Origin of the sequence: Guptibacillus sedimenti (assembly GCF_028610665.1) — a bacterium.
Classification (GTDB): Bacteria; Bacillota; Bacilli; order Bacillales; family Guptibacillaceae; genus Guptibacillus; species Guptibacillus sedimenti.
This window is the reverse complement of sequence record NZ_JAQQWV010000003.1, coordinates 198,547-313,889: the sequence shown is the minus strand read 5'-3', so window position 1 is coordinate 313,889 and position 115,343 is coordinate 198,547. Positions and strand designations below refer to the sequence as shown.

Genomic DNA, 115,343 nt, shown 5'->3' with positions numbered 1-115,343 from the left:
CCAGTTACAGAAAAACGAAAGAATTGGACCTACTCAAATAGGAAAGTGGATTACACATCATCATGCTCATTTAAAATGGAGTCATGCTTTAAACACTGAAGACGTATTTCATGATATTCAGAAAGCAAACGAAATCATCATTTCTATTCCAACCGGCACATCGCTAACAAAAGAGTGGATAAAAACGTTGAAATCCTCACCAGGCAAAACAATCATCCTCTCTCAAACGGTCGTTCAAGCGATTCCATTGGCGGTTCATGTGGCGTATGATGTTCCCTTTCCCTTTGTAGCTATTGATCGAAAAATATTTTATCTTGGCGTGCCATTTGAAGGAATGAAAAATGTCCTTCCACCTGCGGTTTCAGTAAGATTGGAATCAGCACTTGTTACTGGTGAGATCGTAAATCAAATCCTCCCATCAGACGCTTAAAAGAGAATGCATTTGCTTTTCTTCATTTGCGTTACTGTGTTAAAGTTATAGAGACGAACGAATTGAATGAAAGCGGGTGACTTATGGCGATTCAAAAACTTGAACATATTGGTGTACAAGTGCGAAACATTGAAGCATCGAAGGGGTTTTATCAAGGAATGATTGGACTCGAACTACTTGATGAATTTGATCATCCTGATGGCGATAAAAAACTAGCTTTTCTTGGTTTTAATGGTGAAATTTTAGTGGAGTTAATTGAAGGTTATGATTCAGATTTACCTACGGAAGGTAAAGTTCACCATATCGCCTTTACAGTAAAAAATATTGAACAAGAACGCACCCGTCTTCATGATCTTGGTGTAACGTTTATTGATGAAGGTATCAACACATTGCCTAACGGAGCAAAGTATCTTTTCTTCGCAGGACCAGATGGTGAATGGCTTGAATTTTATGAACCTGCATCTAAATATAGCAAGTAAATACTAAAAGACAGTGTCCCCGTGAAAGGGCACTGCTTTTTTCTGTTCAAGAGTTCCAATTCCTTCGTTTCTAACCGCTCGTCTTCGCTTTTCTTGTCTAGCTATGACTCGCAGAAACGCCTGGATTTCACTCTTTCACAAAACACAAAAAGTGTGTTTGGTTCAAGAGTTCCAATCCCTTCGTTTCTGACCGCTTGTCTTCGCTTTTCTTGTCTAGCTATGACTCGCAGAAACGCCTGGATTTCACTCTTTCACAAAACACAAAAAGCGTGTTTGGTTCAAGAGTTCCAATCCCTTCGTTTCTGACCGCTTGTCTTCGCTTTTCTTGTCTGAGCAGGAAACTCTTAAAAAGGGTGATCATGCTGTAAGATTGAAGAGAATAAAAGTCATAGAAAGAAGGAATCATTATGGCCAAAAAGCAAGATCTTCAGAAAGAGAAGATCTGGACGCGTGATTTTATTTTTATTTGCATGGCAAACTTTTTTATTTTTGCAGGATTCCAGATGACCTTACCTACACTACCTTTGTTTGTGAATGAACTTGGCGGCAGTGATCAGCTAATTGGTTTTGTGGTCGGTATCTTTACCTTATCCGCTTTACTTATTCGACCATGGAGCGGGCACGTACTGGAATCACTTGGAAGAAGAATCATTTTCTTAATTGGATTATTGGTTTTTGTCATATCGGTTGGATCTTATGCGTTCACTGGCAGTCTTGTTCTGTTATTCCTAATGAGGGTAGTCCAGGGACTCGGATGGGGTATGTCGACAACGGCGGTAGGCACAATCGCAACGGATTTAATTCCACAAAAGCGAAGGGGAGAAGGAATGGGGTATTTTGGCCTTGCAGGAAATTTAGCTATGGCTTTTGGTCCAGCTCTTGGTTTATTCCTAATCGCTCTTTCAGGTTTTAAAACAATGTTTTTGATTGCAGCCTCTGCAGGTTTGCTTTCATTCATCATCGCTTCGATTATTCGTTATAAACCTGCGAACAAAACACCTATTGAAAAAAAGAAATGGGACATCTTTGAGAAGACAGCATTAATGCCTTCGATATTACTTTTCTTCATTACAATGGTCTTTGGAGGAATCGCTACCTTTCTACCATTGTATGCTGAACAGTTAGGTATTGATGGAATTGAATGGTACTTTGTCGTGTTTGCTGTATCGCTTATGCTTGTACGTGCTTTCGCAGGACGAATCTATGATCGGAGGGGCCATAAAGCTATTTTTCTTCCAGGCGCCTTTTTAATTTTAGCGGCAATGATTGATCTTACGTTATTGGCGAATCAATTTATGCTTATTCTTGCAGCTGTATTATTTGGGATTGGGTTTGGGTCTGTGCAGCCAGCTCTTCAAGCATGGGCAGTAAATGAAGCACCGCTTCACCGAAAAGGAATGGCGAATGCTACCTTTTTCTCATTTTTTGATTTAGGTGTAGGCCTAGGGGCAATGTTTTTCGGTTTGATCGCATCCACATTTGGCTATGCTGATATTTATTTAACAGCAGGTATTTCCGTTATCATTTCAATGGTGATTTACGTTATTTATTTAAAAAGAAGTGCTGCGGTACAAAGACACCATGAAGCTGTTCAATGGAAATAGGAAAATGAGCTCGTAACCCGAGCTCATTTCTTTCTTATCGACTACTCGGAATGAGCATCTCCTTGTTCACTTCATTTAGATCTCGACACCCTGACAACGCCATCGTTAAATCAAAATCAGCAAGAAGGTTAGAAAGTACATGCTTCACGCCTGCTTGCCCAGCTACAGCTAGTCCGTACATACATGGTCGTCCTACGAGAACGGCTTTGGCTCCAAGTGCAATGGCTTTAAATACATCAGCACCTCTTCTAATTCCACTATCCATTAAAACAGGAACTTGATTTTCTACAGCTTCCACAATAGCCGGTAGAGCATCGAGTGCTGAGATTGCACCATCCACCTGGCGCCCACCATGGTTTGAGACAATAATCCCATCTGCTCCATATTTTAAAGCTAGTTTGGCATCATCGGGATGAAGGATGCCTTTTAAAATGATGGGCAAAGACGTATACTTTCTTAGCTCTGCTAAATCCTCCCAAGTTAGTCCGGTATTTCCAAATACATGAGTCCAATGCATAATTGCCCCCATAGCATCTTCTTCAGGAGGTACATGGAGTCCAGCGCGAAAAGCAGGATCCGTTAAATAGTTACCAATTCCTTCTCCAATCAGAAAAGGCAAGTACACATTCTCTAGATCCAATTCACGCCATGCCATCATAGGAGTGTCAAGCGTTACGACGATTGCTGAGTATCCAGCGAGTTCCGCTCGTTGAACAAAACTTTTAGCGATCTCTGGATCTCGACTCCAGTAAAGTTGAAACCACTTAGGTGCGTCTCCCATTATTTCAGCAATTTCTTCCATAGAATGACTTGATGCAGAGCTTGCAATGTAGGGGATTCCCATTGAAGCAGCGGCTTTGGCTGAAGCAAGTTCGCCTTCTTGATGGATAATGGATTGCACACCAATTGGGGCAACTAACAATGGAGCAGGGAGCATCTGACCGTACAGGCCTACTTTTAAGTTTCGGTGTTCAACATGACGAAAGACGCGAGGGACGATATTCCATCTCTTAAATGCTTCGCGGTTCGCATTTTTCGTATCTTCTGCACCAGATCCTCCAGCTACATAATGATAAGGTCCATCGTCAAGAATTTTCCGTGCTCGTGCTTCCCAATCTTCATATCTTGTTGGTAAACGCTCTGGATCAGGTGAATGCATCTGCTTATAAATACCAAACTGAATTTCATTGCCGATATTAGCCATTGGAACGACTCCTTTATGAATGTAGTTAATTGAATCTTCTTTGCTTTCTATCCAATTCCTTCTTTAAAATGGAAACTTTATTTTAATATAATTAGAGAATAGCAGGATTTTGTATGTCAGTTTCGAAATAGTAAGATGGCACTAAATTTGCATACTGGGGGACAATCATGAAGCTTTCAGTCATACATACGAACGATATTCACAGTCACTTTAACAACTTCGCTAAAGCAACATCACTTATTCGGGATTATGCAGAAGAACACACGCTAGTGTTAGATGGTGGGGACTTTGCTGATTTTAAAAGTATCGAGCTTCAGGGAACACGAGGGATTGGGGCCGTGAAGATGTTGGAATCGACCGGTTACGACGCCATTACGATAGGAAATAATGAACTATTTAATGGAAATGATACATTAGAGCATATGGCGGTTCAGAGCACGGTACCGTTCATTAGTTGCAATCTTCTTAAAACTAACGGTGAAACGTTCAAAGGAGTATATCCTAGTACGATTCTGATTAAAAATGAACTTCGCATTTTAATTACGGGTGCTTCTCCAGATTTACAAGAGTTCAATGATTTAATGGGCTTTCAAATTTTAGAATATGTAGAAGCGATCAGAACAGAAATCAAGAAGCAACATGGAAACTATGATGTTTGTATTGTTTTAAACCATGTTGGTACACAAGCAGATATCGAATTAGCAGAAGCCATCGATGAAATTGATTTGATTTTATCCGCACATGACCACGTCCTTTATGAGGAAGCAAAAATAGTGAATAATACGATACTAAATTCAGCAGGTATGTATGGTGAGCATATTGGAATTATTGAAGTTGATGTATCAAATGAAGGCGTAGAACTATTAGCTTCTTCTACCATATCAACAGCTAAAGCGGTTGAAGATGTAGAAATTCAAAATATATTACAAGTAAGTAGGGAAGAAGCGATCGCTCACCTAAGTAAACCGCTTTATCCCGTTAGCAAACCATTGTGGCATGACGTACTAGAAGAGAACCCGATGACCAATTTAATCGCAGACGGGTTGAAAGATCGTTTTGATTGCGATCTTGGGCTAATAAATAGTGGAATTGCAAATGGCGGTCTCATCGGCTATGTTTCCAATAAAAAACTAATTGAAATTTGTCCATCTCCACTAAATCCTACTTATTTTGAAATTCAAGGAAAAGACCTTTACGCAGCTCTTGAAAGTTCATTAAATAGCTCGGTTTGTATGGCTGATGGAAAAGGACCTGGTTTTCGAGGGAAGTATGTAGGTCGGCTTCATATTTCTGGTGCAAAAATTCAACATAATCAAAATCAAATAAAGATGATTACAATTAACGATGAAGCTTTTGAACCCGAGCGGTGGTATCGTGTAGCTTCATCAGATTACTTGCTAAGAGGTTCTGGGTATCGAGAGCTAGCAAACAATCGAAACTTTCATTATCAACCTGATGAAATAAAAGATGTTATTAGAGAATACGCCGAGAAGGAAACTTTCGTAACAAATGCTTTCAAGAATCGTTGGGTGTAGACTATTTCCGTCTTGAGTTCGTGTAGCTCGTACTCTAGCCGTTCCCAGAAAAAGAAAATGAAACTTAAATTTAGTCCACATAGAAAGGAAGAAGATAAATGCGCGACGAACGATTAAGCCAGTTAGCTAAGACGCTAGTCCATCACTCCATTGAAGTTAAGAACGGTGAACGCGTGATGGTGACGGGTCATCAAATTGCCAAACCGTTAATACGTGAAATCATTAAGGAGATTTATGCAGCGGACGGGGTGCCATTTGTTGAATTACGTGATGATGAAATAGATGTTCACTTGGCTGAATTTGCAACAAAAGAGCAAGCAGAGATTCAAAAAGAATGGTATGCGAGGCAATTAGAAGATGTTCAATCGTATATTCATATTCGAGCTGAAGAGAATGATGCGACATTGTCAGAACTTGCATCTGATGCCATGAAACTGTATGGAGAAGTGTTCAAAGAGATCGATCATAAAATGGTGAATGAAAGAAAGTGGGTAGTTCTTGATTATCCAACGCCAGCAGCAGCACAAAAAGCAAAAATGGGGACACTTACTTATCAGGATTATTTGTTTGAAGTGTGTAGTCTTGATTATAAACGAATGGCGGAAAAGCAACAGCCGCTTTTTGATTTAATGGAAAAGACTGATAAAGTAAAGATCATTGCACCTGGTACGGATCTCTCATTTTCTATTTTAAATATCCCAACTATCGCTAGCCACGGAAAGAAAAACATTCCTGATGGAGAAGTGTTTACATCACCCGTAAGAGAGAGTGTAAATGGCATTATTTCATTTAATACACCTTGTTCTTATCAAGGGATTACCTTTCACAAAGTAAAATTAACGTTGGAGAAAGGTAAGATTGTCCATGCGGAAGCTGACCAAACAGATAAACTGAACGAAATCCTAAATCTTGACGAAGGAGCACGCTATATTGGGGAATTTGCTATCGGATTGAATCCACTAATTAATCATCCAGTAGGGAATACCTTATTTGATGAGAAAATAAATGGTAGTATCCATTTTACGCCTGGACAAGCTTATGATAATGCCGACAATGGAAACCGCTCAATGATTCACTGGGATATGGTTTTGATATTACGGAAGGAGTTTGGTGGGGGTGAACTGTACTTTGATGATCAACTCATTCAAAAAAATGGGATTTTTGTGACAGATGAGTTGATAGATTTAAACCCAGAAAATCTTAACCAAAAAGAAGCAGTACGCTAATTAGCAACCACAGGCAGAATGATGCTTGTGGTTTTTTATTAATAATTAAGTACGATTAATGTATGAGTCAATTAAGCTTAAATTATTAAGGATAGATAGGGGAGAGACAATCCAAACGTTTTATTCCTAATGATGCACATTCGAATAAATAAAATCAGTTTAACGATGATCTGAGAAAAAACGGAGATAGTAAATTTCAATTACCGTATTAAATTAATAATTTTAATAATATTTATTAAAGAAATATCGCAAAAGATAATCTAAGTCAAGAGAAAAAGCAGACCGAATTGGCCTGCATTCTATTAAGCTCTATATGTCTTACCAATATACTGAACAATTTTACGAAACTCTGTAACTGTTGGACGACCAAAAGGACTTGTCTGTCTTTGCTGATAGAGTAGTTAGCCTTCCTCGTCAATTAAAAAGTACGCTGGCTCACCATGAGCACCATGATTTTCATAAAGATCATCTTTACGGTGATAGTGAACATTTTTACCTTCGAAAAAGCCAGCGCTTTCTTCAAGATTTTCAAGATCACTCACACAGACAGGACACCAAGAACCTCTATAGAAAAGAAAACTCTTCGCAACTATTTCCTCCTTTGAATAGAAACAATCGCCTTATCATGTATGACAACTCTTATCCAATTCTGAATCGAGAGCGAATGATGGAAGATACCTTACTCCTTTTTTATACAAAATCATTGACAAAAACAAATAGCGACAACCAGATTTTTACTTTTAATGGTCATTTCGAACGAATGACACAATATGCACGTAAACAAAACTAAATGCTTCTATTCTCACACAATGATACAAAACATATATTGTGTATCATTATGAAAATGAAAGAAAGCTTAATTTTAGGGGGTTTTCTCTTTTCAATGTGAGCCGTGAAAGGTATAATGATACATATCAAACAATTATTTATCATGAATGATACATATTGAATGCAGAAAGAAGGTTGCCTTCATGAACACGGTTCAGCCGATTCGAGATCCTCAGAAGATAAAATTAGTAAAACTAAACCTGCGAAAGCGAAATTCCAGAGATTGGTTTTTGTTTAACATGGGAATTAATACTGGGTTACGCATTAGTGATTTACTCCCATTACGAGTTGGTGATGTTCGAAACCAAACGCATATTATCATAAAAGAAAAAAAGACAGGAAAACCAAAACGGTTTCCGATCAACTATGCACTTAAGGAATTAATCGAGTCATATACGTTTGATATGGAAGAAGGAGATTTTTTGTTTCCTTCAAACAAAACTGATTTACCTATTCAACGAGGTCAGGCTTATAAAATTCTCAACCAGGCTGCATCAGAAGCAGGACTTTCTGAAATAGGAACGCATACAATGCGAAAGACGTTTGGTTACTTTTACTATAAACAGACGAAAGATGTAGCAATGCTTCAAAAGATCTTCGGCCATTCAGCACCCTCGATTACCTTAAGATACATCGGAATTGAGCAGGAGCAAATGGATGAATCACTGTTTAACTTTAGTTTGTAAACTACTTCAAAATCGGAACATGTTATACTTTTTGGAGAGGAGGGGGGAGCAAGCTCTTTCATATCAGAAGAATAGTAAGGATCACTATATTAATGAAGAAACATGAAGCATAGTGTTATGGTTTCGCTTACAATATTAAAGGAGGTTATGTCATTGGTAAAAAAAGATCATCAGGATCCTACAGAAGCATCCATACATACTGATTTTAAAAACAATATGACATACGGGGAATACTTAAGCCTTGATAAAATACTGTCGGGACAGAACCGGTTATCCGACCATCATGATGAGATGCTTTTTATCATCATTCACCAGGTAAGCGAATTATGGATGAAATTAATCTTGCATGAACTAAGAGGGGCAATTGAAGCAATCGAAAAAGATGAATTATCAACTGCTTTTAAAATGCTTGCGCGTGTTTCGAAAACACAGACCCAAATCATTCAGGCTTGGGACGTTCTCTCAACGTTAACCCCGTCGGAATACATGCAGTTCCGCGATTCACTCGGCCAGGCTTCTGGTTTTCAGTCTTATCAATACCGTATGATCGAGTTTGCATTAGGCTATAAAACACCTCACGTGTTAAAGATTTATGAGAAAGATAAAGAGCTTCATGAAAAACTAAAAGGCGCTTATCAAGAACCCGGTATTTATGATGTAGCGATTAAAGCTCTATCGAGGGCGGGATTACCTATTGATAAGGACGTTCTTGATCGCGATGTGACCGAAACATACAGAAAGAATGACTCAGTAATGCAGGCATGGCTGACCGTATATCGAGATGTAGAAACGTATTGGGACCTGTATGAACTAGCTGAGAAGCTTGTTGATATTGAAGATTGGCTCCAACAATGGCGTTTCCGTCATATGAAAACTGTGGAGAGAATTATCGGGTTTAAACAGGGGACCGGAGGCTCATCCGGAGTTGGGTACTTGAAGAAAGTACTGGATCATCGCTTTTTTCCTGAACTTTGGGATATTCGAACAGAGCTTTAGTATCATATAATATCATTATGTAAACACATATAATAAAATGCCCTCTTAAGGGCATTTTTTATATTAATATTTCCTTTAACACGTTATCAGTTTCTAAGAAAGAGAGCGCTTTTTGTTGGAAGATAGGATCATGAAGGTATGTGTAGCGATTTTGTTTTACAGCGGGAGCAGATAATATCGCCTCTGCCAGAGCAGATTTTGGAATTTTTTCTTCTTTTACATAATGGAAGAAACCCGTTCGTTCAAACACTTTCTTCATTCGTAAAGCTCGGTGGTTTTGAACGTTTGCCATGATGTACGTAGCGAGACCTACTTGAATCCCGTGCATATAAGGTTTTTGCAATTGTTTGTCGAGAGCATGTGAAATCAAGTGCTCGGATCCACTAATTGGAGCACTATTTCCACTAATCACCGTGGCTACACCGCCCATAGTTAAGGAACTTACAAGCTCTTTAATAAAGATTGGATTTTGAAGGTCAGTCATCGGCGTGCGAATGAAACTATTTACTGCTTTTTTACTTAGCATCGATGCGAAGGCATTGACGTGGCCTTTTCCATGCTTTTCTTCAAATTCCCAATCGTAAAGAGCCGTAATGTTACTCATCAAATCTCCTACACCTGCAAGTAAGAAATGCGAAGGAGCCTGTTGTATCACTTCAAGATCCGCAATAATGCCAAAAGGCACCTGGGCAGGAACGGTCGTCTTTTTTTGATTAACGATAAGAGAACAATTGCTGCTAGCAAAACCATCATTGGAAGCAGATGTTGGCATGCTGATAAAGGGGAGTTTTCTAGAAAATGCAATATACTTTCCGTAGTCAATAATCTGACCGCCCCCCATAGCAACGACAACATCATAGGAATCAAGGGTAAAAGCAAATGCAATGAGATCCTGAATCGTTTGACCGGGTTCCATTTTTTGAACATTGATGGTCACGTGTATCGACTTCAGAAAGGACTCGGCATATGCATCGTAAGTAAACGCATCAAACAATAACAGAGCATGATGAAACCCGTGTTTATGAAGAATAGAATCTAGCTGATGACGGATACCTGAACGAATCTCCAAAATAGAAGGAATCGGAATATTCGTTAATGCATGCATGCTTAAACTGTACCTTTCTCACGCAAAAATTCTTCAATCTGCAAAAACGAATCAACCGCAACATAAGGCACATTATTTTCCTTTAATAAATCTTGAAGGGCATCTTTAGCAAAAGTCAGATCGGCAACTTTCGCAGGATGCGAATCGGGTTCGCTGTCACCAGCAAAATAAACAACATCATAGGTTTCCTTTAGTTCTGCAATGACTTTCGATTTATCAATGCCGTAACGTCTTGAATAATGTTTATGATTTTCGTCAATCGACAAATGGACATTTTTATCTTCATAATATCCTTTATTTGAGAATACCGGTACGTCTTTAATGCCATAATGCTCGAGAATGTGATGGATGTAATAATCGGTGCCGGCACTTAGTATATAGAAATCCCCACCGCTTTCCTGAACCGTTCGTATGAAAGAGGGAACATGCTCATCAATAGGTAGTGAGAGAATGTCTTGAATAATTTGCTCTTCATGCTGATCAATCGATTGAAATACCTGGCTAAGAAAATCAATATCCTGCATTTCACCTGCTTTCCATTTCTTATACAATGGTTTCCCTTCAGGATAGTAAGTGTCAATCACAAGCCAGTAGAAATCCTTTTTTGAAATCGTTCCATCAAAATCTGACACAAAAGCCCACTTTTTCATTTATGTATCCTCCTCGTTTGATAGCTGATCTCTTAAAATTGTAGCATGCTTTTGGATTCAAAAGAAATTCAATTCTTTTAGAACAATAACGTACAACAGCATTAAATTGTGTTAAAATGATTTTTAAAAAGTTAAACAATTCAATTTAATCTGAAGGAGTGCGAGAATGAGTAAAACAATCAGCAAAGTCCAGGTGGAAGATATCATTATCGCAAACCAAGTTTTAAAAGAAGTCGTTGTTCATACACCGCTACAGCGGAATGAAATACTCTCCGATCGCTATAACTGCAACGTTTATTTGAAAAGGGAAGATTTGCAAAACGTCCGTTCTTTTAAAATTAGAGGGGCATATAACCTTATTCAAAGCTTAACTATGGAAGAAAAGGAAAACGGGATCGTATGCGCTAGTGCAGGAAACCATGCGCAAGGTGTTGCTTTCTCATGTAAAACGCTCGGCATTCAGGGTCATATCTTTATGCCCGCTACCACGCCAAGACAAAAGATATCACAAGTTGAACTGTTTGGAGGATCATACGTTGAAGTGATTTTAACAGGAGATACGTTTGATGATTCGTTCCATACAGCTAAAGAGTTTTGTAACAAACAAGACAAAACATTTATTCACCCATTTGATGATTATCGAACGATTGCAGGTCAGGGAACCGTTGGCCTGGAAATTATGAATGACATTGATGAAGTTGACTACGTGATGCTTGGCATTGGCGGAGGTGGACTAGCTTCTGGTGTCGGATCGTATATTAAAAGCATTAGCCCCGATACGAAAATCGTTGGAATTGAACCCGAAGGCGCTGCGGGAATGAAACGTTCGATTGAACATGACAGCGTCGTACCCCTTGACTTTATTGATAAATTTGTAGACGGTGCAGCGGTGAAACAAGTTGGCAAACTGACCCTGGACATTTGCAAGCATCTTCTTGATGATGTTGTTCTTGTGCCAGAAGGGAAAATTTGCACAACTATTTTGGAACTATACAATCAGAATGCGATTGTAGCTGAACCTGCAGGGGCTTTATCGATCGCTTCACTCGATTTCTATAAAGATCAAATTAAAGGAAAAAACGTTGTTTGTGTCATTAGTGGGGGAAATAACGATATTAACCGGATGCAGGAAATTCAGGAACGCTCTTTGATTTATGAAGGGTTAAAACACTACTTCATTGTCCATTTTCCGCAGCGGGCTGGCGCCTTAAAAGAATTTATGGCGGATGTGCTAGGACCAACTGACGATATTACCCGCTTCGAATATACAAAAAAGAACAACCGAGATCGAGGACCAGTCTTAGCAGGCATCGAACTTAAGCATAAAGAAGATTATGAACCTTTGATTGAGCGTTTAAATCGAAAAGGGTTTTCTTATATTGAAATTAATAAAGATCAGGACCTCTTTAACCTGCTTATCTAAAACGCCTATAATGGGCGTTTTTCTTCGTCAGGGCTTTCGAGTATAAATTCGACGCTTCTTTCTATATGATAGGAAGAGATTGTATTAAAAAGAGGTGTGCAATGAAACTAAGTATACTTGACCAATCGCCCATTTTTTATGGAGAAACGGAAGGGGATGCTCTACAATCCTCAAAAGAATTAGCTGTTCTCGCAGATCGTCTTGGCTATACCCGATACTGGGTCACAGAACATCACGATTTAGAACATGTAGCTTGTCCTGTACCAGAAGTGCTCCTAAGCTATATTGGCGCGCACACAGAGGAAATCCGACTAGGTGCTGGAGCGATTCTCCTTCCGCACTATCAACCATATAAAGTCGCTGAAGTGTTCCATACGCTTGCGACGCTATTTCCAGGTCGTATTGATCTTGGTTTAGGAAGAGCACCAGGTGGATCTGCCGAGGCAACAACGGCTCTATCGCCACGATTTCTTGAAGAAGTTCGAAAGATGCCAGAAAAAGTGGAAGAATTACTTCGCTTTCTTCATCATGATTTTCCGAAAGACCATCTGTTTCATAACGTTCAAGCAAAACCCGTTCCGAACCAAGGTCCTGAACCCTGGTTACTTGGGACAGGGAAGAAAAGCGCATTACTTGCTGCAGAAAATAACATGTCCTATGCTTTTGGTTATTTTATGAGCGACCATGATGGAAGGGAACTTCTCAACACGTATCGAACCAACTTTGTTGGCGAGAGGCCTTATACGATTTTAGCGATTTCCGTTATATGTAGTGAAACCACCGCACGAGCAGATGAACTTGCCCATTGGACCCATGTTGTTAATGAAGCTCGTACAAAAGGTGAAAAAGCTCTCATATCCGTTGAAGAGGCCAAACGTATTTCTCTTCCTAAATATAAAACGAAGCTCATTAGCGGAACATTTGAGGCTGTACAGCAGAAATTAATGACTCTTGAAGAAGAATATGAACCAGATGAACTCATGATTACGACGATCACGCCTAATCGTGAGGAAAGGTTGACTTCTTATCAGCTTCTAAGTGAAGCCATAAAGCAAAAATAGATGTTTTTTCACTAATACGAATAAATCTGTTATGATAGAGTTTGGTTTCTTTTGTTTTTATAACACACGTTACGAACTGTCAGCATTTGAACAGTACCAATAGATTAGAAAATAAAAGGACGGATCACGCTAGAAGAGGAGACCGTACATGACTCAATCACTACCTTTCGAAATTACAAAGGAAGATTCTTTTTACGAGAAGCTTGGAGACTATGTAGGCGATGTATTTTATGACATTTTACCTGAACATGGTTACGAGCTTCGCGATGAACAGATCTTCATGGCTTTTCAAATTGAACAAGCCTTTAAGAATAAGAGCGTTGTTTTTGCCGAAGCAGGCGTAGGAACAGGAAAAACGTTTGTTTATTTGCTATATGCGATTTGCTATGCACGGTATACACGGAAACCTGCCATTATTTCCTGTGCGGATGAAACGCTTATTGAACAACTCGTAAAAGAAGGCGGAGACATTGAAAAGCTTGAGAAAGCTCTTGGGTTAACCGTAGATGTTCGCCTCGCTAAAGCAAGAGAACAGTATGTTTGTGTAAAAAAACTCGATTACCTTTCACATCGAACAGATGATGAGGATATTCTGAGCGTTCACGATGAAATTCCTGAGTTTGTCTATGAACCTGCTGCCTCGATGAAATCATTCCATCGATATGGTGACCGAAAAGAATACCCATGGGTACCAAATGATAAATGGGAAAAAATCGCCTGGGATCCATTGCAACAGTGTTCAACTTGTGATTGGCGACATCGATGTGGCCAAACATTGAATCGTGAATACTATCGACATGCTAGTGATTTAATCATTTGTTCTCATGATTTTTATATGGAACATATTTGGACGAAAGAATCGCGTAAACGTGAAGGGCAACTTCCATTGCTTCCTGAAGCAAGTACAGTTGTTTTTGATGAAGGACACCTCCTTGAATTCTCAGCACAAAAAGGACTAACGTATCGCTTTCACTCTGAGACTCTCTCAAGTATTCTAACAGGATACATGGACCAGGATGTACGAGAAGAATCTCTCACCCTTGTCGAAGAGATTCTTGAGCTTCATGATAACTGGTTTGCTCATCTTAGTGACTCAGCAATAGCCGTAGAAGGTTCCGTTCGTAAGGATGTACCACGAACAGAAGCAATGATTGAAATCGCAAAAGCCATTGCTGAAAAGGTAGATGCCCTATTAGAACAGCTTGTTTTTGATTCTGAGCTTTATGTGATGGAAGATTATCACGTCAAGATTATGGAAGAATATCTTGAATTTTTTGCTTATGGATTAAGAACGTTACTACAGGATGGAGAAGGGATTCACTGGCTTGAGGAAACAGAGACACAAACGTCGCTTGTGATTATGCCAAGACTTGTAGAAGACATTCTAAGAAAAGAAGTGTTTTCACAAAAAATCCCTTTTGTCTTTTCGTCTGCAACGTTATCTCAGGCAGGGGATTTCTCTTATACAGCTAGCAGTCTTGGTATTCAAAAGTACGCCTCATTTTCTGTGAATTCTCCATTTGATTATGAGACACAAATGAAAATGAATGGAACCGTTTCTCAGTCTGAAAAAGAAAAATGGGAAGAAATGGGTCATGCGCTCAATCTGAACAAAGGCCATTCGTTATTGTTATTTTCATCGCTTGAAGAAATGAACCGATTCCGCAGCTATGCCGATCAAGAAAGCTGGGATTTTACAATCATTTATGAAGGCGATCGTGAAATCAGTGAAACGGTAAAAGCTTTCCAGCGAGAACATTCTACCGTCCTATGTTCGTATCATCTGTGGGAAGGACTTGATGTACCTGGTGAATCGCTTACGCAGGTGCTTATTTCATCCTTGCCATTTCCACCAAACGACCCGGTATTTCAGGCAAAAAGAAGTCATTCAGAAAATCCGGTAAATGAAGTGGATCTCCCTTATATGTTACTCCGTTTGCGACAGGGAATCGGTCGATTAATTCGAAGCAGTGGGGATCATGGTTCCGTCCGGATATGGATGACAGAAGAACAAGTAACCACATATGAAAAGCAAGTTCAAGAAGTTTTGCCATTACCAATTAACTGGAATTAAATCAAAAGTTCTTTCTCTAATGAGAAAGAGCTTTTTTCAATAGGAGTTGGTATGATAGATACAGGAGGGATAGAATGAAAACAAATTGGGAAAGACACCAAGCGATCATTCATCTTCCAGATGAAGCCATTACCTCCATAGTGAAAAGCTATCATCCACATTGGAATATTACATCAACGACTTACCTTTCAGGGGGCTTAAGTCACACAAACCTGAAAGTCGACATTGCAAATGAAAAGCCAATCGTCATAAGAGTAGCAAGAAATGCTGAGAGTTTATACCGTGAAAAAGAAATTCATAGCATTCTTCCGACTCGTGTCCGAAAACCCTATTTTCTCCACTTAACTAAATGGAATGGGTATAACATTGGGCTGTTAGAATGGATGGAAGGTGAGTTACTTCGAGATCAGCTGACGATTTCTTCAGCACCTGAAATAGGAGAAATGGGGAAATCAATAGGTGAGCAGCTTGCCTGTATTCGCGAAAAGCGTTTTACTACATATGGATTTCTAGACCCGAACCTTGTCGTCAGGGAAGAATTCCGGTTAACTCCACAGTCATTCATTACGACAATCGAATCGTTTTTCAACCATCATGCTTCTAAATGGTTACCGGAACATATGCCTGAGAAGATCATCGAATTTGCAAAGGAAAATGCGCTTTTACTTAAAGAAGATCAGAGTGGAGCTGGACTTGCTCATGGTGATTTTAATGGATTGAACATCTTAATGACAGGAACGGAAGTAAGTGCCATTCTGGATTGGGAATTTGCATTATCAGGGAGTATTTATTTTGACATAGGGAACTTGCTTCGGTACGAATTCAATCATATCGACTCATTTGAACAAGGTTTATATAAGGGGTTAAAGAATAAAGGAATTTCACTACCGAAGCAATGGAAAAAGCTCGCGAAGCTTGCTGATCTTGTAGCGCTATGTAGCTTGCTTGACAGAGTAATGTGTGGAGAAAATAGAGTGAAAGATATTACGCGCCTTATCAAACAAACAATTCACTCAGAATAGTTAAAGAGAGAGGGAAAAGACATGAGGATAGGTTTTATTCGCCACGGGAGTACATCATGGAATAAAGAAAAGCGGGCTCAAGGTAGCTCGGATATTCACCTTGATGAACAAGGTCGCCGTGATGCAGCTAAGCTAGGTGAGTCACTCTTAAATGAGGAGTGGGATATAATCGTTTCAAGTGATCTATCACGTGCAAAAGAAACAGCTGAAATTATCGGGAGGTTTCTTCATATTGATGTTAAAACGGATCCAAGGCTGCGGGAAGCTGGCGGAGGACAAATTGAAGGCACAACGGAGCAAGAACGAATAGAAAAATGGGGAGAGAAATGGCGTGAGTTAGATCTCGGCATCGAAAAGGAAGAACTCGTTGTGGCAAGAGCACATGAAGCATTAGATGACTTATACCACCAATATCCAGGTCAAAACATTCTTATCGTAAGTCATGGATCGTTTCTTCGACATTTCTTTAAAAGCACATTACCTGAACTAAATCATGAAAAGCATATTGTGAACACATCTTTAACGGTTTTAAGAAGAAAAGGAGACGAGTGGTTAAATGAACTTTATCACTCAACAAGTCACCTTGATTAACAAGTAAAGGTTTCTTTATCTCCATCATGCATATTTAAAAGGATATTCGATTAGCATCAAGAAGTCTTTCAGTATGAAATGCAACTTATTTAATGGAGGGAATGAACGATGAAACTTCCTAAACGTATAGCAGAAGACTTATCTCTTATCGATCTGTACGACCTGTCTCTCGAACAGCGAACAGGTTGTTATGTCCTGCATGAAGAAGAACTAACCGTTATTGAAACTAGTGCAAGTCCTTCGATTTCACACCTAATTAGCGGGTTAGAAAAATTACATATCGACCTGAATGAAGTGCGTCATATCATTGTGACTCACATTCATCTTGATCACGCAGGCGGGGCAGGCCTCCTGCTAAAAAAATGTCCGAATGCGCGTATTCTCGTTCATTCAAAAGGAGCACGACATTTAGAAAATCCAACTCGCTTAATTCAGGGCGCCAAAGCTGTTTATGGCGAACAGTTTAAGGAGCTGTTTGAGCCGATTCTACCGATACCAGAAGACCGCTTAGTCATTATGAAGGATTACGATGAACTGAAGATTGGAAAGAAGCGCACGTTAACATTTATCGACACACCAGGACATGCCAAGCATCATTTTTCCATACATGACTCCAAAACGAACGGCATGTTTGTGGGAGATACAGTAGGGGTTTATTACCCACAACTCGATATTGAACTATATTTACCCTCAACTTCACCAAATCAGTTTGATCCAGATGACATGCTAGCATCTGCTGATAAAATCAAGTCTTTTCACCCTAGTCTTATTTACTTTGGGCACTATGGTCAGTCTAACAATCCAGATGAAGTCATTCGGCAACTAACAACGTGGCTATCTGTGTTTTTGAGAATAACGGAAGAAGTAACAAGTCAAGATCTGAAGAATGATGACCGATCAAAACACCTTTTCAAAGCGCTTCTAAGCAATGTCCAAGGCGCTTTATTCAAACAAGGTGTGCCTCTTGATCATCCCGTTTATCAATACATCAAGATGGATTTACACGTGTCAGCACTTGGCCTATTGGATTACACTGATCGAAAAAAAGTAAGAACCACTTAGGGGGATCTTAAGTGGTTTTCTTATGGATACGAAGCAAAACCGTTTATGATATAGTGAATAAGTCTACAGATCAACGTGTGGAGAGGTGCTATGTTAAAAACAAAATCAACGATTCAATCATTTCGTTATATTTTTATCACGTATGTAGGAACCATCGTCTTATTTGCACTTCTTTATTTGCTCCCTTTTTCCCATTATGGGTCGCTACAAGCGGTTGATTCGCTTTTTATCTCAACAAGTGCTCTTAGCGTAACGGGTTTATCTTCAGTAAATATTTCAACAGACTTCACTCGAATTGGACAGGCATTATTGATTATTGAAATGCAGTTAGGAGGCATTGGCATATTGGTTCTAGTCAGCTATCTTTTTCTTATGATGGGAAAGAAGCTAACGATGTCCAGCATGCTTTTAATTTCTAAAGACCAAAATCAATCGCAACTAAAAACCATTCGTTCGTTAAGTTTGTCGGTATTAATGATTGCGTTAACAGTGGAAGCTGTTGGATTTAGTCTCATGTTCAATGCGATTAGTGAACAATATAACTCCGTAAAAGAAGCTGTGTTTGTTACCGTTTTTCACAGTGTTGCAAGCTTTACGAATGCAGGATTCGATTTGTTTGGAGATAGCTTAATTTCTTATCAGCATAATTGGCTATTGCTTTTAACGTCAGCTACAATGATTTTCCTTGGTAGCCTTGGATTTCCCACCATCGTCGAATACATATTAGGCTTTCGTAAAAAGAAGAGTTTATTTACAAAAGTCAATATTAGACTTCATAGTTCACTTTTTATCATTGGGATTATAGTGTATTTCTTTTTAGAGTACAACGGTGTATTTAATCATTTATCTGTATGGGATAAGTTCGTAAATGTGGTTTTCCTTTCAGCTACCTCGCGAAACGGGGGATTAACCACTGTCGACATTTCAACGCTTGATATCACGACTGTCCTTATTTTAATGAGTTTGATGTTTATAGGTGGATCTTCTTCTAGTACAGGAGGAGGACTGCGCTTAACTACTTTTGCAGTACTTCTCGCAAAGATGGTATCTGTCGCAAAGTCCGAAGAATACACTACTTTATTTAAAAAAACCATTTCTCAGGATTCCATTAATAAATCCTTTCTTATCTTTTTAAGCTTCATCTTTTTATTTGGGTTTTCGACCATTGTACTTTCCTATTTTGAATCTCAGGAAATCCTTTTAGTGGCTTTTGAAGTCATTTCGGCATTAACGAATACCGGATTATCTATGGGCATCACTGGAGAACTTACAGGGATATCAAAGCTATTATTATGCATGCTTATGATTATTGGGCGCATTGGCGTATTTAGCTTCATTTACGCTGTATTTAAAATTGAAAAATCGAGAACACGTTACATCAAAGAAGACCTGGCTGTTGGATAGAAGGAGTGAGGAACGATGCGAAAACAATTTTTAGTAATCGGTGCAGGAAGGTTTGCAAAAGGCATCATCCGTGAGCTATATGAGCAAAAATGTGATGTGGTCGTGTGTGATAAAGATGAAGGACCATTAGAAGATATTGATGATTATACAACTCACTCCATTGTCGGAGATTTACGTGAAAACCGCGTGATGGATGATCTTAATGTTGAGCAATATGACGCCGTATTTGTCGCGATTGGTACGGACGCGTATTCAGCGATTTTAATTACGAACAGACTTCGTGATCGGAAGGCAAAAAAAATTATTACAAAAGCAGTTAGTCGCGAAATAGGTGAAATTCTATCTAACTTAGGAGCAGATCAGGTCATTTATCCTGAAGAAGAAGCAGGGATGAAAGTAGCAAAACAAATTATGATGCCAAATGTGCTCGAGTATATCGAAATCACAAAAAACGTATCGGCTATTGAAGTCGAGGTCCCAGAAGAACTGATCGGAAAAACGCTTCTCGAACTCGATTTTTCTAGAAAATATGAGTTGAACGTCTCCCTTATCTTGCGGAAAGAATCACCTATTTTGAGTCGCTATGCAGAAGTCGCGTTCCAAAAAGGAGATGTTATCTTAATGGTTGGAGAAAATAAGAAAATCGAGCGCTTTAAACACAAATTTTCAATCTAAATAAGTAACCCAAAAAGAAATAAAAATCCGCATAGTTTTGCGGATTTTTTTATGAAAATACAAAAAAATAAAAAAACATTTGAATGCGTTTACATCGTTGTCTTTTCAGTACAAATAGCTTATTTTGCAAAGAAATCAGGTGGCATAAAAGATGACAAGAATAAAATTTCTTGTTTATAATAAGTTTATTGAAATATTTTTAATATTTGGTATTAAGTTTTTATTAGAAAGGTTGATCGGACATGACAATTGATACGGCACATTCAACGCAACAAAGTCACCACGTTGCCCTAAGGCGTGACATTAACATGCTAGGAAGCCTTCTTGGTGACGTTTTAGTGCAGCATGGCGGCAAAGAACTACTTGATATGGTTGAATCGATTCGTGAGAAGACGAAATCCCTCAGAACAGCTGCAGATCTCGAAACTTCCCAGCAGCTGAAGGAAACCATTCAGACGCTTCAACCACCTATGAGAAAGCAAGTGATTCGTGCATTTGCTCTTTATTTTCACCTTGTAAATATCGCAGAACAAAATCATCGTATTCGAAGACGCAGAGACTATCAAATGTTGGAAGAAGAACAGTCACAGCCTGGATCCATTCCGCACGCAATCTCTTTACTTAAAAAGAACAATGTACCAGGTGAGCTGATTGAAGATACGTTATCCTCTCTGTCACTCGAACTGATTTTAACTGCGCATCCAACTGAAGCAACAAGACGCTCTGTCCTAGAAATTCATAAACGTATTGCGAAATCATTACAACAATTGGATAATCCGCTATTAACAAAGCGAGAACAAAAAGCATTAAAAGCGGATCTACTTAACGAAATTACCATCCTTTGGCAAACTGATGAATTACGCCATAAAAAACCTTCCGTTATGGACGAGGTAAATATGGGCCTTTTCTATTTTGAAGAAACGCTATTCGAAGTACTACCACAAATCCATCAAGAACTTGAAGAGTGTTTAAAAGAACATTATCCAGATGCGAAATGGGAAGTGCCGAATATTCTAAAATTTGGCTCGTGGATCGGTGGAGATCGAGATGGCAATCCATTTGTTACGCCAGAGGTTACATGGAACACGCTTGAACGGCAGCGAGAAGTTGTCATTTCTAAATACAAAGATTCTGTAAAAGACTTAATGAGACAGCTAAGTCAATCTACAAACCGTATTTCCATCTGTAGCGAGTTGATGGAATCCATTGAGGAAGATAAACGTCAACTTCCAAACACAAAAGAATGGGGCGTGCCTCATGAGGCTTATCGGGTGAAATTAGCCTATGTATTAGAAAAGCTAAGTCGGGTAAACCGTGTGAACGGATACAAAAATACAGAACAGTTTATTGCTGATTTGAAGCTTATAAGCAATAGTTTGCGTCAACATTTCCCAGAAGGGGCTCACTTTTCGCAATTAAATAAACTCATCCGACAGGCATCTCTTTTCGGATTTCACCTCGCTACGTTAGATGTTCGGAATCATAGTGGTGAACATGAGGGAGCAATCGCAGAAATTTTAAATCGAGTTAACATGGCAAGTGATTATGCAGCATTAGAAGAAGAACAAAAAGTTCGCTTACTTACTAGTATTTTGGAAGATCCGCGTCCTGTTCTATCGACTTATGAGGACTACTCCGAAAAAACACGGAAAATCATTGATATTTTTACAATGATTAAAAAAGCTCATCAAGAGTTCGGTACAAAATCAATTTCTGTTTACTTAATTAGTATGACCCGTTCGGCAAGTGATCTTCTTGAGGTACTCGTTCTTGCGAAAGAAGCAAACATTTACCGATTGCATGCAGATGGAAGTGTAGAAAGTGATTTAAATATTGCGCCTTTACTTGAAACCATCGATGACCTTAAAGCAGGACCTTCCATTATGAAGAGGCTTTTTGAACTCCCGGTCTATAAAAACCACTTAGCCAAGCTCGAAAACCGTCAGGAAATTATGCTTGGATATTCAGATGGAAGTAAGGATGGAGGTACACTTACAGCTAACTGGAAGCTTTATCAGGCCCAGCAAGAAATTAGCAGCATTGCATCTGAAAAAAACCTTCGTCTTAAATTCTTCCATGGGCGTGGAGGTGCACTTGGCCGAGGTGGTGGCCCACTTCGCAGAAGTCTTTTGTCACAACCACCAGAAACATATACAGCTGGGGTCAAAATTACAGAGCAAGGTGAAGTGCTTTCTTCTCGCTATTTGCTTTACGATATCGCTTATCGAAGTTTGGAACAAGCAACTACGACTTTACTAACTTCTGCTGTTTCAGGAATTGAAACAGATCAGCGTCAAGAAAAATGGCATAAAATGATGGAAGAAATGTCAGCAGTTTCACTTAAGTCTTATCAGTCCCTTGTATTTGAGGATGACGGATTCCTTGCTTACTTTAAACAAGGAACGCCACTCCCAGAACTTGGCGCACTAAACATTGGTTCACGCCCTATGAGTAGAAAAGGAACTGATCACTTTGATGATTTACGTGCAATTCCTTGGGTATTTGCCTGGACTCAAAGCCGTCAATTGATGCCAGCATGGTATGCTTCAGGCACTGGTTTAACGAAACTCGCTACAACAGAGGAAGGCTTAAAGAATTTAAAAGAAATGTATCAAAACTGGCCATTTTTCGCTTCACTTATTGATAACTTACAAATGGGTCTAATGAAAGCTGACCTCGCAACCGCTGAGAAGTACATGTCTCTGATTGATGACGAACAGCTCGCAAATCGGATATTTGGTAAGATTGTCGATGAATATCATCGTACGAAGGATGTTATCTTAACCATTACAGGACAAGAAGAGCTTCTTGATGGTACGCCAAATATTAAAGACTCCATCCGTTTACGCAACCCTTACGTTGATCCATTAAGTTCACTTCAAGTTGAATTAATTTCAACGTATCGATCTCAAGGTAGCGAGGACGATGAGCTATTGAAAGAAATTCTGTTAACCATTAACGGCATTGCGGCTGGCCTTCGAAATACAGGCTGATATCCAAGTACCCCTCTACATGTAGAGGGGTATTTATTGTAAAGAACGTGCGCGATTCTCGCTATTTACCACAAATACTTTTTCCTCCTTTAGAAAAACTAAGATAGTAACAAAATCATCTAAAGGAGGGCAACGCATGTACAAAAAGATCATACCTTTATTATTGCCAGGATTACTGCTTCTGGGAGCATGTAACGCAAATAACAACGATGAAGAAGCGTTAAATATAAATAAAACAAGCGCGCCTACAGAGGGAATTCAACGGATAAACAGTGGTCAACTTACAATTGATCCTAACTCCTATAGTACAGAGACACCAAGCGCAAAATTCCCCCATGGTGAAATGGTTCAAGATGGGCAATTTGAATTCAATGAAGTTCTTCCAAATGTAGATCCGCGAGAATATTTACCAGAAGGTTTCCCAGAACAATATGGCATTGGCGGCAAAGAGGAACAACAGCGTCAACAAAAGATGAGACCAGATCAAAATACTGGTCAAGCTCAGCCAAATGAATATGCTGCTCCTGAGCAGGAAGAAGCCAATAAAGAAAAATCACCTACTTCAGAGCCATCAGGTGAAATTACAAAAGAGATTCAACAGGTTATCGACTTAACAAACGATGAACGAAAAAAGCAAGGACTATCTCCACTAAAAGCCATGCCATCATTAAGTGATGTTGCTCAGGAAAAATCACGTGACATGCAGCAAAAAAATTACTTTTCCCATACGAGTCCCACTTATGGTTCACCTTTTGACATGATGAGGGATTTCGGAGTTGACTTTAACACTGCTGGTGAAAATATTGCTCAGGGACAACAAACTCCCGAAGCAGTTGTTGATGCCTGGATGAAGAGTGAAGGTCATCGAAAAAACATTATGAACAGCAGTTTTACTCACATCGGAGTAGGACTTGCACAAGATGGGCATTATTGGACGCAAATGTTTATCGGAAAATAATGATAACAAAGAAAAGGGTCACATTTGTGGCTCTTTTCCCTTTTCTAGATAAATATTTAGAAATTACATGAAGAAGAAGGAAGTGGATTCATTTTGTCGAATCAAGATACTAACCGGTCAGTAAGTGTGTGGTTTATCAAAATCGAGTTACAAGGAGAGATTACTTATGGATTTACGATTAACTGACGAACAAGTGATGGTGCAAAAAACAATTCGGAAATTTGTAGAGAACGAATTAATTCCATTAGAAAATGATGTGCTTCGTAATGAACGAGCAGGAAAGCCAGGGATTTCTGCCGAAAAAATGGAAGAGCTTCAGCAAAAAGCAAAAAAAGCAGGCTTTTGGGGCATTAATACACCAGAAGAGTATGGTGGGGCTAACCTTGGTCAAATGATGCTTGCGATTGTGATGATGGAGGTTTCTAAAACGTTTGTCCCGTTCCGCTTCGGTGGATCCGCTGATAATATCCTTTATTACGCAAATGAAGAACAGAAAGAAAAGTATCTTTTACCAACGATTAATGGTGAAAAGAAATCTTGTTTTGCGATGACAGAGCCTGGTGCTGGTTCTGATACACGTAATATTAAAATGACAGCCGTACGTGATGGGGATGAATGGGTTCTTAACGGTGAGAAAACGTTTATTACTGGTGGAAATGAAGCTGATTTTGTTATGGTGATTGCGATTACAGATAAAGAAAAGCATGCCGCAACAGGTAGAGACGGAGTTACTTGCTTTATCGCAGACCGCGAGATGGGTTGGAAGTCTGAATACATTCACACAATGGGAGAATGGGGACCAGCAGGATTAGTGTTTGATAATATAAGGGTACCAAATGAGAATATTTTAGGTGAAGTGGATGGCGGTTACAACCTCGGTCTTGAATGGATTGGTTTTGCGCGTTGGATTGTTGGTGCAACAGCTGTCGGAGCTGGTGAACGGTTACTTAAAATGGCGATTGACTACGCGAATGAAAGAGAAACGTTTGGTAAACCAATTGCAGAACGCCAGGCCATTCAATGGCAAATCGCCGATTCTGCTGTGGAGATTGAAGCTGCTAAATGGCTCGTTTTAAACGCTGCTTATACGCTCGATGAAGGGAAAGACAATCGCCAGCTCGCTTCCATGGCTAAACTCTATGGTTCAAATATGGGAAACCGCGTTGTAGACCGTGTCTTGCAAATTCATGGAGGAATGGGATATACAAAGGAGTTACCAATCGAACGCTGGTATCGTGAAGCTCGTCTTTGGAGGATCTATGATGGAACAGACGAAATTCAACGCTTGATCATTGCTCGAAACCTCTTGAAAGGACATGTGAAGGTAGGTCAATACGCATAGGAGGGTGTTTATGTTTGAATCACTTATTGGTACACGATCAACTCCTGTAAAGAATATCGTGGAACGCGGTTCTTTGAAAGCGTTCTCAAAATCGATTGGGGATGAATCACCTCTTTATCTTGATGAGTTAGTTGGGAAACGCTCAAGGTATGGAGCAAACATTGCACCACCTACATATCCCCGAGTGTTTGATTATGGTGAAATTCAAGGCTTCGACTTGCCTAATGTCGGATTGATTCATGGAAAGCAATCTTTTCACTATAAGCGTCCGCTTTTGGTAGGGGAAACAGTTATGTGTTCCACTTCGCTTGAAAATTACTATGAGCGCAATGGAAAGAGTGGTTTACTCGGATTTCTTTTATTAAAGCGGTATGGAGAAGAGCCAGGAGGAAAACTTATTTTTACTGAAGAGCAAGTAGTGATTATTACTGAAGCTGTAAGAGAGGGGATGAGTTCTTGAACATAGTAGAAGAATTTAGTGTCGGAACACCCTTGGAAATCACGCTCCCCCCAGTCTCTAGGTTAGATTTGATCAAATATGCAGGCGCATCGGGCGATTTCAATCCAATTCATACGATTGATGAAGAAGCTACTAAAGCAGGACTTCCGGGTATTATTGCACATGGGATGTGGACAATGGGTAACTTAGCGAAATTGTTCACGCCATACTATGAAGAGGTCTTTCTTGAAGATTATTCTGTTGCCTTCAAAGGAATGGTTTTCTTAAATGATGTGCTTACACTAAAAGCTTCTCTCGTATCGATCCAGAACGACCGCTATTATTTTGATGTAGCTGCACTAAATCAGAAAAACGAAGCAGTTGTCAAAGGCTCAGCCGTTTTAAAAAGGTTTTAATCAAATAAGCGGACACAAACGAACCTTTTTAGGTTCGTTTCTTTTTTGTTCTTTATTAAATTCAATTAATCACGAAACTTATTTTATTCCAAATCGTAGAAGAAAAGAGAGGAAGATACATACTTACCACTAATCGGAAAGGATGATGAACAGATGATGGAATTTATCGGATTAATAATTTCCGGTATTATTTTGTTTTTATTACTCTTGGCATGCGGTATCGGATTTTTCATTTTCAAAAGGCGTTATAAAACCGCCTCCTCTAATCAGGCACTGATAATCACAGGACCAAAACTAGGAGATGCAGAGAAAGATAATCGCATTTTCGTCGATGACAATGGTCGTAGTATGAAGATCGTACGTGGTGGCGGTATTCGATTAAAGTTGTTTCAAACAAGTACGCCGATCGACCTTACCTCATTTCAACTAGAAATTGCTTCACCAAAAGCATATACATCAGAAGGCGTTCCAATTCGTGCAACAAGTGTCGCAGAAATTAGCATAGGCAGCAGACTTGAAATTGTTGCGAATTATGCAGAGAAATTTCTAGGCAAACCACAAAAAGAGAAAGAGCGTGAATTAAAAGAGGTTCTTGAAGGACATCTTCGCGCCATCATTTCATCGCTTACAGTCGATGAAATCTACAAAGATTTTAATTCGGTCAATAAAAAAGTGAAGAATATTGCTGAAGAAGATCTCAAGAATCTAGGATTTGAAATTACTTCTTTTGCTCTAAAAGAATTAAAGGATGATGACGAAGAGAACGGATATTTAGAAGCTCTAGGACGTCCACGTATTGCAGAAGCTAGAAAAGATGCCGATATTGCAGAGGCTAACGCCAGACGTGAAACCCGGATGCACAAAGCGAAAACGGACCAAGAAGCAGAAGAAGATGAAATAAGACGTCAGATTGAGATCGCCCGTTCTCAAAAAGACAAAGATGTGAAGGAAGCGGAGTACAAAGCTGAAATCGAACAAGGAAGAGCACGTTCTGAGCAGTCCTATAACCTTGAGCAAGCAAGACTTAATCAGAAAGTAAAAGAAGAAGAAATGCAGGTTCAATTCATTGAACGACAGCGTCAGGTCGAATTAGAACTTGAAGAACAAAAACGAAGAAAAACGCAGGCCGATTCGAATGCCTATGATATTCGAGCAAAAGCCGAAGCGGAAGCGGAACGCGATCGCATCGATGGAGAAACGAAAGCTGAAATTGAAAAGCAAAAAGGATTGGCTGAAGCAGAAGTGATTCGAGAACGTGGTCGTGCTGAAGCGGAAGCGAAAGAACTAATGGCTCAGGCAATGGAGAAATATGGCGATGCTGCGATTATTGAAATGCTTGTCGACATGTTGCCGAAATATGCGCATGAAATTGCTCAACCACTGTCTCAAATTTCTGAGATGAAAGTGATTGATATGGGTGGCGGTAAAGGTTCCACCCAGATTACAGACAATGTAACAAAAACAATGACAGGTCTTCAGGCAAGTCTAAAAGAATCAACTGGAATGGATTTAAAAGCCATGCTTGAGAGTTTTGTCTCAAGAGGACATTACAATTCTTTTGATAAAAAAGCTGATCCTACAGAAGAAGATAAGAGCACCAATTCAGGAATGGAGGATGACGCTTTTAAAAGCGAAGTAGCCTCAGCATATGAAGAAGAATTGGAAGAAGAAAGAACAGAACGTCCTAATAATGAAGATAACGAACAAAAAGAATAACACATGGAGAAAGCCTGGTTCAGTCCAGGTTTTTTCTTTTGAATACCTGAACGTTGATTGACGCTTTTTATGGAATAGTGGTAAAGTGATGATGTTATCAGAAAAGTTTTAATTTTACATATGAATGGAGGACTGTCACATGAATATCGTATCTTTGCTAGCCACCTTTCTTGATGATGACCAAATTAGCGTAAATGCCACTGTGTTAGAGCAGCATAGTAAAGACGAATCTTATCATACGCCACATGATCCAGACGTGGTCGTTTTTCCAAAAACGACTGAAGAAGTTAGTAAAGTTTTAAAGGTAGCAAACGAAAATCGAATACCGGTTGTTCCATTTGGGTTAGGTTCAAGCCTAGAAGGTCATGTGATTCCTTATCAAGGTGGAATCTCGATCGATTTTCAACTGATGAACAAGGTTCTTGAAATAAGACCAGAGGATTTCCTCGTACGGGTGCAGCCAGGTGTCACACGTTCCCAATTAAATAAAGAATTAAAAAAGCACGGCTTATTTTTCACCGTTGATCCAGGTGCAGATGCCACACTAGGTGGAATGGCATCAACTAATGCTAGTGGGACCACATCTGTTCGGTATGGGGTCATGAGAGATCAAGTTCGTGATATGGAAGTTGTCCTTGCAGATGGTAGGGTTATACATACTGGAAGTAACACAGCAAAATCATCATCTGGCTATCATCTAAATGGGCTTTTCGTTGGCTCAGAAGGGACACTCGGAACATTTACAGAACTGACTCTCAACGTCTACGGTATTCCTGAAGCCACCCTTGCAGGCAGGATCGTTTTTCCAACCATTGAGCAAGCGGTTTCAACTGTTACCAATATCCTCCATGCTGCGATACCAGTCGCAAGAATTGAACTGGTTGATGCGCGTTCCGTTCAGCAAGTTAACAAAACAAATGAAACGAACTACATAGAAAAGCCAACATTATTTATCGAGTTTCACGGAAATGAAGCTGGACTGAATCAAGATGTGGCGTTTGCTAAAAGCATTGCAGAAGATAATGAGTGTGAAGAGTTTATTTTCGAACATGATACGAAGAAACGCGCTCTTTTATGGGAGGCTCGACACAACCTGGCATACTCGTTCAGTCATGGATCTCCAGGTAAAAAAATGATGGTAACTGACGTCTGCGTCCCCATTTCAGAGCTTACCGGTGCGATAACAGACGCAAGGAAAGCGATCGAAACTTACGGATTAGATGGTGCCCTTCTCGGTCATGTGGGAGATGGAAACTACCATGCCATTGTCATGATCAATCCTGATGACCCGATTGAGCTTGAGAAAGCAACAAAACTAAATCAACACCTTGTTCACTATGCGCTCGAGCGAGGAGGCACATGTACAGGAGAACATGGAGTAGGTACAGGGAAAGCGCAATATCAGCAAAAGGAACATGGAGCTGCTTTGGATGTCATGTTAGCAGTTAAACACACACTTGATCCGAACGGCATTATGAATCCAGGTAAAATATTTGCGATTGATAAAGAACAGTCTTCCATTATCTGATCATTTTTGAGGTGACCGCTTTGGACTTATCAACTATTTTCCAACTGTCTTTTCCTGCTTTCATTTCAAAAAAAGGAATTATTTTTTCCACAAATGACGCTTTTCGTTCCATCATAAAAGACGCTGAAGAAGAACCAGTTGAAGAGATTTTTGATATCATAGAAGAACACGAAACATTTACTATAACCCGGTATAAGAACAAAGAAATGTTGTTCATTACAGAGCAGAAGGATCAGTACGTCTATTACATCGGGAAAGAAAACACTCATTTCTCTGATCTGGAAAAACAGGTAACAGAACTTGAAAAACTAAACAGGGAATTGGATTCAATTATAGATAATTCCTATGACGGAATTTATATTACCGATAACAAAGGGATTACATTGAAAACCAATACAGCGATTGAACGACTAACTGGCATCCCTAAGGAATATTACATTGGAAAAAATGTTGATCGTCTAGTCAATAGAGGTATATTAAAAGATTCCGTAACGAAAAAAGTACTGAAACAACGCCGAACTGTATCAGTTGTACAGAATAATTTCGAAGGAAAAGAAACGTTAATCACCGGTAGCCCAATCTTTAACAATAAGGGTGATATTGAAAAGGTGATCACAAACATACGGGATCTTTCTGAATTAAACAGACTTATATCCGAGTTGAATAGTGTGCAAAAGAAGAATGCTGAATATGAAAAAGAACTCGAACTATTAAAAGGATATTCAAACTCAGGAATCATTATTGAGAGTGAACCGATGAAAGAACTTTATGAAACTGCCACTAGAATTTCGAATTTTGATGCAACTGTTCTTATATTAGGTGAAACGGGTGTAGGAAAAGACGTTCTTGCTCGATTTATCTATTCAAAAAGCAAGAGAGCTTCAACCGGAGACTTTATTAAAGTAAATTGCGGTGCTATACCACAAGAGCTGATTGAATCAGAGCTCTTCGGTTATGAAGGCGGCGCATTTACTGGCGCGAATCGCAATGGTAAGCCGGGAATGTTTGAAATGGCTGACGAGGGGGTTCTTTTTCTTGATGAAGTAGGTGAACTCCCACTGAAGACGCAAGTGAAATTACTTCAGGTCATTCAGGATAATACCATTCAACGCGTTGGTGCCACAAAACTGAAAAAGGTCGATGTAAGGATTATAGCTGCAACCAATCGCAACCTCCTCCAAATGGTAACAGAGCAGGAATTTAGAGAGGATTTATTTTATCGCCTCAATGTCATTCCACTCTCCATTCCTCCATTAAGAGAGAGAAGAGATGATATTCTACCACTAATCCAGTTCTTTCTAAATCGAACGAATTTAAAATATAACCTTGATAAGCATTTAAATGCAGACCTTAAAAACTCTCTATATGAATTGGATTGGAAAGGGAATGTAAGAGAAATGGCTAATTTAATTGAACGAATGGTATTAACCACTTCTAAGCGAGCCATATCTCATGATCACCTTCCTGCCGATTATAAAAAGGAAAGAGCAGATCCTCAAATTCACAGCCTTAAAGAAGCAGTTGAAATAACAGAGCGTAAAGTTTTAGAAAATGCCTATTCAAAATACAAAAGCACATATGAGATTTCTCGAGTTTTAAATACCAGTCAACCAACAATTGTAAGAAAATTAAAGAAATATAAAATTGGTCAATCATAGATTATAATTGCCATTACTCGCCTCTGGCGAGCTTTTTTATTGGCATCAAACTTGCAATATTTAAGGGAAAGGAGTGAAAAGCTATGAAAATCGGAATTGCTGGAACAGGAGCAGTGGGTGGTTATATTGGCGGTATACTAGCACTTGCAAATCATGAGGTTGTTTTTTTATCCCGAGGGACTAACTTGCTCAGGATGCAAGAACGAGGTTTGAAAATCAAAAACCCTGTAAATGAAGAAATTATTTATAAGGCATTTACACATTCACTAGATACATTTAGCGATGTCGACCTCATCATACTAAGTGTCAAATCAAACGATACACTCATTATGGCTAAACAGTTGAGCCATAATATATCTTCTAGTACGCCGGTTCTTCTTATGCAAAACGGAGTTAGTAATGAAGATATTGCACTGAAATATTTCGATCCTACTCGCCTATATACAGCTGCAGTCTATTTAACATCTAGAATGACAGAACCAGGTATCATCGAGGTGTCAGGTAAACCTAGATTAACGATTGGGTCATTAAATTCTGGAAATATAGAGGAAGCAAAGTCTCTCACTCATTTGTTTAATGAAGCAGGAATTCAATCGAAGACATCATCAAATATAATGCAGGCTAAATGGAAGAAACTGTTGTGGAATGTAACGTTTAATCCTCTTTCTGCCTACGCAGGTGTCACAGTAGGACAAATCATCAACCAACAAGAACTACGTGAAATAGCTGAGAGAGCTTTAGTGGAAGGGATGCAAATAGCGAGTCATAAAGGGTTCTATTTTCAGGATGAGCTGATCAATCAAATATTCGTTGGGGCAAGAAAAGCAGATAATCATTATACAAGCATGCTCCAAGATCGACTAAACGGAAAACAACTCGAGATTGAATCGATATGTGGATATTTTTTGAAAGAAGCGACGAAGCGAGGCATTTCTATCCCAGTTATTCAATCACTTTATAACCATTTAGCAACTTTAAAGAAAGAAGCTTTTCGCTAAAAACCATTTACTTAAATCGTTTCAGGTTTATGGCTGATTCATTTATGAATCAGTGCATGGTCATACGATAATAGCGATTCTTTTTATCGATAGCTATATGTTAATGAAATGTGTTGATTTTGATTCACTTACGTTTTTTGATGCTTAAAATAGTCAATATAACAATAAAATCTAACATAGACATAGCGTAAATAGTTTATACATCACTACTAACAGAGCTTGCTTACTAGAAAGTATTAAAAGCGATACAAAAATGAATTAGTAATTCATTTTTGTATCGCTTTTTTGATTTTTTTTAACCATTTTTATTTCCAAAATGAATATAAACCTCGTAAATAAGCTGTTTTTGAGCTTTTTTAAAAAATGGCATAAAACTTGCAATCAAATTAAAGTAACAAAAGTAAGGGGGAACCTATAATGACTGCAACGATTACAAGTGAATTACAACAGATGAAAGCGATGATTCGAAACTTTGTTGAGAATGAGATTGAACCATATGCTCAGCAAATTGAAGAAGAAGATACGATTCCAGAGCACTTGATCGAAAAAGCAAAAGAACTTGGCCTATTTGGAATGAGCATCCCAGAGGAATATGGGGGAATCGGATTAAATACAGAAGGAAAAGCTGTCGTATTAGAACAGCTTGGACGAACGCACAATGGATATGTTTCATTAATTAGTGCTCATACAGGGATTGGAAGTACGGGGTTGGTGAAATTAGCTTCTGAATCTCTTAAACAAAAGTACTTACCTGATATGGCTGCTGGAAACAAAATTGCCGCATTTGCTTTATCTGAACCTGGAGCCGGATCAGACGCGACGAACTTATCAACCAATGCAGTGAAACAAGGGAATAAATGGATTATTAATGGTATGAAGCATTTTATTACTAATGGTCCTGTTGCAGATGTCTTTACTGTCATTGCCTCTACTGATAAATCAAAGGGAGCTAAAGGTGGCATTACCGCATTTCTAGTAGAAAAGAATTTCCCGGGACTACTTGTTGGAAAACGCGATAAAAAGATGGGGTTAAAAGGTTCCTATACATGCCAGATCATTTTTGAAGATTGTGAAGTCCCAGAAGAAAATGTAATCGGTGAAGTCGGAATGGGATACATATCAGCACTCAAAATTCTCGGTGAAGGGCGGATAGGTCTTGCTGCTCGTGCAGTAGGTTCGTGTGATAAATTAATCGAGATGTCTGCAAGTTATGCGAAAGAACGTATACAATTTGGAAAGCCTATTGCTTCCAATCAAGCGATTCAGTGGATGCTTGCTGATATGGCAACTGAAACAGAAGCAGCTAGGGCACTAACGACCATGGCAGCTAAGAAAGTTGATGAAGGTAAGAAAGTGATTAAAGAAGCTTCAATGGCAAAACTCTATGCTTCGGAAGTATTCAACCGAGTTGCTGATAAAGCTGTACAGATTCATGGCGGGATGGGCTACGTTTCTGATTATCCAGTGGAACGCTTTTACAGAGATGCACGAATTACTAAAATTTATGAAGGAACAAGCGAAGTTCAGCGCATGATTATTTCAAGACACATACTAGATGAGAATTAACTTTCGATTTACTCGAACGACGGATACAGCGAAGAAAGGAGCTGGATTGTTTGAGTCAACGTTATTCTGAAAATTCCGTTCAGAAAATCGATACAACTATTAAAGATAAACCAGCCTATATCGAAGAGATATGGTCAACGAGAAAAGCCAATTGGAATCCAGCAAGAATTCTAATTCTTGTAGCATCTGTTTTAGCTATTGGTTTATCACTTTTTCACATTTATACGGCTGGTTTTGGAACGCTATCCTCCTGGCAGCAGAGAAGTATCCACGTGGTCTGGGCACTTCTGTTAATCTTTCTTATCTTCCCATTTCGAAAAGGAAAGAAATTTGGATTTATTGATTTGCTATTTGTTTTAGCAACAATAGTAGAGACTGGTTTTATCCTTCTTCACGGGGACGCCATTCAAAGTAGGCAAGGGAACCCAAACATGACAGATATCATTCTCGGTAGTATTTTCATAGGATTAGTGCTTGAAGCAACACGCAGGACAAACGGCTTTCTTATGTCATGTATTGGGTTGTTTTTCATGGGCTACATCTTTTTGGGTCCCTATTTTCCTGGTGCGCTAGCTCACCCTGGAGTAAGGTATGGAAAAATGGTGGATCAGATGTTTAATGGCACACTTGGAATTTTCAGTGCTCCTATCTATATCAGTTCAACCGTCTTAATTTTATTTGTGATTTTCGGAGCGTTTTTAATGCGTTCTGGAGGAGGGCAATTTTTTACCAACTTTGCTTTCGGCGCACTTGGTCATCGAGCAGGAGGACCCGCATTATCTGCAGTTGGAGCAAGTGCAATGGTTGCAACAATTACTGGAAATGGGGCGGCCAATGCAGCTGTAACAGGCTCTTTCACGATTCCTCTAATGAAGAAACTCGGGTATAGTAAACGATTTGCTGCAGCGGTTGAAGCAGTAGCTTCGCAAGGTGGACAAATTATGCCACCCATTATGGGAGCATCCGTCTTCATCATGGCTGAAACAACGGGTATCCCTTATATAACGCTCGCATTATATGCATTAATTCCCGCAATTATTTACTTTTTAATTGCAGGATTCATCGTGTATTACCATGCGAAACGTTTGCACATGGAAGGCATTCCGAAAGAACAACTTCCCGATCCCAAAATGGTACTTCTAACTCAGGGCTATCTATTTCTTCCAATTCTTATGATTATTTACTTAATGATTGATGGATTTAGTCCAATGAAAGCTGGCTTTTATGGAATCATAGCTACGATTCTCTTAAGCTGGATTAGAAGAATGACGAGAATGAATTTATTGGATATTCTCGCTTCACTCGAAAGTGGTGCTAGAAGCGCTTTAGCCGTTATTTCTGCCTGTGCGACTGCTGGTATTATTGTTGGTGCTGTATCGCTAACTGGGCTTGGTCTTACGTTCTCGAGATTTATGATTGATACTGCGGGAGGTCATTTATTTCTTCTTCTCATCATGTTAGCCATTGCTTCAATCATCCTTGGTATGGGAATGCCAACCGTTTCAGCCTACGTCATCCTTGCCGTTTTAGGGGTTCCTGCGCTAGTGGAGATGAATGTTAACGTTGTGGCTGCCCATATGTTTGTCTTTTATTTCGGCGTAATGTCAGGACTTACTCCTCCAGTTGCAATAACAGCTTATACGACGGCAGGAATTGCTGGATCTAATCCATCATCAACCGCATTTTACGCGATTCGTATTGCTCTTGGCGGATTTTTTGTCCCATTTGTCTTTGTATATAACCCCGAATTGTTACTTCAAGGCGGTGATATTCCTGCCATCATTACTGCATTGCTTTCTGCTGCAGTTAGCTGTGTACTTTTTGCAGGTGCAGTGGAAGGATATTGGTTTGGACATGTCACGCCATTGAAAAGAACGATTTTATTTATCAGTGCTATATTACTTGTCATGCCTGGCTTAATCGGAGACCTAATAGGGCTTATTCTTGTCGTGTTCACGTTCATCTGGCAACGTGCTCATCGTGTCGGTAAAAGCTCACCACAAGAAATAAGTGGATAAAAGGAGGATTTTAATGCGTAAATCATTAATTAGTCTATTGATAGCGCTTACACTAATCGTAATGACAGCTTGTGGAAATAGTGCTTCTAGTGATGGAGAAGGACTCGAAGCACCTGATAAGTTTTTAAAAGTTGGTTCTGGACCTATGGGTTCTGGGTGGTATCCGATTACGACTGCATTGTCAGAACTATATATGGATCACTTTTCTGGACTTAATGTTTCACAGATTGAAGGCGGAAGTACTTCGAACCTAAAATCACTTCAAATTGGTGATATCCAGTATGGTATTCATTACACTTCTGATTTTGCTGACGCAGTTAAAGGGACCGGGAGCTTTGATGAACAATTAGATCAGGTAGCAGGACTTACTTCTCTCTACCCGGTTTATCAGACAATCGCAACTCTTGCAGATAATGAAGAGATCAATAAGGTGGAAGATATCGTTGATCAACACATCTTCCTAGGTCCTAAGGGCGGTGGAGGCCCAGTGGCCTTCTGGAGGATGATGGAGGAATATGGAATTGACGAAGGTTCTATTGAGGATGCAGGTGGTAAGATTTCATATGGCAATTATTCAGATGGTGCCTCTATGTTAAAAGATGGCATTGTCGATGTTTTTGTAGGTGGTGGTGCTCCTCAGGTGACGTCTCTTCAAGAGATAGAGGTAACAAAACCAATTAAGGTTATTCCAATTGACGAAGAAAAGCTTAAGGGAATTAACGAAAAAGGATTGGGGATTTCTTATGATAGGCTTCCAGGAGGTACGTATAAAGGTCTAGAAGAAGAGATTCCAACTTACACTCTTGTTGCGATGTTTAGCGTACGCTCAGACCTACCAGAAGATTACGTTTATAACTTGACGAAAGTATTTTGGGAAAACCAGGATCCTTTCAAGGAACAAATTCCACAAAGAGCAAAGAACTTCACGTTGGAAACGGCTTTGGATGGGATCGATCCAGAAACACTTCATCCAGGAGCAAAGAAATATTATGAAGAAGAAGGGATCATTCAATAAAAAAGGAAAAGAAATTCTCAAAGGTGGGAATGGCAGTGGATAAACTGATCGATCGACCATGGTACCGATTTTACCCAGAAGTCATGAACAATTCCCCATCACTACCGGAATGTTCTGTGTACCAATTGCTTCAAGATAGCGTGAAAAAATACGGACAAAAAATTGCACTTCGTTTTCAAGATCAACATATCTCGTATATAGACTTGCAGGAGAAAGTGAATCGGCTCGCCTCATCCTGGCATGAAAGGGGCATAAAAAAAGGAGAACGAATCGGCTTGATGTTACCGAATCAGCCTATGTATGTCTATGCCTATTATGCAGCTCAGAAGTTAGGAGCTACTGTGGTACAGATGAATCCGATGTATATGCCTAGGGAAATTGAAGAGATATCACACGAGGTAGGTCTTTCTTATCTCGTGACAGAGAGCAAGTACTTGGAAAAACTTGAAATTGTGATGAAATCCTACTCTTATGATCAGCTATTTCTTACAGATCAGAACTCTTCCATTTTACCAACAAATGTTCACTTCATTGAACAGCTTATTGAAAACAGCACATCGGATCATGAAGCCGTACCAATTCAAGCAAAAGATGATATTGCCGTCATCCAGTTTACAGGTGGTACTACAGGAAAAATGAAAGGCGCTATGCTAACACATTATAACCTTGTTTCTAATGTGATCCAGAGTCATTTAATGTATGGAAATGAGATGAAGCTGGGGGAGGAAGTCACGTTAACGGCAACCCCTCTTTATCATGTTTACGCCATGACAAGCGGAATGAATTTAAGTATTTATATAGGTGCTACCAATATTATCGTACCTAAGTTCGATGTAAACGACGTGTTACGAATCATTAGGGAAGACCAGCCTACATTTTTCCCAGGTGTACCAACGATGTACAACGCTTTTGTTAATCACCCAGATGTAAAAGAATACGGACTCAATTGCTTTAAATTTTGTTCTAGCGGGTCTGCTCCACTTCCGATTGAAGTGATTAATCGTTTTGAAGAAATAACAGGCGCAGTCATAGGAGAGGGTTTTGGCATGTCAGAAACATCCCCTTCTACACATCGAAATCCACCATTCGGTGAAAGAAAGATTGGTAGTATCGGTATCCCTTTCCCAGGAACAGATTGTCAAATCGTTGATGGAGATGGAAATGAACTTCCTCCTAAAAGTGTTGGAGAGCTCGCCATCAAAGGACCTCAAGTAATGAAAGGTTACTGGAATAAACCAGAGGAAACGAGTAAGAGCTTAAAAAACGGATGGCTACTCACTGGTGATCTTGCAACGATGGATAAGGATGGTTACTTCTATATCGTTGGACGAAAAAAGGAAATGATTATTACAGGAGGATTTAATGTTTATCCTCAGGAAATCGAGAGCGTCCTGTATGAACATCCTTCTGTGAAAGAAGCCGCTGTTATTGGGGTCCCTCATGAATACAGCGGCGAAAGAGTGAAAGCATTCGTTGTTGTTAAAGATAGTTCCATTTCAGAAGGAGAGCTCGTTGCCTATTGTTACGAGCATTTAACAAAATACAAAGTTCCAAAGCAAATTGAGATAAGAGACTCATTGCCCAGGAATACAGTAGGAAAGTTACTCAAAAGGCTTTTGATTAATGAAGAAACGATAGAAATAAGGAGGTAACAATAATGAAAAATGAACGTGTTAATAGAGTTGGTGTGATTGGATCTGGAACCATGGGGGCTCAGATTGCGATGGTTTGCGCTCTTGCTGGCTATCCAGTTGTTTTAAACGATATAGAAGAAAGTAGTCTTGATAAAGCCAGAAAGTCACTAGTTGGCCATATGGAACGCAGAATTAAGAAAGGAAAATTGACAGAAGGACAGGTGGAAGAAGCTTTTCACTTGATTCACTTTAGTACTTCTCTAAACGATTTCAAAGAAGTTGACCTTGTTATCGAAGCAATCATTGAGAAGCTAGAAGTCAAAAGAGAACTGTTTGCTAAGCTCGATCAAATCTGCCCAAATCATTGCATCCTTGCGACAAATAGCTCGACAATCGTAAGTTCAAAAATAGCAGACGCAACGGACCGTCCTGAAGCTGTATGCAACATCCATTTCTTCAATCCTGCGCTCGTCATGGATTTAGTAGAGGTTGTAAAAGGACCTCATACGTCTAACCAAACAGCAGATACCGCTTTCGAATTTGTAAAATCCATTCACAAAACGCCGGTTCTATTGCAAAAAGAAATTTCTGGTTTTGTTGCAAACAGAATTCTTGGAAAACTAATGGACGAAGCAGTTTACTTACTTGAGAATGGCTATGCAACACACGAAGAGATCGATCTCGTTTGCACAAAAGCATTAAATCATCCCATCGGACCTTTTGCACTAATGGACCTCACTGGTATCGATGTGAATTATTATGTACGGCAACAGCGATTTGAAGAGTCCGGAAATGAAGCCGATCGACCAGCACAAATCGTGGAAGAAAAAGTAAACAAAGGGGAACTTGGGAGAAAGACAGGCAAAGGCTTTTATAGCTATCAAACTTAAATGATGGGAGTCGTTTGAATATGGAGAATATCGTTTTCATTCAAGAAGATCAGCTAGCCTATGTGAAAATTTCACGTCCTGACGTAAGGAACGCTTTGAATAAAGAAACATTGATTGAATTAAAACAAACTCTGGAGAAACTTGAAGAAATGGACGAAGTGAAGTGTGTCATCATCACAGGTGAAGGAGAAAAATCATTTGCAGCAGGTGCAGATATTTCACAACTTGAAAAGAAAACCATGTATGATGCATTCAAATCAGGAAGCATGCAGGAAGTCTATGATTATATCGAAGGCTATACGAAACCAACCATAGCAATGGTAAACGGTTATGCGCTGGGTGGTGGATGCGAGCTTGCCATGGCATGTGACATAAGAGTTGCAGCGACTCATGCCAAATTTGGCTTGCCCGAACTCAATCTCTCCATTATTCCTGGAGCAGGTGGTACTCAGAGGCTTACAAGACTTGTCGGTAGAGGGAAAGCACTGGAAATGATTTTAACAGGAAAGTTGATTTCAAGTGAAGAAGCCGCTGCGATTGGCCTAATCACTGAAACTGCTGAAATATCAAACTTAAAAGAAAAAACAGTTGAAATCTCCCAACAAATTATTAGTAAAGGTCCGATGGCCGTTATGATGGCAAAACTCGCCGTGAATATGGGAGCAGATACAGATATGAAAACAGGTTTACTCATTGAGAAGCTGTCACAAGCGATTCTTTTTGCTTCAGAAGACAAAAACGAAGGAACGAGAGCTTTTCTTGAGAAAAGAAAGCCCGTTTTTCAAGGTAAATAAATGGAGACAAATACAAACACTATTTATGATCATGTTAGAACTGATTTTGAAACAAGTCCCTTTTTCAATTTATTAGGCTTTGAATTACGATCGATTACTGAAGATGAAGTCATCCTTGAGCTACCAATAGAAAGAAAACTATTAAACACACATGGAAGTCTGCATGGTGGTGTATATGCAACGATGATCGACAATATTATTAGTTTGAAAATGCGTTCTATGATCGGCAGTCCTGTCATCACGATTAACTTGACCATCAACTATATTGCTCCAATCACAAGTGGGAAAATTATTGCAAAAGCGTTCGTCTATGGAGAAGGAAAGCGAACGAAAATGGGTGAAGGAATTGTGATGGATGAGAACGGAAAACTTCTTGCAAAAGGAAGTGGAACTTTTAAAGTGATTAAATCGAAAGAACAATAACGATCGTTAAAGAAAAGAGGTGTTGCATGTGTCAATTCAAAAAATAGCAGTGATTGGTGCAGGAACTATGGGGAGAGGCATTGCCTATTCTGCTGCAGCAGCAGGACTATCGGTCATTCTTCAGGATGTTAGCGAGGCGTCATTAGATAAGTCCAAATCTTATCTAAAAACGCAATTTGATCGGTCCGTAAGTAAAGAGCTTCTTTCGAAAGAATTAGCTGATAAACGATTTAGAGAAATTAACTATACAACAGAACTATCTGAAGCTGCCAGGGATCGTGATCTAGTCATCGAAGCAGTTCTTGAAATAATGGAACTCAAAACAAGTATCTTTAAACAACTCGATGAATACGCACCAGATCATGCTATCTTAGCTACCAACACATCCACCATGAGCCCTACCGAAATCGCTGCCCAAACAAAGAGACCTGATCAATGTCTTGCCCTTCACTTTTTTAATCCCGTTCCAAAGATGAAGCTGATCGAAGTGATTTGTGGTTTGGAAACATCGGAAGAAACTATTAACAAGGCAATGGCCTTTGGGAAATCGATTGAAAAAGAATGCGTGCGAATTAATGAATTTCCTGGGTTTGCTGTCAGCCGAATGAATTGTCTAATCGGCAATGAAGCGATGAACATGGTCATGGAGGGTGTTGGTTCACCAGAGGATATCGATAAAGCGATGAAACTAGGTCTAAACCATCCAATGGGTCCACTAGAACTCGCTGATCTAGTTGGTCTCGATACAAGACTACGTAACATGCAATATCTGTATGAAACGCTCGGAGAAAAATATCGACCATGCCCGATTTTAACGAAATACGTTAAAGCCGGAAGACTAGGGAGGAAAAGCGGAAGAGGATTTTATACATACGATTAAAAGGGAGAGAAAATAATGGACTTTAAATTCGATCAGGACATTCAGTTTCTTAAAACCAACATCCGCAATTTTGTTGAAAATGAAGTCGAGAAGGTTGCCATGACGATAGAGCGCGAAGATCGTATTCCAGAGCGGATCATTGAGTTGTCAAAAGAAATGGGACTTTTCGGCTTAAGTATTCCAGAAAAGTATGGTGGCTTAGGAATAGGCATGGTTGGAAAATGCGCTCTTTATGAAGAGTTAGGTAAAACACATAATGGTTTTACTACATTGATAGGTGCTCATACAGGTATTGGCTCAGTTGGGATCGTTGAACTCGGCAATGAAGAACAAAAACAAAAATACTTACCCGATATGGCAAGCGGAAAGAAAATTGGCGCATTCGCCTTAACCGAACCTTCTGCGGGATCGAATGCTTCTAATTTAAAAACCACAGCAGTTAAAGAGGGAAATAAGTATATTTTGAATGGAACAAAGCACTACATTACGAATGCCACTGAAGCTGATGTTTTTACCGTAATGGCAGCAACAGATCCATCAAAAGGTGCAAAGGGAATTACTTCATTTATCGTAGAAAAGGACTTTCCAGGCTTTCAGGTTGGTGCGGTTGAAGAAAAAATGGGGTTAAAAGGATCTCACTCCGCTGAGCTAATTTTTGATAATTGTGAAGTACCTGAGGAAAACGTGCTGGGTGAGGTAGGAAAAGGATACGTGAATGCATTGAAAATTTTAGCAAATGGACGTGCTGGGCTCGCTGCGCGTAATCTGGGGTCATCTCAAAAACTATTGGATTTAAGCATGGAATATGTACAAGAACGCATTCAATTTGGAGTACCAATTATTGAACATCAGGCCGTCGCTCACATGGTGGCAGAAATGGGAGTAGAGATTGAAGCCCTAAGATCGTTTACGTACCGCGTCGCGTGGATGGTTGATCAAGGTGAAAAAGTGATCAAAGAAGCTGCCATGCTTAAGTTATATGGATCAGAAGTTTACAACAGAGTGGCAGACAAAGCGCTACAGGTTCATGGAGGAATTGGTTACATTTCCGATTATCCAATTGAGCGCTATTTTAGAGACGCGCGTATTACACGGATTTACGAAGGAACTTCTGAAATCCAAAAGAACATCATTGCAAGTCAACTTCGAAAAGAGTACAGCTAAAGGAGGAAGAGGTATGACAGAAAAGATTGTCATTGTTGAAGCTGTTAGGACACCAGTAGGGCGTTATGGAGGCGTGTTGAAAAATTTTAATTCAGGTGAATTAGCAGCTCTTGCCATTAAAGAAACCATCGCAAGAGCAGGGATTACGCCCGAACTTATTGATGAAGTTATCCTTGGTGAAGTACGTCAAACAACAGAGTCGTCGAATGTTGCCAGAGTTGCTGCTTTAAGAGCAGGGGTACCTGCTACTTCACCCGCATTTACAATTAATCGACTTTGCGCTTCTGGAATGCAGGCAATTGCTTCAGCTGTTCAACAAATCCATTCCGGACAGGCTGAAATCCTTATAGCAGGAGGAACAGAGAGTTTAAGTAACGCACCTATTTATTTACGTAATAGTCGTTTTGGCGGAGATAAAACAACATTGGTAGACTCCAATTTGGAAGCTGGTCAACAGCCAGTTGAATTATACGGAAATCATTTAGGAATGGGTATTACTGCAGAAAACGTAGCGGAAAAATATCAAATTACTCGAGAAGATCAGGATGCATTTGCCGCTGAGAGCCAGCGACGTGCGGCAGAAGCGATTGAGAAAGAGGCATTTGCTGAAGAAATCGTTCCAGTTGAAGTAAAGTCTAGACGCCAAACCAACCTGGTGAAACAAGATGAACATCCACGGCCAGGTACAACGATAGAAAAACTTTCCATGTTAAAACCTGTATTCAAGGAAGGGGGTACCGTTACTGCAGGAAATTCATGTGGAAGAAACGATGGAGCTGTAGCGATGCTTGTTATGAAAGAAGAGAAAGCTCATGAACTAAATCTACAGCCTCTTGCACGTGTAGTTGATTGGTCCACTTCAGGAGTTTCACCAGAAGTAATGGGGGTTGGACCTGTTCCTGCTGTTAATAAACTACTCGAACGAACCGGAAAAAAATTAAATGAGATTGGTTTAGTCGAATTAAACGAGGCATTTGCTGCTCAGGCGCTCGCTGTTATCCGTCAACTTGGACTTCAGCCAGATAAAGTGAATGTAAATGGTGGAGCTATAGCACTTGGTCACCCTCTTGGCGCAACAGGAGCACGCATTTTAACCTCCCTGATGTATGAAATGAAACGAAGAGATGAGCGGTTTGGCATTGCCACACTGTGCGTAGGAGGAGGACAAGGGATGGCCATAATGGTAGAGAATATAGTTAACTAGAAAAGACGGGATGCCGTCTTTTTTTTCATTTGATTGTCTCTAGGTACAGGATATTTAAGGAAAAGAGAATAAAGGAGGAGAAATATGAAGATAAGACAATATCATCATCAAGACTTAAATGAAATTATTGAATTATTTCAACAGACAGTTTATTGCATTAATAAAAAGGATTATTCGTCCATGCAGATAGACGCCTGGATAAATACAACCTCAAAGGAAATCAGATCGTCCAAATGGCACAAAGAATTCACTAAAAACTTTACTTATGTAGCGGAAAAAAAGGGAGAAATCGTAGGATTTATCGATATGACTACAAAAGGTTATCTTGATCGTTTATATGTGCATAGTCAATTTCAGCGAATGGGAATAGCATCACAACTCCTAAGGAAAATTGAAGCCATTGTGTGTGAGTATTCATTAAGTGAAATTCGTACTGATGCTAGCATTACTGCTCTTCCTTTTTTTGAAGAAAAAGGATTTATAGTGATAACGAAGCAAAACGTGGACATTCGTGGAATTCAATTAACGAACTACCAGATGATAAAAAAATTCGTATAACATGCAATGCGATGCCCTCTAGTGATTTACTTTGTGTAACAAATGGAATTCATTCTAACTTAATAATGGAATTTCACTTAATATTTCAGATTAAATTCCTTCGTATAAGCAATAGCTTCCAATAATGAACCGGCAGTTTGAGCATAACTCCCTAGCGCCAATATTTGCTCTCCAAGCCGCACTCGTTTCTTTTTAATGTAAACAAGACCAATTGTCTCGATTGTGAGCGCATATGTTTGAATCGTTTGACCTGTAGTAATGACTCTAGCATAAGCCGAGCGACTTAGACTTGAGCCCTGCGCTTCAAAACCAGCACCAATCGTTTGAATAACATCTCCTATAATATCAATATTCAAGCCTTCTTCTTCGTCTAAACTAATGGCTTGAGCTCCGCCCAATACATTTGAAATATTCCCTGCTGCTTGAAACCAGGAACCAAGAATCCCTAAGTTTTTTTCATCCGTATTTCCTGGTAAAAGTTCTCGCCCAACAGCTTGAAGCGCATTTCCAGTTGCTTCGATCGCATTCCCAATCGCATACAAATCACCGCCTACTTCCTCAGCAACCGTTCCTTTTTCTTCTATCGCAACTAGCGTATCGCCTATTGAAGCAACAGCAGCTCCTAAAGCTTGAATCCAAGCCCCAGTTAGTATAATTAGATCACCATACACCTCCAATTTTAAACACGCTCCCTTGCATTTCTTCATCTTATTCAATAATGAGAAACAATGTTTGTATGTAGGGTCTTATATTCCAGAATAGTTTAAGAAGATGATGTCCTTTCGCTGCATGAATCAATTGACACCCAGAATTAAGTTATAGAACCCTTTTATTGGTTATTTAACCATTCGATAGACCTAAATAGAAATAGTTATACAAATGATAATAGTTCTCAAGTATCATTGAATATGATAATCATTCTCATTTATAATGGTACTTGCAACACATTGAAAATGATTATCATTTAAAAAGGATGGTTCTATATGACTGTTAAAAATTTAGCTAATAACCATACACTACTGACGCAGCAAGAAAGAAGAGAATCGAATGCACGATCTTATCCTAGAAGGATACCGATTGCAATCGAAGAAGCAGAAGGAATTTTTGTGAAAGATGTAGACGGAAAAAAATACTATGACTGTTTGGCAGGTGCAGGAACTTTAGCACTTGGACACAATCATCCAGTTGCAATCGATGCAATGGAAAAAATTCTTCGGGATAAACGGCCGTTACATACATTAGATATAACAACGCCTATTAAAGAAGAATTTGTGAATGAAGTCTTTTCAACTTTACCAACACAATTCGCAGAACGAGCTAAGATACAGTTTTGTGGTCCAACTGGGGGAGATGCGATTGAAGCAGCTCTTAAATTAGTTAAGACAGCAACTGGAAGAAGCAGCATCCTTACATTTCAGGGAGGATATCATGGTTCTACTCACGCCACGATGTCCATTAGTGGAAATCACGCACCGAAAGAAAAGGTACAAGGATTAATTCCTGATACTCATTTCATGCCATATCCCTACTCGTACCGATGTCCATATGGGATGAAAGAAGGAGAAGGCCATCGCATATCGAGTACTTATATCGAAAATCTACTCGATGATCCAGAAAGTGGCATTCTTCCTCCGGCTGCTATGATTCTTGAAGTCGTACAGGGAGAAGGAGGTTCAGTTCCAGCTCCAATTGAATGGCTTCAAGAAATGAGAAGAATCACGAGTGAGAGAGGAATTCCTCTCATTATTGATGAAATTCAAACAGGCATCGGTCGAACGGGTAAAATGTTCGCATTTGAACATGCAGGGATTGTACCGGACGTTATTGTGCTTTCAAAAGCAATCGGAGGAAGTTTACCTCTTTCCGTTGTGATATATGATCAAGATCTTGATAAGTGGGATCCGGGTGCGCACATTGGTACTTTTCGAGGAAATCAAATGGCAATGGCTGCTGGAACTGCTTCGTTGAAATTTATCAAAGAGCATAAGCTTCACGATCATGCCGCTGCAATGGGGGAAAGAATGATTGTTGCACTAAAAGATATGCAACACCATTTCGGTGAAATTGGTGACGTTAGAGGAAGAGGGTTAATGATTGGGGTAGAAATTGTAGACCCCACACAAGTCCAATCTTCTTCAGGAAGTTATCCATCTCACCCTGCATTAGCAAGTCGTATTCAGAGAGAATGTTTTAATCGAGGTTTGATTTTAGAAGTTGGAGGGAGAAACGGCAGTGTCATAAGACTTTTACCTCCATTGATCATTACGGATGAGCAAGTGTCAGATGTCCTCTCAATCATTGAAGAAGCAGTAAAAATTGCTGTGGAGTCTATCGAATGACAATATCGAACGAAGAAATTAAAGCAGAACTGGCAGAAGTAATTGAAGAACTCTTTCTTCATAGTGGGGAAAGGGGGCAAGCTTCTTTTCAAAAGCAAATGACCGAAATGATCGCCATCATTAGTCGGACCTTTCAGGAATCATCCGCTCCATATATTGGGAAGCAACCCGAGATGGTTCAAGAGGAAATCGCAACACTGCTTAAGTTTCCTAGTGAAGCTCAAAATTTCACCGAACTTTTGCAAGAAATAGCAGAACCGATACTAAAAAATAGTCTTCAAGTCTCCCATGAAAAAAGCATCGCCCATTTGCACTGTCCTCCACTCATATCAGCTATTGCGGCGGAGCTTGTGATTAGTTCTTTCAATCAGTCTCTTGATTCATGGGATCAAAGCACAGCTGCCACGTATTTAGAACAGGAAATGATCAAGTGGCTGACAAAGAAATTTGGCTATAAAGCCACTTCTGATGGCACATTTACAAGTGGGGGAACCCAATCGAATTATACAGGACTTTTGTTAGCGAGGGATGAATTTTGTTATCGCAAGTGGGGACGTGAGGTCAAGCGTGATGGGTTACCCTCTCAATTTCACAAATTAAGAATTCTTTGCTCTGAGGATGCACACTTTACCGTACAAAAAACAGCTGCCCAGCTAGGGCTAGGAGAGAACGCTGTAATAAAGGTAAAAGTTGATGAGCACCACCGGATGTCGCCGATGTACTTAAAAAAACAATTGATAGATTTAAAAGAAAAAGACCTTTTACCTTTTGCACTAATCGGAACGTGTGGCACGACTGATTTCGGGAGCATCGACCCTTTAGTTGAATTAGCCACGATCGCAAAGCAGGAAGAATTATGGTTCCATGTCGATGCGGCATATGGTGGAGCACTTATACTCTCTGAATCTCACAATTGGAAGCTAGAAGGAATTAAAGAGGCGGACTCCATTACAGTTGATTTTCATAAGCTTTTTTACCAACCAATCTCATGTGGCGCTTTCCTTGTGAAAAACAGCCAGTCCTTTCATTTTCTAAATCATCACGCTGATTACTTGAATCCAATTGAGGATGAAGGGGAAGGAATTCCAAACCTAGTCAACAAATCAATTGTTACGTCCAGAAGATTTGATGCTTTTAAACTTTTCCTCTCGTTGAAAACCGTTGGAATTAATCTCTTTTCTGAAATGATTGACGCTACTTTTTATCTGGCACAAGAAACAGCGAATTACTTATCTCATCAACCTAATATAAAAGTTGAAAACAAAAACCCAGAACTCAACACGGTGATTTTTCGATTTGAACCACAGACTTCAACCGGAGATGTGTGCAAGTTAAATCGAAAAATACAGCAAGAAATGCTCTATGAAAGCAAAGCTGCCATTGCTAAAACATCGGTGAATGGACGAACCTATTTAAAATTCACCATGCTTAATCCTAGAACAAAAATGGAGCATATTTATGAGATTGTAGAAGAAATTCAAACGCTAGGATCGAAATGGAGGGAACACACGTGAAGTTTGCCAAAAACTATGCAGAACAAGCTACGATGCAGAGCTTCCTAAATTGCTATTTACGCGAAACTAGCCAATTTACTGAAATAGAAAAACCTGAAGCTTTACGAGATTTATCAGCTCAGAAATTCATTTCCTGTCTACTAGATAACCAGGGAATTGAGCTGATTATACCAGTCTCTTATTGGTCTCTAACTGGACGACATATCTTTCAATTCCCATTGGTTTATCGCATAGGAAATGGGTCATTTAACTCGCTTGATTATCTTACATTAACCACGTTAATTGTAAAAGAACTCCTGATCGATCAGAATCGATTAGATGCAGAAGATGAATTGATTATGCGGATCATATTAAGCTGTCAACACATGAAATCGTATATTGAAGAAAGATACAAGGACAAAAAGCGCTTATCGGATGAAACATTTGATTACATTGAAGCAGAACAGTCTCTCTTACTTGGGCATCTGCTACACCCAACACCCAAAAGCAAACAAGGATTATCACTAGAAGAAGATCATCTGTACTCACCTGAATTGAATGGTGAATTTCAACTTCACTATTTTAGTGTTCATCCATCAATCATCATAGAAGATTCTAGTTTATCACTATCCGCAAGTGAACTGATGAGAAAAGAATTAAAAGAGGATGAAACCGTTAATCAAGAATGGCTTCATCAATTTGAGAAATGGACTCTTATTCCCGTGCACCCACTTCAAGTCAATGTTCTCTTAAAAAACAAACATGTGGTTCACTATATTCGAAAAGGCAAACTTGATTATCTAGGGCCAGTAGGGAAGATGTATACGGCTACTTCTTCATTTAGAACGCTTTACAGTCATCAGTCTAAATATATGCTGAAATTTTCGGTTCCTGTTAAAATAACAAACTCACTTCGAGTTAACCAACAAAAAGAGCTTGATCGAGGCGTTGAAGTTTCTAGATTACTGAAAACAACGTTAGGAAAAGAACTAAAGAGATGTCACCCAAAGTTCGATATCATTCGTGATCCTGCTTATTTGAATGTCGCCATTCCGGATCTTGAACATGGTTTTGCAGTTGTCATACGAGAGAATCCTTTCTATAAAAATAGCGAAAACACGAGCTTAGTCGCTGCTCTTTGCCAGGATCATGCGTATGGCGGGAAGGCTCGTCTACATTCTATGATCAATTCAATTGCGAGAAGAGAAGGACGTGCAATTGAAAAAGTAAGTTTAGAATGGTTTGATCGCTATTTGTCTCTCTCTCTTGATCCGATGCTATGGCTTTATCGCAACTACGGTATTGCTCTTGAAGCCCATCAGCAGAATTCCGTCATTAAATTATCGGAAGGTTATCCATCAAGCTTCTATTACCGTGACAATCAGGGTTATTACTTAAGCGAATCTATGGCTGATAAGCTCTCAAAACTTCTTCCAGATTTAAATAAGAAAAGCGATACGATTTGTACTGATGAAGTAGCAAATGAACGTTTTCGCTATTATTTCTTTTTTAATCATTTATTTGGCTTAATCAATGCATTTGGAGTGAACGGGTTGATTAGCGAACAACACCTAATAGATCTCTTAAGAGAACGTCTTCTACGGTATGAGGGGCCTTCATCTCTTGTGAAGAGTTTACTAGAAGAGCCAGTTTTGCCGTGTAAAGCGAATTTACTAACTCGTTTCTATGACATGGATGAGCTGGTGGGATCACTGGAGACACAATCGGTTTATACAATGGTCAATAATCCAATTGCTCAGGAGGTTGCAGTAGAAAATGGCTCATAAGCACGTTGAAGTAGATCAAGAATATAAGTCCATCACCTTTTCTGAAGTGAGCTTTGAACGCGATGTACATAGGATTCATCGGTGGATGAACGAAGCACATGTTTCCCCATTCTGGCAATTAAATATACCGTTAGAAGCCTATAAACGTCATTTGCTGAAAGCATTAAAAGACAAGCATCAAACCCTTTATCTCGGTTTTGTAAACAACGAACCGATCAGCTACTGGGAAGCTTACTGGGTAGAAGGAGATATCATGGAAGGCATGTATGACAATAAACCTTATGACCAAGGAATTCATCTCTTAATTGGAGAAACAGACTTCCTTGGTAAGGGATACGCCCTTCCGCTTCTTCGAGAAATGGTGTCCTTACAACTAAAGGAAAAGAGGACAAAAAGAGTGATTGCTGAACCAGATATTCAAAACAAGAAAATGATTCATGTGTTTGAAAAATGTGGCTTTCGACCACAAAAACCGATTAACCTTCCTGATAAAACAGGGTTATTAATGATTTGTGAACGTGATCAGTTTGAAAGGAAGTGGGGGAATGAGTGAACACGTATATGATGCAATCGGAATAGGGATTGGACCATTTAATCTGGGTTTTGCTGCCCTAACAGACGAGCTTGATGAGGTGGATGTCCTTCTGTTTGATCGGAAAGAAGAGTTTGATTGGCATCCTGGAATGCTGATTGATGGAACCACTTTACAAGTGCCATTTTTCGCTGACCTGGTCAGCATGGCGGACGTAAAAAACAAATTTAGCTTTCTAAACTACTTACAAATTCATCATCGCATGTATCATTTTTATTTTTTGGAAAAGTTTCATATCCCTCGAAAAGAATACAATCACTACTGTCAGTGGGTATCGAAGCAACTTGATTCATGCCGATTTGGTTATGAGGTGGTGGATGTTTCATTACATCAATCAAGAAAAGGAGAATCCGTTTATCTTGTGCAAGTTCAGCATGTTAGAACACAAGAAATTGAAACGTTCCTTACAAAACATCTCGTAATGGGGATAGGTTCAGTACCTTCCGTTCCTAAACCATTCAAGTCTATGCTCAGTGAAACGATTTTTCATTCATCAGATTACATGGAGAAGAAAGAGCGAGCTGTACAAGGGAAATCGATTGCTGTCGTCGGCTCAGGTCAGAGTGCAGCTGAAATCTTTTTAGACTTAGCCAAAGAGCAGGACAAGCACCATTATGAATTAAGCTGGTATACAAGATCAGACGGCTTCTTCCCAATGGAATATTCAAAACTTGGTCTAGAATATTTTTCGCCAGATTACACGGACTTCTTTTACAGACTTACACCAGAAATGAAAGATGGGCTACTGAAAGATCAAGCATTGCTTTATAAAGGTATTAGCGCGGAAACGATTTCTGAAATTTATAATGTTTTATATGAGCAATCGATCGGAAATCAACAGTCGGCGCATCTACAAGCAATGAGCCAAATAAACCATCTAGAGATAATTGGAGACGTATGCATCGTACAAGGAAGTCATACCGTGACAAAGGAATCGTTTGATTTTGAATCTGAAGTCATCATTCTTGGGACTGGTTACACACAGAACATGCCAAGCTTTTTGCCGGAAACCCTATTAATTAAAGACCCAAAAAACCGTTTTGAAATTACAGAAGATTATCGTTTGGGCACGAAACATAACAGTGGAAATGAGATTTTTGTACAAAACGGTGAACTTCACACTCATGGGGTCGGGGCACCTGACCTTGGTCTTGGCGCTCATCGAAACGCCGTGATTATTAATCAAATCGCTAAGAAAGAAGTGTATCCCGTTCAGTCAAAAAATGTCTTCCAATCTTTTGGAGTGGTCAAAAAACCTGCATTAACAACTAATTAGAAAGTGGTGAAACGTATGTATTTTGATAAAGACTTAGATCATATTTTAACGAAAGAAACCTGGAAACTAGTGAATCACAAACTTCTCGGAAAAATGCTTTCAGAATTTATGTACGAGGACATGATTACACCTGAAATCATTCAAGAACAAGAAAACCATAGCCTTTTTGAACTACGTGTTTCTGTGAAGAAAACCTACCAGTTCCGTGCAGAAAATCGTCTATTTGATAGCTTCGACGTTGATTGGAAATCGATTCGTCTCTTTTCTGACGGAAAAGAAGAGAATGTAGGAGCGATCGCTTTTCTTCTTGATATTCAACCGCTGATCGGCATGTCGGCTGAAACGACAGCTCACTTAATAAAAGAAATCAATCAAACCCTTATTGCAGATGCTCATCTGTTATCAAAGCGCGTTTCCTCAGATGATTTAGTTGACGAAGACTATGCTAGATTAGAAGGCTATATGACTGGTCACCCTTGGATCACCTATAACAAAGGTAGGATTGGATTTGGCTACGATGATTACTTGGATTTTGCCCCTGAACATCAGAATGAAGTAAGGCTTTCCTGGATCGGGGTTAGTCGTGAAATAAGCTCTTTTCAATCCGTTAACGACCTAACTTTTGGTGCGCTCATCAATTCTGAGCTTAGTCATGATGACCTTCGAAATTTCAATGAGCTACTACTATCCAAAAGGCTAGATCCTACCAACTTCTTCTTCATGCCAGTTCATGAGTGGCAGTGGAAAAATGTTTTGATTCAGAATTTTGCAGAAGAAATTGCGAATCAAACGATTGTACCGCTCGAAGAATCTAGTGACTCTTACCTTCCTCAGCAATCCATTCGGACGTTTGTCAATCAATCTCAACAAGACAAGTATCATGTTAAGTTGCCAATGAGCATTTTAAATACGCTCGTCTATCGGGGCTTACCTACAGAACGAACGCTCATTGCCCCGCAAATCACCGAATTTATAAAAGGAATCTATGAAAACGACTCGTTCTTAAAAGAGGAATGCAACGTTATTTTACCAGGTGAAATTGCAAGCATTAATGTTGACCATCCTTATTATCAAAGGCTTGAACATGCTCCGTATCAATACAAAGAAATGCTTGGGGTTATTTTTCGTGAAAGCATCTACACATACCTCGAAGAAGGAGAACAAGCCATTACATTAGCCGCATTGCTATATGAAGATCATGACGGTAAAGCCTATATTCAAAGTATGATTGAAAAGTCAGGGATTTCGACACAAGAATGGGTAACTCAATTTTTTGATGTCACGATGAAACCACTGCTGCATTATTTGTACCAGTATGGCACGGTCTTCTCGCCACATGGACAAAACACTATTCTCGTATTAAAAGAGTACAAACCTTGCCGACTCGCTGTAAAAGATTTCGTAGATGATGTTAATATTAGTGATCAACCTTTCGAGGAGTTAAGAGGGTTGTCTCCAGAATTGAGAGCGATTCTTCGCAGTGAACCACCAGAGGGTCTTACGCAGTTTATTTTCACTGGATTGTTTATTTGTCATCTGCGCTACTTAACAAATATTCTAGAGCATAACGAAATGATGCGTGAAGATGAATTTTGGAAGATTCTCGCGGAAACGATTCATTCTTATCAAGCTAGGTTTCCTCACTTAGAAGAGCGGTTTAAGCTGTTTGATTTCTTCCAACCATCATTTACGAAGCTATGTCTCAATCGAAATCGCATGGTCCAAGAAGGTTATTCGTCTGGAGATGATCGGCCCCACGCATCAGAATTCGGTAAAGTAAACAATGCACTTTCTTATTATAAAGAAGTAACAAAATAACAGAGTGACGGGGTTAATTCCCGTCCTTTTAAGGAGATAAGTAGAATGGCTTTCGAATGCTCGATCACCGAAGAATCCAATCGAACCATTTCTTTTCGACCGGTGAATGAAGAAGATGTTCCTATATTACACGAATGGATGCATCAGAAACACATTTATCCATTTTGGAAGTTAAATTTGCCACTTGAAGAAATTAAAGTCTGGGTTAAAAACTCGATTTCGTCACGACATAAGCGCGTTTTTATGGGCTATCTAAATAATGAACCTGTTTGTTACGTCATTGGATACGATGTGAGGCAAGATCCAATAAGACATTATTATTCGATTGAACCGAGAGATATGGGAATGCATTTGCTTATAGGACCTAGACGACTCTTAAACAAGGAAGATGGGGAAACAATTATAAGAGCCATGACATTGTTTTTGTTTGAAAAGTTTGGTGCAAATAGAATGATTGGAGAGCCTGATTATCGAAATAGGATCGTCATTCCAATACTAAAAAAACTCGGTGCAAATGTGGTAAAAGAGATTCAAATTAATGAAAAAAGAGCAAAACTCGTGATTGCGAATCGGAATGATTTTCATCAAAACATAAGTGACTCCAACATCACTTCTTCATTTCATCTATTAAATTCCCCAGATCATGAGTGGGAAGTATTTAATGAGGCGATCAAACATGGATCATCGTAAACTTGATCCACAATCAGAAAAACTACTTAAGCGAATCGCTGCAAGAATGAACGAATTGCAACATCCTTCTCTCGATTCTCTAACACCAGAAATGTCACGTTATTACTATAACGAAGCTCGCGCATACTTTACACCTATCCCTTCAACTCAAATATGCTCAGTTGAAAGAAGAATCGGCAGCCATCAAATTCCTATTCGTATTTATCAACCAGAATGTTTTCATAATCTTCCTGTATTCATCTACATGCATGGTGGCGGGTGGGTTTTTGGATCACTTGATAGCTGTGAATCATTTTGTCAATACATAGCAGAGAAGTGCAGATGTATCGTAGTATCTGTAGGCTATCGACTTGCGCCTGAACACAAATATCCCGCTGCACTGATGGATACAATTGATGCCGTGCTTTGGACAGTTGAGCACATTTCATCGTTTGGGGGAGACATCAACAAGCTTTCTATTGGTGGTGAATCTTCAGGTGGGAATTTGGCTGCTGCCGCTTGTATTGCCCTTCATCAAAAAGTAGCGATTCATCATCAATTTTTAATTAATCCAGTCACAAATTATGCATTTGATTCTCCTTCTTATCTTGAAGATTACCAATTTAATTTAACAGCAGAGAAAATGAAATGGTTTTGGCACCATTATCTTAAATCCTCAAATGATGGTAAGGAACCTTTTGCTTCTCCATTACAAGTTGATGATGAGATTGCAGCAAAACTTCCTCAAGCGTTAATCATTACTGTGGAATATGATCCGTTAAGAAGTGAAGGAGAATCTTATGCGAATAAATTAAAACAAAATGGTGTAACCGTTACCCATCTTCATTATGAAAAACTTGTTCATAGTTTCATTAATATGATTTGTGAAGTTGACGTGGCTAAATCGGCAGTCGATGAGATGCTTCTTCATTTGAAAGAATTGATTTACGATGAGGAAGCAAAAACTCCATCTATGAAACCGGTTTAATCTGTTAACTAAAGGGAAACTACCATGTAATGACAAGTTTTGTTAATGGAGGGGAATCATGAAGTATCGACAGTTAGGACAAACCGACTTAAAGGTAAGTGAAGTTAGTTTTGGAACATGGGCCATCGGCGGAGCGTGGGGCAAGACAAATGACGCCCAAGCTCTCGAATCACTTCAATACGCGATCGATGCTGGGGTTAACTTCTTTGATACAGCAGATGTATACGGTGACGGTCATAGTGAAGAACTTTTAGCGAAAGCGACAAAGGGACAAGAAGATAAGATCCATATTGCAACAAAATTTTGCCGTGCAGGAGATATCTATGATCAAGCTACTTACTCTGAAGAAAGTGTGCGTTCTTACTGTGAAGCGAGCTTAAAGCGATTGGAACGAGATCAGATTGATCTTTTTCAAATCCACTGTCCGCCAATTGAAATACTAAAAGATGGAGCTGTATTTCAAGTATTAGATAAGTTAAAAGAAGAAGGAAAAATACGTTATTACGGTGTTAGTGTTGAAACCGTAGAAGAAGGACTGCTATGTCTCGACTACCCAGGTGTAAGCACATTGCAAGTTATTTTTAACCTTTTTAGACAAAAGCCTCTAGAAGAGCTTTTTCCTAAAGCGTATGAACAAGGGGTTGGAATTCTTACTCGAGTTCCGCTTGCAAGCGGGTTATTAACTGGGAAGTTTAAGAAAAACTCGACGTTTGAAAAAGACGACCATCGTCACTTTAATCGAAACGGAGAAGCCTTTAATGTTGGGGAAACCTTTGCAGGGATTGAATTTGAAAAGGGCGTTGAATTAAGTAGTGAAATCGATTGGATTGCTCGAGATCGTGAGAGCATGACAACCGCAGCCTTAAAATGGATCCTTGAACATAAGGAAGTCTCTTGTGTTATTCCTGGCTTTAAAAATAGTGACCAGGTGAAACAGAATCTTAAAGCGGTAGAAGTTCCTGATTTTACGAAAGAAGAGATGGAGAAGCTTAAAGCGTTCTATGAGCAAGAAGTTCATGAACTAATTAGAGGAGCTTATTAAATAAAGGAAAGGAGTTTTAAAGATGGCAAACCCAATTGAAATTGCGAATATTCGGATTGAGCAAGATAAAGATAAAAGCCGACGAGCTTATATCGCTGATTTCAAAGAACCTATACACTATGGAGTACATGGTGGTGTAAAAGATTTTTACAAAGCCACACCGGAGGTAGAACAACCCTCGACCCTCGATCATATTGTTGCAGCAGCTGGCGGCTGACTAACCGGTACATTATCCGGTGCGCTGGAAGCGCGCCACATACCAACTTATCCAAATAAGGTATCAGGAAAGTTTGAAGGAATCATTGAAGCGCCAGATGGCGTTCTTAAAATCACAAAAATTCGCTGTCATTATAAGTTAATTATTCCTTCTGAGAAGCGGGATGCAGCTGAAAGAGCGCTTAATGTGTTTGAACGAGGATGTCCTGTAGCACAAACGTTAAAAGACTCCGTCGCTTTTGAACATGATTGGGAGATTATAGAAGAATAAATGAAAGGCTGATGAATAAAACCATTCATCAGCCTTTCTTATTGGAGATATCGGATTTTCTAGAAAAATTTTCATAAGATCAGACTCACAGATTACTAATGAAATAATCCGTGTATTATTTCAGCTCAACAACCGGTTCAGCTAGATTAATAAACTCTTTCACAGCAAAAGGCAAATATTTATTTCGTTTCCAAATCAATCCGAGTTCTAAGTTTAAATTAGAATGTCTAAGCTTTAACGTTTTAATTCTCTCATTATGGATTGAATTGGCAATTTTACTCGGTAGAAGTGCAATACCCAGTTTCGCTTCTACCATTTCAATCATAAAATCCTTTTGCGAGCTTTGACATACGATGTTAGGATAAAATTCATTCTTCGAGCATTCTTCTAGAATTCGATCATATAAAGTGAAGTCATCTCGATACAAAATAAAGGGCTCATATTCGAGATCAGCAAGGTGGATTTCAGAGTACACTGCTAAAGGATGCTCATCATGAACGATTAACATGAGTGGATCTTTGATAACCTGTACTGCTTCAAAACTACTATTTTTTAAAGGTGTGTTACAGATCAATCCAATATCAAGAGAACCGTCATCAACGCCTTGTTTTATCATTTTGGACCCTACTTCAGTAAGTAGAATTTCTACTGTAGGATAGAGTGCCTTAAACTGGCTGATTATCTTTGAAAAAAAAGCTGCACCGATGATAGGGGGGATCCCGATTTTGATTTCCCCCTTTTTTAATTCTGTTATATCTGAGAGCTCTGCCGTTAGATTTTGAAAAGCACGAAGAACATGCTGGGCATTGACCAAAACAGCCTTACCAGCATCAGTCAATTCTAATTGCTTCGAACGATAGAAAAGGGGGATGCCAAGCTCTGTTTCCAGATTCTTGATGGCTTTACTAATCGATGGTTGTGACACATGAAGTGTCGATGCTGCTTTTGTAAAACTTAGCTGTCTCGCCACTTCTGAAAAATACTCAAGATGACGAATCTCCAAACCTAATCACTCCTACTGCTGCGATATTTTATGCAAAATTCTGAATTATAACCTTAGGGCATACTCAATATGCCAAATATGTATTATATTAATAACTATTTTTATTATAAGATAATACATAACAAAAGGACAGTACCACCGCGAGGTCCTGTTATCTTTACAAGGAGGAAATACAATGGAAAAGTATACGAAGATCGGCTCTTTACAAGTAGCCACTGAACTCTATAACTTTATTAATTCCGATGTTATTCCAGGTACAGACGTTACAAGTGATCAATTCTGGAATGGATTCGGTGAAATTGTGAAAGACCTCTCTCCTAAAAATAAAAGACTACTTTCAATTCGTGAAGAACTTCAACAAAAAATCAACGAATGGCATCAAGCAAATCCTAAGTACAGTTTCGAGGAGTACAAAACGTTTTTAACAAAATTAAATTATATTGAGAAGCAAACGGATGAATTTACGATAACCACTACAAATGTGGACGATGAAATAGCTGTTCAGGCTGGACCACAACTAGTTGTCCCAGTAAACAATGGACGTTACGCAATTAACGCTGCGAACGCAAGATGGGGAAGCCTTTATGACGCATTATATGGAACAGACGCCATTAGCGACGAAAACGGAGCAGACAAAGCCGGAAATTATAATCCAGTTCGTGGACAAAAAGTAATTGCATATGCAAAACGTTTTCTTGATTCAGCAGTCCCATTAAAAGAACGAAGCTATTCCGATATAAAGCGTTTTTCGATAGAGCAAGGGATGCTCAAAGTGCACTTTCCGGACAATAATGAAAGCGTTTTATTAAATGGGGATCAATTCGTCGGGTATCAAGGTAATGAAAATAATCCCGATTCCATTCTATTGAAAAACAATGATATCCACCTTGAAATTCAAATAGATCCCACTAATCCAATTGGTCAGACGGATCCAGCAGGCATAAAAGATGTATATGTAGAATCTGCCATTACAACGATTATGGATTTTGAAGATTCAGTTGCTGCAGTAGATGCCGAGGATAAAGTACTTGTATATCGGAACTTTCTCGGACTAATCAAAGGCGACATTGTTGCATCCTTTACAAAAGGAAAGAAGACGATATCACGAACACTGAATCCTGATCGTGAATATATCTCCCCAGATGGTAAAGAATTCTCACTTCGTGGCCGCTCACTCATGTTTGCCCGTAATGTTGGTCACTTAATGACAACAAATGCCGTACTCGATCAATCAAACAGCGAAATTCCAGAGGGTATCCTGGATACAGTCATTACAGGACTTATCGCAAAGCACGACATTCTCAAGAATGGCAACTATCAAAATTCATCTAAAGGTTCAATTTATATCGTAAAACCTAAAATGCATGGTTCAGAAGAAGTAGCTTTTGCCAATGAATTATTTAATCGAACAGAAGATCTACTTGCATTAAAGCGAAACACAATGAAAATAGGCGTTATGGATGAAGAACGTCGCACAACCCTTAACCTTCAAAACTGTATTCGAGAGGTGAAGGAACGTGTTGTCTTTATTAATACTGGTTTCCTAGATCGTACAGGCGATGAAATTCATACTTCGATGGAAGCAGGTCCTGTTATCCGTAAAAATGAAATGAAGAACGCCACTTGGTTACAAAGCTATGAGAAATCAAATGTGCAACAGGGATTAAAAACAGGCTTTTCCGGTGTAGGACAAATCGGGAAAGGCATGTGGGCGATGCCAGACTTGATGGCAGACATGTTAGCGCAGAAAGGAAGTCAATTACAAGCAGGAGCGAATACAGCTTGGGTACCTTCACCAACTGCAGCTACCCTTCATGCCCTTCACTACCATGAAGCCAATGTTCCTAATATCCAGAGTGAATTAGCAAAGACCACATCAAACTATCAAGATGACATTCTTCAAGTACCAATAGAAGATAAGAACTGGAGTAAAGAAGAAATTCAAGAAGAGCTTGATAATAATGCTCAGGGCATTCTTGGGTACGTGGTTCGCTGGGTCGAGCATGGTGTAGGTTGTTCTAAAGTTCCGGACATTCGAAACATTGAACTTATGGAAGATCGCGCAACCCTCCGTATCTCAAGTCAACATATGGCGAATTGGCTCCATCATGGCATTTGTACAGAAGAACAGGTATTAGAAACAATGAAACGAATGGCCAAAGTTGTAGACGAACAAAATGCAAGTGACCCCGAATATCGTGCCATGGCTGCAAATTATAAAGATTCTGTTGCATTTCAAGCGGCTTGCGACCTAGTTTTTAAAGGATTGGAACAGCCAAGCGGATATACAGAACCTATTTTGCATAAACGTCGACAAGAAGCAAAAGCAAAGTTATATGCCAATAAGTAACTTATCTTGCAAAAGTGGCCTTCGGCTACTTTTGCACTCTTTTACGAAAAAATTAACTGAAAAATACAAAAATTCGTTTCAACTTGTCTGATATGTGACTTCTGAAAGGTGGTTATAATTTTGGAATTTAAGCGTATTTCTTCTCAAAAAATATCTGAGAAAGTTGAAGAACAAATAGTAAAACTAATTAAAGAAGGTAGTTACAAAGAGGGTGATAAGCTCCCCTCTGTGCGAGAGCTTTGTGATTCCCTGGATGTAGGTCGTTCAGCTGTACGTGATGCGCTGACAACGCTAAAGGGGAGAGGATTAGTAGAAACAAGACAGGGTGAGGGAACGTTTGTGACAGGGTTCAATCCCAAGCGTTATTTTCAACATATGTTGATGCCCCATCAGAAGGAATTGGAATCTCTCTTTCAAGTTAGAGAAATTTTAGAAACGAGCATTGTCAAGCTGGCTGCAGTAAATCGAAAAGAACAGGATCTGATAGCCATGAGAAAAACGCTCAACCACATGAGTGAATGTCAATATGATGACAGCGGCTATCATGATTGTCAATTTCATATGGCAATCGCTAAGGCTTCAGGAAATAGCATTTTACAAGAATTACTTGAATCGATCTCATCCACAATGGCTAAATCAATGGCAGATTTCCATAGTTTAATTGCTTCACAACCTGAACTGATTCATGACATCCATCATCAGCACGAATTAATAATGGATATGATCGTTTGTGAAGATGTTTCAGGTGCAAACGAAGCCATGTTACTTCACCTATCCTATGTTAAAAAGCATATGAGAAAAGGATTTTCGATTCGCTCTGAATTTATTGAAACAATTTGAAGGGAGGGAAGGATTTGGACGAACTGCTGATTGAAGGGCCATTGACCGAATTGGCAAACCGATTTGGCAATATTACGCCTCATATACTATATCCAGAGACGGAAGACGAAGTTGCAATGATTTTACAAGAAGCAAATAAAAACGGTAAGAAGCTCGCTATTGTAAGTGGTGGAACTAAACTGGGATACGGAGGGATAAAGCCTAATTACGACTTTACTCTTTCTCTAAAGAAATTAACCGGTATTGTTGAACATACAGCAGGAGATATGACAGTAACAGTAAAACCTGGTACTACCATGCAGAATCTTCAACAATTTTTGAAGCAACACAATCAGATGGTCCCATTAGACCCAGCTCACTCATCAGCTTCCACTATTGGTGGGGTCGTTAGTGCTAATGAAAGTGGACCTAAACGCTTGAAATACGGGGCTGCACGTGATCACGTAATTGGCATGCGTATTGTTTATCCTGATGGCAAAATGATTCGTACAGGCGGAAAAGTTGTGAAAAACGTGGCTGGCTACGATATGAACAAATTGTTTATTGGCGCGATGGGAACTCTCGGAGTCATTACAGAAATCACATTAAAGTTACGTCCACTTCCAAAACATTCAAGTATCGTCACGTTAAGTGTGCAAGAGGATGCACTTAATGATTTAAAATCATTCATTATACAAATTCAGGACTCTACGATTGAACCTGTTTCTCTTGAACTTATTAACCCTACGCTATCCAAGAGTTTATTTCATAAAGATGAGTATCACTTAATAATCGCACTTGAAGATGTTAAAAAAGCAGTCCTTTTTCAAGAAGATTGGATTGATGAAAACAAACCAACAGAAGCCATGATGAACGTTTTAGAACAGCCTGAAGACTTCTGGACAATATTTAATGAGCTAACACCAAACAGTCAAAACGATTTTCATGATACGACTTCTGGTGTTATGAAAGTCGGAACAACCAATATGGGAGTATTCCCACTACTTCAGGAATGCAATCGATTGAATCTTGAAGGTAACGTGCAGATTCTTGCACACTCAGGAGTTGGACATGGTCTCAGTACAATTATCGTCTCAGGGCAGCCTCAAAATGTCGTTCAATCGATTAACAACATCCAGGCATTTTCTGAGGAACATGGTGGGTACGGAATAGTAAAACATCTTCCTTTCGAACTTCGGGAACAGTTGGAAGTCTGGGGACAACAAAAAGGTTCTTTCTCTTTAATGAGAGGAATAAAACAGAAGATTGATCCCAAAAACACGCTGAACGAACAGCGTTTTATAGGAGGGATATAGTATGAGTTTAAAAGAAAAAGAACTAATGAAGAACGCACCCCCTTGTTCATCTAACAGTTTAAGTAATTACCTGTGGGAGGACCATCCTGATGAGGAAAAGTGGGCAGACTGTGTACATTGTGGTATGTGTCTTGAATCATGTCCAACATATTTAGAGACAGGGCAGGAACAACATTCACCACGAGGACGCGTTCATCTTATTAAATCTGTCGCTGAAGGAAAGCTTGAAGTAAATGAACAATTTATGGATCCCGTATTTCAGTGCCTGGATTGTCGTGCCTGTACAACTGCATGCCCTGCAGATGTTGATGTCGGTGGGTTGATTGAAGAAGCACGTGGTCAGGTAAGACAGGCAATGCCTTTAAAAGGAGTAAAGCGAGCCGTCAGTAGCTTCTTCTTAAAAGGTATATTCCCTCATCAAAGTCGTCTCCAAGCAGCTAGCGGGTTATTAAAATTCTATCAAAAGAGCGGGATTCAAAAAGCGGTTCGATCGACTGGAGTCCTTCGTATTATGCCTGATCATCTTGTAGAAATGGAAGCAGTTATGCCGGAGATTCATCAATCAACGCATCAAAAGTATAAAAATGTTGATATTATCCCTGCGAAAGGAAATTCGAAAGCACAAGTTGCAATGTTGAAGGGATGTATCATGGACGTGATGTTTAGTGATATTAACCAATCAACCATCAACGTACTTACGCATAACGGAAATGATGTTGTTCTTCCTAAAAATCAGACGTGTTGCGGTGCTTTGCACATCCACGCAGGTGACCGAGAAACCGGAAAGAAACTTGCCAAACAAAACATTGAAGCATTTCAAGATGCAGAAAAAGTCGTGGTTAACGCAGCAGGATGTGGATGTGCATTGAAGGAGTACCCGGAGCTTTTCCGACATGATCCAGAATGGAAAGCAAAAGCAGAAGTTTTTTCTGAGAAGGTGGAGGATATTTCAAAATATCTCTATGATACAGGATATGAGAAACCGCAAAGTGCAATCAACAAACGGATTACCTATCACGATGCTTGTCACCTTGCACATGGTCAGGGCGTTCGTCATGAACCAAGGCAGCTATTAAAAGATATTCCGGGTGTTGATTATGTTGAACAACCAAATGCAGATACCTGTTGCGGCAGTGCCGGAATCTATAATATTACAAATCCCGAAATGGCTTCCGCTGTTCTAGAACGTAAAATGGAGAATGTACCCAGCGACGTTGAGATGATTTCTATGGGGAATCCGGGATGTATGCTTCAAATGGCAATGGGGGTTCAGAAATACGGCCGTGGCGGAAAAGTAGTACACACCGTTCAGTTACTTGATTGGGCCTATCAAGAAGATGAAAGGAAAGGAGTGAAAGATGGTGTTATTGTCGAGAAGAAAGAAAGCAACAATAGACCCTGACATTCTTGCTCTCTCGAAAATTGTAGGAACCAAATCCATTCTACATCATAAAGAAGATCTATTATCCTACGATTGTGATGGATTTACAATTCATAAAGCGATGCCTAAAGCTGTGATTTTCCCTAAAAACACAGAGGAAGTATCAGCTGCTGTCAAATATTGTGCTAGTCATAACATCCCTTTTCTCGCTCGCGGTGCTGGAACGGGATTAAGTGGAGGAGCGATTCCACTAAATAATGAAGTTATCATCAGCCTTGTGAAAATGAAGAATCTTTTAAGTGTCGATTATGAAAACAGAAAGGCAGTGGTTCAGCCTGGATTTGTGAACTTAAAACTAACAAACTCCATTTCTCATAAAGGGTATTACTATGCACCAGATCCTTCTAGTCAATACGTTTGTACAATTGGAGGAAATGTAGCTGAAAATGCTGGTGGGGCGCACTGTCTGAAATACGGAGTGACTACGAATCATATTCTCGGTCTTGAGGTTGTGCTTCCAGATGGAGAAGTGATTGAAATCAGTCCTAACGGTGTCCTTGATACTCCCGGATACGATATTCTTGGAATCCTAACAGGGTCAGAAGGCACGTTAGGGATTGTCACAAAAATCACCGTCCGAATTCTTAAAAACCCGGAATCAAAGAAAACTGTTCTGGCTTATTTTGATCGAGTGGAAGATGGAAGCCATGCTGTTTCTGACATTATTTCAGCAGGTATTATACCTGCTGCGCTCGAAATGATGGACCAAACCGCGATCGAAGGGGTAGAAGCAGGGGCATTTCCCGTTGGACACCCCCCTGATATTGAAGCTCTCTTATTAATAGAAGTAGATGGGATCGCTGAAGGGATTGCTGAACAAATTGAACAAATCTTGTCTGTTTGTGAGAACCATCATGTACGTGACGTCAAAGTAGCACGTGATGAAGAGGAGCGCGGCCGCTGGTGGGCAAATCGAAAGACAGGATTTGGAGCGATGGGAGCCATTTCACCAGATTACCTTGTTCAAGACGGTGTTATTCCAAGAAGTAAACTTCCTGAAGTCCTTAAAGAAATAAGGAATATAAGCAAGGCGTACAGCCTTCGAATAGCTAATATTTTCCATGCAGGTGATGGCAATTTGCATCCGCTTATCCTGTTTGATTCTAGAATTGAAGGAGAAACAGAGAAAGCATTACAGGCGGGTACTGCATGCCTGAAAGCCTGTGCAGATGCAGGAGGATCCATTACAGGTGAGCATGGGGTTGGAATAGAGAAAAAAGAAGAAATGCGATTTATTTTTAGTGATGAAGAACTTGAAGCTCAAACCTCCATCAGAGACGTATTTAATCCCCATAACTTATTGAACCAAGGAAAGCTTTTCCCAACTCCAAGCAGATGTATGGATATTAAAAAGGTGGTCAATGAAACTTCACTTACAAAATCAACATAAAGGAGCTATTAATATGAAATTTGGTAGATTTAATTACAAGGATAAGATTCAATTTGGTGTAATCGAAAAGGATAATGTCACGGTAATTGAAGGAAATCCACTTACGAATTGGTCCTATACAAGTGAGAAAATCTCATTAGATGACATTGAGCTACTTGCTCCAATTGCACCAAAGAACATTATAGGAATCGGGGCGAACTACGTCGAAAATAAACAATCACTCCCTAATCGAATCCCTGAAATGCCAGTGTTTTTCTTCAAGCCAGCAACCTCGGTGATTGGACCTAGTGAACCGGTTATCATTCCAGATCAACTGCACGAAATAAAATTCGAGTCTGAACTTGCGGTAATAATTGGGAAAGAAACTAAGAATATCGACAAAGAAAACGCACTTGACTACGTTTTTGGCTACACTGTCGGAAACGATGTAACAGCACCTCAGTTTTTCCATGAAAATGGTCACTGGACGCTTGGAAAATCTTTCGACACATTTACGCCGCTTGGACCCATCATTGAAACAGAATTAGACCCTTATGACATTCACGTAACAGCGAAGGTAAACGGGGAAGTGAAACAAAACAGTCCAACAGAGTGGATGATTGTTCCGATAAAAGAAATGATTGCTTATCTTTCAACGGTTATGACATTACATCCTGGTGACGTGATCCTTACAGGAAGTCCTACAGGAGCGCATTTTGTAAAAGACGAAGATACCGTTGAATGTTTTATCGAAAAAATCGGTTCTCTAACGAATACGTTCAAGCATGCCGATTCACGTGTTCACGTCTCCCAGAAATAATCCTGGGAGTTCCCCTGAGCGTGCTAATACTAGCTTAAGATTTTACTGTCTTCAAACAGGTTACATACAACTATACGAGAATAGACAGCATCGATGAAAGAAACGAGAATAGGTTTCATTACCAACAAATATAACTATTGGAGGATGAGCAATGAGTACAGGATTATTAGCAATTCTTTCGTTACTCCCGATTGCTGCAGTAGGAATTTTCCTTGTAGGGTTACGATGGCCAGCAAGTAAAGCGATGCCAGTATCATACATCGTCGCGGTTGTACTAGCTCTATTCGTATGGAAAGTTCCGGGCGCTACTGTTGCCGCAGCATCGGTAAATGGGTTAGTTGTTGCCGCTACGTTGTTATATATCATCTTCGGAGCCATTCTACTCTTGAATACACTACAAGAAAGTGGTGGAATAAAAACGATTCGAGAGGGCTTTATTGGTATTTCACCTGACCGTCGCATTCAAGTCATCATCATCGCATGGTTATTTGGCTCATTTATTGAAGGATCTGCTGGTTTTGGCACCCCGGCAGCAGTCGCTGTGCCGCTTCTTGTCGGTCTCGGATTTCCTGCTATGGCTGCCGTTATTGCAGGTATGGTAATCCAAAGCACACCTGTTTCTTTTGGTGCAGTTGGAACGCCAATTCTTGTCGGTGTTCAATCTGGTCTTACTGCTGATGCTAGCATCACGAACGATTTCCTTGCTCTTGTAACAATGGTTGGAGGGCGGGTCGCCATTCTTCATGCTATTGTAGGTACACTTATCCCTTTATTTGTTGTAGCACTTATGACTCGTTTCTTTGGTAAAAACAAATCATTTCGGGAAGGGATTAAAGTCTGGAAATTTGCTTTGTTTGCTGCTTTCGCTATGACGATTCCATACGTTATAGTCGCAAATGTCTTAGGTCCAGAATTCCCATCAATGATAGGGGGGCTAGTTGGACTTGCTATTGTAGTTACAGCTGCAAAAAAAGGATTTCTCATGCCACCTGCAAATGAACAATGGGATTTTGATGATAAAGAAAACTGGGATCCTTCCTGGTCAGGAAGCATTGAAATTAAAGATATTGCTCATAAAAGTGGACATATGTCGATGGTCCGCGCGTGGACACCATACGTTCTAGTTGGTTTACTTCTTGTAGCAACTAGATTGAAAGCGCTACCATTAATCGATTGGTTTCAAGCCTGGACGGTTTCAATACCTAATATTTTCGGTACTCAGATTTCGTCGAGCTTTCAGCCGCTTTACTTACCAGGCACGATTTTTATACTTGTCTCACTAATCACTTTTGTCATTCATCAAATGAATACGACTGCTTATGTTCGAGCATGGAAACACTCTGGTAAAACGATGATCGCTGCTTCAACTGCACTCGTCTTTACTGTTCCTATGGTTCAAGTATTCTTAAATTCCGGTGGTGGAGGGGCAGGATTTGATAAAATGCCGCTAGAACTCGCTAACGGTGTTGCAGCTCTAACAGGAGATTTTTGGCCTCTTTTTGCTTCATTCATCGGCGGTATTGGCGCATTTATTGCCGGTAGCAATACAGTCAGTAACATGATGTTTTCCTTATTCCAATATGATGTAGGAGCTCAAATTGGTGTAGATGCAACGTGGATTGTCGCTCTACAAGCTGTAGGAGGCGCAGCCGGGAACATGATCTGCGTTCATAACGTAGTTGCTGCTTCTGCAGTTGTAGGACTAGTAGGTAAGGAAGGGGACGTTATTCGAAAAACGCTTATCCCATTTGTTTATTATGCAACGATGGCTGGTGCACTCGGTTATTCAATTGTGTGGACTTCTGAAAAGGGAATATTTAATATCGGAACGATACTCACCACACTCATTGGAGTTGCAGCGATTTATATCATTGCAACGAATCGCTCTAAAAGTACCGCTATTGCCGTTGATAATAACCCTTATAAATCCATTAAATAATCAGAAGCACCTGCCACTTTACATGGCAGGTGCTTCTGTCTACTATGAAGCTTTTGATTCAATCAATGATTCTTTTTCAGGTTTTCTTATAGATGAAGCATGAAAAACGAGATTTAACAGAATAGCCATTACACTTCCAGCGACGATCCCATTGTCAGTAAGAATTTGAATGCTAGCTGGCAGCTGTTCGAACACGGAAGGAGCAGCTGTAACACCAAGACCAATGCCAATTGAACAGGCTATGATAAATAAGTTTTCTTGTGAGTTAAAATCAACTCGCGTTAGCATTTTTATGCCATATGCCATCACCATTCCAAACATGACAAGCATTGCTGCTCCAAGAACCGGTGCAGGTATAATCGTTGTAACGGCTCCAATTTTTGGAACAAGACCAAGAACAACTAACATACCACCAACGAGGTAAATGACCTGTTTTTTCTTAATGCCTGAGAGCTGGATCAAACCCACATTTTGGGAGTATGTAGTATAAGGGAAAGCATTAAACAATGCCCCTAGAACAATTGCAACACCTTCAGCACGGTATCCCTTTTTCACATCTTCCTCTGAAATCTCCTGTTCACAAATGTCACTTAGAGCAAAGTAAACACCTGTAGATTCTACGAGGCTTACGAGAACAACAAGAATCATTGTTAATATAGCTGTAAGTTCGAAGGTTGGCACACCAAAATGAAGAGGTTCAATAAGGTGAAACCAGGAAGCATCTTTAACAGGAGCTAGATCAACCAAACCCATGAAACTGGCTACAATCGTACCTACTACAAGACCGATTAATATGGCGATAGATCTAACAAATCCATTTGATAGCCTTGTTAACACAATAATGAAGAGTAGCGTCCCTAGTGCAAGCGATATATTTTGCAAAGAACCATAGTCTCCAGCGCCTTCTCCACCTGCCATATTTCCCATCGCAACAGGAATAAGAGTTATTCCAATAACGGTAACGACTGATCCGGTTACAACTGGGGGGAAGAATGCGATTAATTTACTAAACACAGGGGAAATCAGGATAACAAATATTCCCGCTGCTAAAATAGCTCCATAGATAGCTGTTATCCCGTATTGTCCACCAATTGCAATCATTGGTCCGACTGCAGTAAACGTACAACCAAGAACCACCGGTAAGCCAATACCAAAGAAACGGTTCTTCCAAACTTGTAAAATAGTAGCTATTCCACACATAAAGATATCAATTGAAACAAGATAAGTTAGGTCACTTCCACTTAGCCCAAGTGCACCTCCAACAATTAGAGGAACAACAACAGCACCCGCATACATGGCAAGAACATGTTGAATACTTAGAGAAGTGTATTTAAATAGATTCATACATAATCTCCTCTTCAGTAAACGTTACCTTGCCAGCTTCTAATTCGGATATCATGGCTAGTGACTCAACTCGATAACCCTTTTCTCGTAATCGTTTTCCGCCATCCTGAAATGCTTTTTCAATTAGAATTCCAATCCCTGCTGTAGTTGCTCCAGCTTTAGCAACAACTTCCAATAATCCTTCAGCAGCTTGTCCATTCGCTAAAAAATCGTCAATAAGGAGAACATGATCCTGCTCAGATAGAAATTTACTAGAAATAGAGATTGTGTTGGACTCTTGTTTTGTATAAGAATAGACATCCGCAGTTAATAAATCTTCGTTAAGAGTAAGCGACTTTTTCTTTCGAGCAAAAATCAAAGGGACATTTAGTGTTAAGGCAGTGAATACTGCGGGGGCTATCCCTGAAGATTCCAATGTTACAACTTTTGTCACCCCTAAATTAGCAAATCGATTTGCAAACACTTCTCCAATTTCTTTCATTAATTGAGGGTCTACCTGATGATTCAGAAAAGTATCCACCTTTAAAACGCTATCAGATAGTGCAATACCCTCCTGTTTAATTTTCTTTTTTAAATTTTCCATGTTGAATCCTCCTTTAATACAAAAACCCGAAGAACATCTTACCCACTAAAGAGTGAGCAAAATATCCTTCGGGCCTGTAGAAAGATGCATTTCTGGCACAGAAGTTTGCTCACTCATAGTCGGATCATTTACGGTGAACCGGTAGAAACTTGCAAGCCATATTCTTGCGGTTATATGAGTGATGATGTTCATAAGGTTATGAATGGTATTATAAACCAACACCAAAATCGTTGTAAAGAAAAACTTAACAATACTAGATTAATAACACATTTATGTTCGTGTTTTGTGCAATTAATTTCAGTTAACTGCTAATTATTACTATTCCATCCATTAGAAGGCCGGATTCATTGAATCCGGCCCTTGTTAGGTTTAATTTAACCCTTCGTTATGTCAGAAAGAAGTTTGTAAGACTTCTTCCTTTTCTCGTGATCATAGATTGATGAAATAACCATCATTTCATCCGCTTGAGTTTCATCAAGGAACTCCTGCATTTTCTTTTCAACGGTTTCCGGTCCACCTACAATGGAAGTGGCGAGCTGTTGATGAAGAGCTGCTAATTCATATTCACTAGCATTCAATTTCTCAACTGGCGGCTGCATTGGTGCTTCGTGATTGCGAATTAAGTTAAGGAACTGCTGCTGAAGCGTTGTAGCTAGGAAGTTAGCCTCTTCATCAGTATCTGCCACAATTATATTCACGCCTACCATTGCGTAAGGCTCTTCCAATACTTTTGAAGGCTTAAAATGACTTCGATAAGTTTCTAAAGCACTAATTGTATTTTTTGGTGAGAAATGACTAGCGAATGAATAAGGGAGACCTAGTTCTCCAGCAAGCTGAGCACTATATAAACTTGATCCAAGAAGCCAAATTGGAATATTTAATCCTTCACCAGGAACGGCTCGAACTGGAGAAGTACCCTGACTTAATGTAGGATCGAAGTAAGATCGTAGTTCGCCGAGTAGATCTGGGAAGTCTTGCCCCATTGATCCTTGTCCTCGTCTTAAAGCGAATGCAGTTCGCTGGTCAGTACCAGGGGCACGACCGAGACCTAGATCAATTCGGCCTGGGAAGAGGGATTCTAGTGTTCCAAATTGTTCCGCAATAACAAGTGGTGAATGATTCGGAAGCATAACGCCTCCTGAACCGACGCGAAGAGTGGACGTTCCTGCAGCCACATGTCCAATGACGACTGACGTAGCTGAACTTGCGATAAAGGGCATATTGTGATGTTCTGCAAGCCAAAAACGATTGTAGCCTAATTTTTCTACGTGCTGAGCTAAATCTCGTGATCTGTGAAGAGCATCCGAAATCGCACCAATTTCTTTAACAGGCGCTAAATCTAGGACAGAATATGAAATATCTTTTAATTGTTTTTTCGTTTGGTTAGACATACGTTCATCTTCTTTCTTTTTAATAGATTTCTTACTTCTATAAAAACCCATTCCCAATTCTATCAGGGGCGTCTTGTAATAGAAAATAATCCGCTCATCAACACGTATGTCAGAGGAATTATCTGTACATACTAATTACTAGAATCGATTAGTAGGAGGGAAGAGGATGGAAGAGTCTCGTTATCGAATCATGTTTACTTATCGGATGAGAAGCGTTGGGTTCCTCTGTTTACATTGTTTTGATACGATTGAAAAACAAATCGTTACTGTACCTGTTTATAGTGGTTACAATGGAATGGAGATCCATCACGATTCCATGCAGCGGTTTCCAGAAGAATTGCTCGAAACGCTTCGTAATGAAAAAGAGAAGATTGACGATGGATTCTATTCCATACGAACCTGGGACGTTGAAAATCTTGGATAAAAACAAATGAGCCGATGTTGCATGCACTGCAACATCGGCTTTTGTTTATTTTTAATGCATCCAGTTAAAACACCATAATTGCAATCCATCCAAGTGCGCCAGAGGCAACCGCATAAAACAACATAGGCCCCATCGTCATCCGAATAATCGTTCCTTCTTTTCCGACCATTCCGACAACTGAAGCAGCTGCCACAACGTTTAAAACACAAATCATATTCCCTGCATTAGCACCTAATACTTGAAGTGAAAGAACAAGTTGTTCATTCATTTGAAGCTGATCCGCTACGCTAAATTGAAAGAGTGAGAACATCATATTGCTAAATGTCGCACTTCCTGAAATGAATGAGCCGAGTGCACCAATAAACGGGGCAACAAGTGGCCAGGCATCGCCAACTGCGTTCGCAACAAGTGTCGCAAGCTCCATTGGCATGCTCAGGAGATTAGAACCATTAATACCAGAATTGATAAAAATCCGAACCATAGGAACCGCTGTTCCAAGCGCAATGACTGTCCCAACCATTGTTTTTATGGAATCCATCATTGTATTTTTCACAGCTGTTCGTGTCATTTTATGGAGAAAGATGGTAACGACGATAACAACAATGAAAATAGTTCCAGGTAAGTACAAAGGTTCAAAAGAAGTACTGATCTCCGTTCCGAGAATGTCTTGCCAGCCTATCTTAACGGAACGGAGCCATCCTTTTATAGGAAGGAAATCCAACCTCGTAAGCACCAATAAAATCGCAACGAGCAAATAAGGAATCCAGGCTACACCTAATGAAAGAGAATGGTGAGGCTTCAAGTTCGTTTGGTTTACACGGTTGAAATCCCAGGGCTCATCAGGAAGAAGAAAGCCTCTTTTGGCAGCTGGAATCACGATGGAAAGGCCAACAAGCCCACCAATAATAGAAGGGAATTCAGGTCCTAGTAAAGTAGCTACGATAAAAGCAGGTACGGTAAAGCTAAATCCAGCAAATAAGGCGAACTTCCATATAGAGAGCCCCTCTTTCCAAGAATGATTTTCACCGAAAAAGCGCGTTAACATCATCACTAAGATTAAAGGAATTAACGTGCCGACAAAAAGATCAATCATGACAGCACTTTGAGTAATGGCCTGAAGGTACTCTCCCATTGACTGACTACCAATAGAAGTTGCTACTTGATCTGCAATGGCTGGTCCCTGTCTAAGCCCCTGATCTACACCAACGATAATAGGTGTTCCTACCGCTCCGAATGATACAGGACTACTATCTGCAATAAGCGCCATCGTAACGGCGGAAAGGGGAGGGAATCCAAGAGCAACTAGAAGCGGAGCACCAATTGCAGCTGGGGTACCAAACCCTGCTGCTCCTTCAATAAATGCACCAAACAACCAGGCAATAATAATGAGTTGAACCCGACGATCCATCGATATGCCCATAAATCCCGCTCGAATCGCATCAATCGCACCACTGTTTCGTAACGTATTTAAAAGCAGAATCGCTCCAAATACAATCCAGATAATCGATAAAGCAATGATCAGCCCTTCCATAGAAGCTGCCACAATTTGTATAACTGGTATTTTCCAAATAAAAAAAGCTACGATTGCAGTAAGTAGTAAACTTCCTGGCATAGCTGTAGTAGCCGGAAGGCGTAGTAGGACAAGCAAGATAAATACCGCAAGAATCGGCGTTAATGCCGCAAAAAGTTGGAGTCCATTCATTTTTCTCACCTTTTCTATGAGGTTAATGTGATCTCTTTCACATATAGCTTATCTAAAATCACCTAAACATTAAGTGACAAACCTCACACTTTAAAACAAACTAGGAAAAGAAAATCTGTTAAAATAGCTTTGAATCAATAATGAAGGAGCTGATATTATGTTAAAAAAAGTCGATTACTTTTTCTATCCTGTTGACGTTACCCAGCCTACTGGGGCAGAAGTGACGTATTATTGGGAAATTAGCGTGGCGGAATACGAAGGTAAAATCTATGCATATGCGAAGGCGGACGAATTTGGAAGAAAAATTCGCTGGCACCAAAGTGATCAGCCTGATAAAGAAAGTGCTCTTACAGTCATTCAAGAAAAATGTAAATCTCAAAGCAAGTAAGAAAAAAGCTAGCGAACTTTGCTAGCTTTTTTAGCACATCGTAACCTATCCAGGTTGTTCATTTTGGCATGCGTTCGGTACATTCAGGGTACGATGAAGAAAAATGGCCAACAAGATAGGATGACGAACGCATGAACCAGAAAATCATAATCCTTAGCACACTTTTATTAGCGCATATTCTCTTGTTTTTAAGCTTTGTTCACTATCCAGAAACGTTTTGGCCTGTTTTTACTGTCACACTTGCGATTTTAATTTTCCTAAGTGTGAAAACAGGAACGCTTTCGTTTCGAAAAATAACAATTAGCAACTGGTGTTATATCCTGATTAGTGCCATCTTGCTTTATGCGATTTCGTATATTGGAATAGAAGGAATCAAGTGGGTTTATCCCTCATTATTTGAAGACATGGAACGCTTTTACGATATTGTGGAACCAGTTAAAGCCTGGCATTTTATTAGTCTTATTCTAATCGTCATCCCAGGAGAAGAGATATATTGGAGAGGGTATATCCAGCAACAATTGAAACGGTATAAAAAAGGAGACACCATTTTCATCGCAACCATTTTATATGCGACAGCCCATCTTTACTCAGATGCCTATTTATTAGTAGCAGCAGCAATAGGCGGCGGAATGGCGTGGGGATGGCTATATGAAAAAACAAAAAATTTTTGGGTCCCACTCCTATCGCATATTCTTTTCGATCTTCTTATTCTCGTTTTTATTCCGCTACTTTAAGGAACAAATGACTTTTCCTAATGGGGAAGGTCGTTTTCTTTTTCACTCAATCCCTGCAAATGATGTCACTATTCTAGACTAAGCGGTTGCGACTTGGTTATACTTCTAGTAGTATTAGAATGAATGGCTAAGAATTGAAAAGAGGGTTATAAATGAAAGAATCAATATACGGATTAACGTTTGATCAGCTAACTGAATGGTTGCTAGAACGTGGTCACAAAAAATTCCGTGCCTCCCAAGTTTGGGATTGGCTCTATAAAAAACGTGTTAAAGAATTTTCTCAAATGAATAACGTAAATAAAGACTGTATTAAGCTATTGGAAGAGAATTTTGCTATCCAGACATTAACTCAAGAAATCAAGCAGGAATCTTCTGACGGTACGATTAAGTTCTTGTTCAAACTACAAGACGGAAACGTTATTGAAACGGTACTCATGCGTTTTCATTACGGTCAATCGGTCTGTGTGACGACACAAGTAGGTTGTAATATCGGTTGTTCCTTCTGTGCAAGTGGACTTCTTAAAAAGAGCCGTGACCTTACAAGTGGAGAAATTGTTGAGCAAATTATGAACGTTCAGCACGCCCTTGATGAAAAGGCTAATGAAGAACGCGTAAGTCACATTGTTATTATGGGAATTGGGGAACCATTTGATAACTACGATAATATGATGGACTTCCTTCATATCGTTAATTCTCAAAAAGGTCTTTGCATTGGCGCTCGCCATATCACGGTTTCTACAAGTGGACTTGCGAAGCAAATTTACGATTTTGCCAATGAAGATTTACAAGTGAACCTTGCGATCTCACTTCACGCGCCTAATGATGAGCTTCGAACCAAGATTATGAAAATCAATAAAGCTTATCCACTTGGAAAACTAATGCCTGCAATTGATTACTATCTTGAGAAAACCAACCGCAGAATTACGTTCGAGTATATCATGTTGAGAGATGTTAATGATCACGTAGAAGAAGCGAAACAACTCGCCAATCTACTAGCTGATAAGCGCCATCTTTCATACGTAAACTTGATTCCATACAACCCGGTTGATGATCACTCTTATCAGCGTAGTGAAAAAGAATCGATTCTTGCGTTCTATGATACGCTTAAGAAGAACGGCATTAACTGCGTGATCCGTCATGAGAACGGGACAGACATTGATGCAGCTTGCGGTCAGCTTCGTAGTAAGCAAGTGAAGAAACTAGAAAACGCAGGAAAATAGCACGAATAAAAAGACGCTCACCATAAATGGTGGCGTCTTTTTATATACAAAGGCAATCACACCAACCATTTTTTAATGCATACACTGAAAACAAGCTAGCTTGAGTTCAACTTGTGAGTAAGGAGACAAAATATGAAAGGTTTAATGATTGTTTTTAGTTTACTATGCATCTGGATTGGATCTGGACTATACACGGATTATCAACGTGAAAGCCTACCTTTTGAGTTAATGGGGGAAGATACAAGCATAAAGTCTGGATATAACGATATTTATATTTTTAGAGAAAATAAACAAATTACTTCACTTGAAGTGTTCGATCAAACTAGAGAACGGGTAAAAGTATATCAAATAGATGATTTAAAGGACCTATACCCATCAGCTTCTTATATAAAAGGAGAAGTGAAAGAAGGAAAACTCTATCTTTTATACGATGAAGGCGGAAAAGTTGTTTCCAAAAGAGTTGTAGTTGGTGCCAGAGGATCTTTATCATTTATGCCTGAAAGAAAATAAATTTTCCTAACAAATCGCCAATTCGTTTTCAGGATTGGCTTTTCTTCTTATAAGAATTAAGTTGATCGGGTCATCACAACAGCAATACCTGTTATAATGGCGTTACTATTGCATAGAGAGGGATTTATATGACAAAGAGCCTTACGAACTCTGAGAGAGATCAAATACTACAAGATCTTACATTTGACCAACAATCATATCTTATGAATATTCTTAAACGAGGTAAAAAAACAGCATTTGCGAATGTGATTGCTCAAAGTAAAGGAAGAATGATTCCAAACGGAGCTACTGATGAGGAAATTGGAATGTTGCTTGACGATTGGATACTAGACGATTACCTGGATGCAGGCGCTGTCTCAGAAGATCTAAAATGCGAATGTGGTCGTGCATTACGCTATCAATATATTGTTCGACATGTAAAAACAGGTGAAGTGCGTCGTTTTGGTATTAATCATTTCGAAGAACACACTGGCTTACCAGGTACCATCGTAAAAGAAGTTGTACAAGGTTTTACAAAAATTGATTATGAGTTAGATGAACTCTTATTAAAAATGCAAAACGGCTCTCCTACATATGACATCCCTGAAGGTTTGAAGCTACCAACCGATATTGAAGAGCCACTTTCCTTACAACTTCCGTTACTTGATCGACAAGAAAAACGGTTAAATAGTTTAATCAGAAGTTACCGTGAAGAAAAAGAAGCGTTACAAAGAGGTAGTAATACGTTAGAGGCTTTAGATATCCCAACACAGAAAAAAGAAGACTTGAAACCTAAAGAAACTCTAACTCAAGATGAGTTACAAGGCTCTTTTGATTTGTTCGCTGAAGAAGCGCAGGAACCTTTACAAGAAATAACAAGTGAGAAACCGAAAGAAACTTATTTTGTGGGAGATCTTTCGTTTCCAACTCAGAAAGCGATAGACGGCTATATTCAACAAGGTACAGAGAGTGCGTTGATGATTTGCGAGCTCTTAATCAAAGAAGGAAAAGTTCAAGACAAACGCTACTCGACAAAGAAACCGAAAATTTACTATGCAGTTTGCACGTATCTCGATTCTTATGTGGCATCGGGCTCCATGTCTGTTGAGCCGCTTGGACGGGAAGATCGCATTTATCGATTAAAAAGAGGACGATGATCCTGACATTTCATAATTATCAGATAAAGCATTGACATTTCATTATACCAGGTCTATAATTTCAAACATGTTCGAAAATTAAATCAATACTCTTATCAAGAGTGGCGGAGGGAATAGGCCCTATGATGCCCGGCAACCTTTCAACTTCAGTTGAAGCTGGTGCCAAATCCTACAGATGATGTCATCTGGAAGATAAGAGGAGGATTCTGTTAGTAATCCCTCTTCTTATTTTTTAAGAAGAGGGATTTTTTATTTTACAGAGAATAAGGAGCTGTTACACATGAAAAGAACACTTCAACAACGCCTGCAAGATGGCCCAGTCATTTGCGGGGAAGGTTATCTGTTTGAATTAGAACGACGTGGTTATCTCCAAGCAGGATCATTCGTGCCAGAAGTTGCCCTAGATAATCCCGAAGCTCTTAAACAAACCTATCGAGATTATATGCTTGCAGGATCTGATGTCGTGCTAGCTTTTACGTATAATGGCCACCGAGAGAAAATGAGAATTATTGGAAAAGAAGAGTTGCTAGAGCCCCTCAATCGACAAGCGATTCGTCTTGCAAAAGAGGTAGCAAAAGAACACCCTGAAGAAGAAGCACTTGTAGCAGGCAATATATCAAACACAAATCTATTTGACCCTGACGATGAAGACAGTAAAGAACAAATTCGTTCCATGTTTGCTGAAATGGTAAAATGGAGTAAAGAAGAAGGCGTTGATTTCATTAATGGGGAAACATTTTATTATTACGAAGAAGCGAAAATAGCCTTAGAAGAAATTCAAAAACATGATCTTCCAGCAGTTATTACACTTGGACTTATGAGTGAAAACATTTTAAGAGACGGCTATACCGTTGAGGAAGCTTGCCGGTTGCTAGAAGAACATGGAGCGCTAGTTGTAGGAATGAACTGTTTTCGAGGACCCGCTACAATGCAGCCATACATCGAGAAGATTAGGCAGTCTGTTACTGGATATGTTGGCGCACTCCCCATTCCTTATCGCACCACAGAAGAACATCCAACATTTTTTAACTTACCTGATGGCGGCTGTGCCTGTACATTGCCTACAGAGACAACCTTTCCAACATCTCTCGATCCACTTTATTGCAACCGTTATGAATTAGCAGAATGGGCAAAAGAAGCAAAAAGTGTCGGGGTAAATTATTTTGGACTATGTTGTGGTGCTTCTCCAAGTATGTTGAGAGAAGTCGCTGAAACAGTAGGTAGAAAAGCTGTGAATTCTATTTACTCTCCAAATATGGAGAAACATTTTCTGTTTGGATCAGATGAATCGTTAAAGAAAAACAATACGGCATATCGACAGAAGGCATAGATGATGACAAAACGGAGCGGGAAACCTCTCCGTTTTTTACTGCAAAAAGAATAGGCCAGTAACGTATTGGCAATAACGATAAAAAGAAAGTGAAAATGGAACCAATACAGATATGTCTGCATGTAATAAAACATCAATACATTTTACGATTGATCCCGGCCCGATTTTTGTTATAAAAGCAGCTTTTCGCAATGAAAAATCTTGCTTTTTATATCCTTAGCGTAAGATTCATTTGAAAATAGTAGCTTCTTTTGTCAAAATGATCATATTCAGACATCAGTTGTGTTATTATTTTAAATGTGTTTGAATATGTGACACAACGAAACTCTAATGAAATCATAACAAAAAGAACTTGTTTTATAAGCGAGGTAGCCTATGGATAATCAAAATGTAATAAATGAACTCCGCTCGATTTTGCCAGAAGCGGAATTGAAAATAAATGAGCCTTTAAATGCCCACACCTATACTAGGATGGGTGGATGTGCAGATGTTCTTGTTTTTCCTAACACAATTGAAGATGCAAGAGCTGCGGTAGAATATGCTTTTCAAAAAAAATATCCTTTAACGATACTCGGGAAAGGTTCGAATGTAATCATTCAAGATGGTGGTATTCGCGGTATTGTCTTGAATCTATCTTCTTTAAAATCGATTAATAAAAAAGACAAAAAAGTGATTGCTCAAGCAGGCGCTCGAATTATTGATGCATCTGAATTTGCGCGTGATGGCAAACTTAGCGGTCTCGAGTTTGCATGTGGTATACCAGGTTCTGTTGGTGGAGCTGTTTATATGAACGCAGGAGCATACGGTGGAGAGATAGCTGATTGTCTCGAAAGTGTGCTCGCTGTAACGAAAGAAGGAAAGTTAATTAAATTAACCGCTGATGAACTTGATTTATCTTATCGTCACAGTAACGTAGATGAAAAAGGTTTGCTTGTTTTAGAAGCAACCTTCGCTCTAAAAGATGGCGACTATAATGAAATCAAAGCGATCATGGATGACCTAACTGAGAAGCGCGAAACAAAACAGCCGCTAGAATACCCTTCTTGTGGTAGTGTATTTAAACGTCCTCCTGGACTATTTGCAGGTAAATTAATTCAGGACTCTGAACTCCAAGGTACACGAATCGGTGGGGCCGAAGTTTCTAAAAAGCATGCTGGATTTATTGTAAATATCGATAATGCTACTGCAACAGACTATTTGGATGTGATTCATCACGTTCAAAGAACAGTAAAAGAAAAGTTTGATGTCGAGCTTGAACGTGAAGTACGCGTTATTGGTGAACCACCTGAGCAAGCATAAAGAGAAGTCAGCCACTCAATTGAGCGGCTGTTTTTTTGTGATTTATTTAAGATAGACAACTTTTGATCATACTGTGAACAAATTCAATCTGCACGATAAGTGCACAATTTCTAGATAAAGTAGTCTTTGATGGTAAATGAAACCAATCATAGGAGGGTATATATGAAAACAAAAAAAGTTATTTTAGGATTAGGATTATCACTATCACTTATTCTTGCAGCATGTGGAAACAATAACGAGGGCATAAATCAGGAGTCCGAAAACAACCAATCGACTTCTAACACTTCAGCAAACTCCGAGAATCACATGGAAGAGATGGAACACTCCGGCTCTTCAGAAGTACCTGAAGGGTTAAAAAGGGCTGAAAATCCTGCTTATCCAGAAGGCAGTAAAGCAATCATTGAAACAGATCATATGAAAGGAATGAAAGGTGCAGAAGCCACGATCTCAGGAGCTTTTGAAACTACCTCATATGTTGTTTCCTATATGCCTACGAATGGTGGAGAACTTGTAGAGAATCACAAATGGGTGATCCACGAGGAACTTGATCAACCTGATAACGCGCCTTTAACACCCGGTACAGAAGTAACGCTTAATGCTTCCCATATGAAAGGGATGGAAGGAGCCAATGCAACAATTGATTCAGCCAACCAAACTACTGTTTATATGATAGACTATATGCCGACAACTGGAGGCGAAGAGGTAACCAATCATAAATGGGTAACGGAAGATGAATTATCTCCTATTGAGCAATAAAGTTTATAGATGTCGCGCAATGGCGAATGAATAAGACAACACATAAAGGATGAATTGTTTTGAAGAAACATTGGATAATAATTTTTGGGGCGCTGCTTCTTATTATTGCAGGATGTCAGGAAGAAAACTCAAAACCAGTAGAAAGCAATAATGAGGTAAAGGAAACCCAAAAGAAAGAAAAAGAAACGGCATCGTTATCAGAATCAAACTTTTATAAACCGACTTCACGCAAGCAAATTAACCATGTTCATGGAATCGGGTATCCTGGCAATCAACATGAATTATTCGTGGCGACTCATCTAGGACCGCTGATTTATCTTGATGGAACCTGGTATGAAGCTAAAGCAAACAACCATGACTATATGGGCTTCCAGGCCGCGTCTGATGGTTTTTATAGTAGTGGACACCCTGGCGAAGCATCCGATTTACCAAATCCGCTCGGATTAATCAAAAGTACTGATCGAGGAAAGACGCTCGAGCAGCTAGGTTTTCAAGGAGAATCTGATTTTCACTATTTAGCGGTAGGCTATGAAACGCACAGCATTTATGCCGTAAATCAACAGAAGAACAGCGAAATGGACATAGGTGTTTATTATAGTGAGGATGCAAGTGATTGGAATCAAGTAAACTTAAAGGGGACTCCCGATCAAATTAATGGGATTTTCGCTCACCCTAGTGATGCTAACGTCGTAGCCATAACTTCGCCAAAGGGACTTTACCTTTCTGAAGATCAAGGAGAGTCGTTTACACCAATGACAAAGGGCAGCTCTATCACCTCAATGGTCTTTCTTAAAGACCGTATCATCTTCGCCAAACAGGGAGCAGCTAGCCAACTTGTGTCCCTTAAGAACAGAGAAGAAACGCCCATTTCTATGCCGAACAAAATAGAAAAGGCGATTGATTATCTCGCGGTGAATCCACAAAATGAAAATGAGATTTCTTTTCATACATCTGATGGTAGTCTCTATCAAACAAAAGATGGCGGGGAATCTTGGGTCACTTTAATCGATCAGGGTAAAATAAACTAATTGCGACATCATGTCTCCTACTTAAACTTTCAACAATTCCCTCAAATTATCCAGAATTTGTGCAGAATTAATGAAATTTACATCTTAGCAACTTTATTTCGTTTTTACGTTTATTATCAAGTAAATAGGAAAATATGACAGTGTATTACATTATTAAGGAGGAATTTAATCATGTCACATGAAAAGTACGGTTCAATGATTCAAACACTCCACGAATGTATGACTGCATGCAATCACTGCTATGACGCTTGTTTAAAAGAAGAAGATGTAAAAATGATGGTTGAGTGTATTCGTTTGGACAGAGAATGTGCGGATATCTGTGGATTTCTTGAACAAGCCCTTGTAAGAGGAACCCCATTTGCCTCTGAACTTGCTCAAGCATGTGCTACCATTTGTGAGGCATGTGGAAACGAGTGTAAAAAGCACGATCACAAACACTGTCAGGATTGTGCAGAGTCATGTTTTAAATGTGCGGAAGAGTGTAAGAAATTAGCAGCATAATTGTAGAATGAGTTAAGAAGTCTGTTGAATCATAAGCAGGCTTCTTTTTTTATCACCAATTTGTTCATCTTGAAACAAAGCAGACAAGCTGCACACTTTCTCGATATAATGCTGGTAGAATAGCTGAAGACAAGGAGAGAGAAATGAGATTGAAGAGAAAAAGTAAATTAGCAACAAAATTAGGTCTGTTTTTTCTTACAAGCATCTTACTCCTTGAGGGGATTTTGTTTCTGGTGCTATACTTCGGCTTTTTAAATGAGCGGATTATGGCTGAAACTGATGCCCTTCTAGCGCGGGGAAACAGTCATAGAGATGTCCTAGAAAAACATTTCGATCGTGAAACAATGGAACACGTTGCTCTAATGGAATCTGAAGCTGAAACTCAAGTAATTATTACAGATGAAAGGAATAGCGTTCTCGTTCATTCGAATACTGTGACGTCTATGATCAGAACAACCCTTGCCTCATCATCTCCTCTTCCAGTGTCAGGAGATATAGTGGAAGGCGATTGGGGCAATGAACCTTATGTTATGACCGGTTCTCCCATCGTGGTAAATGATGAGCTTGTCGGAAACGTCTATATGATCCTCGATACAAAGAGTATTCGCGAAGTACGCGATCATTTAACAACCCAATTTTTGATCATTAGTGGTCTCGCACTCTTCCTCACCGTTATTACAATTATTTATCTTTCAAGGATGATTACACGTCCATTGATTGAGATGAAAGTAGCAACGCAGCAAATGAGCACAGGGGATCATAATGTCTCCTTAAAAGTGGATCGAAACGACGAATTAGGTGAATTAGCGAAAGGGATTCAAAGCTTATCAGATGATTTGCTCCGATTAAAAAATGATCGTAGTGATTTTCTAGCGAATATTGCTCATGAACTAAGAACACCGTTAACTTATTTGAGTGGTTATGCAGACATCGCTCAACGAGAAGAGTTATCTTCTACAGAGAGAAGTACTTATCTTTCAATTATTAAAGAAGAATCAGAGAACTTAACTTCTCTCGTTCGAGATTTGTTTGATATGGCTAAAATGGACCAACAAGGATTTGTGATCGATCGTGAGGAAGTCGAATTGTGTTCGTTGATTCATCAGGTAAGGGAGAAAGTAAGGCCTGCTTTTGAAGGTAAGGGGATTAATCTTATCGTGTCCTGTCAGAATAAAATCCATCTTGATATTGATTCTACAAGGTTTTCTCAAGTGATTTTAAACCTTTTGGACAATGCTCTGCATTATAGTGAGTCAGGAAAAACGGTACTCATCGAAGTTCAATCTTTTCAAAGCGACGTGATTGTTAGAGTAATTGATGAGGGAGAAGGAATTCCTGAAAAGGATTTGCCTTTCATTTTTGAACGTCTCTATCGGGTTGATAAGTCACGTTCAAGAAAGTACGGAGGTTCTGGACTTGGTCTTGCTATCGCTAAAGAAATTATCGAGAAGCATGGAGGTAGTATAAAGGCGGAAAGTCAAAAAGGAAAAGGGACAACGATCACCATTGTTTTGTTAGGAGGTGAATCACGTGAAAAATGTGCTGATTGTAGACGATGAAGAGCGGATGGTAGAGCTAATCTCTCTTTATTTGAAACCAAATGGGTACACCATTTATGAAGCATATACAGGCATAGAAGCACTACATAGATTAACTGAACACAAAATAGATCTCGTTTTGTTAGATATAATGATGCCCGACATGGACGGCTTTGCGACGTGTGAAGAAATCCGAAATCAATCAGAGGTGCCGATTATCATGTTAACAGCAAGAGAGCAAAATGAAGATATTGTTAAAGGATTCAAGTTAGGCGCAGATGATTACATCACAAAACCATTTGATGAACGTGTTCTTCTTGCTAGAATGGAAGCTTTGGCTCGACGCGTAAAACAAGTTAATCAAAATCAAGTGATCTTCAAAGGACTAACCTGGGATGCAGACAAACATCTCGTATCATATTATAGTGTGCCTATTCCTATGACTCCCATTGAATTTAAGTTGCTTGGCCTATTCTTGAAAAATCCCGAAAAAGTATTTAGCCGAGAACATCTGATCCAGTTGATTTGGGGATTTGAATCAAACACAGAAGGACGCACGATTGATTCACATATTCGAAATTTGCGTGAAAAGTGTAGACATGCGGACTTTCAAATCACCAACCATTTAATCACCATCTGGGGTGTAGGTTACAAGTGGAAAAATGAATCTCCATAATTAATGGTTACCCACGACTATGACTGCCTAATTGGTGGTCATTTTTTCTTTCACATTATCTCGATCAAATCTGGATATTTTTTGGGAACAATAAGTGAAGATGAATAACATCTACCATCTTATACTAAAAGAAGGAGGCTAGTATGGACCATTCTAAGCATGAAGAACATCACCATTCCGAACATAAGCAAGATCACAGTTCTCATCACGCACATATGGTAGAAGATTTTAAAAAGAGGTTTTATCTTTCTTTATTAATCACACTACCTATACTCGTTTTGTCACCTATGTTACAAAATTTCGTTAATCTAAACTTAAGATTCACGGGAGATCTCTACATTTTATTTGCTCTTTCGACTGTTATCTTTTTTTATGGAGGGTGGCCTTTCCTCACAGGAGCATGGAGGGAACTAAAAGATAAAAACCCTGGAATGATGACACTTATTGCACTTGCCATTATCGTCGCATATGTCTATAGTTCATTGACGGTATTCGGTTTATCTGGGAAAAACTTCTTTTGGGAGCTAGCGACTCTAATTGATATTATGCTTCTCGGTCATTGGATCGAAATGAAATCAGTGATGGGAGCATCAAAAGCACTAGAAGAGCTAGTAAAACTGATGCCATCTGAGGCTCATCGTGTTAGCGAAGACGGCTCTATTGAAGATGTTCCTACATCAGAATTAAACGAAGGAGACCACTTGCTTATTAAACCTGGAGAAAAAGTCCCCGTTGATGGAACAATTGTAAAGGGACAATCTTCGATTGACGAATCGATGTTAACGGGTGAATCTGTACCAGTGGAAAAAGAAAAAAATGATGAAGTTATAGGTGCCTCGATTAACGGAGAAGGTTCTTTGACTGTAAAAGTTGAAAAAACCGGTGAAGATAGCTATCTTTCTCAAGTTGTCACAATGGTGAGAGAAGCTCAAGAATCGAAATCAAGAACACAGAATTTTTCAGATCGTGCTGCTAAATGGCTTTTCTACCTTGCGCTTGTAACAGGAATAATAACATTACTAACTTGGGTTTTACTTGGGTATGATTTTGTTTTTGCTTTAGAACGTATGGTGACAGTCATGGTCATTGCCTGTCCACATGCTTTAGGTCTTGCAGCACCTCTTGTCGTCGCAAGATCAACCGCCTTATCGGCGAAAAAAGGACTGCTCATACGCAACCGAACAAGCTTTGAGGAAGCAAGAAAGTTAGAAGCGGTCGTCTTTGATAAGACTGGTACACTAACAGAGGGGAAATTTGGAATAACAGATATCATTACTGAGAAAGAAGAAGATGAAATCATTCTTCTAGCTGCTTCCGTTGAATCTGAATCAGAACATCCGATAGCTCGCGGCATAGTTGAGGATGCAAAAGAGAGAAACGTGAACTTGAAGTCCGTTGAGGATTTTCAATCGATTACCGGTAAGGGATTACAAGCAAGGGTCGATAATAAAAAAGTAATGGTTGTTAGTCCAGGTTATATGAAAGATGAAGAAATCGATTATCAAAAAGACCGCTATGCGGATCTTGCCAAACAGGGAAAAACAGTTGTATTCGTTTTAGTCGATGGAGAATTAGTGGCTATGATCGCACTTGCTGATAGGATTCGAGAAAGTGCAAAGAATGCCATACAGCAATTAAAAAACTTAAATGTCTCATCTATGATGCTTACAGGTGATAATAAACAGGTAGCAACATGGGTTGCGAAACAACTTGATTTAACTGAAATTTATGCAGAAGTTCTTCCTCACGAGAAAGCCGATCAGATAAAGAAAATCAAACAAAAAGGATTAAAAGTGGCGATGACGGGAGACGGAGTGAATGACGCTCCAGCTTTAGCAAATGCTGATCTTGGAATTGCGATTGGAGCAGGAACAGATGTCGCCATGGAAACGGCCGATGTGGTTTTAGTAAAAAGTAATCCTGAAGAGGTGGTATCGATTATTGAATTATCAAAAGTAACCTATAAGAAAATGATTCAAAATCTCTGGTGGGCAGCAGGCTATAACATTATTGCCATCCCGCTCGCTGCAGGGGTTTTATATCCAATCGGCATCGTTCTAAGTCCAGCAATTGGTGCGGTACTCATGTCTTTTAGTACGGTTATTGTAGCGATAAATGCAAAGTTATTAAAAGCGTAAATAGCTGGGTTAGAAGCGGTTTTGATCGCTTCTAACTAGTTATCATATTACACTGAACTAAATCGGCACCAACAAATTAAATTATGAGGAGTAAACATGATTACCAAAATACCTACGCGGGTATATAAGTGTGTGCATCAAGTTATAAGGGGGCGATTTTTATGATGAGCGGCGGAATGAACGATGGATTCTGGGGATTCGGATTTTTTGGAATCCTAATTGCTATAGCTATTATTGCAATCATCGTATGGATGATGAAGCCTGAAAAGAAATCAAGTGATTTAAATTCACTCGAAACATTAAAAGAACGGCTAGCTAGGGGAGAAATTTCTGAAGAAGAATATGACCGCTTAAAAAAGAAAATTAGTGAGCAATGAAAAGGCTGAAACGTTTTTTCATAAGTGCAATATCACTCTAGACGTCGAGGTGAAAAAAATGAGAAAAAAAATAATTGGTAGTTCTATGATTGCCATTTTATTGATGATAGGAGGATGGCTTGTTTTTAAGTCACCTTTACTAACTGACAATTCACTTCCCGCAAGTGTAAATCAAGATGGAACTAGCATAATAGAAGTAAATGCTCAAGAAGTGGATGATCGACCAGTAAAGAAATTCAATTTAACTGCGGAAAAAAAAGAATGGAAAATTAGCAAGGAAAAGAAAGTCGATGCCTGGACTTATAATGGAACAGTTCCAGGAGAAGAAATACGTGTAACAGAAGGGGATTACGTAAAGATTCAATTAAAAAATGAATTAGATGTACCAGTTACTATTCACTGGCATGGTGTATTATTACCAAATGAAATGGACGGTGTACCTGGACTTACACAGGATGCTGTTCAACCAGGAGAATCGTTCACATATGAATTTATTGCTGGAGATGCGGGAACGTACTGGTATCACTCACATCAGCATAGCTCATTACAGGTAGATAAAGGTCTTTATGGTGCACTTGTTGTTGAAGAGAAGAAAAAGAAATATGATAAAGATGAAATTTTTATCCTCGATGAATGGGCAGTGAATCAAGATAAACAGAACTTATCTAATATTGGCGGAATGATGATGGGAAGCATGTCAGGAGATGGAGAAGCAGATACGAAGCAAATGTACGATACGTTCACAATCAATGGGAAAGCTGGTTCTTCTATTGAGCCTTTAGTCTTAAAAGAAGGTGAAACAGCCAGGCTACGTTTCATTAATGCAGGGTACCAAGTTCATCGATTGGTATTTCCTGAAGACTCCATAGAAGTAATTGAGACAGATGGTGAAGAAGTATCTGATAAAACAGAATCATCGAATGTATTAGAAATTGCCCCTGGCGAAAGGATTGATGTTGCTTTCACAAAACAGGATGGGGAACCAGCGGTCATTGGACAATCAAATACCATTGAAAATGCAGAGGATATGAAAATTCCAGTCGTTACAAAGAAGGATGACGTTTCTGCAGCAATGAATACACCTCTCAGTTCTAATACATCTGTTGTAGATGGGACAACTTTTGGCAGTGAAAATGTGATATTTACTAAAGTACCAGCTAACCCCGATGTAACGTATAACATGGATTTAAGCATGGGGATGGATATGGGAGAAGGGATGGCATTTCAGATTAACGATGAAACATTTCCAAATACGCCACCCATTCAAGTTGAAAGCGGAGATATCGTAAAGGTCGAAATAACGAACTCTGGAAGAATGAATCACCCAATGCACTTACATGGACATAGGTTTCAGGTTACTTCAAAAAATGGTGAGGAACTGAATGCTCCATTCGTGAAAGATTTAATTCACGTAAAACCTGGTGAAACATATACCATTTATTTTAAAGCAAATAATCAAGGAGAATGGTTGTTTCACTGTCATGATAATAATCATGCAGATCGTGGTATGGTGACGATCGTTGATTATAAAGGGGTCTACTCACCGTTTGAATTAGGAGGAAAAAACAACAATTCACCAAATTAAAAAGGTAAATCGGTGTTTAGCATACTCTTGGGAAAACGAACCAGTATATTAGGTGAAAGTTGAATTAAACTAATCAGTGTGGCTAACGATTAGAAACACGTCTTTTAACTTTTATCTAAGGAAGTGATATGAAGTGAATTATAAAAAGCGTAACACCCAGAAAGGAAAAGGTAAAACCGCTACTGTTATGGCATTAAGTGCTCTTGGTGGAGCGGCAGCCTATGCCCTTACCAACCGTATGCAAAACGGATTTGGTGGCATGCAGCAACATTCACAGCAAAATTCTTCCCAAAAGGCACAATCGCATTCTCAACAGCCTCAACATCAAGATCCTGAATCCTTGAAGCAAATGGCATCCGCTCAAGGAATCGATAATGATGCGATCGCAGAATTCACAAATGCTATAAAAGACGATTTGCGATAAGGGAAGCACTCCCAAGTGGGGGTGCTTTTCTTTAACTAAAGAAGCGCTTTTTTCTAAAATTGACTTGCGATACGGATCGTGATTATTATATGCGTGCTCAAGAAGCAAAAGAGTATGGAATTTTTTGACGAAATCATCCAGAAACAAAATAGATTATCTAAGGGACGGGAAACCGTTCCTTTTTATTTTGCAAAAGGTCAGCGAGTCTCTATGTAGAATAAATAAATTGAATGCAATCGTAATAAATAAAAAGGAGTGTTGAAATGATTAATCAAATCGGTCAAATCATGCTATACGTTGATGATCAGGATGAGGCACTAGCATTTTGGACAGAAAAGGTTGGATTTCATCATGTTGCAGAGGAGAACAATAGCGGGGGAATGAGATGGATCGAGATAGCACCAACTCTGGAAGGGGGGACAAGCATTGTCCTTCATGATAAAGCGTTAATAGCGAAGATGGAGCCTGAGCTTAATCTCGGAACACCATCCCTTATGTTTTACACGAACGATTTAGATCGTTTATACGAAAGTTTTAAGAGTAAAAAAATAACCGTTGGGGAAATTGTGTCGATGCCTTCAGGACGCGTTTTTAACTTTGCAGATCCTGAAGAACATTATTTTGCAGTAATGGAAAAGAACGAAGCGTAAAATAGACTGATTGTTTTTACTGAACATCATCATTCATTTGATGATGTTTTTTTCGTTAAATCCATAACTAAAATGATGATTAAATTTCAGAATAATTGAAAAAGAACTAGAAATGAAGGGAATCATTCATTATAATAAATGAAAAGAAGTATTAACTTCATAAACGAACGAAAGGAGCAGCTATGAACCAGCTTTCCATTAATCAAATGATTAAACAGCATTATCCTTCCCTATCTACCGGTCAAAAAAAAGTTGCAGAGTGGCTCACCCAAAATCATGAGGAAGGAGCATTGCTAACCGCTTTTCAAATGGGAAGGAAAGTGGGAGTCAGTGAAACGACTGTCATTCGCTTCTCCTATGCACTTGGATTTAAAGGATATTCTGAAATGCAGGAATCCGTACGAACTCATTGGTTAGGAAAAACTAGAACCAAACAAGTAGGAAATTCTTCTGATGTACAGGAAGTAACTGAACACACCCTTTTTAACGATATTGTGAAGGAAGAAACGGCTGTCCTACAGCAATTGTTAACGCAAATAGACAAAGACGAGATCTGGAAGGTGATTGATCGTCTGATTAAAGCAAAATCTGTTTACATTGCTGGCTTTGGAAGTTCGTACGGAGCGGCATACTGGCTGCATTATAATCTGAAGCAATTAAGGGAGGGGATTAGTCTTTCGAATTCAAGTGGTTTCTCACCTGAAGATCTTTGTGATCTCACGCAAGATTCTGTTGTCTTTCTGTTTTCATTCCCGCGTTATCGAAGAGAAGCGGTTGACCTTGCTACGTGGTCACAACAGCAACAGATCCCTGTCATCTCCATTACGAATCGGCAATTATCTCCCATAGGCTCGCTTTCAACACTTACCTTAACAACGGAGGAGAAGATGGAGTCAGGTCACCACTCTATTTCCTCAGTAATTAGTCTTTTAGAAATGATCCTAAAAGGAATACACTTCAAAGACCGTGATCGTATTAGTCTTCGTCAACAAAAGTTAGAACAGCTCTACAGTAAACAAAGCTGGTTTGTCGAATAACACGATAAGGAAAAGGTGGAATGTTTATGAATGGATTGCCCAAACCAAAAGAAAACATCAATGTTACTTCTTATGACACAAAGGATATCTTAACGTTTTTAATCCCATCCTTGATTGGAATTCTATTGTTTATTGTCCCTATTAAGCAGGATGGAGGAATCACCATCCCTGTTGCGTTTTTGGCAGGATTAATCAATGATTCCATCGGTACTCTTATTCCAGCCATAACCGTTTTCATTATGGGTGCTTCTACAATCGGTTCGTTTATTGCAATTACAATGAATCCATCATTTATAACGAAAAGAACCGGTTTACATACTTTACTTCACGTAAGTCCTTTCTGGTTAATCGCTCGATTACTCGGAACAGTATTTGCCGGAATGACGCTTTTTAAGCTAGGACCTGAAATGATTCACTCTGAAAACACAGGTGGACTTTTAATCTATGATTTAATTCCAATACTATTTTCAACGTTTTTACTAGCGGGTCTATTACTGCCACTTCTTTTAAATTTCGGATTACTCGAGTTTTTTGGAGCACTGCTTATTAAAATCATGAGACCGCTCTTCACATTACCAGGTCGATCATCGCTTGATTGCCTTGCTTCATGGGTAGGTGACGGGACAATCGGTGTCCTTCTGACAACCAAACAATATGAAGAAGGATATTACACAAAACGAGAAGCAGCTGTCATTGCGACTACTTTTTCAGTTGTTTCGATTACATTTACGATTGTCATTATTACTTATTTAAATTTAGAACAATATTTTCTCCATTACTACGCAACAATCATTATTGCTGGTCTAGTAGCAGCTCTTATTATGCCACGCATACCGCCATTGTCTCGGAAATCAAACAATGGGTATGAGCAAACAGAATTGAAGGAAGAAACGGGAATTCCTAAAAATATTTCATCAGCGAATTGGGGATTTCAACAAGCTGTTTCAAAAGCTCAAAAGAACAAGGGACCGTTGAGCGTAGTAAAAGAAGGAACGCAAAACGTTTTAGATATGTGGTTAGGCGTATTACCGATTGTCATGGCCATAGGTACGATCGCATTAATTACGGCAGAATTTACTCCTTTCTTTTCTTATTTAGGAAAGCCTTTTGAACCTATTCTAACGCTAATGAACGTTCCTGAAGCAGGAGAAGCAGCCCAAACCATGGTTGTTGGATTTGCCGATATGTTTCTACCTGCTGTAATTGGTAGCGGCATTGAAAGTGAATTAACTCGCTTTATCATCGCTTGTGTTTCGGTTACGCAATTAATTTACATGTCAGAGATGGGTGGATTGCTTCTTGGTTCGAAGCTTCCGGTTAGCATTTTCGATTTGATTATTATTTTTCTCATTCGTACATGTATTACCTTGCCGATCGTTGTTGGTATCGCACACGTAATCTTTTAATAGAAAGGAGCATCTTAGTGGAATTTGTAGATGCGCATCATGATGACATATTAAAAACTTATGAAGATCTACATGAACTAGCTGAAGCAAGCTGGCAAGAAGAGAAAACTTCACGTTATTTAAAAGAAAAGCTATCAGACGCAGGGTATCATATTCAAACATTTGAAGGACATTTCGGTTTCGTTGCAGAGTTTAATCGTAACAGCACTGAGGTCATTGCGCTTCGTGGCGATATGGATGCGTTAGTTCAAGAAGTGGAGGGCGTTGTGAAGCCGAACCATTCATGTGGACATGACGCGCATAGTACGATGGTATTATTTGCTGCGCTTTCCCTTATCAAGCAACCAATGAAGCACACCATTCGGTTTATTTTTCAACCAGCAGAAGAAACGGCTGAAGGGGCATTGAAAATGATCGAGGAGCAGGCACTAAAAGATGTTGTCTTTCTCGGAGGGGTTCACTTACGTCCGTCGATTGAAATCCCTCTAGGAAAAGCAGCCCCTGTTATTTCTCATGGAGCAACAACGAGTATAAAGGGATGGATTGAAGGTGTACCTTCTCACGCCGCGCGGCCAGAAAAGGGAAATAACCCGCTCGAAGCAGCCGCGGCTATGATTCAAGCTCTAAAACAAATCCATTTAGACGTTCCAGACGCTTACTCGGTGAAAATCACTGAACTTCATGGAGGTGAAGCTTCCAATTCAATCCCATCGAAAGCGCGATTCACACTGGATTTAAGAGCAAGATCTAACGAGACGATGACCCAACTTATTGGAGAAACGAATCACGTCATGACGAAAGTGGCGGAGTTAACGAAAACAGATATCACTTCCTCCGCTGCCGAATTTTCTCCTGCAGCTGTGAAACATGCACTTGCAATTGACCTTGCGACTATCGCGATAAGCGCCACTTTAGGGCGCGAAAACGTCATATCAGAATGTACGTCACCAGGAGCGGAAGATTTTCATTTCTATGCGTTGAAACACCCTTCAGTCGCTTCAACTATGATTGGGCTCGGCTGTAACCTACTCCCTGGATTGCATCATCCGAACATGCATTTTAATAAAGAAGCCTTAATGGATGGAACGAAGATTCTAATCCAATTACTTTTAGAAGCTGATCAACAGAACTGGCTAGAAAGAAGGTAGCAAAATGAAGACACAACCACTTATGATTCGTACCCTTCATTCAGTGGAAGAACTTGAAGAAGTTAGACGTTTAGAAACAATTGTATGGAGCTTTGATGACTCCGTTCCAGTCAATCAAAGTATGGCAGTTGTGAAAAATGGCGGATTTATTTTAGGAGCCTTTTATGAAGATCAGCTCATCGCATTTCAATATAGTTTTCCAGGATTTGATGGCAAGAAGGTCTATCTCGTTTCTCAAAGTTTAGGAATTCATCCTGATTTTCGTAAAAGAGGAATTGGTGAGAAATTAAAGATGGAACAAAGAAAAACAGCCGCCAATATGGGCTACGATTTCATAACATGGACTTACGATCCATTAGAAACGGTGAATGGATCGCTGAATTTAAATAAGCTCGGGGCCGTGGTGAAATCGTATCTTCCTAACGTGTATGGCCTAATGAATGATAACCTGAACGCCGGAATACCGACTGATCGCTTTTTAGTTGAGTGGCATACGAAGGACCATAAGGGAGTGCGGGAGTTAGAACAAACCCTTCCTCATGCTCTGATCACGGGTGGCGGTGACACTCGTTTTCACCATCCTGACAAAATAGATCTATCCATCACTGCTAAGAAAATGTATGTGCCTGTGCCTGGGAATTTTCAAGAAATTAAAAAAGTGAATCTACCACTTGCAAAAGCGTGGAGGGAGCAAACGGGAATCGTGTTTACGCATTATCTTCAGCAGGGTTGGTGTGTTACGGATTTAGTAAAAAGTGATGGCAACATCAATCTATATTTATACCTCTTAGAAAAAGGTGATTCAAATGAAAATTAACAACATTATCTTAAGACACATAAAAATGGATCTCTTACATCCTTTTACGACTAGCGTTGGTACAGAGCGGGATAAAGATATTATTTTAGTTGAAGCCACCACGACGTCTGGACATTCAGGTTGGGGAGAATCGGTAGCCATTATGGAACCTATTTATAACGAAGAAACTGTTCAAACCAATTGGCATATGATGATCGATCATTTGATTCCACTTCTTTCCGGTGAAGAATTGAATCATCCAGATGAAGTATCAGAGCGTTTCAAAAAAATTCGCGGCAACTACAATGCAAAAGCAGCAATTGAAGGTGCGATATGGGATCTTTATGCGAAAGTAAATCACATGCCACTTGCAAAAGCACTTGGGGGGGTGAAAAAGACCATAGAAGTCGGGGTCAGCGTAGGCATTCAATCGTCACCAGATAACATTTTAAAGCAAATTGAAGATTACGTAAAAGAGGGGTATAAGCGAATAAAAGTAAAAATCATGCCTGGTTGGGATGTTGAGATCATCAAACTAATACGACACCATTTTCCATCCATTCCACTGATGGCAGATGCAAACTGTGCCTATACGTTACAGGACATTGACCATCTGAAGCAGCTCGATCAATTTGACTTAATGATGATTGAGCAACCGCTCGCACATGATGACATTATTGATCATGCGAAACTACAGTCTCAACTAAAAACACCAATTTGCTTAGATGAGAGCATTCATAGTTTAGAAGATGCTAGAAAGGCGATTGAACTCGGCAGTTGTCAAATCATTAACCTTAAAGTAGGGCGTGTCGGTGGGCTAACTGAATCAAAGAAAATTCATGATCTTTGCGTGAAGCATAATATCCCGATGTGGTGTGGAGGAATGCTTGAAGCCGGAATTGGACGTGCTCATAACATTGCCATTACAACATTAAGTAACTTTTCACTTCCTGGAGATACAGCCCCATCGTCTCATTATTGGAAGCGAGATATCATTAGACCAGAAGTTGAAATGAATAGCGGCTACATTCAAGTACATGAGAAGCCAGGAATCGGATATGAACCTGATAGAGATTACATTGAGGAATTGACGATTGTTCAGAAAACCATTCAGGTGAATTAGTGAAGTGTAAAGAGAAGCCACTTACCTAGGGTGAGTGGCTTTTTTATGCTGAATGGTATTTAATGCTCATTACCGAAAAAGAAAACATCAAAATATAACAACCAAAGATGACAATATAGGTATAAAGAAGTGCATTTGAAGTTAAAAGTGTTCTTTTTACGGATACAGGAACACTTGTTCTCCAAGCTGTATCAATCGGTTTTTCATTTGATAATACATCAAACATAACTGTAAATATATATTGCACATTTTTGACAGCGCTTTCAATAAAAGGTATACTTCTATATAAAGTTAATGTCGGTCATGATATCAAGAAGATACGTTACATTCTTTGAATGTTCATTCAAAGTAAATATAATGTGTCTTCTTTTTTTTCGCTTAAAGCATATTGTAAGTAATACTATGCGACATTCTAACCAGTACGGAGGTGATTCAGAGTTAACTAAGATAAGCAGATGTATCATTTTTACTGTTAATGGGTTCGAGTCTTTAATGAGATTAATCGTTACGTAACATTATTCTTGTAAAATACTTAGCAACAGGGGGATAAGATGGAAAACAAGAAAACGATCATTTGGTTAGTGGTTGCTTTGTCGTTCATTTTGATTGGTAGTTATGCAGCTTTTCTATTTAACAGTTCAAGTGGAGAGGTGGATGTTTCACGTATATACTTTGATACTCCGAGGGGAGAGCTTTCAGGTCTATTGTACAAACCTGATGGTGCTGATCAAACCCCAAGACCAACACTCGTCACAACACACGGATACCTTAACTCTGGGGAAATGCAAGATGCTCAAGCCATTGAAATGTCTAAGAGAGGATATGTTGTTTTAGCTTTAGATCAATATGATCACGGACACTCAACAAACACAATGGAAAAACCGGTCCCGTTTTTCTCATTTTGGCCAAATGCGATTTATGATGCCGTGCAGTATATGTATGATCAAAAATTTGTTTTAAAAGATGAAAATGGCAACGGTATCATCGCTGCTTCTGGCCACTCAATGGGCGGATTCTCTACAACAAATGCGGTTATTTTAGATGAGAAAGATTTTGAGACAACAGGCATTAGAAAAATTTATAGCGATCTTACGATGGGTTCTGATTATCAATGGGTACAGGCACTTGAAATGGGTGCTGAAGATATTAACAATGCCTATGGTCCAAGAACATCAGGTAAAATAGCTGCACAATATGATGAGTTCTTCTTTGATCCAGCAGCTACAGCGGCTGGAAAATCTGTCGTAAAGAAAAATTATGTAGGCACAGAAGAAGGTGCGGGCTTCTTAGGAAATCCAGACAATCCTCAAGCCGGGAAATTTTACGAAGTGAATGATGGAAAACGAATCATTTACCAACCAAATGAAACCCACCCATGGAATCATTTTTCAAAACAATCTACAGAAAACGCAGTAGACTTTTATGATGAAGCTTTTGCTGATTATGGTGACATTGTCACGATTGGTAAAGACGGTCAGACATGGATGTACAAAGAATGGTTTTCATTTGTAGCCTTAATTGGTTTCTTTTTGCTCTTTGGTCCAGTCATTTCACTATTATCAACATTACCTTTCTTTAACAGCATTTATACAAAAGTACCATCACCACTACCAGAACCAAAAACAAATGGCGCAAAACTAACAAGCTTCTTAATTGTAATATTTGCTGGTTTGTTCCCAGCACTCTTTTTCCCTGCATTATATAGTGGGAATGTTGACGCAATGAGACTTTTAAGACAATTTAGTATGGTTGTTATCGCCGTTTCGGCTATTGTCTTAATTTACTCATTCATTAAAAATTCCGAGCGTAGTGTTAAATCGATTTCGTTCATTATGCTTGGATTTGGGGTTATTCAATATATTTATTTAAGAAAACAAAGTGATTTCCTTATGACAACAGAGTACTTTGCTGCACCAACAGTAAACCCAATCGCTTACTGGGCGATTAATGTAGCAATCGTCACATTGATGATCATGGTGTGTTACCACTTCGTTTCGAAAAAACCAGAAGGGGCAACGATTGAAAACTACGGGCTAAAAGTAAGCGTAAAAACAATGATTGCTTCACTTCTAACAGCAATCGTAGCCATTGTGATAGGGTATGGGGTACTTTATCTTGTTGATGCGGTGTTCAAAATAGATTTCCGTCTATGGACATTTGCTGTTAAAACATTTGAAAGCCAGCATGTCATCGCAACTTTAAAATATGCACCACTTTTCTTAATCTATTACTTTATCGTAGGTCTCTCTGTCAATATGAATACAGCTAGCGCTAAATACGAGGGTCTAAAAGGATACGTAATCGCCGCACTACATTTTGTAGGTGGTCTCATTCTTTACCTGGGTTACCATTATGGATTGTTGTTTATCACAGGAACAGCTGGTTATCCTTCAGAATCACTATCTTCCATCATTATGATTGCTCTTGTACCAGCACTGTTGATCGCTTCCATCTTCAATCGATACTTCTATCGAAAAACCGGCAATGTCTATGTAGGAGCCTTCCTAAACACGTTGTTAATAACATTAATTACAATAGCAAATACAACGCTTTATTCCATCTTATAATTAATCGACATATGACCAAACAAAACCAACCAAAGGAGTTACAGCCCTATGGTTGGTTTTGTTTATGTATGTGTAAAGCATAGAATTTTGGAAGAGTCATTAAATAAAGTGAACAAAAAGATGGTTCATCAAGAGTATAAAAATGGATAGGAACGATGTAATAGAAGAGAGGTAGCGGATTTTTAAGATGTTCCTTTGATTCAAGTTAAACTAAATTCTAAAACAAAAAGTTCATTCTGAAACGAGCTTTTTATACCTAATAAATCATTTATTGGATAAAAGTGCTCAAAATCGCCTTTCAGAACATTTGTTCGTATAATGAAAATAATTTCATTCTATTTTCTACAAGGAGGTCATTGTATGCCTAAATTAAAGTTGGAGATCCAAGAAATCATCGTGCTTTATGAGAGTGGTTATAGTACAACTCAAATAGGACAATTAGCGGGAGTTTCCAGCAGATATATTCGGCAACTACTCACAGAAAATGGAGTTCAGAAACGGCGTATAGGAAGTTGGAAAAGAAAGTATACATTTAATGAAGATTACTTTAAGAAGTGGAATAATGACATGGCCTATTTACTAGGTTTTTTTATTGCTGACGGATATATTGCATCTCAATCGCAATCAGTTGCCTTTACTCAAAAAAATCCCGATATATTGGAAGAAATCAAAATTATCATAGGTTCAAATCAACCATTGTATCGAAATAAACACACTGGAGTGTACAGTTTGCTTTTCCACAGCAAAGTTATGAAAAATGATCTTCAAACGTTATTTCATATCACTTCAGATAAAAGTTACAATATTACGTTTCCGAACATACCAAAGCAATACATTCATCATTTTATAAGAGGTTATTTTGACGGTGATGGCCATATAAACTACAAAGGCTACACAGTCAGCTTTGTAGGTGGATCCTTAGCATTTATGGAATCATTGCAAGCATTGCTACTTAAGTACGGATTTAATCCCTATATGACCGATAATGATAAACATATAAGAGTATTAATAACCGGTAGAAAATCAATTAAACAATTCGGCGATTGGATTTATGCTGATAAATCACTGTACTTAAAACGCAAATTTGCAGCGTTTGATCAGGAAAAGTTATCAGTTGATGAGTTACAAGATCGCAAAAGAAATCGCAGCTAAATATAACAACAATCCATACGAAAAATAGAGGAGTACAAATACGTACTCCTATTCCTTAATTTTTATTTTAGTTTACATATTATATATTATAGGAAGTCATCAAATAAGAAATAATTCTGTCTCAATCGTTAAGTAAACTTAAGATATTGAGACAGAATTAAAAAATTATCCGATTTCTAAAATACGTGATATTTCATCACTTAAATCAAAATGACTAATTAAATACGAATTAAATACTTTGTTATCATTATCATTTCTTGAAACGACCACATTGTTTTCATCTAACTTAATTCTAATTTCTTTTCCTGTCTTTAAATAAATAATGAAGTCTGCATCATCAACCTGAACACGATGATTTGCTAACTGTGTTAAATCAGATCCATCAAGATTGTTAACCCAATTGACAAGGTATGATTCATCTTCGTTTGACGTAATAATCTCTTCTTTTTGCTGTTCGCTTCTATGTACCTGTATTTCGTAAATATTCTGTTCATCGATCTTTTGATGCAAGCTGCTTTCAATGCTTGTGGCACTTGCAGTGTGCGCATATTTATCATTTTTGTAGTCTATATAAACTTCAGCTGATTTTAGGTAACCAAATGCGAGAACAGAGAAAAGTAGGATGGTTAGAAGTCCTTTTGATGCTTTTTTCATACAAATCACCCGCTTTCCTTTTCCAGCTATCACTTAGGTGAAACCTCTTCTGCTTCACCTCTTTTATCATAACAAAATTTGAAAAGAATGCACTCAATTATGGGAGTTTTTTTATAATTTTCTTTTCATTTTTTTGGTCTTTAATAGTACTATTGATTGATTTTCGAAATAACGATTACAGATTAAAGGGGTAAACCATTATTTAGCGAATTAGTGTTATAGCCTCATAGAATCTTTACTTGTTACGTTACTGTTATTTATCCACTGATCATACGAAGGAGATATGCTCATGCCGTTTTTTATTGCCGTCCTCCCTCCTCCACAAGTTATGAACCAAATTCAATCTTTTCGGCAAAAATGGGATTATACTGAAACCTCTCCACCTCATATAACGGTTAAAGCATCTAGCGGTCTTACAGCAACGGAAGATTGGGTTCCTAAAATTGAACAGATTTGTCGAAGATTTCCTGCTTTTGAATTAAAGCTAGGCGCACCAGCTACATTTGGCACATCTGTATTATTTAATACGGTCTTATGCAAAGAGATTATTACTCTTCATTTGTTGTTTGTAGATGCGATTAAACCATCTCTTCAAGAACAAAAACAGCACTATGAAGTAACGGACTTTATCCCGCATTTAACAATTGTACAAAAAAACAAACAAATGACAGACGATCATTTCTTTAATATAAAGCAAGATGCCGAACACACCTTAGACGAGTTTGAACCATTTATTGTTCCATCCGTTCATATTTTTTCAATGAATAAGTCTTATACATATACACCCGTACTTGAGTTACCTCTCCGCCCTTTAAAAAAAAGGAATTTTCTTATGTAACTATATTTTAAACGCCCTGGATTTTCCAGGGCGCTTTACTTCGCTATTTTTTTGAATTAATCGCTTTTTCCAATCTTTCTAATCCCTCTTGTAACACTGATCGCGGGCAAGCAATATTAATACGTTCAAACCCCTTCCCGCCTTCTCCAAAAATATAGCCTTCGTCAAGTGCGAGCCTTGCTTCCCCTTGCACAAACTGCTCAAGTTCCTCATGAGACATGTCAAGTTTAGTAAAGTCTAACCAAACAAGATAAGTACCCTCAGGTTCAATCACATCGATTTGCGGAAGTCGCTCATTTATAAATGTCGTAAGGTACGAAAGATTTCCTTGTAAGTAGTCCATAAGCTCATCAAGCCATTCTTCCCCATGGTTATAAGCCGCTTCTACGGCAGTGATCCCAAATGGACTAGGCGCAAACAAACCTAATTTCCCCATATAAGCGTTAAATTTCTCCCGCTTTTCTTCATCAGGGATAATTATTGTTGAAAGCTGCATACCTGCTAGGTTAAATGTTTTGCTTGGTGCGATACATGTAATCGTATTAGCTGCAATTTCATTAGATAGAGACGAAATTAACGTATGCTGATATCCCTTAAAAATAAGATCAAAGTGAATATCATCCGAAACGATTAATACATTGTGAGCGTAACAAAGCTCAGCAAGCTTCATAAGCTCCTCCTTTTTCCAAACCCTTCCTACTGGATTATGAGGATTACAAAGAAGTAGCATCTTCACTTCAGGATCGTCAAGCTTCAGTTCAAGATCATGAAAATCCATCTCATATTTGCCGTTTCTTCTTACAAGTGGATTATCGACAACTTCCCGCTCACTCTTCTCTACCATATCTCGAAACGGATAGTACACAGGAGATTGGATGACCACTTTCTCTCCCTTTTCCGTATACGTATTAACCGCTGCCGATAGTGCCGGAACGACACCTGGTGTAAATACAATCCAATCCTGTTGAATGGACCAATTATGTCGTCTATTCAACCACCCTTGAATCGCAGATTTTGTGTTTTCAGTTGGCATGGAGTAACCAAATATCCCATGCTGAATGCGTGTTGTGAGAGCATCAATGACAGGTTGCGGAGCTCTGAAGTCCATATCCGCTACCCACATAGGCAATAGGTCTTCTTTTTCAAAAATGGCTTCTGTATGATCCCACTTTACTGAATGGGTATCAAATCGATTAATTCGTTCGTCAAATACGTTCATCATGTGCCTCCAATTATTCAATAGTCCAACTCTACTTTATCAAATCTTTTATTATCTGTCAGAGTTATTGCTTATGCATAATAGCTAAAACACTTTTACAAAGGACAGCTGGCTACAGTGATGATAAAATGAGAAGTAATCTTTATTTCCCTTTTGAAAGAACGGATAATAGCTGACCAATAAAGTGAGGAGTACCCTTATGAATACACTTCACCATGCTTTTTGGAGTTATTTCTTTTTCCGAAAGAAAAGCAGGCGAACGATTAAATACATTGTCATCGGTGGCATCGCACCTGATATTATTTATTATGTGATGTTTTTATACTTATTAATAGAACGTAGCATTCAAAAAATCTTCAATCCCGAAATCAACCTCTCTGTGCATTATTTTATCCATGGCTTATTTGAACATCCTGTAGTTGTTGTACTCCGCCAATTGGGCCATTCGATTGTCATCTGGTTACTTGCCTTTATTCTATTGATGATCATTCATCGAGGGTTTAAGTTAACGCCATTTTCTGGTTTTGTATGGGGATGGTTCTTGCATGTAATTGTTGATTTTTTCACGCATGTCAGCGATGCTGTACCGATTTTTTATCCGCTCAGTCATACCGTTATTCCTGGCGTTGTTTCTTATTGGAACCGTGATTATTACGGTGCCGAGTTTAGTTTTACACACGGCCTGCTCCTCGTATCTACGATCATTTATCTTATTCTGGACCGTCGACGAACAAGGAAAATTTTAAAGCAGGCTAAAAATAACGAATTTGAGTCATAAAAAGGAGCAGGCGTCGTATCAACAGCCTGCTCCTTTTTCTTATTTACTTAATGACGAGTTTTTCTTCGTCACTCTGTTGCGAACTAAGATTGGTATAACCGATAGTAAGATGAAGACCCCAACAGCGAGCGTAATAATTTTTGGATCACCTGATACGAGACTGCTTCCTAAAAAGTTGTAAGCAAATGTGCCAGGGATAATCCCAATAAGCGTACCCAAAAAGAATGAAGTAAACCGTATTTTAGATAAACCAGCGGAATAACTAATTAAATCAAAGTTAAATAGCGGAACGAAACGAAAAAACAGCACATAGAAAAATCCGTTTTGCTCAAGCTGATCTTGTAGCTTTCGTCCTTTCCCTTTCCAATCTTTATTGGCAATTGACTTTCCTAGTTTTCTAGCGACGATAAATGATAAAACCGCTCCTCCAGTTGCTCCAATTACGGTGTAAATTGTACCGAACATTGCTCCAAAAGCAAGTCCACCCGCAATCGATAAAACGGAAGCGGGGAAGAAGATTAAGGGGCGTATCGTGTAAATAACCATGTAAACAATTGGAGCAAGTATACCAAATGATAAGATCCAATCTCTTATGTCTTCCACTCTAAAATCCAGATAAGTTCGGCTGAACCAAATTAAGATCACGATCGTTATTAGGATTAATGCCCATTTTAATACTGCCTTTTGACGCTTCATCTCCCCATCCTCTCTGTTGTATCCGTGTCATAAATAAAACATACATGAAAATGTTCAACAGGTCTGTAATGTGGCTTACATCAGTACTCATAACAACCTATTCCTTATGAAATCATCACCTGGTTGTATAGCATAATAATGGTTAGGATAATGAGACAACTTGTTATAAAACCTTCTCCTTTCGAAGCGGTTTTCAAATAAACTGGGAAGCGAATGCGTAGCGGAATAGGATAAAACAATTGAATACCTCTTACTGTCATGGCATCGAGCACAATATGACTTACAATCCCTACTAAAAGACCAGTTTGAATAAGATGATCATATTGAAAGGTGAACGTTGACGTTAACCAATAAATAAGAATGATAAAAAGGATACTGTGTGTAATCGTTCGATGACCAAAGAAACGGCTGATTCCTTTCGATAAGGCTCTAGCTCTTCTACCTGTCCATGACCCTGGATGACAAATGTCTGGCAGAAGACCACCAAAAAGACAGGCTCCATAGAAAACAATCAGCTCTGGTGCATCGAGCTTGTCTGTTATGTAGTAGCTTTGCGCGGCAACACCTAAGCAAATACCGCCAATCGCATGGGTTTTCCCCTCCATTTCATTCCTCCTTCATCTGTGTTTTCTTGTTTGTTTAATTGGAAAGTGCCATTTTAGAGGGGTGGCAATCATATGTTCGCATACCAGTTAGTATATCACAAATTTCCTTACTCATATATAAAAGAACCCGCTTTTTAGGCGGGTTCTTTAGATTTTATATAGGCTTATGAACTTTCTTAATTTCCACTGCATCGCCCGTTTCACTCACGTTTACGACAAATGATCCGTTGCTATACCGATCATTTGGTCGATAGGTTGCTGGATCTACCTCTATTGGTTCTCCCTTTTTCGTTCGAACCATAATAAGATCTTGTTTTGTTACTGCCGCAGCCCCAATGACACGGTGAGGATTTGATTTCAATTCACGTAACATCACAACACCGCGTTTTGCTCTCGTTGTTATTTCAAATTCACTTAGCTGCATTTTCTTCACAGCCCCTCGATGTGTGGCTAGGAATATGTCGTGCTTGGCAGTTGGCTCATAAATAATCCCGCTCACTACGAAATCGTCATCTTTTAAGTTAATGCCTTTTACACCGCTCGCCCGTTGACCAACTAGACTAATTTCTTCTTCTTTAAATCGTAGTCCATATCCAAAGTGTGTAGCAAGAAAAACTTCTTTGCTTCCATTAGTGGAGTATACGTCTATCAACTCATCTTCTTTTTTCAACTTAAGCGCCATGAGTGGTTTAGAATACCGCTGTGCTTTGTATTGAGAAAGCTCTGTTTTCTTAATCATGCCCTGTTTCGTTACAAAGACTAAGTATTGATCTTCTTTAAACTCTTTTATTTCCATGGCTTCAATAATTCGCTCGTCAGATTCAATTGATACGATGTTAGCGACGTGCTGTCCAAGATCTTTCCATCTGATTTCAGGTAGTTCATGGACAGGCAAATAAAGATAGCTTCCTTTGTTCGTAAAGAGCAAGATAGTGTGAGTTGTATTACTATCAAATTGACGAAGAAGCGTATCGGTTTCCTTCATTCCAAAGTCTTTCCCGTTCGATGCTGCATATGAACGAGGACTTGTTCGCTTCACATAACCATCTTCTGTGACGGTTACAATCACGTCTTCAGAAGGAATCATCACTTCAAGATTCACTTTAATATCTTCAATTTCGTCTTCTAAAACGGTCATGCGATCATCGACATATTTCTTGCGAATTTCAAGTAACTCTTTTTTAATAAGATTGACAAGCTTTTTCTCGCTACCAAGAATCGTTTCAAGCTTATTGATCAGCTGACTTAGCTCTTCTGATTCCTTTTGAAGCGTCGTAATATCGGTATTGGTCAAACGATAAAGCTGTAAATTCACAATCGCTTCAGCCTGAGCATCTGTAAAGTCATATTGCGCCATTAAGTTGGTTTTAGCGTCACGCTTATCTTTCGATGAACGAATGGTTGCAATCACTTCATCCAAAATCGAAATCGCGCGAATTAAGCCTTCGACAACATGTTGACGGTCTTTGGCACGTCTTAAATCATATTCAGATCGTCGAATGACGACTTCCTTTTGATGCTCAATATAGGCCTTCAAGATTTGCTTTAAACCCATTTGCTTCGGTGTCTTGTTGTAGATCGCTACCATATTGTAGTTATACGTAATTTGAAGATCTGTCGCTTTATATAAATATTTTAAAATGCCGCTTGCATCGGCGTCTTTTTTTAACTCAATTACAAATCGAAGCCCCGTACGGTCTGTTTCGTCACGCACTTCTGAAATGCCTTCAATTTTGCGATCAACACGAAGTTCATCAATTTTCTTAACAAGGTTCGCTTTATTGATTTCATACGGGATTTCTGTCACAACAATTTGCTGACGTCCTCCACGTACTTCTTCAATTTCTGCCTTACCTCGTAAAATAAACTTGCCTTTTCCAGTCTCAAATGCTTTCCGAATGCCTTCTGTTCCCTGAGCGATTCCTCCTGTTGGGAAATCGGGTCCTTTAATAACACCCATTAGCTCTTGTAGCGTAACGTCAGGGTTCTCCATTTGCATAACGGCTGCATCAATGACCTCACCAAGGTTATGCGGCGGGATATCTGTTGCATAACCTGCTGATATCCCAGTTGAGCCATTGACAAGCAAGTTAGGAAAGCGTGCAGGTAAAACGATCGGCTCGTTTTGTGTATCGTCAAAGTTAGGTGCAAATTCAACCGTATCTTTATCAATATCGCGAAGGAGTTCAGATGAAATGGCTGCTAAACGTGCTTCTGTATAACGCATGGCAGCCGGTGGATCTCCATCAACACTTCCGTTATTCCCATGCATCTCCACGAGAATGTTACGTACCTTCCAATCCTGAGTCATTCGGACCATAGCGTCATACACAGATGTATCTCCATGTGGGTGGTAGTTACCGATAACGTTACCAACCGTTTTCGCTGATTTCCGAAACGGTTTCTCTGCTGTATTACCTTCATGATGCATTGCATAAAGAATCCGGCGTTGTACAGGCTTCAGACCGTCCCTTGCATCGGGCAGGGCACGGTCTTGAATAATGTATTTACTATATCGCCCAAAAGCGTCACCAAGGACATCTTCAAGCGGTAGATCTAGAAATTTCTCTGCGTTAGCCAATGTTACGCCTCCTCTTCAATAATGGAAATGTTTTCATTCTCGATGATATTTGTATCTTCATTTAATCCGAAAGCCACATTCGATTCAATCCATTGTCTACGCGGTTCGACTTTATCTCCCATAAGAACAGAAACACGTCGTTCGGCACGAGCAATATCTTCAATCTTCACACGAATTAACGTGCGGCTTTCAGGATTCATCGTTGTTTCCCATAATTGATCGGCGTTCATCTCACCAAGACCCTTATAGCGTTGAATCGTGTAGCCTTTCCCAACCTTTTTCATCGCCTTTTTCATACCTTCTTCATCCCATGCGTACTCTACTACTTCTTTCTTTCCTTTTCCTTTACTAACTTTGTAAAGAGGCGGAAGCGCAAGAAAAACTTTTCCATGCTCCACAAGTTGTTTCATGTAGCGGTAGAAAAACGTTAATAGAAGCACCTGAATATGAGCGCCGTCAGTATCAGCATCGGTCATAATAATGACTTTGTCATAGTTTGCATCTTCAATATCAAAGTCAGGACCAACTCCCGCTCCAATCGCATGAATAATGGTGTTAATCTCTTCGTTTTTAAAAATATCCTGCAACTTCGCTTTTTCTGTATTGATTACTTTTCCTCGTAGTGGAAGAATTGCCTGTGTTCGTCGATCGCGTCCTTGCTTTGCAGAACCACCAGCAGAATCCCCCTCAACAAGGTACAGTTCATTTTTCTTCGGATTCCGTGAAGTGGCCGGGGTAAGTTTACCGCTAAGAATGGTTTCTTTGCGCTTCCCTTTCTTACCCGATCGTGCATCTTCACGTGCTTTCCTTGCTGCTTCACGTGCCTGTGCGGCTTTAATTGACTTTTTAATGAGCATCTCACTAATGGATGGATTCTCTTCTAGAAAATATGAAAATTGTCCTGAAACAATCGCATCAATCGCTGACCGCGCCTCACTTGTCCCTAGTTTACTTTTCGTCTGACCTTCAAATTGAAGCAATTCTTCTGGAATACGGACCGAGACAATGGCTGTAAAGCCTTCTCGGATGTCATTTCCTTCAAGGTTCTTGTCCTTTTCTTTTAAAAGATTCACTTTCTTTGCGTAGTCATTGATCACACGTGTAATGGCCGTTTTCATACCTGACTCATGTGTCCCACCATCTTTAGTTCGGACATTATTTACAAAAGAAAGGACATTTTCTGAAAACCCGTCGTTGTATTGAAATGAAAAATCCAGTTCAATGCCGTTACTCTCTCCAGTAAACGTGACAACTGGATGAAGTGTTTCTTTATCTTCATTTAAGTAGTCGATAAACGCTTCGATACCGGTTTCATAATAGAAGACCTCTTTGCGGTCGTGACGCTTGTCATCTAGTTCAATTTTCAACCCTTTTAATAAAAAGGCTGCTTCGCGCAGGCGTTCACTTAATGTATCGTAATTATAATTTAATGTACTAAACATTATTGGATCCGGTTTAAAATGAATCGTCGTTCCCGTTTTGCGCGTTTTACCGATATTTTCAAGGGTTGTTGCTGGTTTCCCGCCATTTTCGAAACGCTGTTTAAAGATAAAACCATCTCGATGAATCGTTACTTCTAACCATTCGGAAAGAGCATTAACGACCGAGGCCCCAACACCGTGTAAGCCACCGCTCGTTTTATAGCCACCTTGTCCAAATTTACCACCTGCATGGAGGATGGTTAAGATGATTTCTGGAGTTGGTTTTCCTAGTTTGTGCATACCAACAGGCATCCCACGACCATTATCTTCGATGCTAACACTATTATCTTCATATAAGGTAACGTTGATTTCATCTCCATGGCCAGCAAGAGCTTCATCAACTGAATTATCTACGATTTCATAAACAAGATGATGCAAGCCTCTTGAGTCAGTGCTCCCGATATACATTCCAGGGCGCTTTCTCACCGCTTCCAGTCCTTCTAGAACCTGGATTGAATCATCACTATATTCCTGCTTTTGTTTTGTTACCATGTTTTTCCCCTTTCAACTTGCTGTATAGACTAGCCTACCATATGAGAACGGGTGTTTCTATCTTTTTTGTACCCAATCCGTTTTTTAAAGCATTGCCAGATCTGGTTGTTTTTAATAGTCGGGTAGTCTTTTACAGCCTCTTACTGCGTTCGTTTCGTTCATATGATCTCTGACTATCTTATCAAAAGGCAGGCATTCCCACCCATTTGTAAAGCTAGACATCCACTCATTCTTAACGTATTAAAAAATCCTGCACATTGGCAGGAGAGAAAAAAACATCGAACCGTATTGTACCTTAATGTTTATTCTTCATCAATTGTTTTCACGACATGCACGTTACCTTCTTCAAAACCGAGTGTAACGATATGACCTTCTTCAACCGACTCCCAATCAGACTTATCGGCTAAATAAGGAGTTTTATTAACAATAAGATAATAATAAGGTTTTTCTACCGGCGCGTTTGTCGCCTCTTCTGCATCTTCATTTGTTAATTCTTCATCATCTTCACTCGCATCTGTTTTCTGGTCCACTTCTGCTGTTACTTGTGGTTTCTCATATCGAATTAGTTTTTCTTGAACCTCTCCAGTTTCATAAGCAAGGTTCTGATCTTGTCCATTTGCAAAGGCCGTGCTTATGGCAAGTACGAAACAAAGCAATAAAACAGACAGAATGGTTCCTCTTAGCATGTTCATATAGAGGCTCCTTTCAACGTACTTTCGCTCTAAGTTTACCATAGATTTTTTATAAAGTAGTACGTTTTCTAATATTCCACTGGAACGTTATGTTCTTAAGGAAGGCATTCAACTCATAAACCATTGGTAATTACTTACTCTATTCAAACAAAGCAAACAGCGTTCTCATAAATTCCCCGAACTGATTAAGTTAACTCTTCTTACTTTTCCGGTGTTAAATAAGCTGGAATTTACTAATTAAAACTTCTATTACTTTGAAATTCGGTTGAATTAAGTTAACTTTGCTTAATTTAAGTTAACTTAATCAAAATATATGTTGACACAAATAACTTTTTCTTTTACGATTCTTTATAGTGATAATGAAAGCGAGGTTCAGTCATGAGGAAGATGAAAACAATTGATTTAGTTTATGCAGGAATGTTTGCTGCATTAATGGCGGTAGGCGCAAATATTGCTCAGTTTCTCGTAGTAGGTGGCGTACCCATTACTTTACAAACGTTTTTTGCGATTTTAGCAGGTTTATTATTAGGTAGTCGGCTTGGATCCATTTCCATGATCGTCTACACGCTAGTTGGCCTTGCAGGTGCTCCGGTATTTGCTCAATTCACAGGTGGTCCTGGCGTTTTATTTAAACCAACATTTGGATTTATTCTATCTTATATTTTAGTAGCCTATGTTGCTGGTAAAATTGTTGAATCAAAATCTAGACCAACTGTCATAACGTTTATGATTGCTAGTTTCACTGCATTTATCTTGAATTATGTCCTTGGTACAAATTATATGTATTATGCGTATAAATTTTGGGCTGACGCTCCTGAAGGATTTACTTACGGTATGGCTTGGTTATGGATGCTAGCCCCGCTACCTAAAGATATCCTGTTATCCGTTGTAGCTGCCCTTATTTCACCTCGTATTTACGCTGCCGTTTCGAAAACATCCAAGCGTCCACAGGTAGCTTAATAAGTCATTCCTCTATGCCCAATAGATGAATATAATTGTACCGCCGGTAATCTACCGGCGGCTTTTTGATGGTTACCTTATTCATTAACGGTTTGCTTTGACTTACCTGAATTTAAGAATAGTGATACGACAAACATCAATCCAAGGAAAACTATGACAAGGCTGAATCCACCTTTTGCACCAAATGCTTCAGAAACAATACCGATGATATACCCTGCGATACCACCACCTATACCAGAAGCCACATAGATCAATCCTAGTGCTGTACCTGGATTTTTTGAAATAGTTGTTCCAAAAGCGGTTGCGGTTGGGAATAATGTTGAGAAGAACAGTCCCGCTCCTGCAAACAAGTACGGAACTTGATTTGCAAAAAAGAAGCTAATGGCAACGATGATCACTGAACCTAATGAGAATGAAATCATAATTAAGCGTTCGTTGATTTTGTTGGCAAGATAAGCGACACTTAGTCGGCCAATCATAAAGAAAACCGAGAATAGCGAAAGAATGGTAGCAACCATATCCGATTTTGCTTCATTTGAAATCCCTCCAAGTTCAAGAGATTTTAAATAGGGTGGAAAGAAGTTTGTGAATGAAACTTCAGCAGATACTTCGAAAATTAAGAAAAACATTAAAAAGATCATCTGCGCATCTTTTAACATAGGAATAAATGCTTTCAAATTGATTTTTTCCGCTTTTCCATCTGGGAATTTAACGGACGTTACATAGAAAATTACAAGTATGTTCAGAATAGCAATCGCGAGATAGAAATAGCGCCATGAAGCAAACTGGAACATGTAGTTTAGAATTTGAGGGAAAATGATCATACCAAGGCCATAAATACCCATTGCCAAATTAAACATTTGGTTTTGTTTCTCCGGATAAGCAGCGGGTACAATCGCGTTAGACGCAACGCCCAGCGCACCCAAACCAAATCCGATTAACATATAAAAACCTAGAAAGAAAGTGATGTTTGGCGCAAAGCCTGTACCCGCAAAACCGAGTCCCATCACAATTGTGGCGAAGATCACCATTATTCTTAATCCTTTTTTGTCGGTTAAATAACCAAAGATTAAACTAGCGAGCGTAAAGCCCAGTTGAAAAATTAAAACAACGAGTCCAAATTGACTCATATCGAGACCGATATCTGTTTCAACTTTATCGAGCACAATTCCCTTTGTATTTGTTACCCCACCTGACACGAACTGGGTAAACAATAAAATAATTAATGCATGAATACTTTTTCCTTTTGACATTGCCTGAACCTCCAAAAATTAATCTATGACAGGGGTTTCCACGGGTATTCTGACTTAAAACTTGCAAATATTTTCCGACTTTTTTAGGTGAGCGTTTCCATTACGGCCATAAATGAGATAGCAAGCCATAAAAAAAGTTGTAGAGGAATTTCCTCTACAACTTACTTCATTGTATACACGGTGAATGTAGCGATAAAATAGATCACTACGATTAAGATCGATGGCAACATGTAAAAAAGGGTACTCCGTTTGTTCTTTCTTGTAATGCTATACAAAATAACGAGCACGACAACAATAGAAGAAACGGTTGTTATCACATTTGATGGACTCGCATGCTGAAAAATATTTGTTTTAAAGTAGATCGCATCCGTAAAGGAAAGTAGCATTATGTTAAATGCGTTACTTCCGAGAAGTGAACTTACCCCCATGCTATAGTTTCGTAGTTTCAACGCAGTGGCAACACTTACTGCATCAGGTAAAGAGGTACTTGCCCCGACAAGGAAAGACCCTACAAAAGATGCACCAAGCCCCGTGCTTTCTGCAATTCGATCGGCTGTCAATGTAAGAACTGTTCCTACGATCATGATGCCAACAGCAGAAAGAATGAACATCGTAAGAACTCTTCGGTAAGAAAATTCCCCGTATTTTTCGTTTCTTCGGCTTTTTCTTTTTACTTTTTCTTCTGTTTGTTTATTTATCCATTTCACACCAACAAAATATACAAGCACTAAGATAACTGAGCTATATCCGATATGAAAAATACTTGCTGGAAGTGTGAGCGATAATCCAGCAACCACTATAAGCGTCATCACAATCACAAGATAAATATATAGTTTACTTCCTAGATCAGTTTGTCCCATAATCTGTTCACGACGATAAACCATGTCGAGGACAGCTAAAGCCAATAGGTTAAATAAGTTGCTCCCAAGCAAATTACCAATAGCTAGATCTGGACTATCAATAGCAATTGCGGTTACACTCGAAGTTAATTCAGGCAAAGAGATTGCAGCACCAATAATTATTCCCATAAAAGCAGAAGATGTTTTCGTTTTTTCACTAATGGCGTCGCCGTACATAGCGAGGCGTGTTGCAACAAAATACGTTGCAATGGCGGCTAAGATAAATAGTAGAATGGTTAAATATATATTCATTGACGTTCTCCTTCATAAGTTCGTTATCACCTTCACCATTACCTTCGCTTCACGAAACTAAACTACTACTTTAAGAATGTATTAAAAATGTAATGGTTCAAAATTGTTGATTATTGATCATTAAGTAGCAAGAATTAAGACGAAAAACTTCGGACCTCCATCATAGTCAAATCATTCATTTACAGCCAATCGCTCCTTTATTCATATAAAAAACCCGCTCAAAAGATAAGTAGTTCAGTTTTGGAGTACAAAAAGTGTAATTGCCTATCAAATTGAAGGTCGATTTGATACTCTTTTATCGTAGCTGTAACTTCGGGTGTCGAAAACAAGTGTAATTTAGCTACCAAAACGGGCTAGAATTCTAATAACGAAAATAAAACAGAAGCCTAAACTTCCAGGTAGTTACCCTTCAAGTATATAAAAACCCTCTGAAAACATTCAGAGGGTTAATCAATTATTTTACACCTTTCATCAATACCTGAATTTTAGGTGAAAGCAGGAATAGAGCAATACTCAATACGATTGCCATACCACCGATTGCCCCGAAGTACAGCGTTTCTGTTTCTGGTGTATAGAAACGAACAAGTTGTGCATTCAACGCCTGTGCGGCAGCTGAAGCTAAGAACCAAAGACTCATCGTTTGAGCAGAGAAAGCTTTTGGAGCTAATTTGGTTGTGGCCGAAAGACCTACAGGTGATAAGCATAGTTCACCAAGTACAACAATCAAATAGCTAAGTACAAGCCATAATGGACTTACTAGTGAATCTTCTCCACCGAAGTAGGCAGGCAGTAGTATCACTAAGAATGATAAACCAGCAAACAATAGACCGAACGAAAACTTCTTCGGGATTGATGGCTGACGATGACCAAGTTTCATCCACATCCAAGCAAACACTGGAGCTAATAGAATGATAAATAACGGGTTTAACGATTGGAACCAAGCTGGAGATATACTAATTCCCATGAATTCCAGTTCAGTTCGCTTATCTGCGTAAACTGCAAGGATGGTTGAACCCTGTTCTTGAATTGCCCAGAACATAACCGCTGCAATAAATAATGGAATATAAGCGATGACTCTAGAACGTTCCGTTTGTGTTGTTTTCGGACTATAGTACATTACGATAAAGTATATGGTCGGAACAACAATCCCGAAGATACCTACTAAATTAATAAATACGTTTAATGTAAATAAGCCTGCAGGAATTGTAATACCTAAAATGATAGTAAGACCAACAACAACTAATCCTGCAATTAATCCATATTTCTTCTTCTCAACTGGTCCAAGCGGGTTTGGAACATAAGTACCAGCAAGCCCAAGATTCTTTTTCTTTGTGATCAGGAATACAACAAGACCTAAAAACATACCGATGGCCGCAACCGCAAATCCCCAATGAAATCCTTTTGTTTCCATAAGTTTACCAACGATTAGTGGTGCTATGAATGCACCAAGGTTAATCCCCATATAGAATATACTGAAAGCTGCATCACGGCGCGTGTCACCTTCGCTGTACATTTCACCGACAACAGTGGAAACATTCGGTTTTAATAATCCTGTTCCGACAACGATCAATACCATGGAAACAAAGAACATGGCTAAACTACCTGGAAATGATAAAGCGATATGACCAAACATGATGAAGATTCCACCGTAGAAGACAGCTTTCGACGTTCCGAATATTCTATCTGCCAACCAGCCTCCGATTACTCCGGACATATATACAAGTGAACCATAAATCGACATGATGGCTAAAGCTGTGTTTTGCTCTAGACCCAGACCGCCTTTTGAAACCTCATAGTACATATAGAATACGAGAATGGCGCGCATTCCATAATAGGAAAAGCGCTCCCAAAATTCCGTGAAGAATAAAGTGAATAATCCCTTCGGATGTCCAAAGAACCCTTTTTGAGGTACGCTATCCACAATTTTCTGTTTATTCATTGATGACATGTTACTACCTCCCTTATTCCTTTACTATAATATTTTAATATTTTAATAAAGTCAAAAAGAGTTTATAAATCGTCAATATAACTACTATTCGGTCTTATATTTCTAATATTTAATTATTTTAAAATAATTAAATAGTTACAGGGATGTAAATCATGAACATAATAAAATAGCATGCCGTTCAATTTGAACGGCATGCTCATCAATACCCTTGTTCTTTCTCGTAAAATAATCAGATTTACATTCAAATAACTCTATTAAATCATAGTCGCCAAATATTCTCTTTATTTCTTTGGACGGTTACTACTTTTCCAGCAGGTCTTAAAACAACTTTTACATTATCATAAATTTTTCCTAGTGTTTTGTACTCTACTCCTAGGCTTTTATCACTTTTGTACATCATTGAAGAAACATAGAAGGCTCCTTCAAGACTTTGTAATGTTGCCATTCATAAGGTAGTAATTGTTGATATCGTTTTTCTAAATAGCGATTATCAACTAGGAGTAATAGACCATGATCCGATTCAGTACGAATGAGCCGTCCCCCTGCTTGGAGCACACGATTCATGCCAGGATATACGTACGTATACTCGAAACCATTTTTCCCATCTTGATCAAAGTAGTTTTTCATTAATTGGCGTTCGGTATCAAAGTTTGGCAATCCAACCCCGACCACCACCACACCTGTTAAACGCTCGCCTTTTAAATCAATTCCCTCAGAAAAAATTCCACCCACTACAGCAAACCCTACTAAGCTTGTCTCACGATCAGACGAAAACTCGCTTAAAAAACCTTCTCGCTCTTCTTCTGTCATGCCGCTTTTTTGTATCAACGTTTCTGATTGAGCGGGAGCGGTAAATGCGCTATATACTTCTTCCATGTATCCATATGAGGGGAAAAAGAATAAGTAATTCCCTGGCTTCCTTTCAACAACATTCTCAAGAAGGGAAACAAGTGATGGCAACGTTCGTTCTCTGTCCCGGTATTTCGTGGACAGGGGGGCGATCAATACTTCCGCATGCTCACGTGGAAATGGAGATGGAATTCGTACCGCATAATCCTCTTCTCTCCAACCGAGCATATTTTGATAGTACGAAAAAGGACTAAAAGTTGCTGAGAAAAAAACGTTCGCTCGAAATCCTTTCCTCATTTTTTGAAGCAGATTAGAAGGATCAAAACAAAAAAGCTTGATTTTCACCTCTAACGTTCCTGCCTCCACATAGGTAATAAAGCGTTCGT

101 protein-coding genes, 2 pseudogenes and 2 riboswitches (2 of these 105 only partly in view) are annotated in these 115,343 nt (G+C 39.2%); of the genes and pseudogenes, 82 read left to right on the top strand and 21 right to left on the bottom strand.

Going from position 1 to position 115,343, the window contains the following annotated elements; genetic code table 11:
* The 3 genes from PQ578_RS15995 to PQ578_RS15985 form a co-directional block, all read left to right on the top strand.
* On the top strand, positions 1-430 hold the final stretch of the coding sequence (locus PQ578_RS15995; protein ID WP_273835415.1) for a DEAD/DEAH box helicase. It extends 1,790 nt beyond the left edge of the window; the window shows 430 of its 2,220 coding nt (coding positions 1,791-2,220); the start codon falls outside the window, past its left edge; the stop codon is at positions 428-430.
* 83 nt (positions 431-513) lie between these two features.
* Entirely contained in the window at positions 514-909 is a 396-nt protein-coding gene (locus PQ578_RS15990) for a VOC family protein (RefSeq protein ID WP_273835414.1), read from the top strand.
* A 407-nt stretch (positions 910-1,316) separates the two neighbouring features.
* Positions 1,317-2,513 carry an MFS transporter gene (locus PQ578_RS15985; RefSeq protein WP_273835413.1) on the top strand — a complete coding sequence of 399 codons (1,197 nt, stop codon included), beginning with the start codon at positions 1,317-1,319 and terminating at the stop codon, positions 2,511-2,513.
* Positions 2,514-2,547: 34 nt separating this feature from the next.
* Here PQ578_RS15985 and PQ578_RS15980 read toward each other — a convergent pair whose 3' ends face one another.
* A complete protein-coding gene (locus PQ578_RS15980; RefSeq protein WP_273835412.1) occupies positions 2,548-3,717 on the bottom strand; it encodes a lactate 2-monooxygenase in 1,170 nt (389 codons plus the stop codon).
* Positions 3,718-3,884: 167 nt separating this feature from the next.
* Here PQ578_RS15980 and PQ578_RS15975 point away from each other — a divergent pair, with 167 nt between their 5' ends.
* Together PQ578_RS15975 and PQ578_RS15970 are read left to right on the top strand one after the other, a co-directional pair.
* Positions 3,885-5,252, top strand: a complete 1,368-nt coding sequence (locus tag PQ578_RS15975; protein WP_273835411.1) for a bifunctional metallophosphatase/5'-nucleotidase — start codon at positions 3,885-3,887, stop codon at positions 5,250-5,252.
* A 98-nt stretch (positions 5,253-5,350) separates the two neighbouring features.
* Positions 5,351-6,478 (top strand): aminopeptidase, encoded by a 1,128-nt coding sequence (locus PQ578_RS15970; RefSeq protein ID WP_273835410.1) that lies wholly within the window; start codon positions 5,351-5,353, stop codon positions 6,476-6,478.
* A 302-nt stretch (positions 6,479-6,780) separates the two neighbouring features.
* Here the strand turns inward: PQ578_RS15970 and PQ578_RS15965 are convergent.
* Positions 6,781-7,053: pseudogene (locus tag PQ578_RS15965) on the bottom strand (peroxiredoxin); the annotation flags it as partial.
* Positions 7,054-7,449: 396 nt separating this feature from the next.
* On the opposite strand from PQ578_RS15965, the gene PQ578_RS15960 reads away from it, so the two are divergent.
* Positions 7,450-7,992 carry a site-specific integrase gene (locus PQ578_RS15960; RefSeq protein WP_273835409.1) on the top strand — a complete coding sequence of 181 codons (543 nt, stop codon included), beginning with the start codon at positions 7,450-7,452 and terminating at the stop codon, positions 7,990-7,992.
* A 153-nt stretch (positions 7,993-8,145) separates the two neighbouring features.
* Positions 8,146-8,988, top strand: coding sequence for a tryptophan 2,3-dioxygenase (gene kynA, locus PQ578_RS15955; protein WP_420541568.1), 843 nt, complete (start codon positions 8,146-8,148; stop codon positions 8,986-8,988).
* A 58-nt stretch (positions 8,989-9,046) separates the two neighbouring features.
* Here the strand turns inward: kynA and PQ578_RS15950 are convergent, their stop codons facing one another.
* Both PQ578_RS15950 and PQ578_RS15945 read right to left on the bottom strand, forming a co-directional pair.
* The gene (locus PQ578_RS15950; protein WP_273835407.1) at positions 9,047-10,093 is read right to left on the bottom strand and encodes an iron-containing alcohol dehydrogenase family protein; all 1,047 of its coding nucleotides are present in this window, start codon (positions 10,091-10,093) and stop codon (positions 9,047-9,049) included.
* A gap of 2 nt (positions 10,094-10,095) precedes the next feature.
* Positions 10,096-10,743 carry an MtnX-like HAD-IB family phosphatase gene (locus PQ578_RS15945; RefSeq protein ID WP_273835406.1) on the bottom strand — a complete coding sequence of 216 codons (648 nt, stop codon included), beginning with the start codon at positions 10,741-10,743 and terminating at the stop codon, positions 10,096-10,098.
* Positions 10,744-10,909: 166 nt separating this feature from the next.
* Here PQ578_RS15945 and ilvA point away from each other — a divergent pair, with 166 nt between their 5' ends.
* From ilvA to PQ578_RS15805, 28 genes are all read left to right on the top strand, one after another.
* On the top strand, positions 10,910-12,166 hold the full coding sequence (gene ilvA / locus PQ578_RS15940; protein WP_159782608.1) for a threonine ammonia-lyase IlvA: 1,257 nt from the start codon (positions 10,910-10,912) through the stop codon (positions 12,164-12,166).
* 101 nt (positions 12,167-12,267) lie between these two features.
* Positions 12,268-13,227, top strand: coding sequence for an LLM class flavin-dependent oxidoreductase (locus tag PQ578_RS15935; protein ID WP_273835405.1), 960 nt, complete (start codon positions 12,268-12,270; stop codon positions 13,225-13,227).
* A gap of 148 nt (positions 13,228-13,375) precedes the next feature.
* Positions 13,376-15,301, top strand: coding sequence for an ATP-dependent DNA helicase (locus PQ578_RS15930; RefSeq protein WP_273835404.1), 1,926 nt, complete (start codon positions 13,376-13,378; stop codon positions 15,299-15,301).
* 74 nt (positions 15,302-15,375) lie between these two features.
* Positions 15,376-16,323, top strand: coding sequence for a phosphotransferase family protein (locus PQ578_RS15925; protein WP_273835403.1), 948 nt, complete (start codon positions 15,376-15,378; stop codon positions 16,321-16,323).
* 21 nt (positions 16,324-16,344) lie between these two features.
* On the top strand, positions 16,345-16,914 hold the full coding sequence (locus tag PQ578_RS15920) for a histidine phosphatase family protein (RefSeq protein ID WP_273835402.1): 570 nt from the start codon (positions 16,345-16,347) through the stop codon (positions 16,912-16,914).
* A 108-nt stretch (positions 16,915-17,022) separates the two neighbouring features.
* Positions 17,023-17,976, top strand: coding sequence for an MBL fold metallo-hydrolase (locus PQ578_RS15915; RefSeq protein WP_273835400.1), 954 nt, complete (start codon positions 17,023-17,025; stop codon positions 17,974-17,976).
* Between the two features lie 90 nt (positions 17,977-18,066).
* Entirely contained in the window at positions 18,067-19,380 is a 1,314-nt protein-coding gene (locus PQ578_RS15910) for a TrkH family potassium uptake protein (protein WP_273835399.1), read from the top strand.
* A gap of 15 nt (positions 19,381-19,395) precedes the next feature.
* On the top strand, positions 19,396-20,055 hold the full coding sequence (locus tag PQ578_RS15905; RefSeq protein WP_226613189.1) for a potassium channel family protein: 660 nt from the start codon (positions 19,396-19,398) through the stop codon (positions 20,053-20,055).
* 242 nt (positions 20,056-20,297) lie between these two features.
* Entirely contained in the window at positions 20,298-23,048 is a 2,751-nt protein-coding gene (gene ppc / locus PQ578_RS15900) for a phosphoenolpyruvate carboxylase (protein ID WP_273835397.1), read from the top strand.
* Between the two features lie 136 nt (positions 23,049-23,184).
* Entirely contained in the window at positions 23,185-24,006 is an 822-nt protein-coding gene (locus tag PQ578_RS15895) for a CAP domain-containing protein (RefSeq protein ID WP_273835396.1), read from the top strand.
* A 166-nt stretch (positions 24,007-24,172) separates the two neighbouring features.
* A complete protein-coding gene (locus PQ578_RS15890; protein ID WP_273835395.1) occupies positions 24,173-25,348 on the top strand; it encodes an acyl-CoA dehydrogenase family protein in 1,176 nt (391 codons plus the stop codon).
* 10 nt (positions 25,349-25,358) lie between these two features.
* Complete coding sequence (locus PQ578_RS15885) at positions 25,359-25,808, top strand: MaoC family dehydratase N-terminal domain-containing protein (protein WP_224880332.1); 450 nt, start codon at positions 25,359-25,361, stop codon at positions 25,806-25,808.
* A complete protein-coding gene (locus tag PQ578_RS15880; RefSeq protein ID WP_273835394.1) occupies positions 25,805-26,203 on the top strand; it encodes a MaoC/PaaZ C-terminal domain-containing protein in 399 nt (132 codons plus the stop codon). Before PQ578_RS15885 ends, PQ578_RS15880 begins: the two co-directional genes overlap by 4 nt.
* Before the next feature lie 153 nt (positions 26,204-26,356).
* The gene (locus tag PQ578_RS15875; protein ID WP_273835393.1) at positions 26,357-27,919 is read left to right on the top strand and encodes a flotillin family protein; all 1,563 of its coding nucleotides are present in this window, start codon (positions 26,357-26,359) and stop codon (positions 27,917-27,919) included.
* 124 nt (positions 27,920-28,043) lie between these two features.
* Positions 28,044-29,447: an FAD-binding oxidoreductase gene (locus PQ578_RS15870; RefSeq protein WP_430622275.1), complete on the top strand. Its 1,404-nt coding sequence runs from the start codon at positions 28,044-28,046 to the stop codon at positions 29,445-29,447.
* Positions 29,448-29,458: 11 nt separating this feature from the next.
* A complete protein-coding gene (locus PQ578_RS15865; protein WP_420541566.1) occupies positions 29,459-31,105 on the top strand; it encodes a sigma-54 interaction domain-containing protein in 1,647 nt (548 codons plus the stop codon).
* Positions 31,106-31,188: 83 nt separating this feature from the next.
* A complete protein-coding gene (locus PQ578_RS15860) occupies positions 31,189-32,103 on the top strand; it encodes a ketopantoate reductase family protein (RefSeq protein WP_273835390.1) in 915 nt (304 codons plus the stop codon).
* Between the two features lie 417 nt (positions 32,104-32,520).
* Positions 32,521-33,669 (top strand): acyl-CoA dehydrogenase family protein, encoded by a 1,149-nt coding sequence (locus PQ578_RS15855; protein WP_273835389.1) that lies wholly within the window; start codon positions 32,521-32,523, stop codon positions 33,667-33,669.
* Between the two features lie 50 nt (positions 33,670-33,719).
* On the top strand, positions 33,720-35,687 hold the full coding sequence (locus PQ578_RS15850) for a TRAP transporter permease (RefSeq protein ID WP_273835388.1): 1,968 nt from the start codon (positions 33,720-33,722) through the stop codon (positions 35,685-35,687).
* A 13-nt stretch (positions 35,688-35,700) separates the two neighbouring features.
* On the top strand, positions 35,701-36,702 hold the full coding sequence (locus PQ578_RS15845) for a TAXI family TRAP transporter solute-binding subunit (RefSeq protein ID WP_273835387.1): 1,002 nt from the start codon (positions 35,701-35,703) through the stop codon (positions 36,700-36,702).
* Between the two features lie 35 nt (positions 36,703-36,737).
* Entirely contained in the window at positions 36,738-38,354 is a 1,617-nt protein-coding gene (locus PQ578_RS15840; protein WP_273835386.1) for a long-chain-fatty-acid--CoA ligase, read from the top strand.
* A 5-nt stretch (positions 38,355-38,359) separates the two neighbouring features.
* On the top strand, positions 38,360-39,226 hold the full coding sequence (locus PQ578_RS15835) for a 3-hydroxyacyl-CoA dehydrogenase family protein (RefSeq protein ID WP_273835385.1): 867 nt from the start codon (positions 38,360-38,362) through the stop codon (positions 39,224-39,226).
* Positions 39,227-39,246: 20 nt separating this feature from the next.
* Positions 39,247-40,020: an enoyl-CoA hydratase/isomerase family protein gene (locus PQ578_RS15830; protein ID WP_273835384.1), complete on the top strand. Its 774-nt coding sequence runs from the start codon at positions 39,247-39,249 to the stop codon at positions 40,018-40,020.
* Positions 40,021-40,443, top strand: coding sequence for a PaaI family thioesterase (locus PQ578_RS15825; RefSeq protein ID WP_273835383.1), 423 nt, complete (start codon positions 40,021-40,023; stop codon positions 40,441-40,443).
* A gap of 34 nt (positions 40,444-40,477) precedes the next feature.
* A complete protein-coding gene (locus PQ578_RS15820; protein WP_273835528.1) occupies positions 40,478-41,323 on the top strand; it encodes a 3-hydroxyacyl-CoA dehydrogenase family protein in 846 nt (281 codons plus the stop codon).
* A gap of 15 nt (positions 41,324-41,338) precedes the next feature.
* Entirely contained in the window at positions 41,339-42,487 is a 1,149-nt protein-coding gene (locus tag PQ578_RS15815; RefSeq protein WP_273835381.1) for an acyl-CoA dehydrogenase family protein, read from the top strand.
* A 13-nt stretch (positions 42,488-42,500) separates the two neighbouring features.
* Positions 42,501-43,691, top strand: coding sequence for a thiolase family protein (locus PQ578_RS15810; RefSeq protein WP_273835380.1), 1,191 nt, complete (start codon positions 42,501-42,503; stop codon positions 43,689-43,691).
* Positions 43,692-43,775: 84 nt separating this feature from the next.
* Positions 43,776-44,249: a GNAT family N-acetyltransferase gene (locus PQ578_RS15805; protein ID WP_273835379.1), complete on the top strand. Its 474-nt coding sequence runs from the start codon at positions 43,776-43,778 to the stop codon at positions 44,247-44,249.
* Positions 44,250-44,326: 77 nt separating this feature from the next.
* Here the strand turns inward: PQ578_RS15805 and PQ578_RS15800 are convergent, their stop codons facing one another.
* Positions 44,327-44,920 carry a DUF6944 family repetitive protein gene (locus PQ578_RS15800; protein ID WP_420541574.1) on the bottom strand — a complete coding sequence of 198 codons (594 nt, stop codon included), beginning with the start codon at positions 44,918-44,920 and terminating at the stop codon, positions 44,327-44,329.
* Between the two features lie 312 nt (positions 44,921-45,232).
* On the opposite strand from PQ578_RS15800, the gene PQ578_RS15795 reads away from it, so the two are divergent.
* From PQ578_RS15795 to PQ578_RS22525, 11 genes and pseudogenes are all read left to right on the top strand, one after another.
* The gene (locus tag PQ578_RS15795; RefSeq protein ID WP_273835377.1) at positions 45,233-46,588 is read left to right on the top strand and encodes an aspartate aminotransferase family protein; all 1,356 of its coding nucleotides are present in this window, start codon (positions 45,233-45,235) and stop codon (positions 46,586-46,588) included.
* The gene (locus PQ578_RS15790; RefSeq protein WP_273835375.1) at positions 46,585-48,102 is read left to right on the top strand and encodes a pyridoxal phosphate-dependent decarboxylase family protein; all 1,518 of its coding nucleotides are present in this window, start codon (positions 46,585-46,587) and stop codon (positions 48,100-48,102) included. The genes PQ578_RS15795 and PQ578_RS15790 overlap by 4 nt, the downstream gene beginning before the upstream one ends.
* A gap of 32 nt (positions 48,103-48,134) precedes the next feature.
* Complete coding sequence (locus PQ578_RS15785) at positions 48,135-49,868, top strand: IucA/IucC family protein (RefSeq protein ID WP_273835527.1); 1,734 nt, start codon at positions 48,135-48,137, stop codon at positions 49,866-49,868.
* Entirely contained in the window at positions 49,858-50,421 is a 564-nt protein-coding gene (locus PQ578_RS15780; protein WP_273835374.1) for a GNAT family N-acetyltransferase, read from the top strand. Before PQ578_RS15785 ends, PQ578_RS15780 begins: the two co-directional genes overlap by 11 nt.
* Positions 50,414-51,736, top strand: coding sequence for a lysine N(6)-hydroxylase/L-ornithine N(5)-oxygenase family protein (locus PQ578_RS15775; RefSeq protein ID WP_273835373.1), 1,323 nt, complete (start codon positions 50,414-50,416; stop codon positions 51,734-51,736). The genes PQ578_RS15780 and PQ578_RS15775 overlap by 8 nt, the downstream gene beginning before the upstream one ends.
* A gap of 15 nt (positions 51,737-51,751) precedes the next feature.
* Complete coding sequence (locus tag PQ578_RS15770) at positions 51,752-53,554, top strand: IucA/IucC family protein (RefSeq protein ID WP_273835372.1); 1,803 nt, start codon at positions 51,752-51,754, stop codon at positions 53,552-53,554.
* 45 nt (positions 53,555-53,599) lie between these two features.
* A complete protein-coding gene (locus PQ578_RS15765) occupies positions 53,600-54,244 on the top strand; it encodes a GNAT family N-acetyltransferase (protein ID WP_273835371.1) in 645 nt (214 codons plus the stop codon).
* Complete coding sequence (locus tag PQ578_RS15760) at positions 54,231-55,211, top strand: alpha/beta hydrolase (RefSeq protein WP_273835362.1); 981 nt, start codon at positions 54,231-54,233, stop codon at positions 55,209-55,211. Before PQ578_RS15765 ends, PQ578_RS15760 begins: the two co-directional genes overlap by 14 nt.
* A 58-nt stretch (positions 55,212-55,269) precedes the next feature.
* Positions 55,270-56,253 carry an aldo/keto reductase gene (locus tag PQ578_RS15755; RefSeq protein WP_273835359.1) on the top strand — a complete coding sequence of 328 codons (984 nt, stop codon included), beginning with the start codon at positions 55,270-55,272 and terminating at the stop codon, positions 56,251-56,253.
* A gap of 22 nt (positions 56,254-56,275) precedes the next feature.
* Positions 56,276-56,470 (top strand): hypothetical protein, encoded by a 195-nt coding sequence (locus PQ578_RS15750; RefSeq protein WP_098443728.1) that lies wholly within the window; start codon positions 56,276-56,278, stop codon positions 56,468-56,470.
* 21 nt (positions 56,471-56,491) lie between these two features.
* A pseudogene (locus PQ578_RS22525) lies at positions 56,492-56,740 on the top strand (OsmC family protein); the annotation flags it as partial.
* A gap of 115 nt (positions 56,741-56,855) precedes the next feature.
* Here the strand turns inward: PQ578_RS22525 and PQ578_RS15745 are convergent.
* Positions 56,856-57,743 carry a LysR family transcriptional regulator gene (locus PQ578_RS15745; RefSeq protein ID WP_273835357.1) on the bottom strand — a complete coding sequence of 296 codons (888 nt, stop codon included), beginning with the start codon at positions 57,741-57,743 and terminating at the stop codon, positions 56,856-56,858.
* Positions 57,744-57,918: 175 nt separating this feature from the next.
* Here PQ578_RS15745 and PQ578_RS15740 point away from each other — a divergent pair, with 175 nt between their 5' ends.
* From PQ578_RS15740 to PQ578_RS15710, 7 genes are all read left to right on the top strand, one after another.
* Positions 57,919-60,093 (top strand): malate synthase G, encoded by a 2,175-nt coding sequence (locus PQ578_RS15740; RefSeq protein WP_273835355.1) that lies wholly within the window; start codon positions 57,919-57,921, stop codon positions 60,091-60,093.
* Between the two features lie 120 nt (positions 60,094-60,213).
* Positions 60,214-60,933: a FadR/GntR family transcriptional regulator gene (locus tag PQ578_RS15735; protein ID WP_273835353.1), complete on the top strand. Its 720-nt coding sequence runs from the start codon at positions 60,214-60,216 to the stop codon at positions 60,931-60,933.
* Between the two features lie 14 nt (positions 60,934-60,947).
* Positions 60,948-62,228 carry an FAD-binding oxidoreductase gene (locus PQ578_RS15730; protein WP_273835352.1) on the top strand — a complete coding sequence of 427 codons (1,281 nt, stop codon included), beginning with the start codon at positions 60,948-60,950 and terminating at the stop codon, positions 62,226-62,228.
* Between the two features lies 1 nt (position 62,229).
* Entirely contained in the window at positions 62,230-63,630 is a 1,401-nt protein-coding gene (locus tag PQ578_RS15725) for a (Fe-S)-binding protein (protein WP_273835350.1), read from the top strand.
* A complete protein-coding gene (locus tag PQ578_RS15720; RefSeq protein WP_420541564.1) occupies positions 63,587-65,059 on the top strand; it encodes an FAD-binding oxidoreductase in 1,473 nt (490 codons plus the stop codon). The genes PQ578_RS15725 and PQ578_RS15720 overlap by 44 nt, the downstream gene beginning before the upstream one ends.
* Positions 65,060-65,072: 13 nt before the next feature.
* Positions 65,073-65,858: a fumarylacetoacetate hydrolase family protein gene (locus PQ578_RS15715; protein ID WP_273835347.1), complete on the top strand. Its 786-nt coding sequence runs from the start codon at positions 65,073-65,075 to the stop codon at positions 65,856-65,858.
* 151 nt (positions 65,859-66,009) lie between these two features.
* Positions 66,010-67,797, top strand: coding sequence for an L-lactate permease (locus PQ578_RS15710; protein WP_273835346.1), 1,788 nt, complete (start codon positions 66,010-66,012; stop codon positions 67,795-67,797).
* Between the two features lie 42 nt (positions 67,798-67,839).
* Here PQ578_RS15710 and PQ578_RS15705 read toward each other — a convergent pair whose 3' ends face one another.
* The 3 genes from PQ578_RS15705 to PQ578_RS15695 all read right to left on the bottom strand — a co-directional run bounded on the left by PQ578_RS15705 (position 67,840) and on the right by PQ578_RS15695 (position 71,115).
* The gene (locus PQ578_RS15705) at positions 67,840-69,141 is read right to left on the bottom strand and encodes a nucleobase:cation symporter-2 family protein (RefSeq protein WP_273835345.1); all 1,302 of its coding nucleotides are present in this window, start codon (positions 69,139-69,141) and stop codon (positions 67,840-67,842) included.
* Positions 69,128-69,724 (bottom strand): xanthine phosphoribosyltransferase, encoded by a 597-nt coding sequence (locus PQ578_RS15700; RefSeq protein ID WP_273835344.1) that lies wholly within the window; start codon positions 69,722-69,724, stop codon positions 69,128-69,130. Before PQ578_RS15700 ends, PQ578_RS15705 begins: the two co-directional genes overlap by 14 nt.
* Before the next feature lie 96 nt (positions 69,725-69,820).
* Positions 69,821-69,922: riboswitch (purine riboswitch) on the bottom strand.
* 176 nt (positions 69,923-70,098) lie between these two features.
* Positions 70,099-71,115, bottom strand: a complete 1,017-nt coding sequence (locus tag PQ578_RS15695) for an LLM class flavin-dependent oxidoreductase (protein WP_273835342.1) — start codon at positions 71,113-71,115, stop codon at positions 70,099-70,101.
* A gap of 166 nt (positions 71,116-71,281) precedes the next feature.
* On the opposite strand from PQ578_RS15695, the gene PQ578_RS15690 reads away from it, so the two are divergent.
* On the top strand, positions 71,282-71,539 hold the full coding sequence (locus PQ578_RS15690) for a hypothetical protein (protein ID WP_273835341.1): 258 nt from the start codon (positions 71,282-71,284) through the stop codon (positions 71,537-71,539).
* 64 nt (positions 71,540-71,603) lie between these two features.
* On the opposite strand, the gene PQ578_RS15685 is transcribed toward PQ578_RS15690, so the two are convergent.
* Positions 71,604-73,241, bottom strand: coding sequence for an L-lactate permease (locus PQ578_RS15685; protein WP_273835339.1), 1,638 nt, complete (start codon positions 73,239-73,241; stop codon positions 71,604-71,606).
* Positions 73,242-73,398: 157 nt separating this feature from the next.
* Here PQ578_RS15685 and PQ578_RS15680 point away from each other — a divergent pair, with 157 nt between their 5' ends.
* From PQ578_RS15680 to PQ578_RS15565, 25 genes are all read left to right on the top strand, one after another.
* Positions 73,399-73,629 carry a hypothetical protein gene (locus PQ578_RS15680; protein ID WP_098443741.1) on the top strand — a complete coding sequence of 77 codons (231 nt, stop codon included), beginning with the start codon at positions 73,399-73,401 and terminating at the stop codon, positions 73,627-73,629.
* A gap of 131 nt (positions 73,630-73,760) precedes the next feature.
* Complete coding sequence (locus PQ578_RS15675) at positions 73,761-74,363, top strand: CPBP family intramembrane glutamic endopeptidase (RefSeq protein ID WP_098443742.1); 603 nt, start codon at positions 73,761-73,763, stop codon at positions 74,361-74,363.
* Positions 74,364-74,515: 152 nt separating this feature from the next.
* On the top strand, positions 74,516-75,583 hold the full coding sequence (rlmN, locus tag PQ578_RS15670) for a dual-specificity RNA methyltransferase RlmN (protein ID WP_098443743.1): 1,068 nt from the start codon (positions 74,516-74,518) through the stop codon (positions 75,581-75,583).
* A 132-nt stretch (positions 75,584-75,715) separates the two neighbouring features.
* Complete coding sequence (locus tag PQ578_RS15665; protein WP_273835335.1) at positions 75,716-76,093, top strand: hypothetical protein; 378 nt, start codon at positions 75,716-75,718, stop codon at positions 76,091-76,093.
* Positions 76,094-76,221: 128 nt separating this feature from the next.
* Entirely contained in the window at positions 76,222-77,229 is a 1,008-nt protein-coding gene (locus tag PQ578_RS15660) for a DUF3895 domain-containing protein (RefSeq protein ID WP_273835333.1), read from the top strand.
* Between the two features lie 89 nt (positions 77,230-77,318).
* A riboswitch (SAM riboswitch) is annotated at positions 77,319-77,428 on the top strand.
* An 81-nt stretch (positions 77,429-77,509) separates the two neighbouring features.
* Positions 77,510-78,559, top strand: coding sequence for a homocysteine S-methyltransferase family protein (locus PQ578_RS15655; RefSeq protein ID WP_273835331.1), 1,050 nt, complete (start codon positions 77,510-77,512; stop codon positions 78,557-78,559).
* Positions 78,560-78,934: 375 nt separating this feature from the next.
* On the top strand, positions 78,935-79,858 hold the full coding sequence (gene murB, locus PQ578_RS15650; RefSeq protein WP_224880420.1) for a UDP-N-acetylmuramate dehydrogenase: 924 nt from the start codon (positions 78,935-78,937) through the stop codon (positions 79,856-79,858).
* 162 nt (positions 79,859-80,020) lie between these two features.
* Complete coding sequence (locus tag PQ578_RS15645; RefSeq protein ID WP_273835329.1) at positions 80,021-80,614, top strand: YdhK family protein; 594 nt, start codon at positions 80,021-80,023, stop codon at positions 80,612-80,614.
* 59 nt (positions 80,615-80,673) lie between these two features.
* Positions 80,674-81,642 carry a F510_1955 family glycosylhydrolase gene (locus PQ578_RS15640; RefSeq protein ID WP_273835327.1) on the top strand — a complete coding sequence of 323 codons (969 nt, stop codon included), beginning with the start codon at positions 80,674-80,676 and terminating at the stop codon, positions 81,640-81,642.
* Positions 81,643-81,813: 171 nt separating this feature from the next.
* Positions 81,814-82,143, top strand: a complete 330-nt coding sequence (locus tag PQ578_RS15635; RefSeq protein ID WP_273835326.1) for a four-helix bundle copper-binding protein — start codon at positions 81,814-81,816, stop codon at positions 82,141-82,143.
* A 143-nt stretch (positions 82,144-82,286) separates the two neighbouring features.
* Positions 82,287-83,702, top strand: a complete 1,416-nt coding sequence (locus tag PQ578_RS15630; RefSeq protein WP_273835324.1) for a sensor histidine kinase — start codon at positions 82,287-82,289, stop codon at positions 83,700-83,702.
* Positions 83,674-84,357: a response regulator transcription factor gene (locus PQ578_RS15625; RefSeq protein ID WP_273835322.1), complete on the top strand. Its 684-nt coding sequence runs from the start codon at positions 83,674-83,676 to the stop codon at positions 84,355-84,357. Before PQ578_RS15630 ends, PQ578_RS15625 begins: the two co-directional genes overlap by 29 nt.
* Before the next feature lie 143 nt (positions 84,358-84,500).
* Positions 84,501-86,495, top strand: coding sequence for a heavy metal translocating P-type ATPase (locus tag PQ578_RS15620; RefSeq protein WP_273835319.1), 1,995 nt, complete (start codon positions 84,501-84,503; stop codon positions 86,493-86,495).
* A 161-nt stretch (positions 86,496-86,656) separates the two neighbouring features.
* The gene (locus PQ578_RS15615; RefSeq protein WP_273835317.1) at positions 86,657-86,872 is read left to right on the top strand and encodes an SHOCT domain-containing protein; all 216 of its coding nucleotides are present in this window, start codon (positions 86,657-86,659) and stop codon (positions 86,870-86,872) included.
* 58 nt (positions 86,873-86,930) lie between these two features.
* Positions 86,931-88,457 carry a multicopper oxidase family protein gene (locus PQ578_RS15610; RefSeq protein WP_273835316.1) on the top strand — a complete coding sequence of 509 codons (1,527 nt, stop codon included), beginning with the start codon at positions 86,931-86,933 and terminating at the stop codon, positions 88,455-88,457.
* A 133-nt stretch (positions 88,458-88,590) separates the two neighbouring features.
* Positions 88,591-88,881, top strand: coding sequence for a hypothetical protein (locus PQ578_RS15605; RefSeq protein WP_273835315.1), 291 nt, complete (start codon positions 88,591-88,593; stop codon positions 88,879-88,881).
* A 59-nt stretch (positions 88,882-88,940) separates the two neighbouring features.
* Positions 88,941-89,009, top strand: coding sequence for an ATP-dependent Clp protease proteolytic subunit (locus tag PQ578_RS22520; protein WP_420541573.1), 69 nt, complete (start codon positions 88,941-88,943; stop codon positions 89,007-89,009).
* Between the two features lie 135 nt (positions 89,010-89,144).
* Positions 89,145-89,531, top strand: a complete 387-nt coding sequence (locus PQ578_RS15600; protein WP_273835314.1) for a VOC family protein — start codon at positions 89,145-89,147, stop codon at positions 89,529-89,531.
* Positions 89,532-89,713: 182 nt separating this feature from the next.
* Positions 89,714-90,568, top strand: coding sequence for a MurR/RpiR family transcriptional regulator (locus tag PQ578_RS15595; protein WP_273835313.1), 855 nt, complete (start codon positions 89,714-89,716; stop codon positions 90,566-90,568).
* A 26-nt stretch (positions 90,569-90,594) separates the two neighbouring features.
* Positions 90,595-91,974, top strand: coding sequence for a YjiH family protein (locus PQ578_RS15590; RefSeq protein ID WP_273835312.1), 1,380 nt, complete (start codon positions 90,595-90,597; stop codon positions 91,972-91,974).
* A gap of 17 nt (positions 91,975-91,991) precedes the next feature.
* Positions 91,992-93,122 (top strand): amidohydrolase, encoded by a 1,131-nt coding sequence (locus PQ578_RS15585; RefSeq protein ID WP_273835311.1) that lies wholly within the window; start codon positions 91,992-91,994, stop codon positions 93,120-93,122.
* A gap of 4 nt (positions 93,123-93,126) precedes the next feature.
* Positions 93,127-93,939, top strand: a complete 813-nt coding sequence (locus tag PQ578_RS15580) for a GNAT family N-acetyltransferase (RefSeq protein WP_273835308.1) — start codon at positions 93,127-93,129, stop codon at positions 93,937-93,939.
* On the top strand, positions 93,929-95,041 hold the full coding sequence (menC, locus tag PQ578_RS15575; protein WP_273835306.1) for an o-succinylbenzoate synthase: 1,113 nt from the start codon (positions 93,929-93,931) through the stop codon (positions 95,039-95,041). The genes PQ578_RS15580 and menC overlap by 11 nt, the downstream gene beginning before the upstream one ends.
* A 551-nt stretch (positions 95,042-95,592) precedes the next feature.
* Positions 95,593-97,608, top strand: a complete 2,016-nt coding sequence (locus tag PQ578_RS15570; protein ID WP_273835304.1) for an alpha/beta fold hydrolase — start codon at positions 95,593-95,595, stop codon at positions 97,606-97,608.
* A gap of 360 nt (positions 97,609-97,968) precedes the next feature.
* Positions 97,969-98,760 (top strand): LAGLIDADG family homing endonuclease, encoded by a 792-nt coding sequence (locus PQ578_RS15565; RefSeq protein ID WP_273835302.1) that lies wholly within the window; start codon positions 97,969-97,971, stop codon positions 98,758-98,760.
* Between the two features lie 165 nt (positions 98,761-98,925).
* On the opposite strand, the gene PQ578_RS15560 is transcribed toward PQ578_RS15565, so the two are convergent.
* Positions 98,926-99,447 carry a hypothetical protein gene (locus PQ578_RS15560; protein ID WP_273835300.1) on the bottom strand — a complete coding sequence of 174 codons (522 nt, stop codon included), beginning with the start codon at positions 99,445-99,447 and terminating at the stop codon, positions 98,926-98,928.
* Between the two features lie 256 nt (positions 99,448-99,703).
* Here PQ578_RS15560 and PQ578_RS15555 point away from each other — a divergent pair, with 256 nt between their 5' ends.
* Complete coding sequence (locus PQ578_RS15555) at positions 99,704-100,252, top strand: 2'-5' RNA ligase family protein (RefSeq protein ID WP_273835298.1); 549 nt, start codon at positions 99,704-99,706, stop codon at positions 100,250-100,252.
* Between the two features lie 43 nt (positions 100,253-100,295).
* On the opposite strand, the gene PQ578_RS15550 is transcribed toward PQ578_RS15555, so the two are convergent.
* Entirely contained in the window at positions 100,296-101,471 is a 1,176-nt protein-coding gene (locus PQ578_RS15550; protein WP_337958024.1) for a MalY/PatB family protein, read from the bottom strand.
* A 199-nt stretch (positions 101,472-101,670) separates the two neighbouring features.
* Between PQ578_RS15550 and PQ578_RS15545 the strand changes: the two genes are divergently transcribed.
* Positions 101,671-102,249 carry a metal-dependent hydrolase gene (locus PQ578_RS15545; RefSeq protein ID WP_273835295.1) on the top strand — a complete coding sequence of 193 codons (579 nt, stop codon included), beginning with the start codon at positions 101,671-101,673 and terminating at the stop codon, positions 102,247-102,249.
* A gap of 39 nt (positions 102,250-102,288) precedes the next feature.
* Here the strand turns inward: PQ578_RS15545 and PQ578_RS15540 are convergent, their stop codons facing one another.
* The 5 genes from PQ578_RS15540 to PQ578_RS15520 all read right to left on the bottom strand — a co-directional run bounded on the left by PQ578_RS15540 (position 102,289) and on the right by PQ578_RS15520 (position 108,796).
* The gene (locus PQ578_RS15540) at positions 102,289-102,945 is read right to left on the bottom strand and encodes a TVP38/TMEM64 family protein (protein WP_273835293.1); all 657 of its coding nucleotides are present in this window, start codon (positions 102,943-102,945) and stop codon (positions 102,289-102,291) included.
* Positions 102,946-103,049: 104 nt separating this feature from the next.
* Positions 103,050-103,550, bottom strand: a complete 501-nt coding sequence (locus PQ578_RS15535; protein WP_273835292.1) for a metal-dependent hydrolase — start codon at positions 103,548-103,550, stop codon at positions 103,050-103,052.
* 154 nt (positions 103,551-103,704) lie between these two features.
* Entirely contained in the window at positions 103,705-106,131 is a 2,427-nt protein-coding gene (gene parC / locus PQ578_RS15530) for a DNA topoisomerase IV subunit A (RefSeq protein WP_273835291.1), read from the bottom strand.
* Between the two features lie 2 nt (positions 106,132-106,133).
* The gene (gene parE, locus PQ578_RS15525; protein WP_098443769.1) at positions 106,134-108,104 is read right to left on the bottom strand and encodes a DNA topoisomerase IV subunit B; all 1,971 of its coding nucleotides are present in this window, start codon (positions 108,102-108,104) and stop codon (positions 106,134-106,136) included.
* A gap of 302 nt (positions 108,105-108,406) precedes the next feature.
* Positions 108,407-108,796 (bottom strand): hypothetical protein, encoded by a 390-nt coding sequence (locus PQ578_RS15520; protein WP_273835290.1) that lies wholly within the window; start codon positions 108,794-108,796, stop codon positions 108,407-108,409.
* A 378-nt stretch (positions 108,797-109,174) separates the two neighbouring features.
* Between PQ578_RS15520 and PQ578_RS15515 the strand changes: the two genes are divergently transcribed.
* Positions 109,175-109,756, top strand: a complete 582-nt coding sequence (locus PQ578_RS15515; protein WP_159782683.1) for a biotin transporter BioY — start codon at positions 109,175-109,177, stop codon at positions 109,754-109,756.
* Between the two features lie 77 nt (positions 109,757-109,833).
* Here the strand turns inward: PQ578_RS15515 and PQ578_RS15510 are convergent, their stop codons facing one another.
* The 4 genes from PQ578_RS15510 to PQ578_RS15495 form a co-directional block, all read right to left on the bottom strand.
* Positions 109,834-111,009, bottom strand: coding sequence for an MFS transporter (locus tag PQ578_RS15510; RefSeq protein WP_273835289.1), 1,176 nt, complete (start codon positions 111,007-111,009; stop codon positions 109,834-109,836).
* A gap of 161 nt (positions 111,010-111,170) precedes the next feature.
* On the bottom strand, positions 111,171-112,160 hold the full coding sequence (locus PQ578_RS15505) for a sodium:calcium antiporter (protein ID WP_273835288.1): 990 nt from the start codon (positions 112,158-112,160) through the stop codon (positions 111,171-111,173).
* A gap of 454 nt (positions 112,161-112,614) precedes the next feature.
* On the bottom strand, positions 112,615-114,108 hold the full coding sequence (locus PQ578_RS15500; protein WP_273835286.1) for a peptide MFS transporter: 1,494 nt from the start codon (positions 114,106-114,108) through the stop codon (positions 112,615-112,617).
* Positions 114,109-114,504: 396 nt separating this feature from the next.
* Positions 114,505-115,343, bottom strand: the 3' portion of a protein-coding gene (locus PQ578_RS15495; RefSeq protein WP_273835284.1) for an ATP-dependent DNA helicase. It continues 1,459 nt past the right edge of the window; only the last 839 of its 2,298 coding nucleotides appear in the window; its start codon lies beyond the right edge, outside the window; the stop codon is at positions 114,505-114,507.

What these genes read in the sequence shown, in the direction of transcription:
- PQ578_RS15620 (WP_273835319.1), top strand. Translation starts at nt 84,501, where the DNA reads ATGGACCATTCTAAGCATGAAGAACATCACCATTCCGAACATAAGCAA.
- PQ578_RS15765 (WP_273835371.1), top strand. Translation starts at nt 53,600, where the DNA reads ATGGCTTTCGAATGCTCGATCACCGAAGAATCCAATCGAACCATTTCT.
- PQ578_RS15550 (WP_337958024.1), bottom strand. Translation starts at nt 101,471, where the DNA reads ATGAACGTATTTGACGAACGAATTAATCGATTTGATACCCATTCAGTA.
- PQ578_RS15695 (WP_273835342.1), bottom strand. Translation starts at nt 71,115, where the DNA reads ATGTCTAACCAAACGAAAAAACAATTAAAAGATATTTCATATTCTGTC.
- PQ578_RS15590 (WP_273835312.1), top strand. Translation starts at nt 90,595, where the DNA reads ATGAATGGATTGCCCAAACCAAAAGAAAACATCAATGTTACTTCTTAT.
- PQ578_RS15790 (WP_273835375.1), top strand. Translation starts at nt 46,585, where the DNA reads ATGACAATATCGAACGAAGAAATTAAAGCAGAACTGGCAGAAGTAATT.
- parE (WP_098443769.1), bottom strand. Translation starts at nt 108,104, where the DNA reads ATGGTAACAAAACAAAAGCAGGAATATAGTGATGATTCAATCCAGGTT.
- PQ578_RS15760 (WP_273835362.1), top strand. Translation starts at nt 54,231, where the DNA reads ATGGATCATCGTAAACTTGATCCACAATCAGAAAAACTACTTAAGCGA.
- PQ578_RS15540 (WP_273835293.1), bottom strand. Translation starts at nt 102,945, where the DNA reads ATGAAGCGTCAAAAGGCAGTATTAAAATGGGCATTAATCCTAATAACG.
- PQ578_RS15960 (WP_273835409.1), top strand. Translation starts at nt 7,450, where the DNA reads ATGAACACGGTTCAGCCGATTCGAGATCCTCAGAAGATAAAATTAGTA.
- PQ578_RS15715 (WP_273835347.1), top strand. Translation starts at nt 65,073, where the DNA reads ATGAAATTTGGTAGATTTAATTACAAGGATAAGATTCAATTTGGTGTA.
- PQ578_RS15980 (WP_273835412.1), bottom strand. Translation starts at nt 3,717, where the DNA reads ATGGCTAATATCGGCAATGAAATTCAGTTTGGTATTTATAAGCAGATG.
- PQ578_RS15815 (WP_273835381.1), top strand. Translation starts at nt 41,339, where the DNA reads ATGGACTTTAAATTCGATCAGGACATTCAGTTTCTTAAAACCAACATC.
- PQ578_RS15810 (WP_273835380.1), top strand. Translation starts at nt 42,501, where the DNA reads ATGACAGAAAAGATTGTCATTGTTGAAGCTGTTAGGACACCAGTAGGG.
- PQ578_RS15710 (WP_273835346.1), top strand. Translation starts at nt 66,010, where the DNA reads ATGAGTACAGGATTATTAGCAATTCTTTCGTTACTCCCGATTGCTGCA.
- PQ578_RS15675 (WP_098443742.1), top strand. Translation starts at nt 73,761, where the DNA reads ATGAACCAGAAAATCATAATCCTTAGCACACTTTTATTAGCGCATATT.
- menC (WP_273835306.1), top strand. Translation starts at nt 93,929, where the DNA reads ATGAAAATTAACAACATTATCTTAAGACACATAAAAATGGATCTCTTA.
- PQ578_RS15610 (WP_273835316.1), top strand. Translation starts at nt 86,931, where the DNA reads ATGAGAAAAAAAATAATTGGTAGTTCTATGATTGCCATTTTATTGATG.
- PQ578_RS15700 (WP_273835344.1), bottom strand. Translation starts at nt 69,724, where the DNA reads ATGGAAAATTTAAAAAAGAAAATTAAACAGGAGGGTATTGCACTATCT.
- PQ578_RS15600 (WP_273835314.1), top strand. Translation starts at nt 89,145, where the DNA reads ATGATTAATCAAATCGGTCAAATCATGCTATACGTTGATGATCAGGAT.
- PQ578_RS15875 (WP_273835393.1), top strand. Translation starts at nt 26,357, where the DNA reads ATGATGGAATTTATCGGATTAATAATTTCCGGTATTATTTTGTTTTTA.
- PQ578_RS15975 (WP_273835411.1), top strand. Translation starts at nt 3,885, where the DNA reads ATGAAGCTTTCAGTCATACATACGAACGATATTCACAGTCACTTTAAC.
- PQ578_RS15895 (WP_273835396.1), top strand. Translation starts at nt 23,185, where the DNA reads ATGTACAAAAAGATCATACCTTTATTATTGCCAGGATTACTGCTTCTG.
- PQ578_RS15565 (WP_273835302.1), top strand. Translation starts at nt 97,969, where the DNA reads ATGCCTAAATTAAAGTTGGAGATCCAAGAAATCATCGTGCTTTATGAG.
- PQ578_RS15985 (WP_273835413.1), top strand. Translation starts at nt 1,317, where the DNA reads ATGGCCAAAAAGCAAGATCTTCAGAAAGAGAAGATCTGGACGCGTGAT.
- PQ578_RS15705 (WP_273835345.1), bottom strand. Translation starts at nt 69,141, where the DNA reads ATGAATCTATTTAAATACACTTCTCTAAGTATTCAACATGTTCTTGCC.
- PQ578_RS15890 (WP_273835395.1), top strand. Translation starts at nt 24,173, where the DNA reads ATGGATTTACGATTAACTGACGAACAAGTGATGGTGCAAAAAACAATT.
- PQ578_RS15885 (WP_224880332.1), top strand. Translation starts at nt 25,359, where the DNA reads ATGTTTGAATCACTTATTGGTACACGATCAACTCCTGTAAAGAATATC.
- PQ578_RS15770 (WP_273835372.1), top strand. Translation starts at nt 51,752, where the DNA reads ATGTATTTTGATAAAGACTTAGATCATATTTTAACGAAAGAAACCTGG.
- PQ578_RS15805 (WP_273835379.1), top strand. Translation starts at nt 43,776, where the DNA reads ATGAAGATAAGACAATATCATCATCAAGACTTAAATGAAATTATTGAA.
- PQ578_RS15685 (WP_273835339.1), bottom strand. Translation starts at nt 73,241, where the DNA reads ATGAATGGACTCCAACTTTTTGCGGCATTAACGCCGATTCTTGCGGTA.
- PQ578_RS15780 (WP_273835374.1), top strand. Translation starts at nt 49,858, where the DNA reads ATGGCTCATAAGCACGTTGAAGTAGATCAAGAATATAAGTCCATCACC.
- PQ578_RS15580 (WP_273835308.1), top strand. Translation starts at nt 93,127, where the DNA reads ATGAAGACACAACCACTTATGATTCGTACCCTTCATTCAGTGGAAGAA.
- PQ578_RS15950 (WP_273835407.1), bottom strand. Translation starts at nt 10,093, where the DNA reads ATGCATGCATTAACGAATATTCCGATTCCTTCTATTTTGGAGATTCGT.
- PQ578_RS15845 (WP_273835387.1), top strand. Translation starts at nt 35,701, where the DNA reads ATGCGTAAATCATTAATTAGTCTATTGATAGCGCTTACACTAATCGTA.
- PQ578_RS15595 (WP_273835313.1), top strand. Translation starts at nt 89,714, where the DNA reads ATGAACCAGCTTTCCATTAATCAAATGATTAAACAGCATTATCCTTCC.
- PQ578_RS15680 (WP_098443741.1), top strand. Translation starts at nt 73,399, where the DNA reads ATGTTAAAAAAAGTCGATTACTTTTTCTATCCTGTTGACGTTACCCAG.
- ppc (WP_273835397.1), top strand. Translation starts at nt 20,298, where the DNA reads ATGACAATTGATACGGCACATTCAACGCAACAAAGTCACCACGTTGCC.
- murB (WP_224880420.1), top strand. Translation starts at nt 78,935, where the DNA reads ATGGATAATCAAAATGTAATAAATGAACTCCGCTCGATTTTGCCAGAA.
- PQ578_RS15645 (WP_273835329.1), top strand. Translation starts at nt 80,021, where the DNA reads ATGAAAACAAAAAAAGTTATTTTAGGATTAGGATTATCACTATCACTT.
- PQ578_RS15775 (WP_273835373.1), top strand. Translation starts at nt 50,414, where the DNA reads ATGAGTGAACACGTATATGATGCAATCGGAATAGGGATTGGACCATTT.
- PQ578_RS15545 (WP_273835295.1), top strand. Translation starts at nt 101,671, where the DNA reads ATGAATACACTTCACCATGCTTTTTGGAGTTATTTCTTTTTCCGAAAG.
- PQ578_RS15750 (WP_098443728.1), top strand. Translation starts at nt 56,276, where the DNA reads ATGGCAAACCCAATTGAAATTGCGAATATTCGGATTGAGCAAGATAAA.
- PQ578_RS15690 (WP_273835341.1), top strand. Translation starts at nt 71,282, where the DNA reads ATGGAAGAGTCTCGTTATCGAATCATGTTTACTTATCGGATGAGAAGC.
- PQ578_RS15520 (WP_273835290.1), bottom strand. Translation starts at nt 108,796, where the DNA reads ATGAACATGCTAAGAGGAACCATTCTGTCTGTTTTATTGCTTTGTTTC.
- PQ578_RS15910 (WP_273835399.1), top strand. Translation starts at nt 18,067, where the DNA reads ATGTTAAAAACAAAATCAACGATTCAATCATTTCGTTATATTTTTATC.
- rlmN (WP_098443743.1), top strand. Translation starts at nt 74,516, where the DNA reads ATGAAAGAATCAATATACGGATTAACGTTTGATCAGCTAACTGAATGG.
- PQ578_RS15655 (WP_273835331.1), top strand. Translation starts at nt 77,510, where the DNA reads ATGAAAAGAACACTTCAACAACGCCTGCAAGATGGCCCAGTCATTTGC.
- PQ578_RS15500 (WP_273835286.1), bottom strand. Translation starts at nt 114,108, where the DNA reads ATGTCATCAATGAATAAACAGAAAATTGTGGATAGCGTACCTCAAAAA.
- PQ578_RS15945 (WP_273835406.1), bottom strand. Translation starts at nt 10,743, where the DNA reads ATGAAAAAGTGGGCTTTTGTGTCAGATTTTGATGGAACGATTTCAAAA.
- PQ578_RS15830 (WP_273835384.1), top strand. Translation starts at nt 39,247, where the DNA reads ATGGAGAATATCGTTTTCATTCAAGAAGATCAGCTAGCCTATGTGAAA.
- PQ578_RS15615 (WP_273835317.1), top strand. Translation starts at nt 86,657, where the DNA reads ATGATGAGCGGCGGAATGAACGATGGATTCTGGGGATTCGGATTTTTT.
- PQ578_RS15795 (WP_273835377.1), top strand. Translation starts at nt 45,233, where the DNA reads ATGACTGTTAAAAATTTAGCTAATAACCATACACTACTGACGCAGCAA.
- PQ578_RS15855 (WP_273835389.1), top strand. Translation starts at nt 32,521, where the DNA reads ATGACTGCAACGATTACAAGTGAATTACAACAGATGAAAGCGATGATT.
- PQ578_RS15740 (WP_273835355.1), top strand. Translation starts at nt 57,919, where the DNA reads ATGGAAAAGTATACGAAGATCGGCTCTTTACAAGTAGCCACTGAACTC.
- PQ578_RS15720 (WP_420541564.1), top strand. Translation starts at nt 63,587, where the DNA reads ATGGTGTTATTGTCGAGAAGAAAGAAAGCAACAATAGACCCTGACATT.
- PQ578_RS15905 (WP_226613189.1), top strand. Translation starts at nt 19,396, where the DNA reads ATGCGAAAACAATTTTTAGTAATCGGTGCAGGAAGGTTTGCAAAAGGC.
- PQ578_RS15635 (WP_273835326.1), top strand. Translation starts at nt 81,814, where the DNA reads ATGTCACATGAAAAGTACGGTTCAATGATTCAAACACTCCACGAATGT.
- PQ578_RS15870 (WP_430622275.1), top strand. Translation starts at nt 28,044, where the DNA reads ATGGAGGACTGTCACATGAATATCGTATCTTTGCTAGCCACCTTTCTT.
- PQ578_RS15535 (WP_273835292.1), bottom strand. Translation starts at nt 103,550, where the DNA reads ATGGAGGGGAAAACCCATGCGATTGGCGGTATTTGCTTAGGTGTTGCC.
- PQ578_RS15515 (WP_159782683.1), top strand. Translation starts at nt 109,175, where the DNA reads ATGAGGAAGATGAAAACAATTGATTTAGTTTATGCAGGAATGTTTGCT.
- PQ578_RS15630 (WP_273835324.1), top strand. Translation starts at nt 82,287, where the DNA reads ATGAGATTGAAGAGAAAAAGTAAATTAGCAACAAAATTAGGTCTGTTT.
- PQ578_RS15860 (WP_273835390.1), top strand. Translation starts at nt 31,189, where the DNA reads ATGAAAATCGGAATTGCTGGAACAGGAGCAGTGGGTGGTTATATTGGC.
- PQ578_RS15935 (WP_273835405.1), top strand. Translation starts at nt 12,268, where the DNA reads ATGAAACTAAGTATACTTGACCAATCGCCCATTTTTTATGGAGAAACG.
- PQ578_RS15825 (WP_273835383.1), top strand. Translation starts at nt 40,021, where the DNA reads ATGGAGACAAATACAAACACTATTTATGATCATGTTAGAACTGATTTT.
- PQ578_RS15925 (WP_273835403.1), top strand. Translation starts at nt 15,376, where the DNA reads ATGAAAACAAATTGGGAAAGACACCAAGCGATCATTCATCTTCCAGAT.
- PQ578_RS15990 (WP_273835414.1), top strand. Translation starts at nt 514, where the DNA reads ATGGCGATTCAAAAACTTGAACATATTGGTGTACAAGTGCGAAACATT.
- PQ578_RS15970 (WP_273835410.1), top strand. Translation starts at nt 5,351, where the DNA reads ATGCGCGACGAACGATTAAGCCAGTTAGCTAAGACGCTAGTCCATCAC.
- PQ578_RS15920 (WP_273835402.1), top strand. Translation starts at nt 16,345, where the DNA reads ATGAGGATAGGTTTTATTCGCCACGGGAGTACATCATGGAATAAAGAA.
- ilvA (WP_159782608.1), top strand. Translation starts at nt 10,910, where the DNA reads ATGAGTAAAACAATCAGCAAAGTCCAGGTGGAAGATATCATTATCGCA.
- PQ578_RS15510 (WP_273835289.1), bottom strand. Translation starts at nt 111,009, where the DNA reads ATGTCAAAAGGAAAAAGTATTCATGCATTAATTATTTTATTGTTTACC.
- PQ578_RS15505 (WP_273835288.1), bottom strand. Translation starts at nt 112,160, where the DNA reads ATGAATATATATTTAACCATTCTACTATTTATCTTAGCCGCCATTGCA.
- PQ578_RS15930 (WP_273835404.1), top strand. Translation starts at nt 13,376, where the DNA reads ATGACTCAATCACTACCTTTCGAAATTACAAAGGAAGATTCTTTTTAC.
- PQ578_RS15660 (WP_273835333.1), top strand. Translation starts at nt 76,222, where the DNA reads ATGACAAAGAGCCTTACGAACTCTGAGAGAGATCAAATACTACAAGAT.
- PQ578_RS15835 (WP_273835385.1), top strand. Translation starts at nt 38,360, where the DNA reads ATGAAAAATGAACGTGTTAATAGAGTTGGTGTGATTGGATCTGGAACC.
- PQ578_RS15915 (WP_273835400.1), top strand. Translation starts at nt 17,023, where the DNA reads ATGAAACTTCCTAAACGTATAGCAGAAGACTTATCTCTTATCGATCTG.
- PQ578_RS15665 (WP_273835335.1), top strand. Translation starts at nt 75,716, where the DNA reads ATGAAAGGTTTAATGATTGTTTTTAGTTTACTATGCATCTGGATTGGA.
- PQ578_RS15555 (WP_273835298.1), top strand. Translation starts at nt 99,704, where the DNA reads ATGCCGTTTTTTATTGCCGTCCTCCCTCCTCCACAAGTTATGAACCAA.
- PQ578_RS15755 (WP_273835359.1), top strand. Translation starts at nt 55,270, where the DNA reads ATGAAGTATCGACAGTTAGGACAAACCGACTTAAAGGTAAGTGAAGTT.
- PQ578_RS15785 (WP_273835527.1), top strand. Translation starts at nt 48,135, where the DNA reads ATGCAGAGCTTCCTAAATTGCTATTTACGCGAAACTAGCCAATTTACT.
- PQ578_RS15570 (WP_273835304.1), top strand. Translation starts at nt 95,593, where the DNA reads ATGGAAAACAAGAAAACGATCATTTGGTTAGTGGTTGCTTTGTCGTTC.
- PQ578_RS15725 (WP_273835350.1), top strand. Translation starts at nt 62,230, where the DNA reads ATGAGTTTAAAAGAAAAAGAACTAATGAAGAACGCACCCCCTTGTTCA.